General features: G+C 69.5%; 89 protein-coding genes, 2 tRNA genes and 2 pseudogenes. 41 read left to right on the plus strand and 52 right to left on the minus strand.

Translation table 11 applies throughout. The features are described 5' to 3' along the window. The 3 genes from WBA97_RS14680 to WBA97_RS14690 form a co-directional block, all read right to left on the minus strand. Nucleotides 1–1,416, minus strand: a 1,416-nt coding sequence (locus tag WBA97_RS14680; RefSeq protein WP_424231352.1) for a hypothetical protein, incomplete at its 3' end; no start/stop codon positions are given. Between the two features lie 99 nt (nucleotides 1,417–1,515). Beyond that, the gene (locus tag WBA97_RS14685; RefSeq protein WP_424231353.1) at nucleotides 1,516–2,025 is read right to left on the minus strand and encodes a pilin; all 510 of its coding nucleotides are present in this window, start codon (nucleotides 2,023–2,025) and stop codon (nucleotides 1,516–1,518) included. Then, complete coding sequence (locus WBA97_RS14690) at nucleotides 2,016–2,906, minus strand: hypothetical protein (RefSeq protein ID WP_424231354.1); 891 nt, start codon at nucleotides 2,904–2,906, stop codon at nucleotides 2,016–2,018. The genes WBA97_RS14685 and WBA97_RS14690 overlap by 10 nt, the downstream gene beginning before the upstream one ends. A 628-nt stretch (nucleotides 2,907–3,534) precedes the next feature. Between WBA97_RS14690 and WBA97_RS14695 the strand changes: the two genes are divergently transcribed. From WBA97_RS14695 to WBA97_RS14710, 4 genes are read left to right on the plus strand one after another with little or no spacing between them, the layout of a single operon-like run. Then, the gene (locus tag WBA97_RS14695) at nucleotides 3,535–4,515 is read left to right on the plus strand and encodes a hypothetical protein (protein WP_424231355.1); all 981 of its coding nucleotides are present in this window, start codon (nucleotides 3,535–3,537) and stop codon (nucleotides 4,513–4,515) included. Beyond that, nucleotides 4,508–5,410, plus strand: coding sequence for a DNA methyltransferase (locus WBA97_RS14700; protein ID WP_424231356.1), 903 nt, complete (start codon nucleotides 4,508–4,510; stop codon nucleotides 5,408–5,410). The genes WBA97_RS14695 and WBA97_RS14700 overlap by 8 nt, the downstream gene beginning before the upstream one ends. Beyond that, a complete protein-coding gene (locus tag WBA97_RS14705) occupies nucleotides 5,407–6,168 on the plus strand; it encodes a recombinase family protein (RefSeq protein ID WP_424231357.1) in 762 nt (253 codons plus the stop codon). The genes WBA97_RS14700 and WBA97_RS14705 overlap by 4 nt, the downstream gene beginning before the upstream one ends. Further along, nucleotides 6,152–7,471, plus strand: coding sequence for a DNA cytosine methyltransferase (locus tag WBA97_RS14710; protein WP_424231358.1), 1,320 nt, complete (start codon nucleotides 6,152–6,154; stop codon nucleotides 7,469–7,471). The genes WBA97_RS14705 and WBA97_RS14710 overlap by 17 nt, the downstream gene beginning before the upstream one ends. A 29-nt stretch (nucleotides 7,472–7,500) precedes the next feature. Here the strand turns inward: WBA97_RS14710 and WBA97_RS14715 are convergent, their stop codons facing one another. Then, nucleotides 7,501–7,782 (minus strand): helix-turn-helix domain-containing protein, encoded by a 282-nt coding sequence (locus tag WBA97_RS14715; protein WP_424231359.1) that lies wholly within the window; start codon nucleotides 7,780–7,782, stop codon nucleotides 7,501–7,503. A gap of 625 nt (nucleotides 7,783–8,407) precedes the next feature. On the opposite strand from WBA97_RS14715, the gene WBA97_RS14720 reads away from it, so the two are divergent. After that, a complete protein-coding gene (locus WBA97_RS14720) occupies nucleotides 8,408–8,749 on the plus strand; it encodes a hypothetical protein (protein ID WP_424231360.1) in 342 nt (113 codons plus the stop codon). A gap of 586 nt (nucleotides 8,750–9,335) precedes the next feature. Continuing rightward, nucleotides 9,336–10,421: pseudogene (locus WBA97_RS14725) on the plus strand (recombinase family protein); the annotation flags it as partial. 655 nt (nucleotides 10,422–11,076) lie between these two features. Here the strand turns inward: WBA97_RS14725 and WBA97_RS14730 are convergent. From WBA97_RS14730 to WBA97_RS14750, 5 genes are all read right to left on the minus strand, one after another. Continuing rightward, a tRNA-Ala gene (locus WBA97_RS14730) sits at nucleotides 11,077–11,149 on the minus strand. Between the two features lie 32 nt (nucleotides 11,150–11,181). Next, nucleotides 11,182–12,033 carry a gephyrin-like molybdotransferase receptor GlpR gene (gene glpR / locus WBA97_RS14735; RefSeq protein ID WP_424231361.1) on the minus strand — a complete coding sequence of 284 codons (852 nt, stop codon included), beginning with the start codon at nucleotides 12,031–12,033 and terminating at the stop codon, nucleotides 11,182–11,184. Between the two features lie 111 nt (nucleotides 12,034–12,144). Beyond that, the gene (locus WBA97_RS14740; protein WP_424231362.1) at nucleotides 12,145–12,813 is read right to left on the minus strand and encodes a GNAT family N-acetyltransferase; all 669 of its coding nucleotides are present in this window, start codon (nucleotides 12,811–12,813) and stop codon (nucleotides 12,145–12,147) included. After that, entirely contained in the window at nucleotides 12,806–14,029 is a 1,224-nt protein-coding gene (glp, locus tag WBA97_RS14745; RefSeq protein ID WP_424231363.1) for a gephyrin-like molybdotransferase Glp, read from the minus strand. Before glp ends, WBA97_RS14740 begins: the two co-directional genes overlap by 8 nt. A gap of 24 nt (nucleotides 14,030–14,053) precedes the next feature. Next, the gene (locus WBA97_RS14750) at nucleotides 14,054–14,980 is read right to left on the minus strand and encodes a UTP--glucose-1-phosphate uridylyltransferase (RefSeq protein WP_424231364.1); all 927 of its coding nucleotides are present in this window, start codon (nucleotides 14,978–14,980) and stop codon (nucleotides 14,054–14,056) included. A gap of 24 nt (nucleotides 14,981–15,004) precedes the next feature. Here WBA97_RS14750 and WBA97_RS14755 point away from each other — a divergent pair, with 24 nt between their 5' ends. The 4 genes from WBA97_RS14755 to mscL all read left to right on the plus strand — a co-directional run bounded on the left by WBA97_RS14755 (nucleotide 15,005) and on the right by mscL (nucleotide 17,388). Beyond that, the gene (locus WBA97_RS14755; protein WP_424231365.1) at nucleotides 15,005–15,613 is read left to right on the plus strand and encodes a 5-formyltetrahydrofolate cyclo-ligase; all 609 of its coding nucleotides are present in this window, start codon (nucleotides 15,005–15,007) and stop codon (nucleotides 15,611–15,613) included. Nucleotides 15,614–15,715: 102 nt separating this feature from the next. Then, nucleotides 15,716–16,063, plus strand: coding sequence for an FmdB family zinc ribbon protein (locus WBA97_RS14760; protein ID WP_424231366.1), 348 nt, complete (start codon nucleotides 15,716–15,718; stop codon nucleotides 16,061–16,063). 85 nt (nucleotides 16,064–16,148) lie between these two features. Continuing rightward, on the plus strand, nucleotides 16,149–16,772 hold the full coding sequence (gene cpaB, locus WBA97_RS14765; protein WP_424231367.1) for a Flp pilus assembly protein CpaB: 624 nt from the start codon (nucleotides 16,149–16,151) through the stop codon (nucleotides 16,770–16,772). A 130-nt stretch (nucleotides 16,773–16,902) separates the two neighbouring features. After that, the gene (gene mscL / locus WBA97_RS14770; protein ID WP_424231368.1) at nucleotides 16,903–17,388 is read left to right on the plus strand and encodes a large-conductance mechanosensitive channel protein MscL; all 486 of its coding nucleotides are present in this window, start codon (nucleotides 16,903–16,905) and stop codon (nucleotides 17,386–17,388) included. 37 nt (nucleotides 17,389–17,425) lie between these two features. Here the strand turns inward: mscL and WBA97_RS14775 are convergent, their stop codons facing one another. The 11 genes from WBA97_RS14775 to WBA97_RS14825 all read right to left on the minus strand — a co-directional run bounded on the left by WBA97_RS14775 (nucleotide 17,426) and on the right by WBA97_RS14825 (nucleotide 27,742). Then, nucleotides 17,426–17,578 (minus strand): hypothetical protein, encoded by a 153-nt coding sequence (locus WBA97_RS14775; protein WP_424231369.1) that lies wholly within the window; start codon nucleotides 17,576–17,578, stop codon nucleotides 17,426–17,428. Next, nucleotides 17,578–18,072, minus strand: a complete 495-nt coding sequence (locus WBA97_RS14780) for a MogA/MoaB family molybdenum cofactor biosynthesis protein (protein WP_424231370.1) — start codon at nucleotides 18,070–18,072, stop codon at nucleotides 17,578–17,580. The genes WBA97_RS14775 and WBA97_RS14780 overlap by 1 nt, the downstream gene beginning before the upstream one ends. A 147-nt stretch (nucleotides 18,073–18,219) precedes the next feature. Further along, the gene (locus WBA97_RS14785) at nucleotides 18,220–19,287 is read right to left on the minus strand and encodes a sensor histidine kinase (RefSeq protein WP_424231436.1); all 1,068 of its coding nucleotides are present in this window, start codon (nucleotides 19,285–19,287) and stop codon (nucleotides 18,220–18,222) included. Between the two features lie 13 nt (nucleotides 19,288–19,300). Continuing rightward, on the minus strand, nucleotides 19,301–19,987 hold the full coding sequence (locus WBA97_RS14790) for a response regulator transcription factor (RefSeq protein WP_424231371.1): 687 nt from the start codon (nucleotides 19,985–19,987) through the stop codon (nucleotides 19,301–19,303). A gap of 24 nt (nucleotides 19,988–20,011) precedes the next feature. Next, complete coding sequence (locus WBA97_RS14795; RefSeq protein WP_424231372.1) at nucleotides 20,012–21,574, minus strand: thiamine pyrophosphate-dependent enzyme; 1,563 nt, start codon at nucleotides 21,572–21,574, stop codon at nucleotides 20,012–20,014. Nucleotides 21,575–21,757: 183 nt separating this feature from the next. Continuing rightward, nucleotides 21,758–23,239 (minus strand): trypsin-like peptidase domain-containing protein, encoded by a 1,482-nt coding sequence (locus WBA97_RS14800; RefSeq protein WP_424231373.1) that lies wholly within the window; start codon nucleotides 23,237–23,239, stop codon nucleotides 21,758–21,760. Nucleotides 23,240–23,294: 55 nt separating this feature from the next. Beyond that, complete coding sequence (locus WBA97_RS14805; RefSeq protein WP_424231437.1) at nucleotides 23,295–24,686, minus strand: sensor histidine kinase; 1,392 nt, start codon at nucleotides 24,684–24,686, stop codon at nucleotides 23,295–23,297. Continuing rightward, nucleotides 24,686–25,375, minus strand: a complete 690-nt coding sequence (locus WBA97_RS14810; RefSeq protein WP_424231374.1) for a response regulator transcription factor — start codon at nucleotides 25,373–25,375, stop codon at nucleotides 24,686–24,688. The genes WBA97_RS14805 and WBA97_RS14810 overlap by 1 nt, the downstream gene beginning before the upstream one ends. 42 nt (nucleotides 25,376–25,417) lie before the next feature. Next, the gene (locus WBA97_RS14815; RefSeq protein WP_424231375.1) at nucleotides 25,418–26,593 is read right to left on the minus strand and encodes a GNAT family N-acetyltransferase; all 1,176 of its coding nucleotides are present in this window, start codon (nucleotides 26,591–26,593) and stop codon (nucleotides 25,418–25,420) included. A 10-nt stretch (nucleotides 26,594–26,603) separates the two neighbouring features. Then, on the minus strand, nucleotides 26,604–27,428 hold the full coding sequence (locus tag WBA97_RS14820; RefSeq protein WP_424231376.1) for a 3-hydroxyacyl-CoA dehydrogenase family protein: 825 nt from the start codon (nucleotides 27,426–27,428) through the stop codon (nucleotides 26,604–26,606). Then, complete coding sequence (locus WBA97_RS14825) at nucleotides 27,425–27,742, minus strand: EthD family reductase (protein ID WP_424231377.1); 318 nt, start codon at nucleotides 27,740–27,742, stop codon at nucleotides 27,425–27,427. The genes WBA97_RS14820 and WBA97_RS14825 overlap by 4 nt, the downstream gene beginning before the upstream one ends. A 64-nt stretch (nucleotides 27,743–27,806) precedes the next feature. On the opposite strand from WBA97_RS14825, the gene WBA97_RS14830 reads away from it, so the two are divergent. Further along, nucleotides 27,807–28,463, plus strand: a complete 657-nt coding sequence (locus WBA97_RS14830) for a histidine phosphatase family protein (protein ID WP_424231378.1) — start codon at nucleotides 27,807–27,809, stop codon at nucleotides 28,461–28,463. Between the two features lie 315 nt (nucleotides 28,464–28,778). Here the strand turns inward: WBA97_RS14830 and WBA97_RS14835 are convergent, their stop codons facing one another. The 9 genes from WBA97_RS14835 to WBA97_RS14875 all read right to left on the minus strand — a co-directional run bounded on the left by WBA97_RS14835 (nucleotide 28,779) and on the right by WBA97_RS14875 (nucleotide 35,177). Next, on the minus strand, nucleotides 28,779–29,738 hold the full coding sequence (locus tag WBA97_RS14835; protein WP_424231379.1) for a zinc-binding dehydrogenase: 960 nt from the start codon (nucleotides 29,736–29,738) through the stop codon (nucleotides 28,779–28,781). Nucleotides 29,739–29,771: 33 nt separating this feature from the next. Beyond that, nucleotides 29,772–30,419 carry a response regulator gene (locus tag WBA97_RS14840; protein WP_424231438.1) on the minus strand — a complete coding sequence of 216 codons (648 nt, stop codon included), beginning with the start codon at nucleotides 30,417–30,419 and terminating at the stop codon, nucleotides 29,772–29,774. Nucleotides 30,420–30,500: 81 nt separating this feature from the next. Further along, nucleotides 30,501–31,703 (minus strand): ABC transporter permease, encoded by a 1,203-nt coding sequence (locus WBA97_RS14845; protein WP_424231380.1) that lies wholly within the window; start codon nucleotides 31,701–31,703, stop codon nucleotides 30,501–30,503. After that, entirely contained in the window at nucleotides 31,700–32,656 is a 957-nt protein-coding gene (locus WBA97_RS14850) for an ABC transporter ATP-binding protein (protein ID WP_424231381.1), read from the minus strand. The genes WBA97_RS14845 and WBA97_RS14850 overlap by 4 nt, the downstream gene beginning before the upstream one ends. Before the next feature lie 49 nt (nucleotides 32,657–32,705). Beyond that, a complete protein-coding gene (locus tag WBA97_RS14855) occupies nucleotides 32,706–33,353 on the minus strand; it encodes a VOC family protein (protein ID WP_424231382.1) in 648 nt (215 codons plus the stop codon). Between the two features lie 10 nt (nucleotides 33,354–33,363). Further along, the gene (locus tag WBA97_RS14860; protein ID WP_424231383.1) at nucleotides 33,364–33,708 is read right to left on the minus strand and encodes a nuclear transport factor 2 family protein; all 345 of its coding nucleotides are present in this window, start codon (nucleotides 33,706–33,708) and stop codon (nucleotides 33,364–33,366) included. A 29-nt stretch (nucleotides 33,709–33,737) separates the two neighbouring features. Continuing rightward, nucleotides 33,738–34,082 carry a hypothetical protein gene (locus WBA97_RS14865; protein ID WP_424231384.1) on the minus strand — a complete coding sequence of 115 codons (345 nt, stop codon included), beginning with the start codon at nucleotides 34,080–34,082 and terminating at the stop codon, nucleotides 33,738–33,740. Continuing rightward, complete coding sequence (locus WBA97_RS14870; protein WP_424231385.1) at nucleotides 34,079–34,411, minus strand: ArsR/SmtB family transcription factor; 333 nt, start codon at nucleotides 34,409–34,411, stop codon at nucleotides 34,079–34,081. The genes WBA97_RS14865 and WBA97_RS14870 overlap by 4 nt, the downstream gene beginning before the upstream one ends. Before the next feature lie 70 nt (nucleotides 34,412–34,481). Further along, nucleotides 34,482–35,177, minus strand: a complete 696-nt coding sequence (locus WBA97_RS14875; RefSeq protein ID WP_424231386.1) for a helix-turn-helix domain-containing protein — start codon at nucleotides 35,175–35,177, stop codon at nucleotides 34,482–34,484. A gap of 85 nt (nucleotides 35,178–35,262) precedes the next feature. Here WBA97_RS14875 and WBA97_RS14880 point away from each other — a divergent pair, with 85 nt between their 5' ends. Next, nucleotides 35,263–36,099 (plus strand): NAD(P)H-binding protein, encoded by an 837-nt coding sequence (locus WBA97_RS14880; protein ID WP_424231387.1) that lies wholly within the window; start codon nucleotides 35,263–35,265, stop codon nucleotides 36,097–36,099. Nucleotides 36,100–36,137: 38 nt separating this feature from the next. After that, nucleotides 36,138–36,213 (plus strand) — tRNA-Arg (locus tag WBA97_RS14885). Between the two features lie 220 nt (nucleotides 36,214–36,433). Here the strand turns inward: WBA97_RS14885 and WBA97_RS14890 are convergent. The 3 genes from WBA97_RS14890 to WBA97_RS14900 all read right to left on the minus strand — a co-directional run bounded on the left by WBA97_RS14890 (nucleotide 36,434) and on the right by WBA97_RS14900 (nucleotide 39,853). Further along, nucleotides 36,434–37,834 carry a plasmid pRiA4b ORF-3 family protein gene (locus WBA97_RS14890; RefSeq protein ID WP_424231388.1) on the minus strand — a complete coding sequence of 467 codons (1,401 nt, stop codon included), beginning with the start codon at nucleotides 37,832–37,834 and terminating at the stop codon, nucleotides 36,434–36,436. A 358-nt stretch (nucleotides 37,835–38,192) separates the two neighbouring features. Then, nucleotides 38,193–39,440, minus strand: coding sequence for a DUF222 domain-containing protein (locus WBA97_RS14895; protein ID WP_424231389.1), 1,248 nt, complete (start codon nucleotides 39,438–39,440; stop codon nucleotides 38,193–38,195). An 83-nt stretch (nucleotides 39,441–39,523) separates the two neighbouring features. Continuing rightward, nucleotides 39,524–39,853, minus strand: a complete 330-nt coding sequence (locus WBA97_RS14900) for a hypothetical protein (RefSeq protein ID WP_424231390.1) — start codon at nucleotides 39,851–39,853, stop codon at nucleotides 39,524–39,526. 256 nt (nucleotides 39,854–40,109) lie between these two features. Between WBA97_RS14900 and WBA97_RS14905 the strand changes: the two genes are divergently transcribed. Then, a complete protein-coding gene (locus WBA97_RS14905; protein WP_424231391.1) occupies nucleotides 40,110–40,346 on the plus strand; it encodes a hypothetical protein in 237 nt (78 codons plus the stop codon). A gap of 20 nt (nucleotides 40,347–40,366) precedes the next feature. Here the strand turns inward: WBA97_RS14905 and WBA97_RS14910 are convergent, their stop codons facing one another. The 3 genes from WBA97_RS14910 to WBA97_RS14920 all read right to left on the minus strand — a co-directional run bounded on the left by WBA97_RS14910 (nucleotide 40,367) and on the right by WBA97_RS14920 (nucleotide 42,448). Beyond that, the gene (locus WBA97_RS14910) at nucleotides 40,367–40,837 is read right to left on the minus strand and encodes a VOC family protein (RefSeq protein WP_424231392.1); all 471 of its coding nucleotides are present in this window, start codon (nucleotides 40,835–40,837) and stop codon (nucleotides 40,367–40,369) included. A 172-nt stretch (nucleotides 40,838–41,009) separates the two neighbouring features. Further along, the gene (gene mug, locus WBA97_RS14915; protein ID WP_424231439.1) at nucleotides 41,010–41,525 is read right to left on the minus strand and encodes a G/U mismatch-specific DNA glycosylase; all 516 of its coding nucleotides are present in this window, start codon (nucleotides 41,523–41,525) and stop codon (nucleotides 41,010–41,012) included. Between the two features lie 59 nt (nucleotides 41,526–41,584). After that, the gene (locus WBA97_RS14920; RefSeq protein WP_424231393.1) at nucleotides 41,585–42,448 is read right to left on the minus strand and encodes a LysR family transcriptional regulator; all 864 of its coding nucleotides are present in this window, start codon (nucleotides 42,446–42,448) and stop codon (nucleotides 41,585–41,587) included. Nucleotides 42,449–42,517: 69 nt separating this feature from the next. Here WBA97_RS14920 and WBA97_RS14925 point away from each other — a divergent pair, with 69 nt between their 5' ends. The 12 genes from WBA97_RS14925 (at nucleotide 42,518) to WBA97_RS14980 (ending at nucleotide 66,198) form a co-directional block, all read left to right on the plus strand. Further along, nucleotides 42,518–43,177 carry a type 1 glutamine amidotransferase domain-containing protein gene (locus tag WBA97_RS14925; RefSeq protein ID WP_424231394.1) on the plus strand — a complete coding sequence of 220 codons (660 nt, stop codon included), beginning with the start codon at nucleotides 42,518–42,520 and terminating at the stop codon, nucleotides 43,175–43,177. A gap of 990 nt (nucleotides 43,178–44,167) precedes the next feature. After that, nucleotides 44,168–44,626, plus strand: coding sequence for an STAS domain-containing protein (locus WBA97_RS14930; protein WP_424231395.1), 459 nt, complete (start codon nucleotides 44,168–44,170; stop codon nucleotides 44,624–44,626). 74 nt (nucleotides 44,627–44,700) lie between these two features. Next, on the plus strand, nucleotides 44,701–45,126 hold the full coding sequence (locus tag WBA97_RS14935) for an ATP-binding protein (protein WP_424231396.1): 426 nt from the start codon (nucleotides 44,701–44,703) through the stop codon (nucleotides 45,124–45,126). 196 nt (nucleotides 45,127–45,322) lie between these two features. Further along, a complete protein-coding gene (locus WBA97_RS14940) occupies nucleotides 45,323–45,523 on the plus strand; it encodes an MbtH family protein (protein ID WP_424231397.1) in 201 nt (66 codons plus the stop codon). A gap of 212 nt (nucleotides 45,524–45,735) precedes the next feature. Continuing rightward, nucleotides 45,736–51,336 carry an amino acid adenylation domain-containing protein gene (locus tag WBA97_RS14945; RefSeq protein WP_424231398.1) on the plus strand — a complete coding sequence of 1,867 codons (5,601 nt, stop codon included), beginning with the start codon at nucleotides 45,736–45,738 and terminating at the stop codon, nucleotides 51,334–51,336. Continuing rightward, entirely contained in the window at nucleotides 51,333–54,425 is a 3,093-nt protein-coding gene (locus tag WBA97_RS14950; protein WP_424231399.1) for a non-ribosomal peptide synthetase, read from the plus strand. Before WBA97_RS14945 ends, WBA97_RS14950 begins: the two co-directional genes overlap by 4 nt. Continuing rightward, entirely contained in the window at nucleotides 54,422–55,726 is a 1,305-nt protein-coding gene (locus WBA97_RS14955) for an FAD-dependent oxidoreductase (RefSeq protein ID WP_424231400.1), read from the plus strand. The genes WBA97_RS14950 and WBA97_RS14955 overlap by 4 nt, the downstream gene beginning before the upstream one ends. A gap of 38 nt (nucleotides 55,727–55,764) precedes the next feature. Continuing rightward, nucleotides 55,765–56,406, plus strand: coding sequence for a DUF6875 domain-containing protein (locus WBA97_RS14960; RefSeq protein ID WP_424231401.1), 642 nt, complete (start codon nucleotides 55,765–55,767; stop codon nucleotides 56,404–56,406). Next, on the plus strand, nucleotides 56,403–59,570 hold the full coding sequence (locus tag WBA97_RS14965) for a non-ribosomal peptide synthetase (RefSeq protein WP_424231402.1): 3,168 nt from the start codon (nucleotides 56,403–56,405) through the stop codon (nucleotides 59,568–59,570). Before WBA97_RS14960 ends, WBA97_RS14965 begins: the two co-directional genes overlap by 4 nt. Beyond that, a complete protein-coding gene (locus WBA97_RS14970; RefSeq protein WP_424231403.1) occupies nucleotides 59,567–60,865 on the plus strand; it encodes an MFS transporter in 1,299 nt (432 codons plus the stop codon). The genes WBA97_RS14965 and WBA97_RS14970 overlap by 4 nt, the downstream gene beginning before the upstream one ends. Next, on the plus strand, nucleotides 60,858–65,207 hold the full coding sequence (locus tag WBA97_RS14975; protein WP_424231404.1) for an amino acid adenylation domain-containing protein: 4,350 nt from the start codon (nucleotides 60,858–60,860) through the stop codon (nucleotides 65,205–65,207). The genes WBA97_RS14970 and WBA97_RS14975 overlap by 8 nt, the downstream gene beginning before the upstream one ends. Beyond that, a complete protein-coding gene (locus tag WBA97_RS14980) occupies nucleotides 65,188–66,198 on the plus strand; it encodes a methyltransferase family protein (RefSeq protein ID WP_424231405.1) in 1,011 nt (336 codons plus the stop codon). The genes WBA97_RS14975 and WBA97_RS14980 overlap by 20 nt, the downstream gene beginning before the upstream one ends. A gap of 250 nt (nucleotides 66,199–66,448) precedes the next feature. Here WBA97_RS14980 and WBA97_RS14985 read toward each other — a convergent pair whose 3' ends face one another. Together WBA97_RS14985 and WBA97_RS14990 are read right to left on the minus strand one after the other, a co-directional pair. Beyond that, nucleotides 66,449–67,171: a GTP pyrophosphokinase gene (locus tag WBA97_RS14985; protein WP_424231406.1), complete on the minus strand. Its 723-nt coding sequence runs from the start codon at nucleotides 67,169–67,171 to the stop codon at nucleotides 66,449–66,451. A gap of 16 nt (nucleotides 67,172–67,187) precedes the next feature. Next, nucleotides 67,188–68,102: an SDR family oxidoreductase gene (locus WBA97_RS14990; protein WP_424231407.1), complete on the minus strand. Its 915-nt coding sequence runs from the start codon at nucleotides 68,100–68,102 to the stop codon at nucleotides 67,188–67,190. Between the two features lie 236 nt (nucleotides 68,103–68,338). Between WBA97_RS14990 and WBA97_RS14995 the strand changes: the two genes are divergently transcribed. Further along, entirely contained in the window at nucleotides 68,339–71,044 is a 2,706-nt protein-coding gene (locus tag WBA97_RS14995; RefSeq protein ID WP_424231408.1) for an MFS transporter, read from the plus strand. Nucleotides 71,045–71,049: 5 nt separating this feature from the next. On the opposite strand, the gene WBA97_RS15000 is transcribed toward WBA97_RS14995, so the two are convergent. The 3 genes from WBA97_RS15000 to WBA97_RS15010 form a co-directional block, all read right to left on the minus strand. After that, nucleotides 71,050–71,469 carry a winged helix-turn-helix transcriptional regulator gene (locus WBA97_RS15000; RefSeq protein ID WP_424231409.1) on the minus strand — a complete coding sequence of 140 codons (420 nt, stop codon included), beginning with the start codon at nucleotides 71,467–71,469 and terminating at the stop codon, nucleotides 71,050–71,052. A 317-nt stretch (nucleotides 71,470–71,786) separates the two neighbouring features. Further along, nucleotides 71,787–72,638, minus strand: a complete 852-nt coding sequence (locus WBA97_RS15005) for an aldo/keto reductase (protein WP_424231410.1) — start codon at nucleotides 72,636–72,638, stop codon at nucleotides 71,787–71,789. A gap of 178 nt (nucleotides 72,639–72,816) precedes the next feature. Continuing rightward, the gene (locus tag WBA97_RS15010; protein ID WP_424231411.1) at nucleotides 72,817–73,818 is read right to left on the minus strand and encodes an LLM class flavin-dependent oxidoreductase; all 1,002 of its coding nucleotides are present in this window, start codon (nucleotides 73,816–73,818) and stop codon (nucleotides 72,817–72,819) included. Nucleotides 73,819–74,078: 260 nt separating this feature from the next. Here WBA97_RS15010 and WBA97_RS15015 point away from each other — a divergent pair, with 260 nt between their 5' ends. Continuing rightward, nucleotides 74,079–76,817, plus strand: coding sequence for an alpha-amylase family glycosyl hydrolase (locus WBA97_RS15015; protein WP_424231412.1), 2,739 nt, complete (start codon nucleotides 74,079–74,081; stop codon nucleotides 76,815–76,817). 429 nt (nucleotides 76,818–77,246) lie between these two features. Here WBA97_RS15015 and WBA97_RS15020 read toward each other — a convergent pair whose 3' ends face one another. Genes WBA97_RS15020 through WBA97_RS15030 form a run of 3 tightly spaced genes read right to left on the minus strand, consistent with a single transcriptional unit; the run spans nucleotide 77,247 to nucleotide 79,347 of the window. Beyond that, nucleotides 77,247–78,038 (minus strand): alpha/beta fold hydrolase, encoded by a 792-nt coding sequence (locus WBA97_RS15020; protein ID WP_424231413.1) that lies wholly within the window; start codon nucleotides 78,036–78,038, stop codon nucleotides 77,247–77,249. Then, nucleotides 78,035–78,760: an SRPBCC family protein gene (locus tag WBA97_RS15025; RefSeq protein ID WP_424231440.1), complete on the minus strand. Its 726-nt coding sequence runs from the start codon at nucleotides 78,758–78,760 to the stop codon at nucleotides 78,035–78,037. Before WBA97_RS15025 ends, WBA97_RS15020 begins: the two co-directional genes overlap by 4 nt. Further along, nucleotides 78,760–79,347: an ArsR/SmtB family transcription factor gene (locus WBA97_RS15030; protein WP_424231414.1), complete on the minus strand. Its 588-nt coding sequence runs from the start codon at nucleotides 79,345–79,347 to the stop codon at nucleotides 78,760–78,762. The genes WBA97_RS15025 and WBA97_RS15030 overlap by 1 nt, the downstream gene beginning before the upstream one ends. A 124-nt stretch (nucleotides 79,348–79,471) precedes the next feature. On the opposite strand from WBA97_RS15030, the gene ybaK reads away from it, so the two are divergent. From ybaK to WBA97_RS15045, 3 genes and pseudogenes are all read left to right on the plus strand, one after another. Next, a complete protein-coding gene (gene ybaK, locus WBA97_RS15035; RefSeq protein ID WP_424231415.1) occupies nucleotides 79,472–79,948 on the plus strand; it encodes a Cys-tRNA(Pro) deacylase in 477 nt (158 codons plus the stop codon). A gap of 73 nt (nucleotides 79,949–80,021) precedes the next feature. Next, a pseudogene (locus WBA97_RS15040) lies at nucleotides 80,022–80,264 on the plus strand (DUF2867 domain-containing protein); the annotation flags it as partial. Continuing rightward, nucleotides 80,261–80,617 (plus strand): hypothetical protein, encoded by a 357-nt coding sequence (locus WBA97_RS15045; protein WP_424231416.1) that lies wholly within the window; start codon nucleotides 80,261–80,263, stop codon nucleotides 80,615–80,617. The pseudogene WBA97_RS15040 and the gene WBA97_RS15045, both read left to right, overlap by 4 nt. Before the next feature lie 64 nt (nucleotides 80,618–80,681). Here WBA97_RS15045 and WBA97_RS15050 read toward each other — a convergent pair whose 3' ends face one another. After that, nucleotides 80,682–81,467 (minus strand): alpha/beta fold hydrolase, encoded by a 786-nt coding sequence (locus WBA97_RS15050; protein ID WP_424231417.1) that lies wholly within the window; start codon nucleotides 81,465–81,467, stop codon nucleotides 80,682–80,684. A 123-nt stretch (nucleotides 81,468–81,590) separates the two neighbouring features. Between WBA97_RS15050 and WBA97_RS15055 the strand changes: the two genes are divergently transcribed. Next, nucleotides 81,591–82,826 carry an MFS transporter gene (locus WBA97_RS15055; RefSeq protein WP_424231418.1) on the plus strand — a complete coding sequence of 412 codons (1,236 nt, stop codon included), beginning with the start codon at nucleotides 81,591–81,593 and terminating at the stop codon, nucleotides 82,824–82,826. A 36-nt stretch (nucleotides 82,827–82,862) separates the two neighbouring features. Here the strand turns inward: WBA97_RS15055 and WBA97_RS15060 are convergent, their stop codons facing one another. Then, nucleotides 82,863–84,116 (minus strand): GGDEF domain-containing protein, encoded by a 1,254-nt coding sequence (locus WBA97_RS15060; RefSeq protein WP_424231419.1) that lies wholly within the window; start codon nucleotides 84,114–84,116, stop codon nucleotides 82,863–82,865. A 479-nt stretch (nucleotides 84,117–84,595) separates the two neighbouring features. On the opposite strand from WBA97_RS15060, the gene WBA97_RS15065 reads away from it, so the two are divergent. Genes WBA97_RS15065 through WBA97_RS15075 form a run of 3 tightly spaced genes read left to right on the plus strand, consistent with a single transcriptional unit; the run spans nucleotide 84,596 to nucleotide 86,772 of the window. Then, a complete protein-coding gene (locus WBA97_RS15065; protein WP_424231420.1) occupies nucleotides 84,596–85,600 on the plus strand; it encodes a glycoside hydrolase family 5 protein in 1,005 nt (334 codons plus the stop codon). A gap of 38 nt (nucleotides 85,601–85,638) precedes the next feature. Further along, complete coding sequence (locus WBA97_RS15070; protein WP_424231421.1) at nucleotides 85,639–86,076, plus strand: nitroreductase family deazaflavin-dependent oxidoreductase; 438 nt, start codon at nucleotides 85,639–85,641, stop codon at nucleotides 86,074–86,076. 33 nt (nucleotides 86,077–86,109) lie between these two features. Then, nucleotides 86,110–86,772: an O-methyltransferase gene (locus WBA97_RS15075; RefSeq protein WP_424231422.1), complete on the plus strand. Its 663-nt coding sequence runs from the start codon at nucleotides 86,110–86,112 to the stop codon at nucleotides 86,770–86,772. A 22-nt stretch (nucleotides 86,773–86,794) separates the two neighbouring features. On the opposite strand, the gene WBA97_RS15080 is transcribed toward WBA97_RS15075, so the two are convergent. Together WBA97_RS15080 and WBA97_RS15085 are read right to left on the minus strand one after the other, a co-directional pair. Further along, complete coding sequence (locus tag WBA97_RS15080) at nucleotides 86,795–87,427, minus strand: ScbR family autoregulator-binding transcription factor (protein ID WP_424231423.1); 633 nt, start codon at nucleotides 87,425–87,427, stop codon at nucleotides 86,795–86,797. A gap of 158 nt (nucleotides 87,428–87,585) precedes the next feature. After that, nucleotides 87,586–88,227 carry a ScbR family autoregulator-binding transcription factor gene (locus tag WBA97_RS15085; RefSeq protein ID WP_424231424.1) on the minus strand — a complete coding sequence of 214 codons (642 nt, stop codon included), beginning with the start codon at nucleotides 88,225–88,227 and terminating at the stop codon, nucleotides 87,586–87,588. A 308-nt stretch (nucleotides 88,228–88,535) separates the two neighbouring features. Between WBA97_RS15085 and WBA97_RS15090 the strand changes: the two genes are divergently transcribed. Next, entirely contained in the window at nucleotides 88,536–89,024 is a 489-nt protein-coding gene (locus tag WBA97_RS15090; protein WP_424231425.1) for a MaoC/PaaZ C-terminal domain-containing protein, read from the plus strand. 22 nt (nucleotides 89,025–89,046) lie between these two features. Here WBA97_RS15090 and WBA97_RS15095 read toward each other — a convergent pair whose 3' ends face one another. Further along, on the minus strand, nucleotides 89,047–90,003 hold the full coding sequence (locus WBA97_RS15095; RefSeq protein ID WP_424231426.1) for a helix-turn-helix domain-containing protein: 957 nt from the start codon (nucleotides 90,001–90,003) through the stop codon (nucleotides 89,047–89,049). Nucleotides 90,004–90,089: 86 nt separating this feature from the next. Here WBA97_RS15095 and WBA97_RS15100 point away from each other — a divergent pair, with 86 nt between their 5' ends. Further along, on the plus strand, nucleotides 90,090–90,248 hold the full coding sequence (locus WBA97_RS15100; RefSeq protein ID WP_424231427.1) for a hypothetical protein: 159 nt from the start codon (nucleotides 90,090–90,092) through the stop codon (nucleotides 90,246–90,248). A gap of 356 nt (nucleotides 90,249–90,604) precedes the next feature. On the opposite strand, the gene WBA97_RS15105 is transcribed toward WBA97_RS15100, so the two are convergent. Further along, complete coding sequence (locus WBA97_RS15105; protein WP_424231428.1) at nucleotides 90,605–91,318, minus strand: DUF559 domain-containing protein; 714 nt, start codon at nucleotides 91,316–91,318, stop codon at nucleotides 90,605–90,607. Nucleotides 91,319–91,806: 488 nt separating this feature from the next. On the opposite strand from WBA97_RS15105, the gene WBA97_RS15110 reads away from it, so the two are divergent. After that, complete coding sequence (locus WBA97_RS15110) at nucleotides 91,807–92,673, plus strand: SDR family oxidoreductase (RefSeq protein WP_424231429.1); 867 nt, start codon at nucleotides 91,807–91,809, stop codon at nucleotides 92,671–92,673. Then, nucleotides 92,670–94,223: a succinic semialdehyde dehydrogenase gene (locus WBA97_RS15115; protein ID WP_424231430.1), complete on the plus strand. Its 1,554-nt coding sequence runs from the start codon at nucleotides 92,670–92,672 to the stop codon at nucleotides 94,221–94,223. Before WBA97_RS15110 ends, WBA97_RS15115 begins: the two co-directional genes overlap by 4 nt. Nucleotides 94,224–94,252: 29 nt before the next feature. Here WBA97_RS15115 and WBA97_RS15120 read toward each other — a convergent pair whose 3' ends face one another. From WBA97_RS15120 to WBA97_RS15130, 3 genes are all read right to left on the minus strand, one after another. Then, complete coding sequence (locus WBA97_RS15120; RefSeq protein ID WP_424231431.1) at nucleotides 94,253–95,326, minus strand: hypothetical protein; 1,074 nt, start codon at nucleotides 95,324–95,326, stop codon at nucleotides 94,253–94,255. An 80-nt stretch (nucleotides 95,327–95,406) separates the two neighbouring features. After that, a complete protein-coding gene (locus WBA97_RS15125; protein WP_424231432.1) occupies nucleotides 95,407–96,597 on the minus strand; it encodes a hypothetical protein in 1,191 nt (396 codons plus the stop codon). Continuing rightward, nucleotides 96,594–96,926 (minus strand): hypothetical protein, encoded by a 333-nt coding sequence (locus tag WBA97_RS15130; RefSeq protein ID WP_424231433.1) that lies wholly within the window; start codon nucleotides 96,924–96,926, stop codon nucleotides 96,594–96,596. The genes WBA97_RS15125 and WBA97_RS15130 overlap by 4 nt, the downstream gene beginning before the upstream one ends. A 306-nt stretch (nucleotides 96,927–97,232) precedes the next feature. Between WBA97_RS15130 and WBA97_RS15135 the strand changes: the two genes are divergently transcribed. Both WBA97_RS15135 and WBA97_RS15140 read left to right on the plus strand, forming a co-directional pair. Further along, complete coding sequence (locus WBA97_RS15135) at nucleotides 97,233–98,879, plus strand: M14 family metallopeptidase (RefSeq protein ID WP_424231434.1); 1,647 nt, start codon at nucleotides 97,233–97,235, stop codon at nucleotides 98,877–98,879. Nucleotides 98,880–98,908: 29 nt separating this feature from the next. Continuing rightward, on the plus strand, nucleotides 98,909–99,732 hold an 824-nt coding region (locus WBA97_RS15140; RefSeq protein WP_424231435.1), incomplete at its 3' end, for a S1 family peptidase.

The raw sequence follows: 99,732 nt of genomic DNA on the forward strand, positions 1-99,732 counted from the left end.
CCCGCGGCCACCTCCGCCACGGCCGCCGCTCGTCGCGCCGACGGCGCCGCCGACCTTGCCGAGCGCGCCGGTCTTCCCGGCGACCATGCCGAAGGTTTTCGCCGCGATGTAGGCGCGGGCCAGGCCACCGAGGAACGAGCGGCCGGAACCGACTTTGACCGCCTTCAACAGCCAGAACGGGATCTTGAACAAGATGAAGAACAAGGCGATCGCGGCGACCAGCATGCCGAGCGCGGACAGCGTCGAGCCGAACAGATTCACACCGCCGGACAGGAACGTGCGGACCGCGGTGATCAGCACCAGCGCCTGAGCGACCTGGATCGACAGCGTCGCGGTGAGCGCCTTCCACCACCAGCGAGCCAGCGGGTCGGTGTGCGGCAGCGCGTGGAACATCAGGAACAAGGGGCCCGAGATGATCAGGACGAGGGTGATGACGATCCGGACCACGTAGACGACCAGCAGGCCCAGGCCCACCACGACGAGCACCAGGCCGACCAGGATGATGAACAGTCCGCCGGTCTGGATGCCGACGACGGCGTCGGCGAGGGTGTTGCCCAGCGAGGGCGCGTTGCCCCCGTCGCCGAGGATGCCCAGGGTCAGGCCGTTGGCCAGTCGGATGAGCTTGTCCGTGAAGAACAGCGACAACGCCGAGGCCATGAACGCGATCGGGATCCTCGGCCCGATCTCCTTGATCGAGCAGCGCGCCTGGACGCTCTCGTGGCCCATCACGACGATGCCGCCGAGGAGGATCAGTAGGCCGTAGGCGGCGACCACGAGTTCCCAGGAGTTGTTCCACAATTCGCCGATGCCGGGCAGGTCGCCGATCGTCGGCGTGGACAGCGCGGTGTTCCCGATCAGTTCCAGGATCGGCGAGAGGGCGGCGTCGACGATGCTGCGGAACGCCGAGTTGATGGCCTCGGTGATGCAGGCCCCGATGTCGGTGATTCCGCAGTCCGAGTCGCCCTCGCCGCTGCCCGTTCCGGGCTGCTGCGGGCCAGCGCTCGGTAGCGGCGTGGTCGGCTGCGGGATGCAGTCCTCACCCGTGCACGGCTGGCTCGGAGTCGTGGTCGGGGCGGACGGAGTGCAGCCGATCTGGCCGGGGAAGCTGCATGTCGTCGGCGCGGGCACCCCGGTCGGGAGTGGCAGCGGCGCGGTGGGCAGCGGCTTGGTGGTCGTCGGCGCGGGCAGTTGGCACACCGGCAGCGGCGAATCCGGCGTGCAGGGATCCACGGTGGGGACCGGCAGCGGCGGTTGCGGCGGGGGCTGCGGCGCAGTGGGCGAGGCCCACGCGCTGACCGCGAGGACGCCGACCAAGAGCACGACGATGCTCAGCGCCAGCATCCAGCCCGCGTGCCAGCGCCGCGGCCGACCAGCCGACAGCCGGTCGGCGCTGGTGTCGCGGACCGGGGAGAGCATCGCTCGGTCCCCGTCAATTCGTCCGGCGGCAGCGGTCGCGACCGGGCCGCCGGACCGGCGGTACGGGCGAACCGTGGGCGGGGTGCTGACGGCCATCGGTCAGGCCCCGACGATCCCTTTGAGGATCTCCACGACCAGCGGCGCGAGCGACGCCAGGCCGAAGCCCCACCCGGCCGACTTGAACGCGGTCTTGGCTTTCTCGACCTCGCCGGGGTCACCGCCGCCCATCACGTAGCGGACGCCGCCGATGGACACGAACACCGTGGCCAAGCCGGCCAAGATGCCCATGATCCAGTTGCGGACGTTGTTCAGCACCGTGGTCACCGAGTCCGCGAGGGCGGCGACCATCGTGTCGGCGTGCGCCACCGACGCAGAAGCCAGCAGCGCGAGGATCGCCAACTCGACGATCAGTGCCACGTGCGACCAGCGGCGGGGGCGGACTGGAGTCCAGTCCTCCGGCGTAATGATCGGAGCACTGGTCGGATCGCCGCCGGTGACCTCGTCCGGCGTGCTCGACGCTGTGGCCTCGGCCGACGGTTGCGGGTTGCCGTCGAGGCGTGCGTTGCGCGGTCCGATCGCGGCGGGGAAGAATCGATCGATCAGGCGCATTGGGGCACCTCCGAAGGTCGGGCTGAGCGCGGGTGTGTCCCGCAGCCCTGAACTCCGGATTTCGCGTCCGTTTTGGACACGCGACCCTGAACTTTCTGTACCGACTCGACCTCACGGACCGACACGGACGGTGACGAGCGAGGGAAGTCACGGATCGGTGCGACCGGGCGCGTCAGGGCCGATGTGGTGGCCACTTGATCGGTCAGCGGGTCGGTCGGATCGGTCTCGGCGGCGCTGTCACGCAGGTACTCGGCGAGGCGGAGTTCGGCGCGTTTGCGCGCCTTGTAGACCGCCCACTCGCCGGTCTGGTGCTGCGCGGCCCAGTCCGCGACGAGCACCTCTTCCAACCGGGTCGCGCCGATGAGTGCGGCCTCGGTCTGGGTCAGGACTCCGTCCGCGACCGCACGGGCGAGGACCAGATCCGGGTGTCCCCACGGCGTGTGCGGTGGGGTGGATCGGAAGCCTGGCGCGACCGGAGTCGGACTCGACAGCGCCTCGGCGAGCGCGTCGTAACCGGACCGGTAGGCGGCCCACCGCAGCCGCAGCATGACCCGTGGCGGACGCAGATCGATGGTCGACAACGCGGTCAGAAAGCCGCGCATCACCTCGGCGTGAACGTCGGCCGGATCGCCGGCGAACCGATCGGACAGGGTGGCCGCGACAGAGGTCAGCGCGGGCAGTGCGACCCCGACCGCGGCTACCGTCCAGGTCGCTCCTTCAGTACGGGAGCGCAGCACCAGATGCGCCCACACCTCGTCCCGCGTCGCCTGCGGGCATCGGCGCGCCAGCAGCCGGTCGCGGACCTCGTCCAGCGGGATGTGCCGGTCGGGCAGACCGGGGAAGAGACGGCCGTTCAGCGACACCGGATGTGGCCCGGTCACCAGCCAGGTAAACGTGTCCCGCGCGATATCCAACGAGTTCGGGACAGCCTCGTCGCCACCGCGACGAAAAACGGATTGTGCTGCCATTTCGTGACTCCAACAGCGTCGATGTGGACAACAACGAAGTCAGGAAGCCACGACCAATACCAGCGAAATACCATGCCATTACTAGTCGCCAACTAGAAAACCGCGACAAGGCTACTAACGAACTACTATTTCACTCAGCGAACGCGGCCAATCAAGATCATCAAATGGCGTCGACGCCAGGGGGCCGATCGACGCTAGTAGCCGTTTACCTGTAGTTATAGTCGCCTGCTAGTACAGAGCTAGTAGTCACAGCGAGCTCTAACGGGGCCACGGCAGAGATCAACAACGCGATATCGAAAAGATCTTGAAAAATCTCTCCATGACTGACCCAGGAGACGGTTCGCGACGAGCCGGAGTCGACCGAACAAGCGACGCTCGACGAAGCGCTTGACAGAACTGCCCGAATGACTTCGAGTCGCAATAAACGCGATCCAGCGCGATGAAAAGATATTCGGGCGAGGCATGTCCAAAAGAGGGTCTAAATACGGAGTTAAGGGGCGTCAGAACGCACCGCACCACCACTCGCCGGAGGAGACCCGCGATGACCCCGACACTCGGCAACGACTCCCCAGGAGACGGCTTCCAGGAGCACAGCCCGACCGTCCCGACCCTGCTCCCGCACCGGCGGCGAACACCGCGTCTGCGCGGCCTGCGCCTCACGTTGCGCCACCCCCGGCCGGTCCTGCCGAGCGCCGTCTGGCCGTGCGCTCAAGGCGACCTCCGCGAAGGCGCCGGGCTGCGCGCAAACTGGCTGCTGACCGCGGTCATCAAGCTCGTCACCAGCTACACCCAGCCCGGCCAGCGAGTGCTCCTGCTCGACCCCGCGCCCTACCTCGCACCGCGCAGGTCGTGGCCGCCAACCGGGGCCCACAACCAGTCCCGGCGCAGCTCGTACGCCGGACTACACGAAGCGGGCTGGACCGTGGTCCGACTCGGCCGGGGCATCCAGACCCAGACCGTCGTCGCCCACCCAGACCCACTCGGCGAACACCCCGACGAGGCGTCGGCCGAGTCCGAGTCCGGACCCCGACCGCACACCGCCAGTCCGACCACCGACCACTCCGCAGGACCGTCGACACACCACCGTCCCGGACCGGCCTCGACCGCGACCGGCGTCGGTCCGGATCGCTACGACCTCGTCATCACCGCAGCCGAACCGCGCACCCTCGACTGGTTCCGTCCGGCCGACTGGGCCGGTCTGCTCACCCCAACCGGCACCCTCGCCGTCATCACTCATGGTGATCGTTCCCGTGATCGGCTCGCCGACCCCGCCTGCTCGCTGGTGCGCGCGGCGCACCGCACCGGACTGCGCTATCTCGATCGCATCGCCCTGCTGCGCGTGCCTGTCCGCGACGGCGCGCTTGCTGTCGCGACCCCGGCCCCGCACACCCGCCCGCCGGCTCCAGCGCGACCGCCCGCGACGCCCGCTCGGCACACCCAGGTACACGACGACCTCTTCGTGTTCACCCGCCAGCCGGCCCCGGCCGACGCTGCCGACGGGGAGGAGACCTCCGATGACTGATTGCCCCACGTCGCCCTGGCCGCTCCCTCTGCCGCCGGTGAAGGAGCCGCCGATCCCGCCGCTGTCGGTCTGGCCGACCGGGCAGCGTGACCCTCTCGCGCAGCTACGCGACGCCGGCTGTGTGCCCGGCACCGAGACCGACACCGAGCGGATTCCACCCACCGTCGCCGCTCACGCGATCACCACCTACACCCGACCGGGCGACCTCGTTCTCGACCCGGATTGCGGCGCCGGCACCGTCCTCGTTGAGGCAATGCGCGCCGGCCGTCACGCGCTCGGACTCACCGCAGGCACCCGGTGGTGGACGCTCGCTCGCGCCAACGTCACCGCCGCCAAGACCGCGGGCGCGTGGCGCGACGGCTCGGTCCTCGACGCCCGACCGAAGGTGCTCGCGACCGTCCGGACCGCCGGGTTGATCGGGCGAGTCGGACTCGTCCTGACCACCCTGCGCGCCGCGCCGGACCGCGCGACCGGCCCGGACCGCGACCCGGTCGAGTCCGCCCTCGCCAACCTCGCCACGACACTGCTCTACTGCGAGCCGCTGCTGCGTGCCGGCGGACACGTCGTCGTCATCGCGCGACCTCTCCGGCACCCGGACGGCGCGCTGGTCGACCTGACCACCCCGCTCGTCGCCGCCGGAACCTCGGCCGGGCTGGCGCCGGTCGAACGGTGCATCGCACTGACCGCCGGACTGCGCGGCAACCGACTGGTCACCCGCGCCTCACTGGCCGAGCGCCGCGCCGCAGCCCGCGCCGCCGGTGCGCCGACCGCGCACCACGAGGTGCTCGTCTTCCATGCCGAACACGACGCCCAACTCGCTGCGGAAGCGACCGCCGACATCCCGCAGCCCGCCGACGACGGCGTCGAGTACCCCGGTGGGAGGCGAGCGGCATGACGACTCGCCTGTACTGCCGCGACTGCGGCTGGCACCCAGAGTTCCGCCGCAAGCGTGCCGCGCGCCGCGCCGCCGGTCGTCACCGCTGCACCGGCACTCCGGTGGCCGAGACCTATCCACCGTGGTGGTCCCGCCTGTGGACAAGGCCGTCGGGTAACCACGCTGTCGACAGCGAAAACGATGCGGACGGCCAGACTCCTGACGACGAACTGGTCGACGCTCGCGGCAACCGAATCCAGTGGGCAGCACTCGCCGCACATCACGTCGAAACCACCCGCAGCGCCCGTCAGGCGATGGTCGAACTCGTCCGCGCCGGCTACCAGATCGGGCGGGCTCCCTACGGCTACCGCGCCCTGCGCATCCGCGTCATCGATCCCAGCGGACACAGCAAACTACGCGCGGTCCTTGTCCCGGACTGGCAGACCGCCGCAGTCGTCAAGCAGATCTTCATCTGGCGCGCCGATCACGGCCTGGGCTTCGCAGTCATCGCCGCGCGACTCAACAACGACCCGCACCAGTACCCAACCCCTGTGCCCAACGGGCGCTGGACCGCCAAGGGGGTCCGGCGGGTCGTCACCAACGTCAAGTACACCGGGCGCCAGGTCTGGGCCCGCACCGTCGCCGACCGCCCGGCACCCATCGAGCAATGGGTCACCTCGGCGCCAAAAGTGCACGAGCCACTGGTCGACGAACGCACGTTCCATCGAGCGCAGCCCAAGCGCGTGGCCGAGGGCGGTGGCCATGACAGTGCTGTGTGACCGCCTTCCTGGACACCTCGGAACGAGGGCCACCCTCACATTTGGCTCGCTCTGCACGGGATACGGCGGCCTGGACCTCGGCGTGGCGACCGCGCTTGGCGGCGGACGATTGCTGTGGGTGGCAGATCCGGACCCACATGTGAGCAAGATCCTCGCCGCTCGTATGCCGGACGTGCCCAACATCGGCGATATCACCACCATCGACTGGCAACAGGTCGAGCCCGTCGATGTCCTCACCGCCGGATTCCCGTGTCAGGACATCAGCGCAGCCGGGCGTCGAGCCGGCATCAGGAAAGGAACCCGAAGTGGACTCTGGCACCTGGTCGTCGCAGCCGTTCGCCATCTACGACCGGCGCTCCTCATCGTGGAGAACGTCGGCGCCCTCCGCTGGCGCCGAGGTGGCCTCGACATCGTTCTCGGCGACTTGGCCGAAGTCGGGTATGACGCGCAGTGGACATGCGTTCGAGCGTCCGACATCGGCGCACCCCACCGACGCGAGCGTGTTTTTCTGCTCGGATACCCAACCGGGGCCGTCTTCTCCGCACAGCCGGTCACGAGAGAAGGCGACCACGACGACCGCCCGGCTGAGCCGGAATCCGTGCGAGTCCGTCAGGCTGCTTCCGACTCCGCAAGCACGGGACGACACGCGTGGCGGATGCTCACCGGAGTCCCGTGTGACAGGGGGACACCAGGTGAACCTCACCGACACGGTGACGACCTTCCTGCCGACACCGGTGAGCAGCAACCCCAACGATGGCGAGGACCCCTCCAGTTGGCTGCAGCGGCGGGCTCGTCACCGTGCGCGGGGCATCCACGGCAACGGGATGGGTATGCCCTTGTCGATCGCGGTGAGACTGCTGCCGACGCCACGAGCGAGCGACACGGGTACATCCGGCAGGAGAACCGGAGCGGGTTTCGGTCCTCCCCTGTCCCAGGAGATTCTGCCGCTGTTCCCTACGCCGCCCGAACCGTAGACGCTCGTCAGGTCAAGTCCGAGACCGAGCACGTCCACTGGGGCCCGTATGCGCCAGCGATCCGGCGATGGGAGCTCGCTCGTGGCATAGCAGTCCCGCATCCGACGGAACCCGGCACGAGTGGCCGTCCCCGCTTGTCACCGCGGTTCGTCGAATGGCTAATGGGGCTCGACCCAGGCTGGATTACCTCTGTCGAGATATCTCGGGCCGCCCAGCTAAGAGCGCTGGGCAACGGCGTCGTTCCCCAACAGGCAGCGTTCGCCGTCCGACTCATGCTGGACGATCTTCTACGTCTCGACGTGCGCGACGATGAGGCCCAAGCCGCATGAACGGTACCGCCGCCCTCAGTGCGTGCCCGTCATCGGCTGGCCGGAGAATCGCTCGCGCCCGGCACGTCGGCAATCGATACCTCCTGCGGAGTGTCGATCCCGAACAGCTCGTTCGGCGTGCACTGCAACGCCGTGCACAGCGCCTGCAGGGTCGCCACCTTCACCTGGACCGGTTGCTTCTTCATCAGATCCGACACCGACTGCAGGGACAGTTCGAACCCGGCGCGCTGGACGAGGAGCTCGCGCAGTTCTGTCGCGGCCCAGACGTCGCGGGAGGCCATAACCTTCCGCAGCCGCCACTCGATCTGCACCTGCTGCCGTCCCGTGCTCGTGCTCCGCACAGCGCTTCGCGCCGTTGCCAATCGACGCTCAGTGTCCCCGATGGCGATGGAAGTCGGCTGCCGCATGTCCGGCGTGTTCAGTAGACCAGCACCCAAGGTCAGGCAATATCTTCACTACACAGGCAGCGCTAGGTTTATTCAGGTGCTACCTTAGTTGAGTGTCAGACATATACACGGCCCGATGGGGAGGAGGTGCCTCGGCACCCAACGCCTTCATCACACTGCCGACGCGACACCGTTCGCGATCCGCACCGGCAGTGATCCGCTGGACTCGCGTCGACCGCCCAGCCCGTGCACACGGGGTGGGCGAGCACAAGTTTGGCAAGGCCCACAGTCCTGCCGAACGACAAGAGTTCAGCACGGCCACGAGCGCCGGCCCCGCACACGTGCATCCGGGGAGTAAAGGCCCATTGGTCGTGACAGCTTCGGCAATTCCAGCTCATTCAACGCACGTCATGGTGCGTGCCCGCGCCGCCACCAAACCCGCCTCGTGCGGACCAGCGAGCGCAGGTGTTGGCGGCTGGAGTTGCCCGCTGTGTCGACGGTTCCTGTCGCCGACCAGCAGTCCCGTGAACCTGCGCCACCCGCGAGCTTCATGGGCACGAAGGGGACGCTCATGTGCGCTCAACCCCGCAACCCCGACCAGGCCAATGACAACTATGTCGACGTTTCCGCTCCGGCCGATCAGGAGCAGCAGGAAAGCCCCGACGACACGCAGACCAGACAGCCCCGACGACACGTTGGCGCGGGCAGGACCGTGCGCAACGTCGTGGTGCGCGGCGTTCGCCGCGATCCCCCCGACACGAGCAAGCTCGCGCGGGTCGTCGCAAGTCTCGCGGCAGCCATGTTGGCCGTCGAATCCGGCGAGCAACCGGCGCTCGCCGAGTCGGACACCGCAGGCGCCAGCCACCGCGATCACCACCGCGACGCGGCATGATGTCGCGCGTTCGCGCTCGCGAAATGCCGCCTGCCTGTTTCTCGTACGCGTGGTGAGGGCCTCGCGGAGATCGAGCAGACGGACGCACCCGCAGATCGTCGCGACCGTCCGTCATCACGAGCCAGCAATCCCACCGGGGCTCACTGCTTTGCCCACCACCATCCCCATCCAAGACGACTCACAACGAGGTGTCATGACCAGCGCCTACGCCAACTCCGACAACGCACTCCGACCGTCGGATCCCCCTGTGCCCGCCACCCCCGCGGTGATCTACATGCGCATGGGCTCGCCCGGACGGGCCGAGACCGACGACAGCGTCGCGGCCCAGCGTGAGGCATGTCTCCGCAAGGCCAGGGAAATGGGTTTCTCGCTCATCGACGAGTACACCGACCCGAACGCTCGACTCTGGCGACGAGCCGAAACGCCAGCTGTTCCCACGCATGCTCGCGCGGCTCCGCCAACCGTTGAGAAACAGCAACCAGGCCGCGAATTCGCCGCTCGCGATCAGCGCGGGGCCGAACCGTCAGGACCACGGGCCGACTGCACGGGGTCCTCCGTCTAGGCCACCGTCAAGAAGGAGGTGTTCATGACCAGCGCCTATGCCGACCTCATCGATGAACTACAGCAGGACGTCACCATCCCCATCCAGCTGCCGACGGACGACCTTGCTCCCGGCAATCGCGCAGTGATCTACCTGCGCGTGTCCTCGACCGGGCAAGTCCGGACCGACTACAACCCGGAAGGCATCTCCATTCCGGCCCAACGGGAAGCGTGCCTTCGCAAGGCGCGAGACCTCGGCGTCACGGTCATCGACGAGTACGTCGAGCCCGGACGCTCAGCCATGGAGATGACCAAACGCGAAGCGTTCCAGCGCATGCTTGCGCGAGTTCGCGCCCAGGGCGACGTTGACGTCATCATCATCTACCAGCTCTCGCGTATGGCACGGAACCGCTACGACGACGCGATCGTCATGGCGGACCTGCGCAAGCGCGGCGTCACTCTGGTCTCGGCCACCGAGGCCATCGACGACACCCCGGTCGGCCAGCTGATGCACGGCATCCTGGCCACGTTCAACGAGTACCAATCCCGCCAGTCCGGTGCCGACATCGCCTACAAGATGGGCCAGAAGGCCCGCAACGGCGGCACCCTGGGTCGAGCCAAGCTGGGCTACCTCAACCACATCGACCACTCCGACGGCCGCGTGATCCGCACGATCATCGTCGACCCCGAACGGGCGCCCTTTGTCCAGCTGGGGTTCGAGCTCTTCGCCACCGGCGACTACACCCACGAAGAGCTGGCCGACGAACTCTACGACCGCGGCCTCCGCACCAGGGCCACCCAGCGGCACCCAGCCAAGAAGGTCTCCGAGAACAAGATTTCGCAAATGCTGCGTGATCGCTACTACCTCGGATTCGTCGAGTATGACGGCGAAGAAATCCAGGGGCGACATGAGCCGCTCATCGACGAGGACCTCTTCGACACCGTCCACGAGACCCTCGAATCGCGCATGACGGCACAAGAACGCCGTCGCGTCCACCACCACTACCTCAAGGGGTCGCTCTTCTGTGGACGCTGCCAACGTGACGGCATCAAGCGGCGGATGATCATCCAACGGACCATCAACTCCAAGGGCGCCGAATACCTGTACTTCTTCTGCCGCGGCCGGCAGAAGGGGGCGTGCCAAGCACCCCACGTCAACATCACACTCGTCGAGGACGCCGTTGAGCGCCATTACTCCGCGATTCGCTTCAGCCAGCCGTTCATCACTGACATGCGTGATCAGATCGATGCCGTGATCGGCGACCAGGAAAAGTCCGCACGCCTGCTGCGCAAGCAGATCACCGCACAGCTCAAGGAACTCGACACGAAGGAGGAGAACTTGATCGACCTCGCTGCCGACAGCACGCTGCCTCGGACCAAGGTCAAGGAGAAGCTACGCGACATCGCACGCGAGCGCCGTCGGCTGGAGGGGCGCCTGGACACGACCAACGCCGACCTCACCGACAGCGCCCGGCTCGTCGACGCCAGCCTTACCCTGCTCGCACAGCCCGACAAGCTGTACCGACGCTGCGACGACCAGCAGCGGCGTCTACTCAACCAAGCGATCTTCCACGCCATCTACATCGAGGACGAGAAGATCACAGACGGTGAGCTCAGGGAGCCTTTCGGGGAGCTCCACACCATCCAACGCCAGCAAGCCACGCCAACCAACCCGCAGCCCACAAAAAAGGCCACCCACATTGCGGGTGGCCCATGCTCGCCGTCAAGCGTCGCGGTCCTACTCCGTGGCCTTCATTCAGGCACTTGTTCTAGTAAGACCCCTAAGGTGGAGCTGCGGGGAATCGAACCCCGGACCTTCTCGATGCGAACGAGACGCGCTACCAACTGCGCTACAGCCCCTGATCTGCGTGCCGGGGAAGAGTATCAGACGCCTATTCGCCCACCGCACGGCGGTAGGGCAGGTTGGCTGCCTCGTCGAGGTCCTCGAAGGCGGGGTCTTCGTCGTCGATGTCGACGAGCACGGCGCCAGCGTGGTGGGTGACGGGCACGGCGGGGCCGTCGAGGACGCGCTCGCGCTGGACGGGCGGCTCCTCTTCCTCGTGGTAGATCTCCTCGACGTACTCCTCGACGGTGCGTGGCTCTTCTTCGGTGTACCGCGCGAGGGCCTGGGCACGGCGGACACGCTGCATGCGGGCGAGCCGGCGTTCGCGGATCTCGTTCTCGATGCGGACCTGCCTGCGGAGGTAGCCGAGGTAGGTGACGAGTACGAGGTCGATGGCGCCGTGGGCCCACCACACCGGGGGGTAGAAAACCGCTGCGGCGACGGCGGTGAGGATCGCGCCGATGATCATGGCGAGGACGACGCGCTGCCGGAACGCGTACCTGGCGCGTGCGATCACGGCGGCCGCTTCGGGGTCGAAGCCGCCCCTGCCGGGGCGGTAGCGACGCTGATAGCCGTCGTCGTAGTAGTTCATGTCGGCCTGGCCAGTGTCGTCATCCGGCACATCCTCCGAGACTTCAGTGACCTGCGCCACCAATTCTCCCTCGAAATCCTCCCGGATATCGTCGTCTTCGTGCACGGGGGTCCCCTCCGTGTCGAACGTGTCGAGCCCGGCGTCGAACTCCGCCCCCGTGTCGGCCTCTCCGTCTCCACTGCGCAGCACCCGCGCACCCAGCGCGGCGTCGCCGGTCTTGGCGACCTCCTGCCGCTTGCGCACGATCATCGGCACGAGGACGACGAGCCATGCGATAACGAGCGCGACCACGACAAGTGAGCTCGGCATGTCTCGGCACCTCCCCCGCGCAGACATGTGACTATGTGCGACGACTCCCGTGCCACGTTAGTCACAACAGTCACAGGTGTGTCGGAGGCGCGCCGACGCACGTCCGGGTGATCAGAGGTGCTCAGCGTGCCCTTCGGCGACGAGCCGGGACACGAGTCCACTCGGAACGTCCTCTGTGGTCAGTGCGAAGCAGAGGTGGTCGCGCCAGCCGCCCGCGACGTCGAGATATCGCCGGAACAGGCCTTCCTGGCGGAATCCGAGCCTGGTGAGCACCCGGATGCTCGGCGCGTTCTCCGGCCGCACGGTGGCCTCGAGCCGATGCAGCCCGGCATGGAGGAAGCAGTGGTCCACGACGAGCGCGGCGGCCGAGGAGGCGACCCCGCCGCCAACGGCGTGCGTACCGACCCAGTAACCGATCCACGCCGAGCACAACGAGCCGCGGACGACGTTACCGACCGTCACCTGCCCGGCGAGCTCCCCGTCGACGGTGATCACGAACGGCAGCGACATGCCGCGCCGCGCGAGACCGCGGAGCGTGGACCACTGGGCAGGCCAGGCGAACGCGGCGTTGTTGTTGTCCCAGTCGCCGGGCGCGGTGGGTTCCCACCCCTCCAGGTGCCGCCGGTCGCGGCGGCGGATCCGGCTCCACGCGGCCGCGTCGGAGAGTTTGGGTTTGCGAACCTCGAGCACACCCGCACGGACACGCAGCGGTCCGAGGTGGGCAGGCCAGCCGGGATGGCGGCCGACCGGGCCCTGGCCATAGCTCAACTGCTCAGCCACGTTGGGCCAGGAAACTGACCTGGACCTCTTCGCCCGCGACGACCTCGGTGGTCTCCTCGTCCACGAGGATCAGGCAGTTGGCCTCGGCGAGCGCGGCGAGTAGGTGCGAACCCGACTGGCCGAGCGGCTGGGCGAGGTACTCGCCGTTGCTCTCGTCCCGGAGCAGCTGTGCGCGCAGGAAACCGCGGCGTCCCTTGACCGACACGATCGGGGAGAGTAGCCGGGCGGTGATGTGGCGCCGATGCGGGTTGCGCTTCCCCTGTGCGGCACGGATCAGCGGGCGCACCATCGCCTCGAACACGATGAGCGCGCTCATCGGGTTGCTCGGCAGGAAGAACGTCGGCACGGCGTCCGGGCCGAGCCGTCCGAAGCCCTGCACCGAGCCGGGGTGCATGGCGACACGGCTCATGTCGATGTCGCCGAGGTCGGACAGGGACGACCGGATCTCCTGCGCCAGCTCGCCCCCGACCCCGCCCGCGATGACCACGATCTCGCTCAGCAGCAGCCTGCCCTCGATGGTCTCCCGCAGCCGCCGCGAGTCCGTCGAGACGACGCCGACGCGGTTGACCTCCGCGCCCGCGTCCCGTGCGGCGGCCGAGAGCGAGTACGAGTTGACGTCGTAGACCTGGCCCTGGCCGGGGGTGCGGTCGATGTCGACGAGCTCGTCGCCGAGCGAGATGATCGACACCCTCGGCCGCGGGTACACGAGCACCTTGGCCCTGCCGACGGCGGCGAGCAGCCCGACCTGTGCCGAGCCGATCGCCGATCCTCGGCGCACGGCGACGTCACCGGTCTGCACGTCCTCACCGGTGCGCCGGACGAACGCGGCGGACGGCACCGGCTGCTTGACGGTCACCCGCGCGTGGTGCCCGTCGGTGTAACCGAGCGGCACGACGGCGTCGGCGAGCGTGGGCAGGGGCGCGCCGGTGACGACGCGTACCGCCTGCCCCGGCTGCAGTCTGCGTGGCTGCCGGGACCCGGCCGTGATCTCGCCGACGACCGGCAGCAGCACCGGGTCGGCACCTGCCGCCTGCACGTCGACGCTGCGGACCGCATAGCCGTCCACTGCCGCCTGGTCGAAGCCGGGCAAGGCGCGCTCTGCGACGACCTCCTCCGCGCACAGCAAACCCTGCGCCTCGGAAATGGCCACACGCACCGGCGCAGGCCTGACTGCGGCGGCGAGCGCCCGCCCGAGCTGCTCGTCGACTGACCTCATCGCGGTGACCTCACCGTGTCTTGGCTACTCCTCGATACGCCCGCGCAGCCACTCGCGCAGATCAGGCCCATACTCGGGGTCAGAGAGCGCAAAGTCCACGGCGGCGCGCAGGAAACCCCCAGGATTGCCCAGGTCGTGACGCCCACCCCGGTGAACGACGACGTGCACGGGGTGTCCTTCGCTGATCATGAGCGCGATCGCGTCGGTGATCTGGAGCTCGCCACCCGCGCCCGGCACGATGCGCTTGATCGCGTCGAACACGGCCCGGTCCAGCAGGTAGCGGCCCGCGGCGGCGAAGGTCGACGGCGCCTCATCGGCGGACGGCTTCTCCACCATGCCGATGACCTTCTTGACGTCGGGGTCGTCGGTGTCCTCGACGTCGAACACGCCGTAGGCGGAGATCTGGTCACGGGGGATGTCGAAGGCACACAGGACGGTGCCGCCGTGCTTGGCGCGGGCGTTGATCATGCGGCCGAGCACGCCGCGGGGCAGCACGAGGTCGTCGGGGAGGAGGACGGCGACGGCCTGCTCGTCGTCGTCGAGGTTGGGCTCCGCGCAGCCGATCGCGTGCCCGAGCCCGAGCGCGGTGTCCTGGATGGCGGTCTCGACCTGCTTCAGCAGGGTGGGCGCGTTCTGGACCTTCTTCAGCAGGGCGTCCTTGCCACGGGCCCGGAGCGTCTCCTCCAGCTCCGGCTGCGGCCGGAAGTACTGCGCGACGGCGTCCTTGCCGGGCGAGGTGACGATGACGAGCCGTTCGAGGCCGGCTTCCGCGGCCTCGGTGGCGACGTGCTCGATGCCGGGCGTGTCTACGACCGGGAGCAGCTCTTTCGGCACGGATTTGGTGGTCGGCAGGAACCTCGTGCCCAGGCCAGCGGCCGGAACGATGGCGGTTCGGATGCCTGCGGCCCTGGCCGCGCCGTGCCCAGAAGTGACTGCGGTGGATTGCGCCATGGACAGCGACTCTAACCTCATGTCGTGGCCCGGCCTGGGAGTGATCCAAGTCAGTCAGCCGCACACACCAAGTGGCGGTGGCGCAAGGAGCTGCTCTCCGAACGGAGACGGGTGCCGGGAGCGGTCCGTTTCTCCGAGGCCATCTCGCTGTCGACACACCTGACCAGCGGTCGCATCGTGCGCCCCGGGCAGACGGTGTGCGCGTACGTCCCGATCGGCTCGGAGCCGGGATCAGCGCAGATGCTGGAGGATCTCGCCGAGTTCGGCGCGCGGGTCCTGCTCCCGGTCGTGACCGGCAACGGACCGCTCGACTGGGGCTGGTACCAGGGCAAGGACTCGCTGCGTCCCGGCCCGTACGGGCTGCGGGAGCCGATCGGCGAGCTGCTGGGGTCGTTCGCGCTGCGGATCGCCGATCTGGTGCTCGTGCCCGCGCTGGCGGTGGACCGTAACGGTGTTCGCCTCGGACGTGGCGCTGGTCACTATGACCGGTCGCTCGCGGACACGGCCCCCGGGACGCACCTGGTCGCCGTGGTGCGTGACCAGGAGATTTTCGAGACACTGCCGACCGAGCGGCACGACATCAGGATGACCGCGGTGCTCACGCCCAACCGGGGACTCCTGCGCTTCGTGTGAATCGCTTGAGGGCGTTTGCGCTCAGGCACCGCGTTGGCGCAGAATTGTGGTTAGCACTCCATCGCTACGAGTGCCAGTGACTTGGGGAAGAGGGAGCTACCCGTGCCGACCTATCAGTACGCGTGTACGGCGTGCGACCACCGTTTCGACGCGGTGCAGTCGTTCAGCGATGCCTCGCTGACCGAGTGCCCGGAGTGCGCAGGCAAGCTGCGCAAGCTGTACGGCTCGGTGGGCGTGGTGTTCAAGGGCAGCGGCTTCTACCGGACCGACAGCCGCTCGGAGAGCAAGTCGCCCGCGACCGCGGCCACCTCGTCCTCTTCGGACAAGTCGTCTTCGGACACGAAGACCTCGGACAAGAAGACCTCGGACAAGCCCGCGACGACGCCTGCCTCGACGTCGACCTCGTCGTCGTCATCCTCCTCGTCCTCCACGGACAAGGTCGCGTCCTGACGAAGTTGTCCACAGCTCACTGAGTTATCCACAACCGCCCGGTAACCGGGCGGTTGTGTCGTGTCCCCGCCGTACCGTCGGCCCCATGAAGCTCCCCATCCGCGGCTGGCCCCGCAGACTCGCCATCCGCCGCCTGGTGGCTGCACTGCTCGTGCTCGCGGCGGCGGTGCTGGCGATCAGCCCGCAACCCCGCGAACCGGACACCGTCCCGATGCTCGTTGCGTCCCGGGACCTGGCACCAGGCACGACCCTGCGCGACGCGGACCTGACGGTGTCACGGCTGCCCCCGTCGTTACGCCCGCGCTCCGCGCTGACGGACCCGGGCCAGGCAACAGGCCGGGTGCTGGCGGCCGCGACCACGGCGGGCGAACCACTGACGAACGCACGCATGGTGGGCCCGGAGAACACCCGCCTGACGGCGGGCGACCCGTCGGCGGCGGCCGTCCCGTTCCGGCTGGCCGACCCCGCGGTGGCAGGGCTGCTGACCCCAGGCTTACGCGTGGACGTGGTGACGGTGGCCCCGGAGACAGTGGCCCCGGAGACGGCGTCCGGAGCGGTGGTCCTGGCCGCGAACGCGACAGTGCTGACGGTGAGGCCCGCCGACAAGGCGGCTGAAGGCCACCTGGTGGTGCTGGCGCTGCCGAGGGAGGAAGCGACCAGGGTGGCGGCCGCATCGCTGGGCCAGCCGGTGGCGGTCACCCTCCGCTGACCCAGCGGCACCCAAGCCTGCCGCTGCCCGTCTCCAGCCCCTGCTTGCGGAGGTCTGTTCGCGCCCGGCGGTCGGCACCCTCCGTAGGTCACTACGCTGCGTCGGCAAACGACCTGAAAGGAGCCCGTCGTTGTTAAAGGGTTTCAAAGACTTCATCATGCGCGGGAACGTCCTGGACCTGGCCGTCGCGGTGATCATCGGCACCGCGTTCACCGCGATCGTGACCGCCATCGCCACCCACTTCATCAAACCGCTCATCGCGGCCATCGGTGGCGCGAACGTATCCGGCCTTTCGTGGATGATCGTCAGCGGCAACCAGGCGTCCCGCATCGACTTCGCGGCGATCATCACCGCGATCATCAACTTCTTGATCGTCGCGGGGGTCGTCTACTTCGTGATCGTGCTGCCCATGAAGACGATCCAGGAGCGGCGCAGGCGCGGCGAGGAGGCGGGCCCGTCCGAGCCGACCGATGTCGAGCTGCTCATCGAGATCCGCGACCTGCTCCGTGAGCAGCAGCAGCGTGTGCCCGTGGGACAGCAGGGCCCGCAGCGCGGGATGCCCCCACAGGGCGGGCTGCCACCCCAGGGTGGAATGCCACGGCAGCGCCCGTACTGACGTCGGGGTGCTGGGGAGGAGCCCTCCCCAGCACCTGCTACTCGTGGTGCGGCGGGCGTTCCCGCTCGTACCAGTCGTCGCGGTCGTCCGGCGGTGTCGGGTCGCGCTCGTCGGACGTCGTCGACGGGAGCACGTCGCCGAAGATCTCGTCGAGGTCGGGCTCGGCGTCCCGACGCGGCCGGTCCGGCATCAGTCCAGTGCCGACAGCTGGTCGATCACGTGGGGCACGAGCGCGGACAGCGTCGCCATCCCGTCGCGCACCGCCGAACGCGAACCGGCCAGGTTGACCACCAGTGTGCTGCCGGAGATCCCGACGAGCCCCCGCGAGATGCCCGCGTCCACCGCGCCCGCGGCGAGCCCGGACGACCGGATCGCCTCGGCGATGCCCGGGATCGGCCGGTCGAGCACGCCCTGCGTGGCATCCGGGGTCACGTCGCGCGGCGACACACCGGTGCCGCCGACGGTGACCACCACATCGGCACCGCCGATCACCGCGGTGTTCAGCGCGTTGCGGATGTCCACGATCTCCCCAGCCACCGCGACGGTCCCGTCGACGATGAACCCGTTCTCCTCCAACAGCTCGGTAACCAGCGGCCCCACGGTGTCCTCGTGCTCCCCGTGCGCCACCCGGTCGTCCACGATCACGATGAGGGCTCTGCCGAGTCGTTGCGCGCTCCGTTCCATGCGCTCACCGTAGCCGTGTCCACCGCCCTGCCATCGGCAACCCGGCCAGCCCGGCGAGCAGGTGACGCAACCCGAACTCGAACTGCTCCCCGCCGCCCCGGAGAACTGCCCGTCCGGCGAGACACCGTGTCGGCAACGACCTGGCGCCTACGCTGGCATCCGGGGGCCGGAGGCCAACGGCAATCGCACCTCGAAGCGGCATCCCGGTCCATGGTTGTGCGCGTTGATGCGCCCTTTGTGCGCCTCCACCAGCCCCTTCGCGATGGCGAGCCCCAGCCCACCGCCAACCTGCTCGTCCCCCGACTGCGACGGTGTCCGCGCGGCGCTCCCCCGGAACGCGACATCGAACACCCGCGAAAGCTCGCCGTCCGGAATACCACCGCACCCGTCGTCCACGGCGAGCACCGCGTCGTCGCCGTCCACGTCCACCCGCACCGCCACCGTCCCGTCGGGTGGCGTGTGCCGGATCGCGTTCGACACCAGGTTGCGGACGACCCGCGCGAGTTCCGGGTCCGACCCCAGCACCACCGGCGCGGTCGTGGCGTTGGCCAGTATCCGCACCCGTTTCCGTTGTGCCACCGGCACTTGCGCGGCCAGCACATCACCGACCACCTCGCGGAGCGCCACCTGCGACATGGTCAACCGCAGCGCACCGGCGGTGATCCGGGACAGTTCGAAGAGATCGTCGACCATCCCCGACAGGCGCCGTGACTCGCCACCGATGCGGCTCGCGTAGCCCGCCACCTCCGACGGCGACGACACGACCCCGTCGGCGAGGGCCTCGGCCATCGCGCGGATGCCGGCCAACGGTGTTCGCAGGTCGTGGCTGATCCACGCCACCAGCTCCCGCCGCGACGCCTCCGCCACGCGCTCGCGCTCCCGCGCCTCCCGTTCCCACACGCTGCGCCGCGCGATCGCCCGGCCGAGCACCAGCGCCACCGGCACCGTCACCAGCAGCACCAGCAGGCACACCAGCGCCATGGTGGTCAGCGTCACGTTGAACATGAAACCGCTGACCCCGAGCACGCCGGTCAGCATCGCGACCACCGGGACCAGCACGAGCACGGTCATCGTCGTCGTCAGCGAGCCGCGGCGCACCCAGTACAGCAGCGCGGTCCCCACTGCCACGACGGGCAGCACCAGCACCAGCGCCACCGGCACGATGTGCAGCGCGTGCGTGATCATGTCCCCGAACGACTCATTCGGGTCGATCATGCCCTGCGCCTGTTCACGCACGGTCATAGCGGTATCCCACTCCCCACACCGTCGCGATGCGGACCGGCTTCGCGGGCGTCTTCTCGATCTTCTCCCGCAACCGTCGCACATGGACGGTCACAGTGGACTGATCGCCGAAGTCCCAGCCCCACACCCGCTCCAGCAACTGCTCACGGCTGAACGCCTCGCCGGGGTGGGCCATGAGGAACGCCAGCAGGTCGAACTCGCGGGTCGTCAGCGGCATCTCGGTACCGGCGAGCGTCGCCCGGCGCGCACCGGCGTCGAGGCGCAGGTCGCCGTCGACCACATCCGTCGACGGTGCCGAGCGGCCCGACCGCCGCAGCACCGACGACACCCGCAGCGCCAGTTCCCTCGGGCTGAACGGCTTCGTCACGTAGTCGTCCGCACCCAGCTGCAGCCCGGCTATCCGGTTCTCCTCCTCGCCGAGGGCGGTCAGCATCACCACCGGCACGGCGCTGGTCTCCCGCAGCCTGCGGCACACCTCGAGCCCGTCGATGCCAGGCAGCATCAGGTCCAGCACCACCAGGTCCGGGTCGTGCCCGGCGATCCACGCGAGCGCGTCCTCACCGTTGTCGGCCAGCGCCACCCGATGCCCGGCCAGCTCCAGGTACCGCCGCACGACGTCGCGCACGGTCAGGTCGTCGTCCACGACGAGCACGATCGACTGATTCACGGCCACCCACCAGATCGTCGGGACATGCGGTCAGCTGATCTCGATCTCGATCACGGCGGCGGTGCCCAGCACGCGATCCAGCGCGGCCGCGAACTCGTCCGGTGTGCGGACCCGTTCGCCGCGCGCGCCGAACGACCGCGCGTACGCGGCGAAGTCCGGGTTCACCAGGTCGGTGCCGTACTCGCGGCCGGGGAACCGGCGCCGCTGATGGTCGCGGATCGTGCCGTAGGAGTTGTTGTTGACCACGACCACGAGTGGCGCCAGCCCGTACCGGACCGCGGTGGACAGCTCCTGACCGGTCATGAGGAAGCACCCGTCGCCCGCGAACGCGACCGAGGGCCGGTCCGGCGCCACGAGCTGCGCGGCGATCGCGGCGGGCAGCCCGAACCCCATGGACCCGGACTGCGTACCGAGGTGCGACGGGAACGTCGTGAACCGGTGGTGCCGCTGGGGCCACGCCGTGTACGCACCCGCGCCGGAGCTGATCACCGGGTCGGGCACCCGCTGCGCCAGCACCCGCATGAACTCCGTCGCGACCGACGGCGCGGGTCCGCGAAGGTAGTTCTCCCGCAGCCGGGACAGCCACGGCGTCGCGTCGCCGTCGGCCGTCGGCAACGCGGCGGCGAACCGCGCGGGACCGGCGACGATCGCCAGGTCCGCGCGGTGCACGCGGTGCGGCACAAGGGGATCCGGGTGCACATGGAGGAGCTTCTGCGTGGGCACCGGCACGTCGAGCAACGCGAAGTCGTCCACGGTCAGCGCGTCGGGCCGGGTGCCGACGAACGCGAGCACGTCGGTGTCCGCCACGGCGGCGGACAGCCCCGGCGTGGTGCCGAGCCCGAGCGTGCCGACGAACACGGGTGAGCGGTGGTCGACGAGGTCCTGGTGCCGCACCGCGGTGGCGAGCGGAATCCCGGCCGACTCGGCGAACCGCCGCACCGCGACGGTCGCGTCGCGGGTCCATCCGGTGCCGCCGACCACCAGCAACGGCCGCTCCGCACCCATCAGCGCGGCCACGAACGCCTCGACCTCCGACGCCGACGGCGCGGGCACCACCGGCGGCACGGCCGGCACGACCGGCGCCGCGGTCTGCGCGGACAGCACGTCCTCCGGCAGCTCCAGCACCACCGGCCCCGGCTCCCCGGACACCGCGGTCACCATGGCCCGCGCGACGAACTCTGCCGCCCGGTCCGGATCGTCGACGCGGAACACCGCCTTCGCGAGCGGCGCGAACATCGCGCGGACGTCGACTTCCTGGAACGCCACCCGGTCCCGATTGCCGGTCGGCACCTGCCCGACGAGCAACACCATCGGCGCCGCGTCCTGCCGTGCGACGTGCACGCCGCCGCTCGCGTTGGTGGCGCCGGGCCCCCGGGTGACGAGGCAGATACCGGGCCTGCCGGTGAGCTTCCCGTACGCGGCGGCCATCATCGCGGCCCCGGTCTCCTGCCGGGCGGTGATCAGCCGGACCTGCTCGCGGTGGGTGTACAGCCCGTCGAGCACCGGCAGATAGCTCTCCCCCGGCACGCAAAAGGCCAGGTCAGCACCGCACTCGACAAGCTGTTCGACGATCACGTGCCCGGCGAGCCGCATGGCCGGAGTGTGCCAGACGACGAGCGCCGCACGCGGGCGAGCGAGGGGTTTACCGTCCGCGTGCGGCGTCGCGCAGAGCCCCACGTGGAGCCCTTCCCGGCTCGGGGGCATCGAGCCGGAGTAGATCTCGGCCGCTTCCCGCGGCTGAGCGTTCCGGTGGGGACTCGAGTGGTCCCCGTTTCATCATCGTGGCTCGACGGTCTGACCGGCAAGGGTCGCGTCGACCGTGCGTGAGCCGTTCTCCAGCTCGAGCTGAACCTTGTCCCCAGGCGCGTGGGAGCGAACCGCGGCGACGAGCGCGTCGGACGTGTCGATCCGGCGGCTGTCGAGCTTGGTGACGACGTCACCCTTCTTCAGGCCCGCCTTCTCCCCGGCGCTGCCCGCGACGACGTCCTCGATCAGCGCGCCGCCCCCGGGGTTGTCGCGCACGCTCACGCCGAGCACGGTCTGCGTCGCCTTGCCGGTCTCGACGATCTCGTCGGCCGTGCGCCGCGCCTGGTCGATCGGGATGGCGAAGCCGATGCCGACCGAGCCGGCCTGACCGGCACCCGCCTGCGGCGAGTAGATGGCCGAGTTGATGCCGACGATCTGGCCCTGCATGTTGACGAGCGGGCCACCGGAGTTGCCGGGGTTGATCGCGGCGTCGGTCTGGATCGCGTCCAGCACGGTCGCCTGCGAGCCGTCCTCGCCGCCCGCGCGGGTGGGCCGGTGCAGCGAGGAGATGATGCCGGACGTGACGGTGCCGGACAGCTCGAACGGCGAGCCGATCGCCACCACGCCCTGGCCGACCTTGAGCGCATCGGAACTGCCCAGCTCCACGACCGGCAGCCCCGACTTGCCCTCGGCCTTCACCACGGCGACGTCCGAGGTCGGGTCCCGGCCGACGATGGTGGCGGTGGCGGTGCTGCCGTCGGAGAACACGGCCGAGATCCGGCCGCTTTCCGCGGCGGCCTCGACCACGTGGTTGTTGGTCAGGATCAGCCCGTCGGAGCTGATGATGAAGCCCGAGCCCTCCCCTGCCGAGGACTGGCCTTGTACCTGCAACTGCACCACACCTGGCGAGACCTTCTCCGCCACCGCCTCGACCGACCCGGCAGGACTCGAGGAGGTCTGCTGGGCGGGCGGCTCCTGGTCGAGCGCGTTGGTGATCGGGGCGTTCGATGCGTTGTCGGCGACGAGATACCCGCCAACGGCACCCGCGCCACCCCCGACGAGCAGGGCGAGCACGGCGACACCGGCAACGAGCGCACCATGGCCTCGGCGCTGCTCGGGCACGTCCCGCACCGGCCTGCTCGGCGCGTTCGGGTTGGGCAGGTAGTTCCCGGTCTGCGGCGCCTGCGCACCGGCCGCGGACCCGAACAGCACCTGCTCCCGGGTCGGCTGGTTCGTGGGGGCGGCCGCCCACTGGCTCTGTGGCGAGGCCTGGTACGCGGGCCGGGCCCATTCATGCTGCGGCGCATGGGCCTGCGGAGTGGCCGCCCCTGCCGCCCATCCCGCCGGCTCCTGCGGAGTGGCGGGCGCAGCGGTCTCTGCCCGCGGCGCGTCCGGCGCCGCCCACTCGTTCTGTGTGGCCTGCGCGTCGCCCTGCGGAACCTCTGCGGGGTGGCTTGCCCTGTCCGTCCGCGGCGTGGGCTGCTCCCCATCGGGCCGGTTGTCCTCGCTCATGTGACCCACCTTCCGCCTTGGTCCTGAGAACGGCCTGAGATCAACCTATGCGGAACTACAGAATCGGTTCTGAACTTCCGGGGAGTCTCATCGCGATCAGTGCCCCGCCGTCGGCTGATCTACCCGCGAACACCGCACCCCCGTGCCGTTCGACCGCGCTCTTCACGATCGCGAGCCCCAGCCCGGAGCCGGGCAGCGTGCGGGCCTCGTCCGACCGGTAGAAGCGGTCGAACACGTGGGGCAGGTCCGAGTCCTTGATCCCCGGTCCGGCGTCGGCGACCTGCAGGAACGCGTACCCGTGCGCGGCGGGCCGCAGGTCGACCCGCACGGTCCCGTCCGCCGGGCTGAACTTCACCGCGTTGTCCAGCAGGTTCAGCACCGCCCGCTCCAGCGTGTGCGGCTCGCCGACCAGGAACCACGGCTGCAGGTCGACCTCGAAGTGCACGTCGCCCGCCCGTCGTCGCGCCCTGGCGAGCGCCTGCTCGACGACCTCGACCATGTCCACGCGCTCGTGCGCGAGCGCGGGTGCGTCCTCCCGCGCCAGCTCGACGAGGTCGCCGATGAGCTGGGTCAGCTCGTCCAGCTGCGCGCGCAGGTCCTCGTGGATCTCCACCCGGTCGAGTTCCGACAGCTGCGGCGTGTCCGGCTTCTCCGCGGACAGCAGCAGCTCCAGGTTGGTGCGCAGCGAGGTCAGCGGCGTGCGCAGCTCGTGCCCGGCGTCCGCGACGAGCTGCCGCTGCCGGTTCTGCGCGTCCGCGACCGCGGTGAGCATGACGTTGAAGCTGTGCGACAGGCGGGCCAGCTCGTCGTCGCCGTCGACCTGGATCGGTCGCAGGTCACCGGTACGGGCGACGCGCTCGGTCGCGCGGGTCAGCCGCTGCACGGGCCGCAGCCCGGTCCTCGCCACGGCCGTGCCGGCGGCGGCCGCGACCACCACGCCAGCGCCGCCGATCAGGAACAGGACCAGCGACAGGTCGGAGAGCTGCTTCCTCGTAGGCCCCCACGACTGCGCCAGCACCAGCGCGTTGCCCTGGTACGGCACGGCGACCACCCGCGAGTCGGACTTCCCGTCGGTGCGGATGTGCGGTTTCCCGCCCTTCGCGACGGCCACCTCGTCGGGACCGATCGGCGGCAGGCTCTCGTCGGTGCCGATGGCCACGTGCCCGGTGTCGTCGACCAGCGCCACCTCGACGCCGGAGAGCCCCAGCAGCCCGACCGGCAGCTGGGCACCGGACGGGGTCTGCACGATCCACTCGTTCCGCACCGTGGCCTGCGCCTTCTGCCACAGGGTCTCGTCAAGCTGCGCGTACAGGTTCTCGCGCACGGTCCAGTACGCCCCCAGGGACACCAGAGCCACCGCGCCCGCCACACAGCTGGCCGCGAGCATCGTCACTCGCGACCGGAGCGACACCCGCTTCCTCCCGGCGGGCGGTCCGGACAGCAACATCACGGCGGCGTCTCCCGGAGCACGTAGCCGATGCCGCGCACGGTGTGGATCAGCCTCGGTTCGCCCTCGGCCTCCGTCTTGCGGCGCAGGTAGCCGATGTACACCTCGAGCGCGTTGCCCGAGGTCGGGAAGTCGTAGCCCCAGACCTCCTCGAGGATGCGGCTGCGGGTCAGCACCTGCTTCGGGTGCGCGAGCAGCAGCTCCAGCAGCGCGAACTCGGTGCGGGTCAGGCTGATCGGTCGCTCGCCGCGCTTGACGTCACGCGTGCCAGGGTCCAGCTCCAGCCCGGCGAAGCTCATCGTCTGCGGCGCGGGCCCGGTGGTGTCGAACGTGCGGCGGCGCAGCAAGGCACGCAGGCGGGCCAGCAGTTCTTCCAGCGCGAACGGCTTGGGCAGATAGTCGTCGGCGCCCGCGTCGAGGCCCGACACCCGGTCGGACACCGTGTCCCGGGCGGTCAGCACGAGGATCGGCAGGTCGTCGCCGGTACTGCGGAGCCGCCTGCACACCTCGAGCCCGTCCAGGCGCGGCATCATCACGTCGAGCACCATGGCGTCGGGCCGGGCGTTCGTCACCGACTCGAGTGCCTGCTGGCCGTCGCCGGCCACCTCGACCTCGTAGCCGTTGAACTTCAGCGACCGCCGAAGCGACTCGCGAACGGCCCGATCGTCGTCGACAACGAGGATGCGCATGCGGCCAGTGTTACGCGCCGTGCTGAGACGCGCCTGAGAAGCTCAGAACGAATCGGCCATTCGGGGGAGCCGGGGCGCCCCGGTCAGGAGATCGAGGACACGGGCCGCGGTCGCGTCGCCCTCGATCAGGCCGGCCCGTCGCAGCATCGCGGTGTCCGCCGAGCCCGCGAACCACGGGCCGAGCGCGCGGGCGTGCAGCCGCACTGTGCCGTTGCCGGCACCCGGCTCGCACCTGACCTTGCCGCCCTCGACGACGAGCCGGTGCCTGCCGGACTGCCACGACGCGTGCTCGTCGGTCACCTCGATGTCCACGCTCGTGTCCGCGAGGTGCGCCGCGATCGGCCAGCCACGCGCGGCGACGGCGGCAGGCAGGTCCACGACCCGCAGCATCCACGGGTGGTTGCGCACGTCGTGCAGCACCGGCTGCGGCACGATCAGCTGCCACCACGCCGGGTCGTCGATGCGCAGGGAGATCTCGCTGATGATCCCCGACCAGCGCGCGAGGTTGGTGAACAGGACGAGCACGGTCTCCAGGTCGTCGGCCACGAGGTCGTGGACCGTGAGCTTCTCGCCCTCCGGCCGCTCACCGGTGACGTAGCCGAGGACGGTGCCGTCCTGCCCTGGCACGACGTCCACGATGTCCAGGTCGAGGAGCTTCTCCAGCTGGAACGAGTCGGTGGCCCGGTCGAGCATGCCCTCGACGGTCGAGGCGAAGCGCAGGTAGCAGTCGTGCAGCGCGGGCAGGTCGTCCTTGGTGGCGCGGCGCATGACGAGCCGTTCCGACGGCCTCGGCACCATCGTGAAGTGTTCCGGCCGCAGCGTGACGCGCTCGTAGTTGCCGGTCTGCTCCCAGCCGCGGCCGCGGTAGAGCGGCGGCACCGACGGGTACAGCGCCGACACGCACTGACCGCGGTCCCGCATCTCGGGCAGGATCGCGTCGATCAGCGCGTTGGCGACGCCGTGCCCGCGCGCGGCCGGGGAGACGGCCACGTTCGCGACACCACCCATCGGTACCGCGGCGCCGCCGAAGAACTGCCGGTAGTCGCGGACCTTCACCGTGCCGGCGATCCGGTCGTCCAGCTCGGCGACGAGCCCGTGCCAGCCCTGCTGGGCAGACCACAGGTAGGCGGGCGCCGGCTCGCGCGGGCCGCCGAACGCGAGGCGGGACACCTCGTAGATCTGCTCGTCATCCTCGGTGCGCGGCGGACGGACGATCACGTGTGCTCCCTCAGGTCCAGTCGAAGAATCCCCGGCCAGTCTTGCGACCGAGTTCGCCGCGCGCCACCTTGTTTCGCAGCAGCTCCGGCGGCGTGAAGCGCGGGCCCAGCTCACGGGTCAGGTGCTCGGCGATGGAGAGGCGTACGTCGAGACCGACGAGGTCGGTGAGCCGCAGCGGGCCCATGGGCCAGCCGTACCCCAGCCGCATGCCGGTGTCGATGTCGTCAGCGGACGCGACGCCCTCCTCGAGCATGCGGATCGCCTCCAGCCCCACGGTCACGCCCAGCCGGGAGGTGGCGAACCCCGGCGAGTCCCGGACCTCGATGACGGTCTTGCCCAGCGACTCGGCCCATTCCCTGGCGGTGCGGATCTGGTCGGCGCCGAGCCCGTCGTGCACGACCAGCTCCAGCAGCGTCTGCACGGGCACCGGGTTGAAGAAGTGCATGCCGATGACGTCGTCCCCGAGCTGCCGAACCGACAGCGACGACGTGTTGGAGGCGAGCAACGCGTCCGGGCAGGCCGCGCGCACCTCGGCGAGCACCCGCCGCTTGAGCGGCACGTCCTCTGGCACGGCCTCGATGACCAGCTGCGCGTCCGGTGGGAGTTCCTGTACGGCGGCGACGACGGTCAGCCGCGCCAGCGGCTCGTCCGCGGTGCCGTCGAGCTTCCCGCGCTCCTGCGCCTTGTGCAGCGACCGTGCCACGGCCTCGCGCGCCGCGGCGGCCCGCTCGTCCCCGGCCTCGGCGACGGTGACCCGGTCCCCGGCCGCGAGGAGTACGTGCGCGATGCCCGCGCCCATCGTCCCGCCGCCGACGACCGCCGAGGTGCGGGTCACTCAACCACCTCGGCGGAGAACATCGCGACGAGGTCCATGCCCCCGATCTCGGTGAGGTTGGCACCGGAGACCTGCCACTCCGGTGACGCGAAGGCGGCCTTCATGGCGTCCTTGGACTCGAAGTACAGCTCGGCGATCAGGTAGGGCTCGTTCTCCGTGAGGAACCCGGGCACGAACGTGCGGGTGACCTTGCCGATCTCCTGACGGACCAGCCCGGGAACCTTGTCGATCAGCGGCTTGTGCGACTCGAAGTAGGCCTTCTCGAACGCCTCCGGGTTGGCGGGCTGCTTGTACAGCGCGACATACTTGATCATGTGACACTCCTCGGGTAGACCGGCGGTCGAACTGTAATAGCTCCGAACGAGGCACGATAGCGCCGTGCGGATCATCCTGCTGCGGCACGCGGAGAGCCTCGGAAACATCGACGAGCTCGCGTATACGAGAACCCCGGACCACGCCCTGCCACTGACTGTCCGCGGTGAAACCCAGGCACGCGCGACGGGCCAGGTGGTCCGGGACCTGCTGCCCGGCCCGGCGGCGGCGTACGTCAGCCCGTACGTCCGCGCACAGCGAACCTTCGCGCTGCTCGACGTGCCCGCCGAACGCGTCGTGCCGGAACCCCGCCTGCGCGAACAGGACTGGGGCAACCTGCAAGACCCGGTGGAACAGGAGCGGGAGAAGCAGCGCCGCAACGACTTCGGCCACTTCTTCTACCGCCTGCCCCACGGCGAGTCCGGCGCCGACGTCGACGACCGGGTGGCGTCGTTCCTGAACGAGCTGGAGACACGGATCGCCAAGGACCCGACGCACCCGGACACCGTCGTGGTCGTCTCCCACGGGCTCACCATGCGCCTGCTGTGCCGCCGCTTGTTCGTGTGGAGCATCGACCTTTTCGAGTCCCTGTCGAACCCAGGACACTGCGCGATCCGCGTCCTCGACCACGACGGCACCCGCTGGCGCCTCAACGAACCCTTCGCCCAGTGGCGAGACTCCCCCGATGGCACCAAACAACTCAACGGCACCGACTCACGCTGACCTGTCCCGCAGCCACCCGGGTCGCGAACGCTGACGCGCTGGCCTCCGGCCCCCTCGAACCACGCTACGGCACAGCACCGACAAAACCGTTCGCCCGCAACGGTTCCTGTGGACAATCACCCCCGCTGTGGACAACCGACCACTCACCACGGCCGAATGTCGGTGCCTGCCACTACGCTGGATTCCGGGGGGCCGGAGGCCGCCCGGACGCGGGCGGGCGCGCCGATTCGCCCGCGCTGTGGACAACCCGGGCCGCGGCAGCCGTCAATGTCGGTGCGTGCCGTTACGCTGGATTCCGGGGGCCGGAGGCCGCACTCACGGCAGCAGCAGCGTCTTCCCCACCGTCCGCCGCGCCTCGATCGCCTCGTGCGCCTCCACCGCCTTGTCCAGTGGGAACGTCTGCCCCACCAGCGGCGTGATCGACCCGTCCGCCGCCTTCGCGAGCATCTCCACGACAGCCATCGGCCGGTCGACGCCCTTACCGACGTCGAGGATCGGCACCACCGTCACGCCCTCGCGCGCGGGTTCCGTCTTCGCGAAGTCGCCCGCGGACGAGCCGTAGGCCAGAAACCGGCCGCCGGGCCGCACCAGTTGGTACGCGGCCGTGCCGATGTCCCCGCCCGCCCCGTCGAGAACGACGTCCACGGCGCCGACCTGATCGGTCCATTCCGGACCGGAGTAGTCCACCGCCTCGTCCGCGCCCCACTCGCGGATGAAGTCGAGCTTGCGCGCGCCCTTGGCCGCGCCGACCACCACCGCGCCCTCGGCCTTCAGCATCGGCACCAGCAGCGTGCCCAGACTGCCGCCCGCGCTGGTGATCAACACCCGCTCGCCGGGCCGCACGTTCGCGGTCTTCAGCGTGCCCACCACCATCGGACCGTCGTGCAGCAGTGTCAGTGCCTCCGGCAGGCCGAGCCGGTCCGGCACGGGCACGAGCGCGGACACCTGCACCACCGCACGCTCGGCGTACCCGCCGGTCGGCGACATGCCGCCGTTATCACCGGTGTACGCGAGCACGCGGCGACCTGCCCACGACCCGTCCACGTCCGCGCCGATCTCGCGCACGACACCCGCGACTCCGTTGCCAGGCACGTAAGGCGGCTCGACCTGGAACCACTCCTTGCCCCAGCCCGCGCGGATCCGCGTGTCGACGAACAGCACGTCGACCGCCGCGACCTCGACCACGACCTGGCCAGCGCCCGCCACGGGATCGGGCACCTCACGAACGGCAAGAACCTGCGGTCCGCCGTGCTTCGTCACCTCTACTGCTCGCATGAGGCCAGTGTCGAACTTCGAGCAAGGTAGAGGTCAAGCGATGAGGCCACCCCGGTAGGCGACGAGCGCCGCCTGCACCCGGTTGACCGCGCCGATCTTGCCGAGCACCGCGGACACGTACCCCTTGACCGTCGCCTCCGACAGGTGCAACGCGCTGCCGATCTCCGCGTTGGACATCCCCTGGCCGATGAGCGCGACGACCTCCCGCTCCCGGTCGGATAACGACGCCAGCAGGCGGCGAGCCGGCTCGGCAGCGCGCTCACCGTCCGCAACCGCGGACAGCACTCGTGCGGCGACCTTCGGGTCGAGCACCGCGCCGCCACGCGCGAGATCACGCACGGCCTTGATCAGCACGGCGGGCTCGGTGTCCTTCAGCAGGAAGCCGCTCGCGCCGATGCGTAACGCCTCCTGGACGTACTCGTCGACATCGAAGGTGGTCAACATGGAGACGGCCGGTGGCTCCGGTAAAGCGCGGAGCTTACGCAGCGCGACGATGCCGTCGGCCGAACGCATCCGGATGTCGAGCAGCACGACGTGTGGTCGATGCTGCCGTGCGACGTCGGCGACATGCACGCCGTCGTCACACTCGGCGACGACTTCTATGTCGCCGGCACTGGTCAGAATTGTGCGAAGTCCTGAGCGGACGAGATCTTCATCATCCGCGAGCAGTACCTTGATCACGAACGCCTCCCCGACAGTGGGCGTCATGCGGGTTCTACTTGCCAGTAATGATCCTACCCTGTAGCCGTAAGTGACCAGCGGTTATGCGGGCCGCATCGCGTCCCGCAGCTTGACCTTGGCCCCACTGCGCATCACGGCGTTCGCGTAGATCCGCCCCGCGAGCCACACCAGCAACGGGATCAGCGCGAGGACGAGCCCAACCGAGACGATCGCCTCCCACGCCGGAACCCCACCCATCGCGAGCCGCATCGGCATCAGCGTCGGCGCGAACACCGGGATGATCGACAGCACTTCCGCGAGCGTGTTGTCCGGTTCGGACGGCAGCACCGAGATGCCGATGACGTAGCCGACGATGACGAACATCAGCGCGGGTGTGATCACGCCGCCGACGTCCTCCTGCCGCGACACCAAGGCCCCGAGCGCGGCGAACACCAGCGAGTACATGATGAACCCGAGCAGATACCAGACGATCAGCCACACCACCGTGCCGACGGCGGCCGACACCGATATCGACAGCACGTCGAGCGCCAGCGCCGCCGCGAGACCACCACCGCCGATCACGACCATCTGCACGAACCCGACGAACCCGATGCCCAGCACCTTGCCCGCCATCAGCTGCCACGGCCGGATGGTCGACAGCAGCAGCTCGACCACACGGCTGGACTTCTCCTCGACCACACCCTGCGCCACCAACTGCCCGTTCAGCAGCAGCGACATGTAGATCAGGATGCCCGCGATGATGCCAAGCACCAGCTGCTCCGGCTGATACGGGTAAGGCTCCTCGAGCGGTTCGATCTCCACCGTCGCGCCCGCGACCGACGACTGCACCGCGGCCGGGTCGCCACCGAGGTCGACGATCTCCTGGTTGAGCGCGAGCTGACCGGCGAGCACGTTGAGCGCGTTCTCGAGGTCGCCGTCGAGGTCCTTCTCGACCACCACCCGCAGCCGGCCGTCGGTACCGCCGACGATCAGTGCGTCGAGCGTCCCGTCGGCGACCTGCTTGCGGCCCTCCTCCTCGGACACGACCGTGGTGTCGAGGCTCTGCCCGATCTGTCCCGCAGTCGCCTTCAGCGGTTCGGCGAGCGCCTGCGTCTCCTGCGTGACGCCGATCATCTCGTCCGACCCGCCGCTCAGCTTCATCACCAGCGAGAACCCGATGAGCAGCACGAGTGTCGCGATGGTCGTGATGATGAACGCCTTCGACCGCATCTTCGTGGTGACCTCACGGCTCGCGACGAGCCGCACCGCCTCCCACGACCCCAGCTTGACGTCGGGAGTGCTCATGCCGTGACACCTGCCTCGCTCCGCTCGGCGGCCGGCGCCGCGTCGTCGTCGGTCTCGTGCGTGACCACTTCGCGGTACAGCTCGCTCAGCGACGGTCGCCGCCTGCTGAACTCGGTCACCGGACCGGTCGCCAGTGCCGCACGCAGCACGGCCTGATCGTCGGCCTCGTCACCGAGTTCCAGCACGGTGCGGCCGCCGTCCTGTTCGCGCACCGTGACCCCGGCAAGCCCGGACGCCCAGCCCGCGGTGGCGTTCGGCGCGACGACCACCAGCTCGGCCGCTCCGCTCGAGCGCAGCTCGCCGACCTCGCCGATCGTGACCATCTGTCCACTTCGGATGATCCCGACCCGGTGACAGAGTCGCTCCACGAGCTCGAGCTGGTGGCTCGAGAACACCACGGGGATGCCGTCGGCCGCCTTGTCCATCAGCACTGTGCTCATCACGTCGACGGCGATCGGGTCGAGCCCGGAGAACGGCTCGTCCAGCACGAGGATGCGCGGGTTGTGCACCAGCGCGGCCGCGAGCTGCACACGCTGCTGGTTACCCAGGCTCAGGTTCTGGACGTCGTCGCCCAGCCGGTGCGCGACGCCGAGCCGCTCGGTCCACTCCTCCGTCGAACGTTTGGCGTCCTTCACGGAGAGGCCGTGCATCCGCGCGAGGTAGATCAGCTGCTCGCCGACCTTCATCTTCGGGTAGAGCCCGCGCTCCTCGGGCATGTACCCGATGTGCCGCCGCGTCTCGAGCGTGATCCGCTCGCCGTCCCAGCGCACCTCACCGGAGTCCGCGGCGAGCACGCCGAGCGCGATGCGCATCGTCGTGGTCTTGCCCGCACCGTTGCTGCCGACGAAACCGAACAGCTCTCCCGCGCGGACGTCGAACGTCGTGTCCCGCAAAGCGACCACGTCGCCGAACCGCTTGGAAATGCGGTCAATCTCCAGTCGTCCGTCACCCACCTGGACCCCTCCCACGCACCCACCGTCGGAGGAACCCTAGTACGCGCCGTCAGCCCTCACGTAGCGAACTGATACTGAATCTCACCCCCTGATCGTCGCGGCACGCGGCGTGCCGGCCAGCCGAGTTCGGTTGCGTGTCTCCCGCCGTCCCACCGGCGTGACGGATGCGTTGCGCGGCCTCGTCGATGTCGGCCACCCGGAAATACAGGTCGGGTCGTCCGGCGTGGTCCACGAACACACCACCCCTCGGAACGGAGTTGTCGATGTTCCACCCGTTCGAATGGGAACCCGTAGACAATTCCCAGCCGAGCACCGCCCGGTAACGGTCCTTGACCGCGTCGTCCGCGACCGGAACGACGTAGTAGAAGAGGTCGCCTTCCGCGCATTTAGGGCTGCTCTGCGCATATCCCTCGGCAGGCTGCCATAACGCGAGCAGACCACCCTCGGCCTGACAGCTCCAACCCGACGCCGACCGCACCGGGTCCGGCGCCTCGCCACCGAGCTCACGTAACCGCGCCACGGCCGCCTTCACGTCCGGCACCTCGAGGTACAGGTCCGTACCCGGCTCGCCCTCGGCGAAGCCCCCGGCCGGCGAACTGCCCTGGATGTGGCTGTCGTCGGTATAGGTCCAGCCGAACACGGTGGCGTAGAAGTCCTTGGCGCGCACCAGATCCGGCGCGCGGATCACGTAGTACATCGTGCTCCCGTCAACTGGTCCACTGGTGGAGCGCCATGCGCCACTCACCGTCCTGGTGCACGAGCACCGTCGACACCGCGACCGACATCGGCCGTTCGTGTTGCTCGTGCATGACGGTGGCGCGGTGCGTGAGCACCGCGGTCGACTCTCCAATGTGGACAATGTGCGGATCGGTCAGTTCGTACTTGTGGTAGACGGGGTGGTCGACCATCGCGGCGACGCACTCGGCCTTCGTGTACGTGTTGCCATCACCTGGAAAGATCAGCATCGCCTCGTCGGTCAGGTTCCGTTCGAAGAACTCGACGTTCCCCTCCGCTATCGCATCGAGGAAGTCCCCCAGACGGGCGAGCAGCATCCGTTCCAGTGAGTGCCGGGCGAACCCCGCTAAAAGCCCTGCCCAGTTCGCTTTCTCCCAGCCGCCGTGCCGCACGACGACCCGGGTGCACCCCGGACGGCCTCGAACCGGACCTCGACGTCGGTCCGTTCCGCCGGGTCGCCACCGGGTGGGCCGTAGCTGAAAGCGAGGCGTGGCCCCGGCTCCCATGCCGACACCCGGCCGATCTCGGCGTCGCCCTGCATCAGCGCACCATCCTCGAAGCGCAGCTCGCCCGCAGTCTCACCCCACAGCGAGCGGTCGGTCCGCCACCATGCGGCGATGTCCCTGGTGAACAGGTCGAACGCGGTGGCCGGGTCGACCTCCACCTCGACCGCCACTCCTGCCTCGGTCATTCCTGATTCCTCTTCTTCGCGTGTTCGGAGAAAGCGCCGAGCTGTTCGGTCCAGAACGCCTCGACCTGGTCGAGCCAGGCACGCAACGCGATGAACGGCTCCGCCCGCAGCTGGTAGACGCGCACCCGCGCGTCCTCGTCTAGCGCGCGAACCTCCACCAGCCGGGAGGCCCGCAGCACCCGTAAATGGCGGCTGATCGCCGGGAAGCTCATCCCAGCCGAGTCGGCCAGCTCGCCCGCCCGCCTGGGGCCCTGCCGCAGTTCGTCGATGACCTGCCGCCGGACAGGGTCAGCGAGAGCGACGAGCACCTCGTCCACTTCAGTACGCACAATGACAAATATTAACGCCATCGTTAAGCATGTCAAGTGAGTCCGACAAGGCTGTGGACAACCGGTCAGATCAGCCGCAGCGCCGCGCGGCAGGCCGCCTACCAGCGGCGAACGCGGCAGGCGGCACACCCATGAGATGGCGGAACTCGCTGGTCATGTGCGACTGGTCGTAGTACCCGGCCGCCGCGGCGACATCGGCCCATCGCAGTCCGGACGCGGTCGCGAGCACCGTGCGCACCCGGTCGATCCGCGCGAAGTGCTTCGGCGAAAGGCCTACGCCGTCGGCGAACAACGCCCGTAATCGACGCTCGCTGACATGCAGCCGCCGGGCCGTGGCCGCGACCCCCTCGTCCGCCAGCAGCGAAGCGGCAGCGGCGACCAGGCCGTCGTCCGCCCTGCGCTCGGCGAACCAGGCCGCCAGTGCGCCGACCGGGTCCGCCACGAGGCTGTCCGCGTCCAGCCCTGGCAGTGCGCGCACCCGCACAGCCCGGTCGGCCAGCTCCCGGACAGACTGCCCGACCAGAGCTTTCGCGCGCCCCGGCCGCAGACGCACCCGCACACAGGACGGCCCGGGATCGGCGACGTGGTACGCCGCGCGGGTCTTCGGCCCCATGACGATCACCTCGCGACGCTCGCCAGGAGCGGTGCGCACCACGAGCGTCGTGGCGTGGTCGGGCACGTCGACCGCCGCCGCCCCCGACGCGGCGGCCACTTCGATCCCCGCCACCCACGGCCGCAGCTCGTCCGGCACCACAAGCGTTCCCATGCCGCCACGGTAACCGCGACCACCGACAACGAGCTGTGCCGAAACTTCCTATAGGTCGATGGTCGCCCGACGCGACAGTCGGCTCATGATCCTTGTCACCGGTGCCACCGGCACCATCGGCGGCCACGTGGCCGCGCTCCTCACCGACCGCGGCGTGCCGTTCCGCGCCATGTCCCGCAACCCGGCCGACCTGCCAAACGGCGTGCGAGCCGACTTCACCGACCCGGCATCGCTCGCCACGGCCGTCACCGGCGTCGACGCCGTCTTCCTGGTCACCGTGCCGCCCGTCCCGTCGGCGGAGCACGACATCGCCCTGGTCGACGCCGCCCGAGGCGCGGGAGTGCGGAAGATCGTGAAACTGTCCGCGATCGGCAGCGGCGAACCGTTCGACGGCGCCACCGTAGGCACGTGGCACGTCGCCGCGGAGGAGGCCATCGCGGCGAGTGGCCTGGCGTGGACGGTGATCCGGCCGCCGAGCTTCGCGTCGAACTTCCTGCAGTACCGAACCATGATCGACGCCGGCGACCCCCTCCCGAACCTCTTCGGCGACGCCCGCCAGCCGATCGTGGACCCACGCGACGTGGCCGAGGTCGCCGTGGCGGCCCTGCTGGACCGCGCCCATGACGGAAGGCGCTACGACGTGACCGGGCCGGAACTGCTCACGTTCGCCGACCAGGCCACCATCCTCGAACGCGTGCTCGACCGCCCGGTGAAGACCGTCGAAACCGACCTCCACACCCAACTGACGGCAATGGGCATGCCACCCGAGGCGATAGCGCAGGTCACCATCGGCGCCAACTGGGCAAACGCGGGCGGCGTCGAGTACGTAACCGAGCACATCAGCCGCATTCTCGGCCGCCCAGCGCGCACGTTCGAACAGTGGGCCACAGCCCATCACGCGATGTTCGACGCAATGCGGTGACACCTCGCCCCCGGCTGCCGCTAGGCTGTCGGGGCAATGCCCTCGTAGCTCAGGGGATAGAGCACCGCTCTCCTAAAGCGGGTGTCGTAGGTTCGAATCCTACCGGGGGCACCACGTCTGACCAGCACAAAGAAGGCCCCTGATCAGCGCTGACGCTGACAGGGGCCTTCCTCATGTGTCCGGTTGTACCTGGGTGTTTCCCAGCGACGTCGACCGTTCGTCCCGAATACGTCCCGAAATTCGGGGAGCGGCTACCGGCTGGCTGGACCGCGTAGACAGAGGCGCGTGGCGCAGGGTCGACCAGCAAGGGGCGTACCTCGCCGGCCACCTCGGTTCAGCCAGACAGGACTTGTCGGGATGTGAGCGCCTTCGTGATCGCGTGGGCATCGAACGCGCTCGGGTCGAACTCGGCCGCGCTGTCGAGGCCCAGCCACTCCAGCGTGTTGGCGTGCTCCGGGTGCGCGGGATCAGCGAGTACCTCCACCATGGCGGTGTAGGACCAGACGCCGCCGCTGTCCTCGGGTGGGGCGGCGCGACGGCCACCGGTGCAGCGCGGGTAGGTCACCGCGTCGTCGGGGGCGAGCACCTTCTCCACGAGGATCTCGTGCCGCCAGTCGTCCCCGAAGTCGTACACGTAGGTGATCTTCGACCGCGCTTCGGGCAATGCCTGGGCCAGTGACACCTCGCCGGCAGGCCGGTGCCGCAGTTCGGCATCGGCCATCCCGAAGTCGCCGTACGGAGTCTCGAAGACGTGCAAGTGACCACCCTCCCAGCCGAACGCGACCTGGATGATCACGTGCAACCGGTCCAGGGTGACGTCGGCGGGCACCTCCAACCGCCGCCAGATCGGCGGCTTCGCGCCCTTCAAACCCACCTTGAGCTGGTACACCTGCGCCGGACCGGCCGGTGCCGGCGGCAACGGCTCCAGCCACGCGTCCAGCAGGCTCGGCAACGATGTCAAGGCATCCTCGTGCGGAGGCTTGGGCTTGCCGGATTCGGGCAGTGCACGCAGCCGGGAGCGCAACAACATCGCCATCGGGTAGTAGTCCGGCAGACCGTCCTCGTCGTACGGCATGTCCCCCGCGTCGTGCACTGCCCGCGCGTCGAGGGCGCACTCGACCTGCCAACGCCACTCCGCCGGGTCAAGCCGCTCCTCGCCGACCCCGGTCCACATCTGCCGCAGCACGGCCATCGCCTCCGGCAGTCCCTCGGCATCAACCAGATCGACGTTCACCGCGGCATCACAGTCGGTGTGGTCGACGCCGACCACGAAGGTGTGGGCCCGCCCATCGCGGTCGAAGCTGCCGAGCAGTATGGCCCCTTCGCCCTTCGGATCGGCGAACCGCCAGCAGTCCCCGAACGTCACCGGCATGGTCAGCTCAGTGGCCCAGCCAGGCGGTTCGACCCCAGCGTCGGCCATCCGCCGCGCGGCGTCCGCGGCGGCCGTCCCCGCACGGCCACCACAGATCGAACCGAGCGCCAGCAGCATGATCAACGCCCGGCTGTCCTTCCGCGCCTCCAACTCGGGCACGAACCCGTCGGCCAGCGCCTCCTCGTAGCCCCCACCGGCCATGTCGCAAATGGCGACGAGGAGCGCCGCGCAGAACTCCGCCGCGATCGGGTCGGCAGGCAAGGCGTCGTCCGCGACATCGGCGAGGATCCCGTCGACCAACTCGGACAACTCGACCGGCGGCCCGGCGCAGACCGGACAGTCACACGGCTCCGTGTCGGCCACCAGTCTGACGGGCGCGGGTCGACCGCCGGACCTGTTCCGCTTCTTGGACTTCCGTCCACGACTAACCGGACTCATCTCAGCGAGTATGCCCTCAAAGAACTCCACCGTTAAACCGGGGTCTGTGTGCCAATGTCCCCTTGGAACAGTCGTGATCAGGCTCCTGTGACCCGAGCAAATGAACACTCGCATCTCCGAGCACGGTGCTCGCGGACGACAGGTCGACGAGTCGCTCGGCCACAGTACGCTCCACCAGGCCAAGCGATAGCGCCGCTGAGAACTCCAGACCGGACAACGCATGCCGGTCGGCCGACCCCGTTACCGCTGAGCGACAGTGAGGGTGTAGTCGCGGCGGGGTCGATCATGCGGCCTCGCCCAGCACGGGATGGCGCAGTGTGTTTCGCTGCGGTGTCCGCGCGCGATCGATCCATGGCGGTGGGATGAAGTGGGGAATGCCGTCGATCATGCGGGCTGTCCATTCGCCCTGGTGGATGAGGGTGTGGTGGTAGCCGCAAAGCAGTGCGGTGTTGTCGATCGACGTCGCGCCACCGTCGCTCCAGTGCACGAGGTGGTGGGCATCGCACCACTCGGGTGGACGGTCACAGCCCGGCGCCGCACAGCCGCGGTCACGCGCGATCAACGCACGACGCAGCGGACCGGTGACGAGCCGCTGCCTGCGACCGACGTCGAGGGGCTGGGAAGCACCTCTCATCACGATGGGGATGATGTCGGCGTCGCAGCAGATGCGGCGTGCGGCCTGCATCGACACCGTGCCACCCCAGTCCAGGTCCACCACACCGGTGTGACAACGCAGTTCCGCGAGATCGACCGTGAGGCCGATGTGGGGCCGTACGGTTCCCTCGACCGGCAGCGTGCCCGCGTTCAGCAGGCGCCGGGCGAGTTCGACCAGTGCGTCCGCGCGCCGCTTCGCCGCGGAACGCGTGTCGTCCGGCACCGGCTTCGCCAACGGAGACAGCGCTGCCCGCACCACCGCCGCGGTCTCGGCGGAAAGCCTGCCGCGTACCCGGATCGCACCATCGAGGTCCTGGGCGAGTGTCAACTCCATCCGGTCCGCCGCGTTGCGTTCCGAGCGCAGCACGCCGTCCGGGTCCAGATGGCTTCTGATGCGCACAGCCAGTTTGCCGAGTTGGCTCGGGTCGAACCGGTCCGCCTCGGCCACCAACTGTTTCTCGACCTCGATCCGCGTTCGCGGCGACACGTCGTCGGGCAGCTCCCGCAGGGTACGGCGGACCACCCCGTACTGCTCGTCGCTGAGCGTGCCTGCGCGCAGCGCGACCGCGGCCCCTGGCAGACGGGAAAGCACCCGCGAACCCGACACCATTGCCGACGGACACACGTCCTTCGCGTCCTCCACCCGACGTCTCGCCGCTCTCGGCGACAACCGCAGCAGGTGACGCAACAGCACGGCCGTGGACGACACACCCTGACTCGCCGCCAGCCGACGCGAGTCGAGTTCGTTGGTGGCGGTCAGCGCGACCGCGTACAGCCGCCGGGACCACGTCTCGACCCGCCGAACCGACGCGAGCAACTCCTCGTCGGACAGCAGACTCCAGTCCTGATCCAGCAATGCTGTGATGATCTCGTCCACCGAGCAAGGCTATCGAACATACGATCGAACACCCAGTCATGTCACCAATGTGGGTGACGAGTTCAGGCTGCAGGTGCGCCCGCTCAGCCCTGATCTTCCTGGATACCGGTGTAGCGGCCGGGCATCACCATGCAGTACAAGCCGCCGGTCTCGTTGGTCATGCAGTAGACCGGCCGTGTCGAGTCGGACTCGGTCGGGTCACTCTGGTCGCCGACTTTCTGGATCGTGATGTGCTGCGGGTCCTTGGGTGGCGCCGGCACCGGTTTGTCCCACGGGTGCCACGCCAGCAGGCCTCCACCGATACCGGCGAACAGGATCGCGGTGACCAGCAGGCCATAGCCGGTCCGGGGTTTTGTGGTCGTTGCCTGCGGTTGCGACGACGGCTGCGGTACAGGGGTATCCGGGTACGACATGGCCGACAGTAAACATCATCGTTTCCTTGATCGAACGGCTAGTCCGCGACCGCAGGCGGGCCACCTCGACGAAGCCGAACCGTGAATTAGAAGATGGTTCAGCCGCTTCTCTGGCCCCGAACTGAGCGGCGTCGCGATCCACCAACTGAACACCGGCAACGGGGCACAACTCGACGCAGCGTCGACGGCGCTGACGACGGCAACGGCCCAGTTGGACACACTGCCGGACAGCTCGCCTTCCGGCGGTACAGCGGCCGTGTCCGCCCTGATCAGCAGGCTGAGTGATCTCCACGACGACACGGTGAACGGTCTGGAATCGCTGACCGCGTTGCCGGCGAACGCGACCGAGACCGACGTCGGCCGGGTGATGGGAACCGTCTGGCCAAAGGTCGCGTCATTGGCCGGTGACCCATTGGCCGAGATCGAACTCACCGATGCGATAAAGGCGGCCGCATCCGACTTGTCGTGCCGATCGTTGCCCGGCCTGCGGTGAACCTGTCGGCGGTTCGCGCTTTAGAGCACCCGTTCGCCGTACATCTCGCCCAGTGGGTCCGCGATCAGTTCGATCCGGGCGCCGTCCGGGTCCGTGAAGTACACCGACACCTCGCTGTGCACGACGTGGTCCACCCCTGCCGCCGTGAGGCGGGCCACCAGTTCGTCCCACTTGACCGGGTCCACCGAGATCGCCACGTGGTGCAGGCCGCCAAGGACCTCCTGGTACGGGCCCACGTCGAGGCCCGGGAAGTCGAAGAACGCCAGCAGGTTGCCGTTGCCGATGTCGAAGAAGAAGTGCGACGAGCCCTCGTAGTCGCGGTTCTCGATCAACTCCGTGAGCGGGAAGCCCAGCAGGCCTTGGTAGAAGTTGATCGTCGTCTCCACGTCGCTGGAGATCAGGGCTGTGTGGTGCAGGCCGCGGGCTGTTGTCGCCGGGCGGTCCGTTGCTTTCTTCAGGTACTTGGTGCGCAGTTGCTCTCGGGTGGTCATCTCTGCCTCTCTCAGCCGGTGGTGGCGTGCGTTCCCAGACCAGGAGTTCCGCGGGCGCCACCGCCGTAACCCGTTGGCCGCCCATTGCGGTGAAGCGGACCGCGTCGCCCGCCGCTCCAGCACCACGAACCCGTGAGCACCGGGAGGACGCGGCCGGTCTCCGCGAGGTTCTCTACGCGGCCTCGCGCAGCGCCCGGAACGCGGCGGCCAGCGCGTCGGGCTGATAGTGCGCGTTGAGGCCACTCGGGTTCGGCAGCACCCACAACCGCGAGCCCGCGAGCCGCTCCTCCTGCTGGCCGATCGTCGCCTTGGGACGGTCGAATGCCGTGCGGTACGCGGTGATGCCGACCACCGCGACGTACCCAGGCCCGTACCGAGAAGCCAGGTCCGTCAACTTCTGTGCGCCTGTACGAAGTTCCTCTCGGGTCAGTTCATCGGCCCGCGCGGTGGCCCGCGCGACGATGTTCGTGACGCCGAGCCCGTAGTCCAGGAGTTCGTCCTGCTCGGATGGGTGCAGCTGCCTCGGCGTGAAGCCGGACCGGTGCAGCGCGGGCCAGAACCTGTTGCCGGGTCTGGCGAAATGGTGCCCGGTGGCGGCGGAGTAGAGCCCTGGGTTGATGCCACAGAACAGCACCGACAGCCCCGCCGCGACCACGTCGGGGAGGGTCTTGGCGCGTGCGGCGGCCATTTCGGCCGCGGTCGGCCTCACGGTCGGACAGTTTACGGAGCGCATGGCGGAGCGACCGCTCACCACTCCTCGGCCCGCGACATGAGCAGGTCGCGGGCCCGTGCGATGTGCGGCTCGGCGAACGCGCCGGCACGGACCGCGAGGTAGATCGTGTTGGTGGGCAGCTCACCGTCACCGCGGACGATCAGCTCGCGGAGCGCGCCGGTCGCCAGCTCGTTCTCGCACAGGTACCTCGGCAGGACGGTCGCGCCGGCACCCGCCACGGTCGCCGCGAGCACCGCGCGCAGGTCCGGCACGACGACCACCGCACGCCCAGGCGGCATGGCCTTGTAGACCGACTTCCAGTAGCGGCGGATGAGCGGCAGGTCCTCGGCGTAGGCCACCCATGGCGCGTCACCGAGCACGCCGGACGTGTCCGGGTAGTACCAGCGCGGCGCGGCGACGACGGTGAGTTCCTCCTGGTAGAGGGGCGCGGTCATGATGCCGCGCATCCGCGGCCGGACCCCGGCGATCACCAGGTCGAGACCCCCTTTTGCCAGCTGGTCGAGCAGGTCGTCCGGCATGCCGAAGGTGACGCGCAGCGCGGTGTCGGGCAACTCGACGAGCGCGGGCAGAGCTTTCAGGGTCATGAACTCGGCAGGCCCACCGACGTGCAGCGACACCTTGCCGCCGACGAAGTCGCCAAGCGCCGCCGTCAGGTCGTCGAGCGGCCCGGCGAGCAGGCGGGCGAGGTCCTCACCGGCCGCCGTGGTGGTGACCCCGCGTGCGTGCCGGTGGAAAAGCGGCTTGCCGACATGCTTTTCCAACGTCTTGAGCTGGGCGGTGACGGCCGGCTGGGACAGGTCGAGCAACTGCGCGGCAGCGGTCACCGATCCGGCGCGGTGCACCGCGAGAAAGGTCCTGAGCAGGTCAAGTGAAGTCATCAGAAATCTGATAATAGTGCCTACAAGTTCTATTGGTCCTCAATGCCCCCCACCTGTCATCCTTGCCTCATGAACGCAATCCTCCTGGCACTGACCAGCCACGACGACCTCGGCGGCCTCCGCAAGACCGGCTTCTACGTTCCGGAGGCCGCCCATCCGTGGCGCGTGTTCCGCGACGCCGGTTTCGCGGTGGACCTGGTGAGCGTCGATGGCGGCCGCCCACCCATGGACGGCTTCGACGCGGACGACGCGACACAACGAGACTTCGTCAACCTGCCGGAGCTGGGGACGACCCGCCGAGCAGCGGAAGTCGACGCCGTGGGCTACGACGCGATCCTGTACGTCGGCGGCCACGGCACGATGTGGGACTTCCCGGACGACGAGGGCCTGACGAGGCTGGGCCGCGACATCTACGAAGGCGGCGGCGTGGTGGCAGCGGTGTGCCACGGCCCGGCAGCGCTGGTGAACCTGACCCTGTCCAACGGCAAGTACCTGGTGGACGGCAAGGAAGTCTCAGCCTTCACCAACCTGGAGGAAGAAGCGGTCGGCCTGGCAGCCGTCGTGCCGTTCCTCCTGCAGTCCAGCCTGGAAGAACGCGGTGCGAAGCACGTCGCGGCCGCGAACTTCGAGAGCCAGGTCTCGGTATCCGAACGCCTGGTCACGGGCCAGAACCCGGCTTCCGCGGTCGGGGTAGCGGAGGAGGTGGTGCGTCTGCTGAACGCTCACTGAGTTCCTCGCCCGGTCTGGCTTTGATGGGCCGAAGATGTGGCAAAACCGCGGACTTGGATGCCGTGGGGACTTGGCAGGCCAGCTCAATCCGGGCTGGACCTGGCCAGCAAACCCCACCCCAGCAGACCTCGCGGCACGAACCTCGTCCAATCGCTCTGGCTCCACCAATCGACCTCGCCGACGGGTTCGCCGCCGCGCTGACCGAGGGGTTCGACTTCCGGTGGAGGCACGCGACATCGCCGCGGGTGAGTTCGGTCGACAGCGGCGTCGAGATCACGCTGCCGACTGTCCACGGTGACCTGTCGAGCGAACGCATCCTGGTGAGGCGCCGCCTGGACGGCACACCTGTACGCACCGCGATCGGGCGACGTGGACGGCGACCGCCGCGACGACCTGGCGTGATCCCCGTTGGACTGCGTGTTGCGCCAAGTACTGCTGCATGGCGTGTTCCACGCGGACCCACACCCGGGCAACGTTCGCGGACAAGCTGATCTGCGAAAAGTTTGCGCCGGAGTCGTTGCGGCGCGCCGCAACCGAGGAACTGATGTCGCTGCTCCCGGTGCTGCGCAGACTCCCACGCCGCATCGACAGGGGCACGTCCGCTCTGGAGCAGGGCCGCCTCTCGGTGAACATCCGCCTCTTCGCCGACGTACGCGACCGAGCGGTCGTCACCGGCATGCCGGCCGCAGCCAACCGGTGGGACTTCTGGACCTGGGTCGCCGCGGGTACGAGCGGTGTAGCGCCAAGACCGGGTCGAGCACTCCCGGTACGGCCAGCACGACATCGAGTTGCCGCAGGCCGATGACCAGGGTCTCCACGTCGGCGAACACGAAGGGACAGGGTCGATGATCGTCCTGGTCAGTACGCCTGTGCAAACTCCTTGAGTCGGGAGGTTTGAACCGCCGCATACGCGGCTACCCACCGTCCAGCGTCGGCCAGGTCCCCCGGCGCTAGCCAGTCACGAGTCGGCTGGGGTGTCCGAGCGGACGGATGGGACCAGCTAGACCGGGCGTCTGCAAGAGTGGCCGTCACACGCAGCTTTGTGAGGTATTGGATGATGGTGCGGTGAGTTCAGAGCCGTTCCGAGACGCTGACACGAGCACGCCCGCTGCACCAGGACTGTCAGTCCTGGTGGAACCCCATGGCGAGGCCGTGGTGCTCAATGTGGCCGGGGAGATCGACCTGGCCACCGCCCCCCAGCTGGGGGATTCGATCAACGCTGCCATGGAGCAGCGGCCGGAGACGCTGGTGGTCGACCTGAGTCAGGTCGACTTCCTCGCGTCGGCCGGCATGGCGGTGCTCATTGGCTGCCATCAGCAAGCCAAGGGCAACCTTCGCTTCCGGATCGTCGCGACCGGCAGCGCCACGTTCCGTCCGATGGAACTGACAGGAATGACCGACGAGATCTCGATCTACCCCACCCGCGATGAGGCGCTCACCGCCGACTGAGCGTGACTGACTCCGGTCCCCCTGCCTGCCTGCGGGCGGGGGAACCGGAGGGCTGAACGTTGGAGGCTTCGGCCGTGAACCTGGGGCAACAGAGCCTTGATGACGTCCCGGAAGGAGAGTTGCACTTCCGGGTGCCCGCGGTGGCCAACCGCCTGGCCGGTCTCCGGCATGCGCTCGCCAGCTGGGCGACCCGCGCCGGACTGTCCGACGAGGACAGCGAGGCGCTCGTGCTCGCGAGCTACGAGGCCATGGCCAATGCCGTCGAGCACGCCTACCACGGCCAGACCCAGGGTCTGCTCGACCTCAGGGGCGCGGTGGACGGTGAGCAAAGCAGGGTCGTCATCACCGTCACCGACTACGGCCAGTGGCGGCCGCCGCAACCCAGTGGGGGTTTGCGCGGCCGAGGACTACCCCTGATCCAAGGGCTCACCACCACCTCGACGATCACCCCCACCTCGGCGGGCACCACGGTGACGATGTCCTGGCCGCTCGCGAAGTAGCGACTATTCAGCCATCGAATCCTTCGCGAAAAGAAAGCTTTCCGTCACCCCGTATCCGGTTGATTCCCGTCCGTAATCACATTACTCTCGATGGTCCGTGCCGGACGGTCGGTTGGGGCCGTTCGGGCGATTCGCCCCTCTCATCACGCCGGTACCGTCTTGCCACGAGTGGGCATGGCAGGGAAAGGCGTGGGACATGAGTGATGTCGACGGCCGCCGGTACCGGGTGGTGGTCAACGACGAGGAGCAGTACTCCATCTGGTCCGCTGACCAGGAGCTACCCGCGGGATGGCGCGCGGAGGGCACCGAGGGCGACCGGACGGCGTGCCTCGAGCACATCGAGCGGGTCTGGACGGACATGCGGCCGCGCAGCGTGCGGGAGCACCTGTCCGCGTAACCGGGCGACCGTGACGGCCGGCGCCCGCTGAACATCCTGCTGACTCTGGGGTTCTTTATCGCCTGGGCGGGCTTTGGCATGCCCTGAAGCAGGTTCATACACATTTCGGGTGCCGGCATACGCATGCCGGAAAACAACCATGGGCAAATGCCGATCGGCATTTGTCCCGGCTTTGACGACTTCGCATTCCGCAGGGATGCGTTGGAGGTCTCGTGCACCCGAAAACAGCCGAGGCGGGCTGTCCCGCGCTGCCACTGCAGCAGGGGATGATCTTCAACGGGCTGCGTGTCCCGGACGCCGGCATCGACGTCGTGCAGTGCGTCATCCGGTGGCCGGGCCTCGACGTGGCCGCCTACCGGGCGGCGTGGGAACGTGCCGTGGCGCGGCATCCCATCCTGCGCACCGGGTTCGTGCTCGCGGGCGACGCCGAGCCCGTGCAGGTGGTGCGGCCGGACACCACGCTCGACTTCACCGTGCGCACCGACGCGGTGGCCGACTTCCTCGCCGAGGACCGCACGCGTGGGTTCGCGTTCGACGCTCCGCCGCTCGTGCGGGTGACCGTGCTGACACACGCGACGCCGGTCGTGGTGATCACGCTGCACCACGCCGTCCTCGACGGCCGGTCGCTCGCGATGCTGATGGCCGAACTCGACAGCGACTACGAGGGCCGCCCCGACTTCCCGGAGCGAACGCACTACCGCGACTTCGTCGAGTGGTTCACGGCCCGCAACGTGGCGGGAAGCCACGCGGCCGAGCAGGACCGCGTGTTCTGGACCGCACACCTCGCCGGTGTGTCCGGGCCGACGCCGCTGCCGTTCGGCAAGCTCGCCGACGCGACGGAGGGCCGCGCGAGCCAGGTCGTCAAGTTCTCCCTGACCGACGAGGAAACCGTTGCGCTGCAACGGCTCGCCGACACCGAGAGCGTCACGCTGAACACTGTGGTGCTCGCCGCGTGGGCACTGGTGCTCGGCACGCACGCGGGCACCGACGACGTCGTCTTCGGCGTCACCCGCTCCGCGCGGCACGGTTCGGTGCCGGGCGCGGACGGCATCGTCGGCATGCTGCTCGCGACGATCCCCCTGCGCGTCGACCTCGACCGGTCGCTGTCGGTCGGCGAGTGGCTGCGGGAGATCCGGCGCTCCGGGGTGGACATCCGCGACCACCAGCTGACACCGCTCGGCGACATCCAGCGGTACGCGGGGGCGCAGAACCTGCTGTCCAGCCTCGTGCTGTTCGAACGGCAGGACCTGCACACGTTGCTGCGCAAGCAGAATCCGAACTGGGACGAGCGCGAGGTCGAGCTGCACCGGCGGCTCAGCTACCCGCTCACCGTCTACGCGTTCGCCGAGCCTGCGCTGCACATCGCGCTCATCCACGACCGCTTCACCGCCGCCGAGGCCGACGTCCTCGCCGGGCACCTGCGCACCGCGCTGCTGCGGCTCACGAACCGGCCACACGGGAAGGTCGGCGACCTTTCGCTGCTGTCGCCAGCCGAGCACACGCTGCTGGCCTCCGGCGGGCACGCCGACCCGCTCGCCTACCCGCGTGGGAAGACGATCCCCGAGCTGTTCGACGAGCAGGTCCGCCGCGCGCCTGGCGCGGACGCGGTGTTCGACGGCGAAACCTGGCTCACCTACGCGGAGCTGGACGACCGGGCCACCCGGATCGCGGCCGCGCTGCGGGACCGCGGCATCGGGCTCGAGGAGCCGGTGGCCGTCGCGCTCCCCCGCGGCGCGGCGCTGGCCACGGCATTCCTCGGCGTGCTCAAGGCGGGTGCCGCGTACCTGCCGGTCGACGCCACGCATCCCCCGGCCCGCAACGCGATGATGCTCGCCGACAGCGGCGCGCGGGTGGTCATCACGGACGGCGGCGACTGGCCGGCCGACGTCATGTCCATCGACGACCTGCCTGCCGCGGCGCCGTTTCCGTGCCCGGCGCGGGCGGACACGCTGGCGTACCTCAACTACACGTCCGGTTCGACCGGCAGGCCCAAGGGTGTCGCGGTGCCGCACCGGGGCGTCGTGCGGTTGGTGCACGAGCCGAACTTCGCGACCGTCGGTCCTGCACAGACGTTCCTGCACGCGTCGTCGCCGTCGTTCGACGTCACGACGCTGGAGCTCTGGGGTGCGCTGCTGACGGGCGCCAGGGTGGTGCCCGCGCCGCCCGGCCCGCTCGACGCGCCGGGCCTCGCGAAGCTGATCGACCGGCACCGCGTGAGCTTCCTGTGGCTGACGGCCGGTCTGTTCCACCAGATCGTCGAGCACGACGTGACCACGCTGTCCCGCGTGGACCAGCTGCTCGCCGGCGGGGACGTGCTCGCGCCGGACGCGGTGCGCGCGGCGCTGGCGGCGCGGGGCGGGAAGCCGGTCATCAACGGCTACGGGCCCACCGAGAACACGACCTTCACGAGCTGCCACGTCATGCACGACGCGGGTGACCTCGGCGCGACCACGCCGATCGGCAGGCCGGTGCAGCACAGCACGGTCTACGTGCTGGACGACGACCTGCGGCCGCTGCCGGTGGGTGCGATCGGCGAGCTGTACTCCGGCGGCGACGGCGTGGCCCGCGGCTACCTCAACCGGCCGGCGCTCACCGCGGCGAAGTTCGTGCCCGACCCGTTCGGCCCGCCCGGCGCCCGCCTGTACCGGACCGGCGACCGCGCACGGTGGCGGCCGGACGGCACACTCGAGTTCCTCGGCCGCGTCGACAACCAGGTCAAGGTGCGGGGTTACCTCGTCGAGCCGGGCGAGACGGAGTCGGTGCTGCGCACGCACCCGCAGGTCGTGGACGCGGCGGTCGTGGTGCACGGCACGGACGACACCCGCAGGCTCGTCGCGTATGTGACGCCGGCGGGCCTGGACCTCGCGAGCGTGCGGGCGCACGTGGCGGCCGCGCTGCCGGAGTTCCTTCGCCCGTCGAGCTACCAGGTGCTGCCGAGGTTCCCGCTGAACGCGAGCGGCAAGATCGACCGCGCCGCACTGCCTGAACCGGTCGCCACCACCGGTTCCGTGCACCTGCCGCTCACCGGCGACGCGCAGCACCGGATGGCCGGGATCTGGCGCGCACTGCTGGGTGTCGAGGAGATCGGCGCCGGTGACGAGTTCTTCGACCTCGGCGGCAACTCGCTGCTGGCGATGCGGCTGACGTTCCGGATCCGCGAGACGTTCGGCGTCGAGCTGCCGATCCGGGACATCTACCGGGCGGCCACGCTCGCCGACCTCACCGACGTCGTCGCCGCGGCCGCCAAGCCGGCCACGGCGGGGATCGTGCGCCGGGACCGGCGCGCCTACCGGGCGCCGAACCGGCTGCCCGCGCACCTGGTCACGGCCGGTTCGGCCGACTCGCCGGACCAGCACTGGGCGCTGTGGCGGTGGGTGGAGCTGCGGGGTACGGGGTTCGGCATCGAGCCGCTGCTCGACCTCGCGAGCCAGGAGTGCGCGGCCGCCGCGGCGGCCGTCGTGGCCGCCGAGCAGGAGTTCGCGGTGCACCGGGGTGCCGTGCTCGACGGCATCAAGGCGTCGCTGACGACCGCGTCCGCCGAGGCGAAACCCGCGCTGCGCAAGGGTTCCAAGCTGATCTGCAAGGGTCGGCTTGCCGAGCTGGACGCGGGCATCCTCGCCAGGCAGCACGCAACGGAGCTGATCAGCGCGGCCGCCGCGGTCGAGGAGGCACACGCGGCGTATGCGGCGGCGTTCGCTGACGCGGCCGACCGAGTGGCGACCGGGTTGCGTGCGGTCGCCGGGGACACGAAGTTCCGTGAGGCCGTGGCATGGCAGAACCCGAGGGCACTGCACACGGCCGTCGACTCGCTCGCGTACACGGAGGCGCCGAAGCGGAACTCGCAGTACCGGCAGTGGGCCGCGCTGGTGATGAACTACCTGCAGCGGTACACGACCAAGAACGACACGATCGGGTACTTCGGTCCGGTCGGCTGGGCGCGGATCACCGACGCCGAGGACACGATCGCGCTGCGGCCGGGGCCGGAGCTGCTCGCGCAGCGGACCGTGTACCTGGAGAACTGGGCGGTGCACGAGCTCGCACAGTCACTGTCCACACCGGACACACTGCCGTGGGCGACGCCACGCCGGATGCCGTTCGTGGGGATCGACGGTGACGAGCTGCACGTGCCCCTCCAGCCGCCGGTCACGCTGCCCGCCGACGAGGCGGCGGTGCTGCGGGCGGTCGACGGCGTGCGGACCGCGCGGGAGATCGCGGAAGAACTGGCGACGTTGGGCGATGTCTACCGCGTGCTGGGTAAACTACGAGACGACCGGCGGATTGCCTGGACCTTCGAGGTTTCTCCAGCTGAGCTGGTGCCGGAGCGGGCTCTGCTGGCGCAGTTCGACCGGATCGACGATCCGACGGTCCGCGACCGCGTCCTGTCCGCGCTCGGTGAGCTGGAGCGTGGGCGGGCCGCGGTCGCGGAGGCGGTCGGCGACCCGGAGCGGATGACCGGCGCCATGACCGCGCTCCAGGAGTCGTTCACCCGGCACACCGGCAGCACGGGCGTGCGCAGGCCGGGCATGTTCTACGCGGGCCGCACGCTCGTGCACGAGGAATGCCGCCGCGACCTCGACGTCACCATCGGGCCCGACCTGGTGGCGTCGCTCATGCCGCCGCTGTCGCTGATGCTGGAGAGCGCCCGCTGGTTCACCTCGGCAGGCGCGGCGCTGTACCGGCGGGCCCTGCGGGACACCTTCCGCACGCACGTCGACGCCTCCGGTGTGCTGCGGTTCGCCGACTTCTGGTTGTGGGCCAACGACATCATCTTCCGGCTCGACAAGAGGGTGGTCGGCAGGCTGACGGCGGCGCTGCAGGAGCGCTGGGCGAACATCCTCTTGCTCGACATGAGTCAGTCACGGGTGTCGGTCAGCGCCGCTTCGTTGCGGGACAAGGTGAGCGCGGCGTTCGCGGCGCCGAGGCCCGGATGGCGCAGCGCGGTGCAGCACAGTCCGGACGTCATGATCGCCGCCAGGGACGCCGACGCGATCCGGCGCGGGGACTTCCAGTGGGTGCTCGGCGAGTTGCACGCGGGCGTCAACACGATGCGTTCCGCGTTGTTCGTGTCGCAGCACCCGAACGCCACCGAGCTGCACACCGCCATGGCCGCCGATCTCGCGGGGCCGAGGATCGTCCTGGCCGCCACCCGTGAGGAGGGCGGCACGCCGCAGCGGCTCGCCGACGCGCTCGTGCAGCCCGCCGACATCCGGGTGGTGTCCGCGCACGACGCGTGCGGGCCGGACATCGACGGCGCGTTGCTCGTCTCCGACCTGCTGCTGTCCGAAACGGGCGGGAAGCTCGTCGTGCACGACCGGGCCGGTGGCAACCGGATGGACCTCGTGGAACTGCTGAACGAGCAGCTGATGGGGCAGCTGGTGCAGCAGTTCCGCCCGCTGCCGACGGTTCCGCACACGCCGAGGGTGTCGATCGACCGGCTGGTGGTCAGCCGGGAGAACTGGCGGCTGCCGGTGTCCGGCCTCGGGTTCGCGTTCGCCGCCGACGAGGCGACCCGTTTCCTGCGTGCGCAGGAGTGGCGGCGGGGAACCGGGGTGCCGCGGTTCGTGTTCGTCAAGAGCCCCGTGGAGTTCAAGCCGTTCTACGTGGACCTCGAGAGCCTGCCGTCGGTCGAGCACTTCGCGCACGCGATCCGCGCGCTCGACCGTGCGGAGCCCGACGGCCTGATGAGCGTCGGCGAGATGCTGCCCGGCCCGGACGAGCTGTGGCTCACCGACGCCGAGGGCGCCAGGTACACCGCGGAATTCCGCTTCGTCGCCGTGGACCGCCGCGGCCCTGCCCCGGAAGGTCAGTCGTGAACACCGACGACACGTACGTTTTCCCCACCTCGTCCGGCCAGCGGCGGCTCTGGCTGCTGGACCAGCTCATCCCCGGCAGCCCCGCCTACCACGTCGGCTGGCGGATCACGCTGACCGGCGCGCTCGACCGGGCGCGGCTGGAGCACGCGCTCGTCACGGTGGTCCACCGGCACGAGGCGTTGCACACCACGTTCACCGCCACCGACGGGGTGCCGAGCCAGGTCGTGTCGTCCCGGGTCGACCTGCGCGTGCTCGACATCGTCGAGTCCGAAGTGGACGCCTTGGTGCGGCACCCGTTCGACCTCTCGGCCGGTCCCCTGCTGCGGGCCGGGCTCGTCGCGAAGGGCCAGGACGAGCACGTGCTCGTGCTGGTCGTCCACCACGCGGTCGTCGACGGCTGGTCGTGCGCGATCCTGTTCGACGAGCTGGCCAGCGCCTACGCGGGCGAGGACCTCGACGAGCCGTCCATCCAGTACCCGGACTACGCGGTCTGGCAGCGGGAACAGGCCGACGCCAACGCGTTCGCCGACGCCGCAAGGTACTGGCAGGCCGAACTGGCCGGCATCCCCACTGTGCTGCCGCTGCCGACCGACCGCCCTCGGTCGGCGGCGGCGGGCCGGGGTGCCGACCTGGTGCGTGACCTCGAGCCGCTGCCGGACGCCTCGTTCGGCACGCTCCTCGCGGTCTACCAGGCGATGCTGCACCGGTTGACCGGGCAGGAGGAGTTCCTCGTCGCCACCCCGGTGTCCGGCCGCACCCGGCCGGAGACCGAGCACCTGGTCGGTTTCCTCGCCAACACGCTCGCGCTGCCCGCACGCGTCCCGCCCGGCACCACGTTCGCGGAGCTCGCCAAGCACACGGCAGATGCGGTCGAGGGCGCGCTCGCCAACCAGGACCTGCCGTTCGAGGACCTCGTCGACCTGCTGGCCGCCGAGCGGTCGCTCGCGCACGCGCCGGTCGCGCAGGTGATGTTCGCGGTCGAGCCGGTGCGGGAGCCGGTCACCGTGGACGGTCTGACCATCGCGCCCAGCCTGCTCGCGAACGGTGGTTCGAAGTTCGACCTGTTCCTCACCGTCGAGCCCGGTCCGGACCGTTGGCGCGCCAAGTGGAACTACGACACCGACCTGTTCGACGAGGCGACCGTCGAGGGGCTCGCGGACCTGTACGCGGTGCTGTGCAAGGCCGTGGCCGCCGACCCGGACCGGCCGATCGCCGAGCTGCCGCTGTGCGACGGCACCCGCACGGTCGTCGACACCCCGCGGGCGGGCACGGTCACGTTCGACCTCACCCGGTTCGGCGACGCGCCCTCGGTGGCCGACGCGACCAGCTCGCTCACCTACCCGCAGCTGGACGAGGCCGCGAACCGGCTCGCACACCTGTTGCGTGCCAACGGGGTCGGCCCGGACGTGCCGGTCGCGCTGTGCCTCGAACGGGGTGTCCCCGTGGTCACCGCCATCCTCGCCGCGTGGCGCGCTGGCGGCGGCTACCTGCCGCTCGACCCGACCTGGCCCGCGGAGCGGCTCGCCGCGATGATCACCGACGCGGGGTGCCCGGTGCTGGTCACACACGACGCGGCCGGGGTGGCATTGCCCGGCGAGCGCACGGTGATCAACCTCGACACCGCCGACCTCACGGCACAACCGAGCACCCCACTCGAACCGACCGCCACGCAGGGCACGATCTCCTACCTGCTCTACACGTCCGGCTCGACGGGCAGGCCGAAGGGCGTCACGCTCACCCACGGCGGCATCCAGAACCTGTTGTCCGCCATGGACGAGCTGCTGGACCTGCGGCCGGACGACCACATCGCGTCGATCACCACGCCGTCGTTCGACGTGTCGACGGTCGAGATGCTCGCGCCGCTCCTGCGAGGTGCGCGGGTCACGGTGATCCCGGCCGAGGAGGTCGCCGACGGGCTTCGCCTGCGGGAGCGGCTGATCGAGACGGGTGCGACGGTCGTGCAGGGGACACCGTCGGCGTGGCGGCTGCTCGTCGCCGCGGGCGGGGTGCCGGACACCGTGCGGCTGCGGGTCACCGGCGGCGAGGCGCTGACGCGTGACCTCGCCGACGCGCTGCGGTCCGGCGGCGCGCGGCTGATCGACGGATACGGTCCGACCGAGACCACGGTGTACTCCGCGGCCGGGACCGTCCCCGATGGACCGGAGCCGATCCGGCTGGGCGGCCCGGTCGGCGCCACCACCCTGCACGTACTCGACCCTGCGCTGCGGCCGGTGCCCGACGGCGTGCTGGGTGAGCTGTTCATCGGCGGCGCCGGGGTCGCGCGTGGCTATCGCAACCAGCCGGGCCTCACCGCGGCGAAGTTCCTGCCCGACCCGTTCAGCACGACGCCCGGCGCGCGGCTGTACGCGACCGGTGACCTGGTGCGGCTGCGGGGCGGGCGGCTCGAGTTCCTCGGCCGGGCCGACCACCAGGTGAAGGTGCGCGGGTTCCGCATCGAGCTGGGTGAGATCGAGTCGGTGCTGCGGGAGCACAACCTGGTGCGGGACGCGGTGGTGACCGTGTGGCGCGGCAACGAGACCGACGTGCGGCTCGTCGCCTACGTGCTGCCCGGTCCCCGGCTGGACCCGAACGAGCTGCGGCCGTGGCTGTCCGCCCGGCTGCCGGACTACCTGGTGCCGAACCTGGTGATGACGCTCGACGTGGTGCCGAGGACGCCGACCGGCAAGGTCGACCGGACCGCGCTGCCGGAACCGGTGTGGGCGCCGACCCGCACGCGGGTGGTCGCGCCACGCAACGACGTGGAGCGGCGGCTCACCATGCTCTGGCGGGACGTGCTGAGCCTCGGCCCGGCCATGGACCTGAGCGTGCACGACGACTTCTTCGCGCTCGGCGGGCACTCGCTGACCGCGACCCAGCTGCTCGCACGGATCCGCACACAGCTGTCGGTGAACCTGCCGCTCGCCGCGTTGTTCGGCGCGCCGACGGTCGCCGGGCTGGCGTCGTCGATCACGAAGGCGCAGTCGGGCGGGGTCGCCGACCGGCCACGCACGCTGCTGGACCAGCTCGACGAGCTGTCCGACGCCGAGGTCGACTCGTTGCTCGCCACCCTGATCGAGGAGGGCGAGTGACCGAGGTCGTCATCGCGGGTGCCGGGCTCGCCGGCTCGCTCGCCGCGATCTACCTGTCCCGCCGGGGGCACACCGTGCGGGTCGTCGAACGACGCACCGACCCTCGACTGTCCACAACGGAGGGACGGTCGATCAACCTCGGCCTGTCGCAACGCGGCATCAAGGCGCTGCGGGAGGTCGGACTGCTCGACGAGCTGTGGCCGAGGACCACGCCCATGCGCGGCCGGATGGTGCACACGGCGGACGGGCAGTCGTTCCACCCGTACGGCACCGAGGACCACCAGATCCTGCACTCGATCCTGCGGGACGACCTCAACGCGGCACTCATCGACCGCGCCGAGGCTGGTGGCGTCCGGTTCGACTTCGAGCACCGGGTGGTCGCGCTCGACAAGGACCTGCCCGTGCTGACGGTCACCGACCCGGCAGGCGAGTCGCACGAGTGCAAGGCAGGCCTGGTGATCGGCGCGGACGGCGCGTTCTCGGCGGTCCGCGCGCAGCTCATGCGGGGTGAGCGGGCCGAGTTCCACCAGGAGTTCATGGACTGGGGCTACAAGGAGATCACCATCCCGGCCGACGACCGCACGCGGCTGGAGGCGCTGCACCTGTGGCCGGGCAGCACCGGGCTGGTCGTCGCGCACCCCAACCACGACGGGACGCTCACCGCGACCGTGTTCCTGCCGTTCGAGGGTCCCGGCTCGTTCGCCGAGCTGACCACCCCGGAACGCGTCAGAGCGCACTGCGACGCCGAGTTCTCCGATCTTCCCGACCTGGTGCCGGACCTGGTCGAGCAGTTCCTGTCGCATCCCACGGGCAGCCTCGTCACCATCCGCACCTCGCCATGGCAGCACGACGGCAAGGTCGTGCTGATCGGCGACGCCGCACACGCGGTGTACCCGTTCTACGGGCAGGGCATGAACGCCGCGTTCGAGGACTGTTCCGTGCTCGACAACTGTCTCGCGGGCGGTGACCTGGCCGCCGGGCTGCGGGTGTTCGAGGCGCGGCGGCGGGCGCACACGGACGTGCTGGCCGAACTGTCCAAACAGAACTTCCTGGAACTGCGCGACGGCATGCGCTCGCCGCTGTTCCTCGCCCGCAAGAAGGCAGATCTGGTGCTGCACAAGCTCTTCCCGAACCGATGGACGCCGCTATACACGATGATCGCCCACACCACCACGCCGTACGGCGACGCACTGGCCAGGGCTCGCAGGCAGGACCGCGCGCTGGCCGCAGGACTCTCCACAGTGGCCGCCGCCGCGATAACAGCGCTCGTGGCGGCCCGATCGAAAAGGCAGGTTCCCTAGTCGTGCTCACCCATCCGACACTCGATGTCCCCCCGCTCGTGGCACCGGAAGACCTCGACGGGATCCTGCCGGAGCCGGTCCGCTCGTCGGAGGAACCGTTGCGTGCCATCGTGGACTGGGCGCGGCGCTACCTGTGCAGGCCGCATCCGGAGCTGGGCCGCAAGGGTGATGTCTGCCCGTTCACCGAGGGGGCCATGGCGCGGCACACCTTCTACATGGCCGTGTGCCGTGGCGTGCCCTCCGGCGCCGACGAGGTGGCGGCCACGGTCGCGCACTACCGCGACTGGTTCATCGACCTCGAGCCGACGCGCGGGCCCGCCGCCCAGTTCAAGACCATCCTCATCCTGTTCCCCGAACTGGCCGGGCCCGACCTGCACCCGATCATCGACGACGCGCAGCGGATGCTGAAGCAGGCCTACGTGTCGCGCGGGCTGATGGTCGGCGAGTTCCACGACGGGCCGCCGGACAAGGCGGGCCTGTGGAACTCGACGTTCCGCCCGCTGCGCAGCCCGGTGCCGCTGCTCGCGATCCGGCACATGGTGCCGACCGACTTCCCGTTCCTGTCGCTGGACGACGAGCACGTCACCGCCTACCTGCGGCTGTTCGGCGACCGGGTACCCACCCACCTGCAGCCGCAGGTGGCGGCGGCGACCGCGCGACTCGGAAAGGCAGTGCCGTGACCGAACTCGACAACCTGCCACCCGCCCGCAAACGCCAGCTGCTCGCCGAGGCGCTGCGCCGCCGGTCGGCCGCGCCGCGCGCGTACCCGCTGTCGTTCGGGCAGCAGCGGCTGTGGTTCCTGGACAAGTTCGCGCCCGGCGAGCCGGTGTACAGCATCCCGCTGGCGTTCCGGTTGCGTGGCCCGCTGGACATCGACGCGTTGCGGGCGGGCGCCGATGCCGTCGTGGCGCGGCACGCGTCGCTGCGCACCACGTTCCCCGACCAGGGCGGCGAACCCGTGCAGGTCGTCGCGCCGGCCGGGACCGCGGCGTTCGAGGTCACGCAGGCCACCAACGCGGACGCGTTCGCGCTGGCGGAGGCACAGCGCGGGTTCGACCTCGCGCGGGGCCCGCTGTTCCGGGTCGCGGTCGGCGTGCTCGGCGCCGACGATCACGTGCTGGTGCTGAACATGCACCACATCATCTCCGACGCGTGGTCGCTTTCGGTGCTGCTCAACGAGCTGACCACGCTGTACCGGGGCGAGACGCTGCCGGACCTGGCGCTGCAGTACCCGGACTTCACGACGTGGCAACGGGAACGGCAGCGCTCCGACGCCGCACGCACGCAGCTGGACTACTGGCGCACGCACCTGGACGGCGCGCCGGAGCTGCTGACGCTGCCCACCGACCGGCCGCGCCCCGCGGTCCAGTCCTACCGGGGCGCGTTGCGGACGCGCAGGCTGACCCACGAGTTCGGCGCTTCGCTGGAGACCATGGCGCGGGAATGCGGCGGCACGCTGTTCATGGCGTTGCTCGCCGCGTTCGGCACACAGCTCGGCAGGCTCGCCGGGCAGGACGACGTGGTCATCGGCACACCGGTCGCTGGCCGGTCGGACACCGACGTGGAGCGGATGATCGGGTTCTTCGTGAACTCGTTGCCGCTGCGGCTGTCCGTGGCCGGTGACCCGACCTTCGCGGAGCTCGTGGCGCGGGCAAAGGACGTCGCGCTCGGCGGGCTGTCCAACGCGGAGGTGCCGTTCGAGCGGCTGGTCGAGGCGTTGCAGCCGCAGCGCAGCCTCGGGCACGCGCCGCTGTCGCAGGCACAGCTGATCCTGCAGAACACGCCGAAGCTGGAGTTCGACCTGCCCGGCGTGACCTGCGACGGACTGCTGCCCGACCCCGGTGTGTCCAAGATGGACATCACGCTGGTGGTCGAGAAGGTCAGGGACGGACTGCTGGTGTCGGTCGAGTACAACACCGACCTGTTCGATGAACCCACGATCGATCGGTTCATCGACAACCTGGTCGCGACCCTGTCCTGCGCCATCGCCGACCCGCATCGCCGGATCTCGGCGCTGACGGCGGTGGCAGGCGTCGAACGCTGGCAGGTCGTGCACGGGTACAACAGCACCGACGCGGCCCTGCCGGACGCGACGACCGCGCTCGACCTGATCGACTTCACCTCGACCGAGGTCGCGGTGACCGGGCCGGGCGGCTCGCTGACCTACGCGGAACTCGGCGCAGGCGTCGAGCGGCTCGCCGGGCGGTTGCGGCAGTGTGGCGTCGCGCCGGAGACGCCGGTCGGGTTGTACCTCGACCGGTCCCCCGCCATGGTCACCGCGCTGCTCGCGGTGTGGCGGGCCGGTGGCGCGTACGTGCCGCTCGACCCGTCGTGGCCCGCTGAACGCCTCGAGCTGATGCTCGAGGACTCCGGCACGCACGTGCTGGTGACGAACCGCGCCGACACGCTCGGCTTTGCCGGGACCGTGGTGCGGACCGATGAACACGGCCCGGCCGTGCAGGCGGGCCCGGCGCCCGACCTCGCCTACCTGATCTACACCTCGGGTTCGACGGGCAGGCCCAAGGGTGTCGGGGTACCGCACCGCGCGGTGGTGAACCTGCTGTCGTCCTTCGCGGATCTGCTGGCCATCGGGCCAGGCGACCGGCTGGCGGCGGTCACCACGCTGTCGTTCGACATCTCGGTGCTGGAGCTGCTGGTGCCGCTGGTCTCCGGCGCGCAGGTGGTGGTGGTCGGGGCGGACGAAGTGGCCGACGGGCCCCGGCTGTCGCAGCGCCTGGTCACCTCGGGTGCGACCGCCATGCAGGCCACGCCCGCGACGTGGCGGCTCCTCGGTACCGCAGGCGGGGTGCCGCCGTCGGTGCAGGTGCGGATCTGCGGCGGTGAGGCGTTCCCGCCGGACCTCGTGGCGGAACTGCTCGCGGACGACGCGGTGGTGTGGAACGCGTACGGGCCGACCGAGACGACCGTGTGGTCGGCGGCGGGCATCGTGTCCGCCGAGAACGTCCACATCGGACCGCCGATCGCGAACACCCGGTTGTACGTGCTGGATCCGCGAGGTGAGCCGGTGCCGATCGGGGTGGTCGGCGAGCTGCACATCGGCGGACTCGGCGTCACTCGCGGCTACCACGGCAGGCCCGCGCTGACGGCCGGGAAGTTCGTGCCGGATCCGTTCGCCGCCACCCCGGGCGCGCGGCTGTACGCGACCGGCGACCTCGCGCGGTACCGCGCGGACGGGACGCTGGAGTTCCTCGGCCGGGCCGACCACCAGGTGAAGGTGCGCGGGTTCCGCATCGAGCTGGGTGAGATCGAGGCGGCACTGCTGGCCTGCCATGACGTGCGGGCCGCGGTCGTGACCACGGTCGGCACCGGGCAGGACGTGCGGCTCGTCGCGTACGTCGTCGGGACCGCGGACGACGCCCTGCTGCGGCGACGGTTGCCGGAGTACATGGTGCCCGCGCTGGTCGTCTCGCTCGACGAGCTGCCGCTGACCCCGAACGGGAAGGTGGACCGCCAGGCGCTGCCCGCCCCGGAGTTCACGTCCACGTCGGACTTCGTGGCGCCACGCACGCCGGTCGAGGAGGTGCTGGCCGGGATCTGGTCGGAGGTGCTGGAGCGGCCGAGGATCGGGGTGCGCGACGACTTCTTCCGCGTCGGCGGGCACTCGCTGCTGGCCGCGAAGGTCCTCGCCAGGGTGCGGGAGGCGTTCGCGATCGAGGTGCCGATCCACCGGATGTTCGCCGCGCCGACGGTGTCCGGGCTCGCGGACGTGCTGGCCGACCTGCAGGCCGAACCGGGCCAGGTCGCGACGATCGCCGCGCTGCGGGTCGAGGTCGCGTCACTGTCCGATGAGGAAGTACGGAAGTTGCTGGGCGATGAGCGATGAATAAATTCGGGATCATCTGGGCCGGGCAGCTCGTCTCGGTCATCGGGTCGGCGCTGTCGGCGTTCGTCATCGGTGTGTGGGTGTACCTGGACACCGGGTCGGTCACGCAGTTCGTGCTGATCCAGTTCTGCGCGGCGGTGCCGGGGATCCTCGTGTCGCCGATCGCCGGGGTGATCACGGACCGGTGGGACCGCAAGCGGATCATGCTCGCCGCCGACCTCGGTGCCGGGCTCGCCACCGCGATCCTGCTGATGCTGGTCGCCTCGGACGCCCTGACGGTGTGGCCGATCTACCTGACGACCGCGCTGTCGTCGGCGTGCAACTCCTTCCACATGGTCGCCTACACCGCGCTCGTCCCGTCGCTCGTGCCGAAGAAGCACCTTGGCCGGGTCAACGGGCTGATGCAGATCACGCAGGGCGTGCAGATCGCCGCGCCGCTGGTGGCCGGTGCGCTGCTGGGGCTCGTCGGGCTGCGGGGCGTGCTGATCATCGACCTGGTGTCGATGGTCGTCGCCGTCACGACGCTCGCCGTGACGCAGTTGCCCGCCGACGCGATCCGGCCGGTGCCCAGCGACAAGGCACCCTCGGGGTTCAACGCCGGTCTTCGTTACCTGCGCGGCAAACCCGGGCTGGTCAACCTCGTGGTGGTGTTCTGCGCGTTCAACTTCCTGTTCGCCATCGCGGGTGGCCTGGTGCAGCCGCTGATCCTGTCGTTCTCCAGCCCGGCGACGCTCGGCGTGCTGATGGCGGCGGGCGGCAGCGGGTTGTTCGCCGGCTCGCTCGTGATGGCCGCGTGGGGCGGGCCGAAACGGCGGATCGACGGCGTGTACCTGGGGCTGGTGCTCGGCGGGATCTTCCTGGTGCTGCACAGCCTCTACCCGTCGCCGTGGCTGATCGCGATCGCCGCACCGTGTTTCCTGTTCACGCTGCCGCTCATGAACACCACGTGCATGACCCTCATCCAGACCAAAGTGGACCCCGCGGTGCTCGGCCGGGTCCTCGGCGCGGTCCGCATGCTCGTCACAGCGGCGACACCGATCGCGTTCCTGCTGATCGGACCGCTGTCCGACGGCGTGTTCGAGCCGCTGATGGCCGACGACGGAGCGCTCGCCGGCTCGTTCGGCGCGGTCATCGGCACCGGCGACGGCCGAGGCATCGCCCTGATCTTCCTGGTGGTCGGCGTGCTCATGTTCGCCGTCGCCGCCTATGCGTGGACGCGGCCAAGGCTGCGCAACATCGATGTCGAGATCCCCGACGCGATCGGGGAACCGGAAAAGGAGCCAGCTCGTGACTGACCGGGACCGCCTTCTGGCCCGCCTGCTCGCCCAGCGGGGCATCGAGCTGGCCGAGGAGCCACAGATCCCCCGCCGCGACCCCGGCGACACCGTCCCGCTCTCCGGTGCGCAGCGCGGGCTCTGGTTCACCGAGCGCATGGGGTTGGACCAGGGCGCGTACGTGATGCCGATGGTGCAGCGCCTGACCGGTGACCTGGACGTGTCGGCGCTGCGGAACGCGCTGCGTGCGGTGCTGGACCGGCACGAGGCGCTGCGCACCTACGTCGTCGACACCGACGGCGTGCCGGAGCAGCGGGTCGCGGCCACACTGTCCGAAGAGGACTACTTCACGCTCGTCGAGGAGCCAGGCGCGCCGGACGCGCTGCTCATCGCGGCCGTGGACCGGCCATTCGACCTGGACCGGGCGCCGCTGCTGCGGATGCTGCTGATCCGCCACTCCCCGCTCGAGCACACGATGCTGCTCGCCGCACACCACATCGTGTGCGACGACACCTCGATCCACCAGCTGTACGCGGAGTTGGTCACGCTCTACGCGGGCGGCGACCTGCCGCCGCTTGACCTGCACTTCCCGGACTACGTTCGCTGGCAGGAGAACCACCTCGAGGCCGGGGCACGCGAGCAGCAGCTCGAGTACTGGCGCGACGTGCTGGCCGACGCGCCGCCGGTGCTGAACCTGCCGACCGACCGGCCACGCACCGCGTCCCGAGGGGTCGCGGGCGCGAGCCACGCGTTCGAGGTGCCGGAGGACCTCGCGGTCCGGTTCACCGGGCTGTGCCGCGAGCACGGCTGTACCACGTTCGCCGGGCTGCTCGCCGCGTTCGGGCTGCTTCTCGGCCGGTACGCGTCGACAGACGACGTGGTGGTCGGCTCCCCCACCACCCGTCGTCCGTCCCAAGTGGACGGAGTGGTCGGCCTGTTCGTCAACCCGACCGCGCTGCGTGTCGACCTGTCCGGCACGCCGACCGTGCCGGAGCTGCTGCTGCGGGCGCGGGACGTGGCCGCGGCGGCGCTGAGCAACTCGGACGTGTCGTTCGACCAGGTCGCCGCGGCGGTCGCGCCCCGGCGCGATCTGTCGTACCACCCGTTGTTCCAGGTCATGCTGGTGCAGAACCGCGGTGGCGAGCCGGTCGTGTGGCCCGGGCTCGCCGTCGAGGATGTCGAGGTCGGCCGTGCCACCAGCCGGTTCGATCTGACGCTGCACGTGCGGGAGCGGGCAGGCGCGTGGCCGGTGAACCTCGACTACAGTGCCGAGCTGTTCGACCACGACACGATGACCCGGCTCGGCACGCACTTCGTCGCGATGCTGACGGCGATGGTCGAGCACCCGGACGGCGCCGTGTCCGCGCTCGATCTGTCCACATCGGACGATCGCGCGCTGCTGTCCCGGCTCAACGAGGCGATGGCGACTTATCCCCTTGTCGACAGCGTCGTGGACCTGATCGAGGCGCAGGCGAAGCAGAGCCCGGACGCGACGGCCGTGCTGACGGTGTCGGGTGAGGCCCTGTCCTACCGGGAGCTGGACGAGCGCGCCAACGCGCTGGCCGCGTCGCTGCGCAAGCAGGGCGTCGGCCAGGAGACACCGGTCGGGTTGCGGCTCAAGGCAGGGCCGCACGCGATCGTCGGGCTGCTCGGCATCCTCAAGGCGGGTGGCTACTACGTGCCGCTCGACCCTGGCTGGCCGCCGCTGCGCCTGCGGGGCATCCTCGACGACTGCGGCGCGACCGTCGTGCTGTCCGAAGAGGACCTGCCGTTCACCGCGACCGCCGCCGAGCCACCGGAAGTGCCCCGGCACGCGGGTCAGCTGGCGTACGCCGTCTACACCTCCGGCTCGACGGGTGTGCCCAAGGGCGTTGGTGTGCAACACGACTCGCTGCTGAACCTGACGTACGCGTTCATCGAGCGGCACGGGTTCACCGCCGGGCAGAAGCTGCTGATGGTGCCGCCGCTGTCGTTCGACGCGTCGGTCGGCGACGTGTTCCCCGCGCTGGCCGTCGGCATGACGCTGGTGCTGCACCCCGAGCCCGCCGCGCTTGGTGGTGCGGCGCTGCTTCGGCTGTGCACCGAGCACGACATCTCGGCCGTCGACACGGCGGCCGCCCTGTGGCGGCGGTGGGTCGGCGATCTCACCGGTCTCGACGAGGCCGCGCAGGACAGCCCGCTGCGGGTGATGATGGTCGGTGGCGAGGCGGTGCCCGCCTCGGCTGCGCGCGAGTGGGCCGCGCTGACCGGTGGCCGCGTCACCCTGCACAACCACTACGGCCCGACCGAGGGCACGGTGTGCGCCACCACGTTCTCGACCGTCGACGGGTCCGAGACCGACGGCGCGCTGCCGATCGGGCGGCCGCTGCCGAACGTGCGGACCTACGTGCTGGACGCCGACCTGCGCCCGGCGCCGGTCGGGGTGCCCGGCGAGCTGTACATCGGCGGGGCGGCACCCGCCCGCGGTTACCTGTCGTCGCCGGACGCGACCGCGGCCGCGTTCCTGCCCGACCCGTTCACCGAGGGCCGCATGTACCGGACCGGCGACCTGGCCCGGCTGCGGCCGGACGGCACGCTGGAGTTCCTCGGCCGCGCGGACGAGCAGGTCAAGCTGCGTGGCAACCGGATCGAGCTGGCCGAGGTGCGGGCCGCGCTCGCCGCGCACCCGCAGTCCGCCGAGGTGGCGGTCGCGGTGCGCGACGACGTGCTCGTCGGCTACCTCGTGCCACGCGCGGGGGCCACGATGCCCGGTCCCGCCGAGCTGCGTGCGTTCTGCGCGGACCGGCTGCCGGACTACATGCTGCCCACCGCGTTCGTGGTGCTGGATGAGCTTCCGTTGACCCGCAACGGAAAGGTCGACGTCGGCGCGTTACCCGCGCCGGCGTCGTCGGCCGCCCCGTACGAGGCGCCCCGCACGCCGGTCGAGCGGGTGCTCGCCGAGGTGTGGGCGGAGGTACTCGAGAACCCGGCGGTCGGGCGGCGCAGCAACTTCCTCGCGCTCGGCGGGCACTCGTTGCTCGCGCCGACGGTCCTCGCGAAGGTGCGGTCGCTGCTCGGGGTGACGCTGCCGCTGCGCGCGGTCTTCGCCACCAACGACCTCGCTGAGCTGGCCGAGGTGGTCGAGCAGGCACGGGTGAGCGACGGCGAGTTCGCGAAGAACTACACGCAGGGCATCCCGTCCATCGAACAGCTGCGGCTGGACGCGGAACCACCCGAGGACATCCAGGTGACCGCGCCGCCGGTCGATGGCCCGATGCGGCGCGTCCTGCTGACGGGTGCGACCGGGTTCCTCGGCGCGCACCTGCTGGCCGAGCTGCTGTCGCGCACCGAGGCCGACGTGTACTGCCTGGTGCGGGCCGAGTCGGTGGCCGTGGGGCGGGCGCGGCTGCTCGCGAACCTGCGGCGCGCCAAGCTGACCGTGCCGCAGGCGGAGCTCGACCGGATCGTGCCGATCGTCGGCGACATGGCGGAGCCGCGCCTCGGTCTGTCCACAGCGGACTACGACATGCTGTGCGAGACGATGGACGCCATCTACCACAACGGTGTGGTGATGAACTTCGTGCTCACCTACCAGTGGCTGATGCCACCGCACGTGGAGAGCACGATCGAGATCCTGCGGCTCGCGATCCGCAAGCGCACCAAGCCGCTGCACCTCATGTCCACGCTCGGTGTGTTCCTCGGCAAGGTCTACGACCAGCAGCTGATCACCGAGGACGACCGCGCGCTGGACCCGTCCGGCCTGGACACCGGCTACCACACGACGAAGTGGGTGGCCGACACGATGGGTGTCAACGCGCGGGACCGAGGACTGCCGATCTCGATCTACCGCATCGCGGCGATCGTCGGCGACCTGGCGACCGGCACGGCGAAGACCGACTCGTACCTGAGCAGGCAGGTCTCCACCTGTGCGCACCAGGGTTCGGTGCCGGTCACCCAGGACGTGATCGACATGCTGCCGGTGGACCTGATCGCGGCCGCGATCGTCGGCATCTCGCAGCGGCACACCGGCCGCGACTTCCACTTCTACCGCGCGGACGGTTACTCGTACGCGGACCTCGGCGTGACGCTGAACGAGATGGGTTACCCGGTGGACACGCTGCCGTACGAGGAATGGCGGCAGCAGATGCTGGCCGCGCCGAGCAGTTCGTTCGGCCCGCTCGCGTACGGGCTGCCGACGTGGCGGCGCCCGCACCCGGTGTTCGACTGCTCGCGGACGTGGGCGGCCGCACGGGAGGCCGGGGTCGAGTTCCCGGCCGCGGACGCGGAGATGATGCGCCGCCACATCAGGTTCCTCGCGGACAGCGGCGTGCTGCCCGAGCGGGTTGCGGAAGGGGTGACCGTCGATGCCGATCGAGTTGGGTGACGACGAGCAGGCGTACGCGTCGAACGAGGCCCCGGCGTCGTTCGCGGACATGCTGGGCACGGCCGCGTACCGGTGCGCGGCGGCCGCCATGCGGCTCGGCGTGTTCGGTGCGCTGCGCAACGGAGCACTACGAGCCCCTGGCCTGGCGTCGGCGGCGGGGGTGGACGAACGCGGCGTGACGATCCTCGCGGACGCGCTGGTGAGCTTCGGCTACCTGACCGTGTCCGACGACGGGTACGCGCTGACCCCGTTGTCCGACAAGTGGTTGGTGGACTCGCCGTACACGACGGTGGAGCTGTTCTGGCAGCGGGTGATGTTCGAGCTGTGGGACGGGCTCGAGGACTCGGTGCGGACGGGCAAGCCCGCGGTGGACTTCTACCAGTGGCTGGCGGACCGCCCGGAGACGTCCGAGCAGTTCCAGTCCATGTTGGACGGTCACGGACAGCTGCTGGCGGCGGAGCTCGCGCCGCTGATCCCGGTCCCGTCCGGACCCGCGCGGCTGCTGGACCTTGGCGGCGGCCACGGTCGCTACTCGATGGCACTGTGTGAACGGCACCCGGCGCTTTCCGCCACGGTGATGGACTACGAGTCCGCGCTGGGCCCTGGCGGCGAGCGTGTGACGATGGCGCCGGGGAACTACCTGGAGACCGACCTCGGCACCGGGTACGACGTGGTGCTGCTGTTCAACGTGCTGCACGGCCACCCGGAAGCCGGGAACCGGGCGCTGCTGGACCGGGTCGCTGCGGCGCTGAACCCCGGCGGCGTGGTGGCGATCCTGGAACACGGCCGCGACGCGCCAGGCCCGGCGGACGTGTCGTTCCTGCGTACGTTCAGCCTCAACCTGTTCCACGGGCAGAACGGCGAGGTGTACGGACTGGACCGGATCGCCGGCTGGCTGTCGGACTTCCGGGAGGTGACCACGACGCAGCTGCGCAACTCGCCGACCCAGTACCTGATCACGGCGGTGGCACAATCGCGGGGTGCGGGCTGAACCAGGGTTGCGGGCCGCTCTCGCCGGGCTGGGGGTGGCGATCGCGGCCCGCAACGCACCGGTCGAAGACCGGCGACAGGGAGACCCGCCACCAGGCCGGTCGTGACGCGGTGGGGAGGTGAGCCCGCTCACCCGCCGCCGCTACGTTCTACGGCATGGGCCCCGCCTTGCTCGGACTGCTCGGCGCCGTCGTCGGCGGCGTCGTGTCGCTGGTCGGCACGCTCGTCACCGCCCGCGGGCGCGGGCTGACTCAGCTGTTCTTGCCGAGGAACCCCATGTACAGCGCGGTGAGGTCCAGCTCGTCCGCCACCGGGTCCGGCAAGGACTTGCTCCTGTGGTCGACCAGGCGATGCAGGGACTCCATCTTCTCGTCGAGCGCGGCGGCCGCCTCCGCGGCCTCTGCCAGCTCGCCCTGCAGGTTCGGCGGCACCTCGCCCCGGTACTTGTAGTAGATCTTGTGTTCCAGGCTGGCCCAGAAGTCCATCGCGATGGTGCGGATCTGGATCTCCACCGGGATGCGGTCCGTGCGGTCCGAGCGGAACACCGGGATCGACACGATCAGGTGAAGACTGCGGTACCCGTTCGGCTTGCGGTTGCCGATGTAGTCGCGCTCGTCGAGGAGCGTGATGTCCTCCTGGCCGACCAGCATGTCCCGGATCTTGGTGATGTCGGAGATGAAGCTGCAGATCACCCGGACGCCCGCGATGTCGAGCACGTTCTCGCGGATGCTCGCGAGGTTCATCGCGTAGTTCTTGCGACGCACCTTCTCCAGCACGCTCTCTGGCGCCTTCAGCCGCGAGTTGATGTGCTCGATCGGGTTGTACTCGTGGGCGTTGTTGAAGTCCTCACGAAGAATGTTGATCTTCGTGGTGATTTCGTCGATCGCGAACTTGTACCCCAGCATGAAGTCAGTGAACTGCTCACGAAGGGCACGGAAGTCCTCGATGTCGAGGGTCGGCTGCCAGGATCTCATCACCTTCCATAGTGCCTCAGCGATAGCCGGTCGCGTCGGCGGGCTTGCCCTGGCTCTCCACCTCCGCGATGTAGCGCCACGCGTCCGGCCTGCTCCCGTCGGTGTCGGTGAAGTCGTAGACCCGCGCCAGTTCCCCCGACGACAGCGACCGCCCGTTCCACCGCCTGACCTCGGGATCCGCCGCGAGCGCGGCCGCCGCCCGGCCCACGAACGCTGGTGACTCGGAGATCACGAAGTGCGGCTGGTGCGCGGTGGCGTCGCGCCAGTTGTCCTCCGTCACACCGAACGCGGCCAGCATCGCCTCCGACCGCAGCCAGCCCGGCGTGAGCGCGACCGCCGTGCCGCCGTGCGGCGCCAGCTCCACCGACTGCGCGAGCGCCATCCGCTGCACCGACGTCTTCACGAGGTCGTAGAAGAACCCGGCTTCCGCGCGGTAGACGGCGTTGGACTCGGTCGTGCCGTCGGTCATCTCGATCACCAGCCCGCCCGGCCGCCGGATCAGCAGCGGCAGCGCGAAGTGGCTGGTGATCGCGTGCGTCTCGACGCCGAGCCGGAGCATCCGCAGGCCGCCGTCGAGGTCGTGCTCCCACAGCTTCTGCCCGAAGTTGAGGTAGACGTCGCCACCCCAGATGTCGTTGACCAGCACGTCGAGGCGCCCGTGGTCGCGGTCGATCCGCTCGACGAGCGCCTTGACCTGGTCCTTCTCCAGGTGGTCGACCTGGAGCGCGATCCCATCACCGCCCGCCGCACCGACCAGCTCCGCGGTCTCCTCGATCGTCTCCGGCCGCTTCATCTCCGACTGCTGCGCGCGGGTCGTCCTGCCGGTGGCGTACACCGTCGCGCCCCGCCGCCCCAGCTCCACCGCGATGGCCCGGCCCGCGGCCCGCGAAGCACCCGCGACCAGTGCGACCTTGCCCTTGAGTTCGTCCATGCGGGTCACGATGCCGGATAAACCTGACACCTGCTGGCAAGATTTTCAGGCCGCGATGTCACGGTTTGTCACTCCAATGGGCCATTTGGGTGGACAACGGGCGTGACCGCGTTCTCGGTCCGGGTTCGATCTAGGGTCGGAACGGCGGGTTCGTGCGAGTTCGGCGGGCGGCCCGTCGGCAGCGGAGCGAGGACGGCGGAATGGGGCGTCAGGCGGGGTTTCGCGATGTTCTCGCGGTGCGTGAGTTTCGCGCGCTGTGGGCCGCGGAGCTGCTGTCGGTCGCGGGCGACCAGCTCGCGCGGGTTGGCCTCGCCGTGCTCGTCTACCGGCACACGAACTCGGCGGGCTGGACCGCGCTCACCTACGCGCTCACCTTCCTTCCCGCCTTGCTCGGCGGGGTTCTGCTGGCGCCGCTGGCCGACCGGTTTCCGCGCCGCGAGCTGATGATCGGCGCCGACCTCGCGCGAGCCGTCGTCGCCGCGATCATGGCGGTGCCAGGGTTGCCGCTCCCCGTTCTGCTTGCCCTCGTCTTCCTGCTCACCCTCGGCGGCGCGCCGTTCAAGGCCGCCCAGCAGGCGCTCCTTCCCACCATCCTCGAAGGTGACCGGTACGTCACCGGCCTGTCGCTGCGGACCGTCACCAACCAGTTCGCCCAGGTCGGCGGGTTCCTGGGCGGTGGGGCACTGCTCGTCGTGCTCGACCCGCACGTCGCGCTCGGGCTCAACGCCGTCACGTTCGTGATCGCGGCGGCCGTGGTCGCCGCCCGGGTCCGGCACCGGCCCGTGCCGGCCGCACCCGAGGCGCGCGGGCGGGACACCGGCGTCGCCAGGATGCTCTGGCAGGACCGCCGCCTCCGCGCGCTGGTCGCGCTGTCGTGGACGGTCGGGATCTTCACCATCCCCGAGGGCCTCGCCGCGCCGTACGCGGACACGCTCGGCGTGGCCGCCATCGGCGTCGGGTTACTGATGGCCGCCGATCCCGCAGGCAGCATCGTCGGCGCATGGCTCGTGCCGAAACTGCCGCAGGACCGGCGGCCCGCGATGACCTCGTGGCTCGCCGTCGCGGCGGGCGTGCCACTCATGTTGTGCTTCTTCCAGCCACCGCTGGTCGTGGTGGTGCTGCTCTGGGCGATCTCCGGAGCGTGTACCACCGCCTATCTGATCCTCGCGCAGGCGGCGTTCATCGTCGGCGTCCCCGACCACCGCCGGGGCGCCGCGGCAGGACTCGCCGGCGCGGGGGTGTTGTCATCACAGGGCGTCGCGGTCCTCGCCGCAGGCGTCCTCGCCGACGCGACCGATCCCGTCCTCGCGGTCGCAATCGGAGGTGTCGCCGGCGTGGCGTTGACCGGACTCAGTGGTGCGTCGTGGCTTCGCGCCCGCTCCCGCCAGAAGCAGTCACCCGTTCAAGCGGGCGGGCGCGAACCCGACGACGCCGAGAAACACGGGGAAATCACCAGTCCTTGTTCGTCATCGCAGGCACCTCCTCCCTCGGGCGGGGACGAATTCGACGTCAAGGCCCCTGACCAGGTCTTCGGTCAGAGCACGGAGATCACCAGTCCTTGTTCATCAGCGTTCGCACCTCCTCCCGAGGGGACTGCCGCCGAGCACGGCAATGGGGCCGCTGATCAGGTGGTTTTCGCCCGATCGGCCCAACCAGCATCCCTTTCCACTGGTGAGCGGTCCAGGGCTCCGTGGCGCTGGGCGCTGTGGGGTGAGCCGGCCAGAGTGCTGGCGTTGATCCTCTTCGTGGAGGCGGCGGCGGTCGGGGTCACGGCGTTCCTCGCCGGTCACTCCGTGGTCGACCGGGACGCGGTGGTCACGCTCGGCATCATCGTCTTCCTGGGTGTGACGATGGGTGAGCTGTCCCGGCATGTCGAGCGGGTGCGGCGCCGCTTCAACGACACCCCGCACGTGAACCTGACCTCGGTGTGGACGTTCTCGGCCGCGCTGGTCCTGCCGCCCGTGCTCACACCGGCCGTGATCTGCCTGCTGTACGTACACCTGTTCTGGCGCAGCTGGTACCGGGTGCGTGGCGTGCACCCGTACCGCCTGGTGTTCACCGCGTCGACGGTCACGCTCGCCGCGCACACCGCGTGGACCATCCGGCACCTGTTCGCACCCGAGAGCCTCGGCGAGTGGGACCGGCCGCTGGTGGTCGTGGCGATCGCGCTGGCCGTCGTCGCCTACTCGTGCGTGAACTCCGGTCTGGTCGCGGTCGCGATCACGCTGCACGAGAAGCGCCTCGACCTGCGCCGCGCCCTGGGCACCGGCAAGGAGAACGCGCTCGAGTACGGCACGCTCGGCCTCGGCGCCATCACCGGACTGCTGATCGGCTTCAACCCGCTGTGGGCGGTGATGATCGTGCCCGCGCTGCTGGTGCTGCACCGCAGCGTGCTGTTGCGGCAGCTGGAGGAGGCCGCGTCGACCGACCAGAAGACCGGCCTGGCCAACGCGACGTCGTGGACGAACCTGGCGTCCGCCGAAATCCAGCGTGCCGCGCGCGACGAGTCGCAGGTCGGCGTGCTGATGGTCGACCTGGACCACTTCAAGGCGGTGAACGACGCCCACGGCCACCTGGTCGGCGACCAGGTGCTGCAGGCGGTCGCCGACGTGCTGTCGACGTCAGCCCGAAGGTACGACGTGGTGGGGCGTTGGGGCGGCGAGGAGTTCGTGGTCCTGTGCCCGGAGATCACGCGGGAGGCACTGCGCGAGATCGCGGAACGGATGTGCGAGCGGGTTCGTGAGCTACGCGTTCCGGTCGAGGACAGGGTGATCGACGGGCTGAGCGTGTCCATCGGCATCGCGCTCTACCCGGAGTTCGGGCCGGAACTGCAGGACGTCCTGTTCGCCGCGGACGACGCGTTGTTCGTCGCGAAGGACTCCGGGCGCAACCAGGTGCAGAGCATCGTCGCCGCGATCGGCGACCTGACCAACGGGCACTGACGCGGCTAGCTGTCGGACTTCACCGCGGCCTCCTGTGCCGCCAGGTATGCCGCGCGTGCTTGGGACAGGTCGCTGCGGTGATCCTCCGACCACTTGGCGAGCGGCAGCAGCGACCGCAGCAGCGATCGGCCCATCGGGGACAGTTGGTACCACGTGGAGCCGAACCGGCTCGGTCTGTTGATCTTGACAACCAGCCCGTCACGTTGCATGCGGTGCAGCGTGTCGGTGAGCACCTTCTGTCGTAGGGGTCGCTCGTGTGTCACCCATCCGTGTCGCTCTTCGGTGTTGTTGATGTGTTCGAGCAACTTTGAGTAGGTCATCGGCCGGGCGGTCAGCGACGCGAGAACCGCGGTCACCCACTGCCCGGACAGCACGCCCATCGCCTCGTGGATGCCGTGCCGGTACGGCAGGCTCTGCTCATGCATCCGTGACCCCCCTCCAGAGGATCCCCAGTGTGCCCGACGGGGAACGCTCCGTGTTCCCCTGTGGCCATTACGCCAAACGAGTGATGACGGTTCACTGTCTTCGCAGGTCGGGGCCGACGCACCCGCGAGTCGGGGTGCTACGCACCTTGTAGTGCGCCGGGGCTTCTCGTGTACCAAAAGGGGGACCGCGCCAACTTCGGTTGCGGGTCGGGGAGCCGGGACGACGGTGGCGCGAAGACATCCGAGCCGTGGATGACCATCCTCATCCACGTTTGTCGGTGCCACCGTCGGCCTGCTCCGGCCGCCTGGGACGCGTCTCAGGCGGCCTTGGCAACCGCCTCGAACTCGTCGTCCGTCAACTCGATCTCGGCGGCCGCGACGTTCTCCTCCAGGTGCGCCACACTCGATGTCCCCGGGATCGGCAACATCACCGGCGACCGGCGCAACAACCACGCCAACGCCAACTGCGACGGCGAAGCCGAGTGCCGCGCCGCCATCGAGGCCAGCGGCCCGCGATCGCTCGCCAGTTTCCCGGTCGCCAGCGGATCCCACGGAACGAACCCGATGTTCCCCGCCTCGCAGAACTCCAGGACGTCCTCCGCGTGCCGGCTGGCCACGTTGTACCGGTTCTGCACCGACACGATCCGCGCCGTCCGCGCCGCCTCTTCGATGTCGGCCACCGACACCTCCGACAAGCCGATGTGCCGGATCTTGCCCTCGGACTGCAGCTCCGCGAGCTCACCGACCTGATCCGCGACGGGCACCGTCGGGTCGATGCGGTGCAACTGCAGCAGATCGATGCGCTCCACCCCCAGGTGCCGCAACGACAGCTCGACCTGCTGCCGCAGGTACTCCGGCCGCCCGAGCGCCGTCCACTGGTGCGGCCCCTGCCGCGTGAACCCGGCCTTCGTCGCCACGTACATCCCGTCATACGGGCGCAGTGCCTCGCGGATCAGCAACTCGGCCACGAACGGCCCGTAGGAATCCGCCGTGTCGATGAAGTTGACCCCCAGCTCCACGGCCCGGCGCAGCACCCGCACCGCCTCCGCCGGATCGTCGGGCTCACCCCACACGCCATACCCCGTGAGCCGCATCGACCCGTAACCAAGACGCACGACGGGCAGATCGCCGCCGAGCTGGAAGGTGCCAGAAGCCGCCGCGTTCGTCATGCCACCAACCCTAGGACGCCGCCGCCACCCTCGCCCACACACGAACCGAGTTGTCCACAGCCGCACCGGTTATCCACAGTCAAGATCGACAACGCGGAAATGTCAGTGCCAGCCGGTAGACTGGCATGGCGGGACGCCCCCGGGAACGGGTGGGGGTTGGCATCCGGGCGGTTTTGCGTCAGCGGGTCAGGGTTGGGGCCACTTTTTCCGCTACCAGTTCGAACGAGTGGGTGCGGTCCGCGAGGTCGTAGACCATTGTCGTCAGCATCAGTTCGTTCGCGCCCGTGCGTGCGAGCAGGTCCTGCAACTGCCGTTGCACCGTCTCCGGGGAGCCGACCGCCTGGTCGCGCCACCGGTCCTCGATGAACGCCTGCTCCAGCTCGCTGTACGGGTACGCGGCCGCCTCCTCCGGCGGCACCAGTGCCTCCGGCTTGCCCGTGCGCAGCTTCAGGAACGCCAGCGCCGACGGGCCCGCGAGCCAGTGCGCCTTCTCGTCGGTGTCCGCGCAGACGACGTTCACCGCGACCTTCGCGTACGGCTCCGGCAGCCACCGCGACGGGCGGAAGTTCTCCCGGTACAGGTCGAGCGCGGGCACGGTGTTGGCGGAGCTGAAGTGGTGCGCGAAAGAGAACGGCAGTCCCAGCATCCCCGCCAGCTGCGCCGAGAACCCGCTGGACCCGAGCAGCCAGATCGCGGGTTCGTTGCCCCGGCCCGGCACCGCCTGGATGAGGTCGTTGTCGCCCTGGAAGTAGCCGATCAGGTCGGACAGCTCCTGCGGGAACCCCTCCGCGGACAGCCCCGCCATCGTGCGGCGCAGCGCCAACGCGGTCCGCTGGTCGGTGCCGGGCGCGCGGCCGATGCCCAGGTCGATACGCCCGGGGTGCAGCGCCTCCAGCGTCCCGAACTGCTCGGCCACCACGAGCGGCGCGTGGTTGGGCAACATCACACCGCCGGACCCGACGCGGATGGTCGACGTCACCGCCGCGAGGTGCGCGATCAGCACCGCAGGCGACGAGCTGGCGATCGACGGCATGTTGTGGTGCTCGGCGACCCAGATCCGCCGAAACCCGAGTTCTTCGACGCGTCTGGCCAGCTCAGCGGTGTTGTGCAGCGCCTCGGTCGCGGTGGCGTCCCGGGCAGCGGGGGCGAGTTCGAGCACGGAAAGCGGTACCGGAGTCACGTCGCACCACAACCCGCGCGAACGCTGGTTTCTTCCCGGCGCTGGTCACCGCGCCCACCGAACGAAAGTCCCATTCGCACGCCCCAGGGGGTCCCCCGGTTTCGACGCTACCAGCGGGCACCGACAGTTCCGGGCGGGTCGCGGGTGGTTGTCCACAGGGGATTTCGGCCCAGCGCTCGATTTAGTCTGGTTGGCGCTCGCTGGGAGGGTCCGAACACGGTTATCGTTCCCCGCCGGGACGATCCCTATGGAGGGCCACCATGTCTGTCCGTCGCGCCGCGGTGGCGCTGCTGGTTCCGTTACTGATGGCCGGGTTGGCGACACCGGCCATCGCCGACCGTGATGCCCGAGACGGTGGGCCGCAGGCACATCACTCGCTGCGCGGGCCGGTCACCGACGAGAATTTCTACTTCGTGATGGCCGACCGGTTCGCCAACGGCGACACCGGCAACGACCGCGGCGGGCTCGGCGACGATCCGCTGGTCTCGGGCTTCGACCCGGCCAAGAAGGGCTTCTACAACGGCGGCGACCTCGCCGGGCTGCGCGGCAAGCTCGACTACATCCAGGACCTCGGCACCACCTCGATCTGGCTCACCCCCAGCTTCAAGAACAAGGCGGTGCAGCTCGAGGACGGCCCGTCCGCCGGCTACCACGGTTACTGGATCACCGACTTCACCCAGATCGACCCGCACCTCGGCACGAACGACGACCTCGCCGCCCTCATCGACGACGCGCACGGGCGCGGCATGAAGGTCTACTTCGACATCATCACCAACCACACCGCCGACGTCATCGGCTACGAGGAGGGCGCGCGGAAGGCGTACACGCCGAAGGACGCCTCGCCCTACACGACCGCCGACGGCACCGTGTTCGACGACCGCGACCACGCGGGCGGGGACGACTTCCCTGCACTCGACCCGGCGACGTCCTTCCCGTACACGCCGGTGCTCGATCCCGCCGAGCAGAACCTGAAGGTCCCGACCTGGCTGAACGACGTCACGCTCTACCACAACCGCGGTGACACCACGTTCGTCGGCGAGGACTCCCAGTACGGCGACTTCTTCGGCCTCGACGACCTGTTCACCGAGAACCCGCGCGTGGTCGACGGCATGGTCGAGATCTACCAGCGCTGGATCAAGGATTTCGGGATCGACGGCTTCCGCATCGACACGATGAAGCACGTCGACGACGCGTTCTGGCAGCAGTTCGGGCCCCGCGTCCTCAAGTACGCCCAGCAGCACGGCAAGCGCGAGTTCTTCATGTTCGGCGAGGTATTCGACACCACGAAGAGCTACACGTCGCACTTCACGACGACCGACACGATGCAGTCCGTGCTGGACTTCCCGTTCCAGGACGCGGCACGCGAGTTCGCCGCCAGCGGCGCGCCGACCGACAACCTCGCCACGTTCTTCGCCGACGACGACTGGTACACCGACGCCGACTCCAACGTCTACGAGCTGCCGACGTTCCTCGGCAACCACGACATGGGCCGCTTCGGTGGGTTCGTCGTCGCCGACAACCCGGGCGCGGGCGACAACGAGTGGATGGCTCGTGACCGGCTCGGCCACGAGCTCATGTACTTCTCGCGCGGCAACCCGGTGATCTACTACGGCGACGAGCAGGGCTTCACCGGCCCTGGCGGTGACCAGGACGCCCGGCAGACGCTGTTCGCCTCGCAGGTTCCCGAGTACCTCGACGACGACCTGCTGGGCACGGACGCGACCCACGCGACCGACAACTACAACACCCGGCACCCGCTCTACCGCACGATCGCCGGCCTCGCGTCGGTGACCGAGCGGCACCCGGCGCTGCGCGACGGCGTGCACCAGAGCAGGCTGTCGTCGGCGTCCGCCGGTGTGTACGCGTTCTCGCGGATCGACCGCCGCCAGCAGCGCGAGTACGTGGTGGCGCTGAACAACAGCGAGGCGCCGGTGACGGCGGCGGTCCCCACGTACACGACGAAGTCCAACTACAGCAAGGTGTACGGCACCGGCCCGGCGCACGCCAAGTCCGGGCGGGACGGCAAGCTGACGGTCACCGTGCCCGCACTGTCCACTATGGTCTACGCGCTCGACGGCCGGATCCCGCGCTCGCACCAGGCGCCGGCGATCTCGCTCAAGGCGCCGGCGCCCGCCGCGCAGGGCCGGGTGGAGATCGCCGCCGACGTGCGGGGATCGTCGCTCTACGAGGTGTCGTTCGAGGCGCGGGCGGCCGGTGGCCGGTGGCAGTCGATCGGTACCGACGACAACGCCCCCTACCGGGTCTTCCACGACACGACGGCGCTCGACGCGAACACGCCGGTCGAGTACCGCGCGGTGGTGCTGGACAACGGCGGGCACAAGCGGGCGAGCGGCACCGTCCTCGGCCGTGTGCCCGCGCCGAAGCTGACGATCGAGGCGCCTGCCGAGGATGGCGGCGTGCGTGGCACGGTCGAGGTGCGGGCGTCGGCGGACCCGGAGAAGGCGACACACGTGGTGTCGTTCGAGCGGAGCGTCGACGGTGGCCCGTGGACCGCGATCGGCAGCGACAGCACGTCCCCCGCGTACACGGTGTTCGACGACCTCGGCGCGCTGAACCTGGCGGCGGGCACCCCGGTCGCGTACCGGGCGACGCTGGGCGGGGCGCGGTCGGAGGTGCGGACCGTGCGGTACGCGGGGCCGCAACTCGAGGTGGCGACGCTGCGGTACCTGCGGCCTGCCGGTGACTACGGGCAGTGGGGCCTGCATCTGTGGGGCGATGGGATCGACCCTGCGGTGCTGGCGCAGGTGGCGTGGGACAAGCCGTGGCCGGCGACCAGGGTCGAGGACGGCTGGGCCGTGTACGAGATCCCGCTGGTGGACGACACCAAACCGGTGAACTTCATCATGCACCTGCCGAGTGGCGACGCCGTGCCGGACACCCGCGAACCCGGCGGCGACCGATCGTTCCGCCCGATCGACACCCCAGAGGTGTGGATCAAACAAGGCGACCCGGCGGTCTACACCAGCGAACCCCAGTAACCACCGCGAGTCCAACCCGCACGACCCGCGAGTCCAACCGAAGACTCGCGGGTTCCCAACCGTGGACTCGCGGGTTCTGAACCGTGGACTCGCGGGGGTGTGGGCGAGGAGGGTGGGGTCAGGCGGCTTGGGGGGTGGCTGGGGCGTTGTGGTGTGTTGCGTGGTTGGGGCGGTGGCGCTGCCACCAGGACTGGTGTGTGTGCAGTGCCGCGCGGCGGTGGGCCAGGGTGGTCTTTGGGTCTCCTACGGCTCGTTCGACCCGGTAGTCCATCTCCGCCCGTAGCGCCTCGGGTGCCCAGTTCATCTCGTCTCCTCGTCCGGTGTTCGTGCTGACAACGAGAAGATTCGTCCTGAGGCGGGCGGCCCGGCATCGGGCGATCGCCTACTACCCACCTCAGGCGGGCGGGTAAGGGCACCTCCTTACCTCCCTTACCCCAGGAAGAACGCCCTCAGCACCGGTGCGAGGGCCTTGGGCTTCACCAGGTGGGTCTGCCCCGGCACGGTCTCGTGCCGCGCGTTCGGCAGCACCGCCGCGAGTGCCGCCGCACCGTTGCGCAGGTACTCCGGGCTCTTGCCGCCGTCCGCCACCAGCGTGGGCATCGTCGCGGTCGTCCAGCGGTCGGCTGGCAGCGGACGGCCCTGCCGCAGGCCCGCCAGCAGCGCCAGGTCGTCCGGCAGCGTGTGCGCGACGCCCGTCAGCTTCTTCCACACCGGTGCCAGCCGCATCATCATGATTCCTAAACCCGGCACGTCGACCGATTTCATGAACGCTTTCACCGCGTCACCACGACGGTTTTCCGAAATCAGCGCACGCATTTCCGGCAGCGCCGACTCGGGCGCCGGCGCGTGGGTGCCGTCGACGATCAGCGGCGGTTCGTACATCGCGAGTTTCGTGGTGCCGACCCCCGCGCTCGCGGCTTCCAGGGCCAGCATCGCACCCGACGACGCGCCGAACAGGTACGCGGCGCCGCCCGCCTCCTTGATGATCGCTTCGAGGTCCTCGATCTCGCGTTCCGGCGTGCACTCGGCGACCGCGGTCTCGCCGCGACCTCGGCGGTCGTAGGTGTACACCGTGAAGTCCCCGGCCAGCTCGGCGGCCAGCGGGCGGGACGGGCCGGAGTCGCGGTAGCACATCGCACCGTCCACGATCACCAGCGGCGGGCCGTCACCGGACACCTCGTACGCGATCGCGGTGCCATCCGCGGAAATCGCCGGTCTCATGTCAGATCCTTCGCGTTCAACCAGGCCACCCAGGCCTGCTCGGTGATTTCCGATGAAATGTCGGAGAAAATGTGGTGGCAGGCCATCACCGGCCCGCGGAAACCACGCAGGAATCGGTAGATCGCGTCGTCGGCGCGAATACCGATCGCGTCGGCGTTCTCGAAGTAGACGACGCCATCGACCGGCGGGAGACCCTCGGGTGCGAACCGCACCCGGTCGCCGTCCTGGCCGATCGCGGCGACGAGCCTCGCGCGGGTGCTCGGCCAGTCGGTGATCATCGGGCCGAACGCCGTGACCGGTGTCGCGACGCGCCCGGCGAAGTGGTTGAGGTAGGTGACGAGCGTGCGCCGGAACAACTCGTTGCCCGTGGTCATCGCCTCGAACTCGTCGGCCCAGTCGTCGCCGGGCAGGAAGCCGCTGTTGGCGACGCGCAGGACGGTGCTGCCATGGTCGCGGCCCTCGATGAGGAACTCCAAGGCCATGAACCGGCCGTCCGGCGCGGGTCCAGCACCGTACGCGAGCCGTGCGCCCGGCTCCCACGCGGTGACCGTGAACTCCGGCGTGTACCCGCCGAACGCCTGCCGCACGGTCTGCCCGGGGTCGACCTCGTTGCGGCCCATGAACCAGGAGTCGATGCCGGGGCCGGTCGCGATCGCCGCCCACACCTCGTCGGGCGTGGCGTCGACGTGCAACTCGTCGGCCGAGGAGAACTCGTGCCCCATCACGAACCCCCGTCCGCGCTCGGGTGGATGGCGACGATCATGCGGTGTTTGCGCCCGCCCACGGCCGACTCGTCGTGGTACTTGCCGATGAGGCCGGTGACCGCGGTGGCCAGCTCCTCGGCGAACGCGGCGCGATCCTCCGCGCGTGCGAACCGGATCTCGCCCTCGACGGCGAACGTCGCGATCCGCTTCCTGGCCTTGTCGGCGCCGGTGATCAGCGAGCCGACATCCTTGACAAGGCGCGCCGCGAGCGCGAGCAGCCAGCGGGCCGACAGCCGGTCGGTGGACCGGTCCGGGTCGGGCGCGACGGCCGCGAGCGCGGCGGGCGAGATGACGTACGAGGCGGCGGTGGCGCGCAGGATCCGCTCGGTCACGTTCCCCTTGCGCCGCTCCTCGACCAGCTCGACGAGTCCGTGCTTCTCGAGCGCGCGCAGGTGGTAGTTGACCTTCTGACGGGGCAACCCGATCCGCCCGGCGAGCGTGGTCGCCGACCCTGGCTCGGCCAGCGCCGCGAGCAGCCGCACCCGCATCGGATCGAGCGAGACCTCGGCGGCCGCCGGGTCCTCGATAACCGCGATATCGAACATGCGAGAACGATCCCACCGACAACAATACTTGTCAAGACAACTCTCATTGTCGGCAGTACTCGTCCTGTGCCCGTGATTCTGTACCGAGGAGTTCCGAGCGGGAACCCGCGACTAGATTTCCGGCATGGCGGGCAAGGGAACTCCGGCTATCGCGCTGCTGGTGAAGAAGAAGGTGGCGCACCAGGTGCACGAGTACGACCACGACCCGAGGTCGGCATCCTTCGGGCAGGAGGCGTCCGAGCTGCTCGGGCTGCCCGCCGAGCGGGTGTTCAAGACGCTCGTCGCCGAGGTCGACGGGAACCTCACCATCGGGGTGGTGCCGGTGGCCGGGCAGCTGGACCTCAAGGCGCTCGCGCAGGCCTCGAATGGCAAGAAGGCGAAGATGGCCGACATCGCGGCCGCCGAGCGGGCGACCGGGTACGTCGCGGGCGGCATCTCGCCACTGGGGCACCGCAAACGTTTGCCTGTGGTGGTCGACAGCTCGGCGCAGCAGTTCGACTCCATCTTCTGCAGCGGCGGAAGGCGGGGGCTGGAGATCGAGGTCGCGCCCGCCGACCTGATCGCGCTCGCCAAGGCCACCGTCGCCGCCATCAGCGCCTGAACTGCGAACCCAGGTCCGATCGGCGAGGATCGGACTCATGCGGTGCGTGGTTTTCGGGGCGACGGGATAGCCCGACCGACCAAACCTCCTGCGCCTCCGCGCCGAAATGCGGGTGCCGGGCCGCGCGTGGCTCGAGCCGTCCGCGGAACGTGGCGAGAACGGAGGTTCGGTGTACCGCCAACGGGCGATCCTCGAGCCCCACGGGCTTGCCGGGCACGTGTACCGGAAGTCGATCGCGCCCTTCCACAACACCATCTTCGGCGGTATGGCACGCAACATCACGGGCGCCGCCGAACACGAGGAGACGACATCATGAAGTTCCTGTTGCCCCGGCTGATGGGCGTCGCGACCGCCGCGTACGGCGCCGCGGTGGTCGCGAAGCCCGAACTGCTGCTGAAGCCGTCCGGGATGGCGAGGGGCGACGCGAACCTGCGCGCGATCACCCGCACACTCGGCGTCCGCGACCTCGCGTCCGGGGTGGCGATGGCGGTCGCGCCGAACCGCAGGGCCATGCGCCTCGCGATCGGCGTACGGGTCGCGTCGGACGCGGGCGACCTGGTGGTGCTGGGCAAGGCGATGGCAGGAAGGCCGGAACAGAAGAAGATCATCATGGTGGCGGGCGGGTGGGGTCTGCTGTGCGCCCTGTCCGCGCTCGCGACCCGCCGGTGACCACGACGATCGCCGTCTTCACCCGTGACCTGCCCGCCAGGCAACGCAAGGGGCTACCCACTTCCTAGTGGGGCGCGGTCAGCGCCAGGATCTCCTTCGCGACGAGGGGCCAGTTGCGGCTCGGGAGCTCGTGGCCGGTGTTCGGCAGCACGACAAGGCGGGCACCCGGGATCTCGCGGGCCAGCGCTTCTCCGTGTGGCAGCTGGAAAAGCGGGTCCGCGTCGCCGTGCAGCACCAGCGTGGGGACGGTGATCTCCCCCAGGCGGTGGCGCCACGGGCCAGAGCCGTCGGCCGCGTAGTGGTTCTTCTGGCTGGACTCCAGGTTGGTCGTGCGGGCGACCGCGAGCGTGGCGATCTCGCGGATCTCCCGCTCGTCGAACGGTTCCGCCGACATGGCGCGCTGGCTCGCCACGAAATACTCGACGACCGCCGCCCGGTCGGCCCAGTCCGGTTCCGGCGGGAACTCCAGGTCCAGCATGCCCGGGAGGTCGGCGTCGCCCGCGCCCGCGGTGGTGGACATCGCGGTCAGGGACAGGACCCGGGACGGGTGGTGGATGGCCAGTTCCTGTGCCAGTGCGCCGCCCATGGAAATCCCGGCCACGTGAGCCGCCGGCACGTTCAGCTCGTCCAGCACCGACAGCGCGTCCGTCACCAGGTCCATGCCCGTGTAGCCGGGCTCGCCGGGCGGGTAGCTCGGCGCGTCGCCCGTGTCGCGGTGGTCGTAGCGGATCACGTACCGGCCCGCCAGCCTGCGGCAGAACGCGGGCGGCCACCAGTCCATCGACGAGCCGACGCCGCTGATCAGCAGCACCGCGGGATCCTCGGCGGAACCGAACGTCGACACGCTCATGCGGCCATGTTCTCACGCGACGACGGCCTCCCCATGGCATTCGGACCTGTCGCCCGAGGTTCACCCCGTAGTACGGTTCGTACTTGAACGATGGCGGAAAGTAGCAAGTGCTGGGGAGGGCTTGTGGCTACCGACTCACCGGTCAGGTATCGCGCGCTGTTCGGAAAGCCGGAGTTCCGCGCGCTTTTCCTCGCCCACTCGGGGTCGATCGTCGGCGACCAGTTCGCGCGGGTCGCGCTGTCCGTGCTCGTGTTCGACCGAACCGGTTCACCAGCGTGGACCGCGCTGACCTATGGCCTCACGTTCCTGCCCGACCTCGTCGGCGGCCCGCTGCTGTCCGGTCTGGCGGACCGGCATCCACGCCGTGGGCTGATGGTGTCGCTGGACCTCACCCGCATGCTGTTGGTGGCGTTGATGGCGCTGCCCATGGCACCGCTGTGGGTGGTGTGTCTGCTGCTGGTGGCCGTGCAGCTGATCGGCGCGCCCGCGACCGCGGCCCGCGGCGCGCTGCTGCCCTCCGTGCTCGGCGAGGACCACTACCCGGCGGGCCAGGCGATGCTGCAGACCGTCACGCAGGCCGCGATGGTGCTCGGGTTCGCCGGTGGCGGTGCGCTCGTCGCGGGCATCGGTACGAGCGGCGTGCTCCTCGCGGACGCGGGCACGTTCCTGCTGTCGGCGGCACTCGTCTGGTTCATGGTGCGGCCGCGTCCGGTGCCCGAGGCCGAAGAGCCGGTCGTGCGGCGGACGTGGCGGTCCGACCTGACCCGCGGCGCCGGGCTGGTGTGGTCCGACCTGCGTCTGCGGGCACTCGTGTTGTTCGCGTGCGTGTCCGGGTTCTACATCGTCGGCGAGGCGCTGGCCGTGCCGTACGCGGACGCACTCGGCGGCGGGGCGGTCACCGTCGGGTTCATGTTCGCCGCCTACGCCGCGGGTGCGGCGACCGGGATGCTGGTCGTCGCGCGGCTTCCGCTGCCGACGCGGTTGCGGCTGCTGCCACCGCTCGCGCTGGGGGCGTGCGTGCCGCTCGTCGTGTGCTTCACCGACCCGCACCTGGTGCTGGTGGTGCTCCTGTTCGTGGCGTCCGGCGTCGGCAGCGCGTACCAGGTGATCGCGTCGACGTCGTTCGTGCTCGCGGTGCCGGACGAGCGGCGGGGCCAGGCGTTCGGGCTCGCGGTGACCGCGCTGCGGGTGGCACAGGGCCTGGGGGTGACGCTCGCGGGCCTGGCGGCCGAGGCCGTGGCGCCGCACCGGGTCGTGGGGATCGCCGGGTTGCTCGGGGTACTCGCGGTGCTGGCGATCGGCTGGACGTGGCGGGCCGCCGACGGCCACGCGCTGACGCTGAACGCATCGAAGGCATAGTTGTCGCATGTGGACACATGGTCGTTCTTGGCGCGGCTACGAGACCTTGTCCGTGTCGTCGCGTACGAGTCCCAGCCTCGGCGCGAAGTTCGCGGACTCGCGTTCCTCCGGCAACCGGTCCGGCACCGCCCTCGGCCCCACCTTCGGTGTCTCGCCCGCGATCCGCGTGCAGTCGCGGCCCTCGGTCTTCGCGTCGTACAGCGCGGCATCCGCGGCCAGCAGCAACGAGGTCCGGTCCATCCCGTGCACGGGGAACAACGCGGCACCGACGGACGCCGTCAGCCCGCTGACCACCCGGGTGTTCCCGTCGAGGTCCGGCACGGTCACCGCCAGCACCGCGATCGCCGACCGCACCCGGTCTGCGGCCCCGCGCACGTCGTCGGCACCCATGCCGGGCAACACGACGGCGAACTCCTCGCCGCCGTACCTGCCGACCACGTCGTGCCCGCGTACCGAGTGCTTGATCGCGTCTGCGACGGCACGCAGCACCATGTCACCCGCCAGGTGCCCGTAGCAGTCGTTGACCCGCTTGAAGTGGTCGAGATCCAGCAGCAGCACGCCGAGCGTGCCGCCCAGCCGCCGGGCGCGGTCGAGTTCGTCGCTCACCAGCTTGCTCCAGAAGACGGCGTCGAACAGCCCCGTCTTCGCGTCGCTGCGGCTGGCGTCGCGGAACTGGGGCATCAGCAGACCGGTGTGCAGCGCGAGCACCGTGACGATCAGCAGCGGCGTCCACCACGGCCGCGTGGTCATCACGACGGCGGTGCCGCTGCCAAGACCGACCGCACCGGCCAGCATCAGCTGGTCCGTCGCGGGGCCCAGCGCCGCCCGGACCGGGCGGTCGAGGTTGGTCGCGAGGATCACGACGAGGACGAGCCCGTGGTTGATCAGCCGGTACGCGGCACCCGCGGCCACCACCGCGAGCAGCCCGGTCGGCCCGTCGAGCGCCGCCGCGAACGGCCCGTCGCTGCGCGGGTAGATCAGGTGCAGCACCAGGTACGCGCCGAGGCAGCCGAGCACCACCGTGGCGGCGGAGAACACCTTGCGGTGCACCAATGCGCGGAACCGGTACACCCGTGCCCACGAGTGCAGGTAGCCGAGCACGATCAGCACGCACAGCAGCGGCGGCGGCAGCAGGAGGACCCCGGCGAACAACCACACCGTCAACAGGTGCACGTACGGCGTGCCCTCAGCGGCGACCTCGCGGATCCGCTCGATGCCGCTCACCGCCTCGAGGTAGACGATCGAGCCGAGGAGCAGCAACCCGAACCAGAGCCAGTGTGTGCGGGTCACGGGCGCCAGGGTCAGCGTGCCCACCGCTGCGAAGATTGCGAGGATTTCGACTAAAAGTAGGTATACGACAACGGGTCTGGAGAGAGACCATAGTTGCCAGTGGCGTGGTGAAAGCTGCTTCTTCCCCGGGACAGGGTTGGAATTATCTCTTTCACCCACCATGATTCCTCCCCGCAGTGGTGCTTCACTGTAACGGTTCGGCAACGCTCTGTCGCGACTCCAATCGAGTGACGCGGCAGACCTTCCCACCCAAGGAGATCCACATGAACGCGGTAATCGCAGCCAATGGCACGCGCCAGAGCGATCGTCGGAAGAGCCGTCCGAGCGAGTGGCGCTGACCTGATGTGACGGAAGGGCGTTCGTCGTGCGGGGGCACGGCGAACGCCCTTTCTTGTGCTCTGGTGCCGCCGTCCTGCTCGGCGCACGCGACACGACCCTGTCTCGCCGCTGCCCTTGACCCTGCCAAGAAGGAGATCCCTGTGTTCCGGAAGAAACTGGCCGTCCTGTTCCTACCGATGCTCGCACTGTCCTTTGTGGTCCCGACCGGTACGGCGCCCGCAGCGCCATCGGTCACCCCGGCCGTCGCCAACGGCCAGCTCGAGGTGTGCGGTGTGAAGCTGTGCAACGACCAGCGCCAGGCGGTGCAGCTGCGCGGCATGAGCACGCACGGCCTGCAGTGGTACGGCCAGTGCGTCAACGACGCCTCGCTTGACGCCCTCGCAGGCGACTGGGGCGCGTCGGTCATGCGCATCTCGATGTATGTCCAGGAAGACGGCTACGAGACCGATCCCGAGGGTTTCACGAACCTGGTGTCGTCGATCATCGACGACGTGACCGCGCGCGGCATGTACGCGATCGTCGACTGGCACATGCTCGACCCTGGCGACCCGTACCACAACCTGGAGCGGGCGAAGACGTTCTTCTCCGAGATCGCACGCAGGCACGGCGACCAGACCAACCTGCTGTACGAGATCGCGAACGAGCCGAACGGCGTGCCGTGGTCGCGGATCAAGGGCTACGCCGAGGAGCTGATCCCGGTGATCCGCGCGATCGACCCGGAGACACCGATCCTCGTCGGCACCCGCGCGTGGTCGTCGCTTGGCCTGTCCGACGGCGCCGACGAGTCCGAGGTGATCGACAACCCGGTGAACGCGTCGAACATCATGTACACGTTCCACTTCTACGCGGCGTCCCACGGCGACGAGTACCTGAACGCGCTTTCCCGCGCGGCCGACCGGGTGCCGATGTTCATCACCGAGTTCGGCACGCAGGAGTACACGGGCGACGGCCAGAACGACTTCACGATGGCCCAGCGGTACCTCGACCTGGCCGCGCGGAAAGGGATCAGCTGGACGAACTGGAACTTCTCGGACGATTTCCGCAGCGGTGCGGTGTTCACCGAGGGCACCTGCCCCGGCGGGCCGTTCGCGGGCACGTCCCGCCTGAAGCCGGCCGGCGAGTGGGTGCGTGACCGGATCGGGTGAGCCCTGCGGACGGGCCCGGATTCGTGTTCACTGGTGGCATGCCTCTGCAAGGTGAGTACGAGCCGAGCCCGTCCGACCGGGCCCGCCAGCAGGTCGAGGAGTACGAGAGCTCCGGCGGCACCCGCGGCAACACGATGATCGGCCTGCCGGTCGTCATCCTGACCACGAAGGGCGCCAAGTCGGGGAAGATCCGCAAGACCCCGCTGATGCGGGTGGAAAACGGCGGCGAGTACGCGGTCGTGGCGTCGCTGGGCGGCGCGCCCAAGCACCCGGTCTGGTACTTCAACGTGAAGTCCAACCCCGAGGTCGAACTGCAGGACGGCCCGGAGAAGCAGGACATGGTCGCCCACGAGGTGACGGGCGACGAGAAGGCCAAGTGGTGGAAGATCGCCGTCGACGCGTTCCCCCACTACGCGGAGTACCAGACGAAGACGGACCGCCCCATCCCGGTCTTCGTCCTCACTCCGAAGAAGTGACCACCGGCAGGAGCGATCGCGAATGATGACGGCATGACGCAACGCGTGTGGACAGAGGTCGACGACTACATCGCCGGCCTGGTCATCGGCGACGACCCCGCGCTGGACGGCGCGCTCGAGGCGAGCGACAAGGCCGGGCTGCCACAGATCGCCGTCTCACCCAGCCATGGCAAGCTCCTCCACCTCATCGCCCGCATCCACGGCGCGCGCAAGATCCTCGAGATCGGCACGCTCGCCGGTTACAGCACCATCTGGCTGGCCCGCGCGCTGCCGCCGGACGGCAAGCTGATCACCCTCGAGTACGACGCGCGGCACGCGGAGGTGGCAACGGCGAACATCGCCGGGGCCGGTCTCGCGGACCGCGTCGAGGTGAGGGTCGGCGCCGCGCTCGACACGCTGCCCACGATCGCAGAGGAGGCGCCGTTCGACCTGTTCTTCATCGACGCCGACAAGGTCAACAACCCGAAGTACGTCCGGTGGGCGATCGACAACTCCCGGCCGGGCAGCGTGATCATCGTCGACAACGTGGTGCGCAACGGCCTCGTGGTCGACGCCACCAGCACCGACCCCGCGATCGTCGGCACCCGTGAACTGGGGTCGCTCCTCGCGAACGAACCACGCGTGTCGGCCACCATGGTCCAGACCGTCGGCGACAAGGGTTACGACGGCTTCGCGCTCGTGCTGGTCGAGAGCTGACCAACGCGGATCGGCTCAGCGATCAGGCGCTGGCCTTGGCGCCGTAGCCGACCGTGCCCGACGGGACGAAACGGGCGACGCGGCGCGGGGGGACCAGGCCGGGAAGGGCGATGCGCCACATCTCGGTGACCCGCTCGTGGATGTCCTCGCGACCGGACAGCACCTGCGAGGAGATCTGTATGCCCGTGAACGAGGCGATCACCCAGCGCGCGATGACGTACGGGTCCAGGTCAGCCTTGAGGTCGCCGTGTTCCCGGGCCGCGACCATGTGGTCACGCACGATCCGTATCCAGCCCGTGTAGGCGTCGGGTGCCGGGCGGGCGAACGTGCCGGTTTCGATGACGAGGCGGACGCCCGCCCGCACTCGGACGCTGGTACGCAACAAGTTCGCCATGCTGTGGCAGAGATCGATGGCGGCCTGGATGCCGGTCGGCGCCTCGGCACGCGGCCGGCCCTCGATGAACTGCTCGCTCGCCAGTGCGTGGGCCAGGTCTTCCTTTGAGGAGAAGTGGAAGTACAGCGCGCCCTTGGTCACCCCGGCCTTCGCGAGGATGTCGGAGAGGCTGGCGCCGTTGAAGCCGTACTCGTCGAACACCGCCGCCGCCGCGTCGAGGATCGCGTTGCGCGTTCGTTCCGCTCTTTCCTGCCGTGCCACTCCAGCCTCCAGCCGCGAAGGGCGTCACCGAAGCGGGACCCGCGGGCCTCGGAGACGCGCGCGCCAAACCGTCCATCGGCCTTCAGCCTAGCCCAGATTTTGCTCACCCCGAGCCAAAAAATACCGGGTGGTAGGTATTGTTCTTTGCCACCACACGGTTACGCACAACCTGGTTTCCGCATGGAACCCTCCGGTCGCACACGGGTCAGCGCCGAGGGTCTCGCTATCCCCGGCAGGATGGTGCGCCACATTCTCTCGACCGTCGCGTCGATGTCGCCGCTGCGGATTCTCGTCCACCACAACATCTCCACACCGGACGACACGGCGAGGACGAGGGTGGCCGTCTCCTCGACGTTGACGTCGGCACGAAGGTCGCCGGCCCGTTGGGCCGCCAGTAGTAACGTTTCAATCGCCGCCAGTAACTCATTGTGGAAATCCAGGAACGGCTTGCCGCGATGTCCACACTCGCGCGCGGTCCGGAACGACGCACGCACCAACGGCTCGCCGTCCAACCACCAGGCCAACTCACGCGTCAGATCCACCACCGCCTGCAACGCGGGCAACCGCGCACCCACCACGCGATACACCGCGGACCGCAACAATCCACAAGCCTCGGCCTGAATCGCGCCGCCCAACTCGTCCTTGGACGAGAAGTGAAAGTAGAACGCCCCCTTCGTCACCCCGGCGGCCCGGGACACATCCTCCAACGTCGCCCCGGAAAACCCGTTGCGATCAAATAACTCAGCCGCGGCTCGCACCAGGTGCAACCGCGTTTTCTCCGACCTCGACTGCTTTGTCACGGCATGCCCGGACAGACGACACCGAGGAGGGGGACGAGCGTGGCCATGCAGACGAAGATACTGAGCATCCGCGTGGTCTCCACCCCGCGAATCGACGGGTTCCCACCGTGCGCAACCGCTGTACCAGCACCGGAGCGGCGAAACGGGCCGCGCGGGCGATCATCAAGCGGCAGGTACTTCGTCATGTCCCGTCGGGGGGTTTCGTTTCCTAGCAAGTCTCGATCGAACCTTCGACCGGTGCGGCCTATCGTCGGGAGTCCACGGTGTACACGGCATCCGTACAGCGACGTCAGTGAAGCGGCACGGTCATGAGGACGTTCTCCAGCACCGGTGAGCTGGCCGGTGCGGTCGGCACGAAGCTCGGCACGTCGTCCTACCAGCCGGTGCTACAGCACGACGTCGACGTCTTCGCCGCGCTGACCGGGGACCTCCGGTGGATCCACATCGATCCAGCGCGTGCGCGATCCGGCCCGTACGGCGGACCGGTCGCACACGGGATGTACACGCTGTCGCTCGTCGTGCCGATGCTCGCCGAGGTGTTCACCGTGGATGGTGTGACCGTGGTGGTGCACAAGGGTTTCGACCGGGTGCGGTGCTCCGGGCCGGTGCCGGTCGGCGCTCGGGTGCGGGTCGCCGCGGAGTTGCGGTCGGCGCACCAGGAGGCCCAGGGGCGCACCGAGGCCGTGGTGTCGGTGGCCGTCGAGGTCGAGGGGCAGCAGCGGCCGGCGTGCACGGCCGACCTGTGGTTGCAGTACCGGGAAGAGGTGGCGGAGACGTGGGTGCCGCTCGCGTCCTGATCGGCACCGACCCCGGCCGGCCTCAGGCCGTCGCGGCACCGAACGTGCGCCGGTAGTCCTTCGGCGCGACACCGACGATCTTGTAGAAGTGGTGGCGCATCAGTGCGGCGGAGCCGAAGCCGCACTCGTCGGCGACCTCCTCGACGCTCATGGGGGTGGCCTCGAGGAGCTGGCGCGCCCGCAGTACGCGCTGCATGGTGAGCCACTTGTTCGGCGTCGTGCCGGTCTCCGCGACGAACCGGCGCGCGAACGTGCGCTCGGACATCTGCGCACGACGGGCCAGGTCCGCGACCGTGTGCTCGACCCGCAGGTTGCCGAGCAACCAGGTGAGGATCGGCGAGAGGCTGTCGGCGGTGCACTCTGGGATCGGGAGTTCGACGTACTGGCGCTGGCCGCCGTCGCGCTGTGGCGGCACCACCATGCGGCGCGCGATCACGTTGGCGACGTGCGAGCCCAGTTCCCTGCGCACGAGGTGCAGGCACGCGTCGATCCCAGCCGCGGTGCCCGCGCTGGTGATGATGTTGCCGTCGTCGACGAACAGGACGTCGGGGTCGAGCTTGATCGACGGGAAGCGATCGAGGAGTTGCTGCCCGTGCCGCCAGTGGGTGGTGCAGTGGCGGCCGTCGAGCAGGCCCGCGGCACCGAGGATGAACGCGCCACTGCAGACGGACAGCAGGGTGGCGCCGCGGTCGGCGGCCCCGCGGAGGGCGTCGAGGACGGCGGGCGGGTAGTCGTCGCGCAGCGTCGCGGCGGGCACGGCGACGAGGTCGGCCCGCTCGACGGCGTCGAGCCCGTTGGCGGGGACGAGCTGCGCCCCGACGCTGGTCGGGAGCGGTTCGCCGGGCCGCTCACCGCAGACGAGGAAGTCGAACGCCGGCACCCCTTCTTCGGTCCGGTCGATGCCGAACACCTCGCAGACGACCCCGAACTCGAAGGGCGCGACCTTGTCGATCACGACGGCGGCGACGGTCTTCAGCATGCCTCCAGAGTAGATGGCAGGATTTTATCGCACAAGGTCTGTCCTGCCACTGTTGGCAGCAATGCGTCGAGCGCAAACTTAGTGCCATGGAACTCCTGGTACTCATCGTGATCGTCGCCCTCGTCGTCTACGGCCTCGAACGCAACAACCACCACACCCCAGAACACCCCCACCTGCACGGCAGCACCGACATCCAGAACCGAGACAAAGAACGCACCACCACCGACCTACAAACCCACGCGTGACCCCGCGAGTCCACGGTTCAGAACCCGCGAGTCCACCGTTCAGGACCCGCGAGTCCACCGTTCAGAACCCGCGAGTCCACCGTTCAGAACCCGCGAGTCCACCGTTCAGAACCCGCGAGTCCACGGTTCAGAACCCGCGAGTCCACGGTTCAGAACCCGCGAGTCCACGGTTCAGAACCCGCGAGTCCACCGTTCAGAACCCGCGAGTCCACCGTTCAGAACCCGCGAGTCCACCGTTCAGAACCCGCGAGTCCACGGTTCAGGACCCGCGAGTCTTCGATTCAGGACCCGCGAGTCTTCGGTTCAGGACCCGCGAGTTCAACCCGCACGACTTCCGAGTTCGACGATCGCGGTCGCTACGCCGCGACCCGGCGCCAGAACGCCCGCCGGATCGCGGCGTGCAACTCGGCGGGCTCCTTCAGATCCGCGGCCGTCGCCCTGAACACCGTCCACCCCATCCGACGCAGGTAGTCCTCGCGCGCGACGTCCCGCTCCACCCGGTTGACATGAGCCGCGAACCCCTCGTACTCCAGGGCCACCCGCGGCTCCTCCCACGCGAAATCCAGTCGGCATCGCACGTTCCCGTCGAGATCCGCCACCGGCACCTGCTGAGCCGGGATCGGGAGCCCGGCGTCGAACAGCCCCAGCAGGAGCCAGCTCTCCGCGGGTGACTCGGCCAGCCCCGTCGCGAGGTCGAGCAGGATCTCCGCGCGCCGCGTCCCGCGACGGTCCTTCCGGACCGTGATCCGGTGCGCCACCTCCGCGCGAAACTCGGTTCGCTCGTTCGGTGGCGTCATCGCGAGGGCCTGGTCGGCGCAAGCGAGGGCAGTCGGGCGGGACGCACGGCAGAGCAACTCGGTGAGTGCGCACTCGAGGGCGTAGACCCGCAGGCCGTCGAGCACCATGACGTCCTGTTCGTCGTAACTGCCGTGGTGCACCGCGATGTCGGCCGTCGGCCGGAGCGGCCGGTCGTAGGCGACGAGCACGTGGACGCGGCCTAAGTCGGCGACGTCACAGCCGAACAGCGCCGCCGCGGTGTGGCTGGTGAGCACCGCGTGTTCGCCGGCCACCAACAGCGCCGCCGCGCGGCACGCGTGTGGAACTCGAGCTGCCGGGTCCGGTCGACCAGTACGTCTCTCGTCACCCTGACCAGGCGTCCTTCGCGCTGAACGCGCGCACCCCGAGCACGCCGAGGTCCCGATGGAGGTCGGCACGACGGTGGGCGCCGTGGCGTCCGGGAGGAAGTTCGATCACGCCGGACACGGTGCCAGGCGCGGCGTCCCCGGTTCGCCGACAAGCGCCGACCTGTGGACAACTGTCAGTCTCGCGGGTCATATGGGTTGAACTCGCGGGTCCCGAACGGTGGACTCGCGGGTCCCGAACCGAAGACTCGCGGGTCCCGAACGGTGGACTCGCGGGTTCTGAACCGAAGACTCGCGGGTTCTGAACCGAAGACTCGCGGGTTCTGAACCGAGGACTCGCGGTGGTATTGCGTTGTGTTCTGGGGGCTGGGATGCTCGGGGAAACATTCCTGCTGGATTGTATGTCAGGAGTTTCGATGGCGCGGCGTCCTCGTTCACTGGCCGGGAAGGTTGTCGTGATCACCGGGGGTGGTCGCGGGATCGGCGCCGCTACGGCTTCTGCCCTGGTCAAGAACGGGGCCTCGATCGCCATCGGCGACCTCGACCTTGATGTCGCCAAGGGGACGGCGGACGACATCGGCGGTGACGCCGTCGCCCTTCCGCTCGACGTCACCGACCGCGGCGGGTTCTCGCGGTTCCTCGACGACGTCGAGAAGCAGCTCGGGCCCATCGACGTACTGATCAACAACGCGGGGATCATGCCGCTCGGCCCACTCGAGGACGAGGACGACCGCACCACCGCGCACCAGCTCGCCATCAACCTGCACGCCGTCATCCACGGCACCCGCGAAGGCGTGCGCCGCATGCGGCCCCGGGGGACCGGGCACATCGTCAACATCGCGTCCGCCGCGGGCAAGGCCGGTTTCCCCGGCGGTGCGACGTACTGCGCGACCAAGCACGGTGTCGTCGGGCTGTCCGAGGCCGTCCGCGCCGAGCTGCGCGGCTCGGGTGTCGAGATCTCCGTGATCATGCCTGCCATCGTGCGCACCGAGCTCGCGTCCGGTCTCACCGACGCGCGGTTCATCAAGTCGATCGAGGCGTCCGACGTCGCCGACGCGATCGTGAAGACGTTGCAGCGGCCCAAGTTCGATGTGTTCGTACCTCGGTCACTCGACGCGACGTTCCGCTTCACGCGCCTGCTTCCCCGCGCGGCAGCCGAATGGGTGTCGCGCACACTCAAGGGTGACCAGATCCTGCTCGGAGCGTCACCGGAAGCACGCCGCGAGTACGAGGCCCGCGCCGCCGCCAGCGCGCCGACGACCGACCGGGAGATCAGCGGATGAGCCGCCCGCCCGCACTGACCGACACGCTCCTCGACACGCTGCACACTCGCGTCTGTGCGTCCACTTCGGACACCTACACGTCGACGGAGGTCTTCACGGGCGGCGACCTGGCGGTGTTGCCCTCGTCGACGGTCACCGACGTGCACACCGCGTACGAACGGGCGGCCCGCGCACAGCAGGAGTGGGCGGCACGGCCGGTCGAGGACCGGCTCGCCGTCTTCCACCGGTTCCACGCGCTGCTGATCCGGGACCGCGAAATCCTCATCGACCTGCTGCAGGCCGAGACCGGCAAGTCGCGCCGTGACGCGTTCGAGGAGCTGTGCGAGCCGGCGCTGGTGACGAGCTACTACCTGCGCACGGCGCGGAAGTTGTTGCGCCCCAAGAAGAGGGCCGGCCTGCTGCCGGCCGCGATCAAGCTCACCGAGCTGCGGCAGCCGAAGGGTGTCGTCGGGATCATCTCGCCGTGGAACTACCCGTTCGCGCTGGCGCTCGGCGACCTGATCCCGGCGCTGATCGCGGGCAACGGGGTGGTGGTGAAGCCGGACAGCCAGACCGCACTGAGCCCGCTGTTCGGTGCCGACCTGCTGTACCGGGCGGGCCTGCCCGAGGATCTGCTGCAGGTGGTGCTGGGCGACGGTCCCACGATCGGTGGCGCGGTAGTGGACACCTGTGACTACATAGGGTTTACGGGTTCGACGAGCACCGGCGCGCTGATCGGGGCGCGTGCGGGTGAGCGGCTGATCGGGTGCTCGCTGGAGCTTGGCGGCAAGAACCCGATGATCGTGCTGGACGACGCGGACGTGGCGGTGACGGCGCGGTCGGCGGTGCGTGGGTGTTTCGCGAACGCGGGGCAGCTCTGCCTTTCACTGGAACGGATCTACGTGCCGGACGCGATCTTCGACAGGTTCGCGGACGCGTTCGTCGCGGAGGCGGGGCGGCTGCGGCAGGAGGCGGGGTACTCCTACAGTGCCGACATCGGGTCGCTGACGTCGCAGCGGGCGCTGAAGACGGTGTCGGAGCACGTGGACGACGCGCGTGCGAAGGGCGCGACGGTGCTGACCGGTGGGCGGCCACGGCCGGATCTGGGGCCGTACTTCTACGAGCCGACGGTACTGACGGACGTCACGCCGGACATGCTGTGCCACGCGTCGGAGACGTTCGGGCCGGTGGTGACGCTGTACCCGTACGCGACGGAGGCCGAGGCCGTGTCGCTCGCGAACGACACGGACTACGGTTTGAACGCGAGCGTGTACGGGCGGGATCTGGTGCGGGCGAGTCAGGTGGCGGCACGGCTGCGCACGGGGACCGTCAACGTGAACGACGGGTACGCGTCGGCGTTCGGGTCGACGGACGCGCCGATGGGCGGGATGGGTGCTTCCGGGCTGGGTCGGCGCCATGGCGCGGAAGGGTTGCTGCGGTACACGGAGGTGCAATCCGTTGCGGCACAGAAGGTTGACATGCTGAACCCGCCGAAGTGGATGCCGCACGGGGCGTATTCACGATTCATGGCGGCGTCGCTGCGACTGATGAAGAAGACGCGCCTGCGTTAGAGCCTTTGATGCCGGGAGGCGGGCCCCGTTCAATCAGCGCTCGGGTCCACCAGCGGTGCCATGTCGGAGAACACCCCGTTGAGGTCGGCGGACGGCACCCCGTCCGTCGCCATGTACCGCACCGCCAGCCCCGCGGTGACCTGGTTGATCGTCCGGTTGAACCGCGAACTGACGACAAGCCCGCCCGCGAGTGGCGGCTTGACCGTCAGGAACCGCTCGACCGTCGGGCCCACCCTGGACGGGCGGTCCGACGGCAACGCCAGGACACACACCGAGGGCATCAGCTTCCATACGCGCTTGACGTCGGCGAAATGCGACAGGTCGACGTGCTCGTACCCCAGCTCCTTCGCGGCGGCGTCGACCTCGGGCGGCACGCTTCCCTCGTCCGGTGTGACCACCACCATCGAGGCGGACTCTGGCGCGCCGAGCAGGCATCGGATGATCTCGACCCGCTCGTCGATCACGTTCATCAGGTCGAACTCCGGCACCCGGCGGGCGAATCTGCGTACGAGCCGGTGCCGCTGGCGCAGATCCCGGAACAACGCCTGGGTCGCGGGGTCGCCAGGATCGGGTGCGTCCAGCTCGGCGACCGCCAGGTCGTGCAGCAGCAACGCGGCGCGCGCGTGCAGTTGCCCGGCCCGCCCGAGCAGCCCCAGCTCGACGAGATCCCAGCTCTCGGTCGCGCTCGCGATGGACACCGACGCCAGCTCGAGCAGCTCCCGTTTCTCTGCCTCGTCCGCCGAGGGCAGTTGATCGATCAGGACGTGCTCTGCGGCCAGCAGACCGGACGGCACCTCATCGTCGGGTGCCGGAGTCGCGAGTGCCCGCGCCTGCCGGTTCAGCCTGCCGGTCTGCTCCAGTACCCGCAGCTCCTCGGCAATGCTCTCCAGCGCTCCCGGCGCAAGCCGGTACCGCACGTACCGGCCACCACGTCCGGACCTGCTGCCACGAGGAACGGTTTCGACGCGTTCGAGCAGGTCGCCTTCCCGTTTCAGCACGGTGCGGATGGAGGTGAGCTGTACACCGCTGAGTTCAGCGAGGTCAGCGGTGGTGAAGTCAGCCAACTGAATCATCGCGGCAAGGGTGCGATAGCGCTCCAGCATGGGCCACCTCCCAATGCGCGAAGTTTCAGCGTAACTGACTCATTAGTCATCTGACAAACGGTAGTTGTTACACCTCGAGATCACTTCGAGACGTGCTGAAGTCCGAGCCGGGCACGGCCGTTGAGCGTCGCCGTCGTCCCGGCCGTCTCGACGAGCCGCTCGAGACATCCGTCCTCGCGGTACCGGACGAGCGCCGCGAGCAGCGCCGCCCGCGCCGAATGCCGGGCAAACCGCTGGTCCGGGTTGAATGCCGCGCGGAACCGCTGGACGAGCGTGTCCCGCGCGGCCGGGCTGAGTGCCGAGGTGTTGAGCTCGAACGACAACCGCAGGAACACCTCGTCCGGTATACCGGCACGCTGCATCGCCTGCAGGGTGCTGGTCGCCGCCCGCCACCCTTCGGCCCGGCGGTTCGCGGCACGAGCCAGCCGCGACGACACCTTGTGCCGGGCGTCGCACATCCGTCTTCCGCCGCTCTCGAAGAAGTCCCGCCGGTGCGCATGCGGGATCAGCTCGACCCGTTCACACGGGACGCGGTTGTGCAGCACGTGTTCGAACACGGTGCGGGCAGCGAGATCCATCCACCCCTCGGCGAACTGGCTCGCCGGGTCCGGCGCCTGTCGCCCCTCGTCCCACGGGCCCTGCATGACGTGGCTGACGCACTCGTGGAACAGCACGAACGGCAGCGCACTGAGCGCGTCGTTCTCGAAGCTGCCCGGGACGAGCGTCAGGCGCAGCGTCTGCAGGTGCCTCTTGGTGCCGACGCAGCACTGCTCCATATGGCAGCCGAGGTGGACCGCGGCGGCGCCGGTGAACGGGGATTCGAAGCTCTGGTCGAGTGGATCCGGGTCGTGGTCGATCCTGATCCGCAAACTCGAAACCAGATTCCTGGGTACCGCCACCTGGTGGTGCCGGTACCAGGTGGCGGCTGCCTTCGCGACGACCACGCAGAGTTTTTCGAACGGATCGCTGTTCGCCTTCGCGAGCTTGCGGAGATAGGGCCGGTAAGATCGCAGAATGCGATCCCGTGCCGCCGCGTACGGACCGCCGACGGCCGCGGTGATCTTTTCCAGGAGAATCTCGGCGTAACGGTCCGGCGGCGCACCGTCCGCCGCGCCGGCCTCGCCCTTCACGATCCCTTCGATCAGCCCTCGAACGATGCGGTACGTCTCGTCGTTGTTCGATTCGCCGTCTTCGTTGTCGATGCACGCGTACCAGGCCCACCTGGCGACCAACGCGTTGTGGGCACTGGGTTCCAGCAGTGTCCGGTTCATTCGCGTCCGGCTTCCTCCTCGACCGAGGGCCCCACCGCGTTGATTCCCCACCGGCGGCGAATTCGCGGCAGCAGCAGGTCCTTCCAGATGTCGATCACGGGTGGTGCGACAAAAGCGATCACGAGCGCGACGGTCGCCGGATCAAGCCCAGCTCCGTTCGCCGACACGGTGATCGAACCGGCGCCAAGCATGTCCGGGTCGACATTCCGCGCTCGGATCTCGTCGGCGAGCTCCGGATCACCGGGGACCGAGGCGAGCAGATCGTCCACAATGCGCTGGAGGTCGCCGGGACCCTGACTGCCGAGGCGATAGGTCATGACATCTGCCATGGTGTGCTCCGTCCTGCCATCTCGAACATCGCACAATCAACGATCGCGTCAGCAGGGAACGCAATTTCCGGACCGAACTGTCACCATTTTGTCCATTCGCCCATCCCATGGGCTGTCTGTGAACTGGGAAGGCCGCCCTCTTGTGAAGGCGGGCTCGGCGAGGGAACTATCAGCTATCGGGCGTACGCCGACCGTGAGGGCACCTCGGCAACGAAGCACCACGAGGTTCGGCGGTGTGCGGCCAACAACTGAAGATCAACCTCCAGCGCCGGCCCGCCCGGTCGGCGTCCCCTGTGGGAGGAACGCGTGAGACACACACGCCCGTCCATCGTGGTCGGGGCGCTTGCCGCCCTGACCCTTGTCATGTCCATGACCGGAAGTGCGGCGTCCGACCCCGAGGGACGTGACTCCGCCGAGTACTTCATCGACGGAGTCAAGACCGTCGAGGCCCGGAACAAGATCGCCGCCACCGGGGCCGTCATCAACTCCTTCGAGCACGGCGCGTTGAACGTCACCGCCACGGCCGAGGAGATCCACGCCATCGAGGGACTCGGGCTCACCCCCGAGAAGCAGGACAGCCTGCCGCACACCCAGGACGCGACGCCGCTCGACTTCCCCGCCGCGGACTCGAACTACCACAACTACGCGGAGATGACGGCCGTCATCAACCAGGCCGTCGCCGACCACCCGAACATCCTCACGAAGACCGCCATCGGCAACTCCTACGAGGGCCGGCAGCAGGTCGCGCTGAAGATCTCCGACAACGCGGGCACCGACGAGAACGAGCCCGAGATCCTCTTCACCGCCCACCAGCACGCCCGTGAGCACCTCACCATCGAGATGGCGCTCTACGTCCTCTCCGAGTTCACCGACAAGTACGGCACCGACAGCCGCATCACGAACCTGGTGAACTCGCGCGAGATCTGGATCATCCCGGACCTCAACCCGGACGGCGGCGAGTGGGACATCCGCACCGGCTCGTACGCGGGCTGGCGCAAGAACCGGCAGCCGAACTCGGGCAGCTCGAACGTCGGCACCGACCTGAACCGCAACTGGCCCTTCCAGTGGGGCTGCTGTGGCGGCTCGTCCGGCAGCACGTCCAGTGAGACCTACCGCGGGCCGTCGGCCGGCTCCGCGCCGGAGGTCCGCAACGTCATCAACTTCGTGAACAGCCGCGTTGTCGGTGGCGTGCAGCAGATCAAGACGAACATCGACTTCCACACGTTCAGCGAGCTGGTGCTCTGGCCGTACGGCTACACCTACAACGACACCGCCCCTGGCATGACCGCCCAGGACTACCAGGTGTTCTCCACGCTGGGCCGCCAGATGGCCTCCTCCAACGGCTACACGCCGGAACAGGCCTCGGATCTCTACATCACCGACGGCTCGATCGACGACTGGCTGTGGGGCGTCCACAAGGTCTACTCGTACACCTTCGAGATGTACCCCTCGAGCGGTGGCCTCAACGGCTTCTACCCGCCCGACGAGGTGATCAGCCGGGAGACCACGCGCAACCGCGACGCCGTGCTCACCCTGCTGGACTACTCGGACTGCCCGGCACGCATCATCGGCGCCACCTGCGACGGTTCCGAGCCGCCGCCTGCCGGACCGTCGTTCGAGAACGCCACGAACGTCAACATCCCGGACGCGGGTGCCGCGGTGACCAGCTCGGTCACGGCCACCGGGATCACCGGCAACGCGCCGTCGGACCTGCAGGTGGCGGTCGACATCAAGCACACCTTCCGAGGTGACCTGGTGATCGACCTGCTCGCCCCGGACGGCACCGCCTACCGGCTGAAGAACTCGTCCACCAGCGACTCCGCCGACAACGTGAACACCACCTACACGGTGAACGCGTCCAGCGAGGTCGCGAACGGCACGTGGCGCCTTCAGGTCCGCGACACCTACAGCGCCGACACCGGCTACATCGATCTGTGGCGCCTGACCTTCTGATCCCGCTGATCCCCACTGAAAGGAACCAGATGCACTCCTGGAGACAACGGCTCGCATTCGTCACGGTGGCGGCCGCCGCCGTGCTCGGCACGGCAACCGGGCAGGCGGTGGCAGCTCCGCCGCCGGACGACTTCCAGCCGTACGTCGTGGGCGGCACGCCAGCCGCCCAGGGCGAGTTCCCGTGGATGGTGCGCCTGTCGATGGGTTGCGGCGGGGCGATGTACACCCAGCAGCTGGTGCTGACCGCGGGCCACTGCGTGCCCGCGACCGGCGCCAACACCTCCATCACGGCCACGCTGGGTGTGGTCGACCTGCAGGACCCGGCGGCGATCACCGTCCGCTCGAACTACGTCTACCGGGCACCGGGCTACAACAATCCGTCCGGTGATGACTGGGCCCTGATCCGCCTTGAGCGGGCGGTCGACGTCCCGACGCTCGCGGTCGCCACCAGTGGCGACTACGACAGTGGGACGTTCACGATCGCGGGCTGGGGTGCGGCCTCCGAGGGCGGCGCGCAGCAGCGGTACCAGCTGAAGGCCGACGTGCCGTTCATCGACGACACGCAGTGCGGCAGCGCGTACAGCGAGCTGGTGCCCGCCGAGGAGATCTGCTCCGGCGACTGGGACAACGGCGGCATCGACACCTGCCAGGGTGACTCGGGCGGCCCGATGTTCCGCCGCGACAACGCGGGTGAGTGGGTCCAGATCGGCATCACGAGCTGGGGCTACGGCTGTGCCCGCCCGCAGAACCCTGGCGTGTACACCCAGGCGAGCTACTTCTCGGCCGCCATCGCGGCGGCCGCGGCGGAGCTCGGCGGCGGCACGGCCCCGGCGTGCGCGTCGCAGGCCAGCAC

This window comes from Actinophytocola sp. (assembly GCF_049647105.1).
Lineage (GTDB): Bacteria > Actinomycetota > Actinomycetes > Mycobacteriales > Pseudonocardiaceae > Actinophytocola.

Excerpts from the sequence above, each read along its gene's own strand:
- WBA97_RS15095 (WP_424231426.1), bottom strand. The coding sequence starts at position 90,003 with ATGCTGAAGACCGTCGCCGCCGTCGTGATCGACAAGGTCGCGCCCTTC.
- WBA97_RS14925 (WP_424231394.1), top strand. The coding sequence starts at position 42,518 with ATGAACGCAATCCTCCTGGCACTGACCAGCCACGACGACCTCGGCGGC.
- WBA97_RS15115 (WP_424231430.1), top strand. The coding sequence starts at position 92,670 with ATGAGCCGCCCGCCCGCACTGACCGACACGCTCCTCGACACGCTGCAC.
- WBA97_RS14705 (WP_424231357.1), top strand. The coding sequence starts at position 5,407 with ATGACGACTCGCCTGTACTGCCGCGACTGCGGCTGGCACCCAGAGTTC.
- WBA97_RS15005 (WP_424231410.1), bottom strand. The coding sequence starts at position 72,638 with ATGACGAACGCGGCGGCTTCTGGCACCTTCCAGCTCGGCGGCGATCTG.
- glp (WP_424231363.1), bottom strand. The coding sequence starts at position 14,029 with ATGAGGTCAGTCGACGAGCAGCTCGGGCGGGCGCTCGCCGCCGCAGTC.
- WBA97_RS14750 (WP_424231364.1), bottom strand. The coding sequence starts at position 14,980 with ATGGCGCAATCCACCGCAGTCACTTCTGGGCACGGCGCGGCCAGGGCC.
- WBA97_RS15110 (WP_424231429.1), top strand. The coding sequence starts at position 91,807 with ATGGCGCGGCGTCCTCGTTCACTGGCCGGGAAGGTTGTCGTGATCACC.
- WBA97_RS14860 (WP_424231383.1), bottom strand. The coding sequence starts at position 33,708 with ATGCTGCTCGCCCGTCTGGGGGACTTCCTCGATGCGATAGCGGAGGGG.
- WBA97_RS14835 (WP_424231379.1), bottom strand. The coding sequence starts at position 29,738 with ATGCGAGCAGTAGAGGTGACGAAGCACGGCGGACCGCAGGTTCTTGCC.
- WBA97_RS15020 (WP_424231413.1), bottom strand. The coding sequence starts at position 78,038 with ATGAGACCGGCGATTTCCGCGGATGGCACCGCGATCGCGTACGAGGTG.
- WBA97_RS14940 (WP_424231397.1), top strand. The coding sequence starts at position 45,323 with ATGAGTGATGTCGACGGCCGCCGGTACCGGGTGGTGGTCAACGACGAG.
- WBA97_RS14970 (WP_424231403.1), top strand. The coding sequence starts at position 59,567 with ATGAATAAATTCGGGATCATCTGGGCCGGGCAGCTCGTCTCGGTCATC.
- WBA97_RS15125 (WP_424231432.1), bottom strand. The coding sequence starts at position 96,597 with ATGAACCGGACACTGCTGGAACCCAGTGCCCACAACGCGTTGGTCGCC.
- WBA97_RS15130 (WP_424231433.1), bottom strand. The coding sequence starts at position 96,926 with ATGGCAGATGTCATGACCTATCGCCTCGGCAGTCAGGGTCCCGGCGAC.
- glpR (WP_424231361.1), bottom strand. The coding sequence starts at position 12,033 with ATGCCGAGCTCACTTGTCGTGGTCGCGCTCGTTATCGCATGGCTCGTC.
- cpaB (WP_424231367.1), top strand. The coding sequence starts at position 16,149 with ATGAAGCTCCCCATCCGCGGCTGGCCCCGCAGACTCGCCATCCGCCGC.
- WBA97_RS14720 (WP_424231360.1), top strand. The coding sequence starts at position 8,408 with ATGGGCACGAAGGGGACGCTCATGTGCGCTCAACCCCGCAACCCCGAC.
- WBA97_RS14775 (WP_424231369.1), bottom strand. The coding sequence starts at position 17,578 with ATGCCGGACCGGCCGCGTCGGGACGCCGAGCCCGACCTCGACGAGATC.
- WBA97_RS14805 (WP_424231437.1), bottom strand. The coding sequence starts at position 24,686 with ATGTTGCTGTCCGGACCGCCCGCCGGGAGGAAGCGGGTGTCGCTCCGG.
- WBA97_RS15015 (WP_424231412.1), top strand. The coding sequence starts at position 74,079 with ATGTCTGTCCGTCGCGCCGCGGTGGCGCTGCTGGTTCCGTTACTGATG.
- WBA97_RS14910 (WP_424231392.1), bottom strand. The coding sequence starts at position 40,837 with ATGACCACCCGAGAGCAACTGCGCACCAAGTACCTGAAGAAAGCAACG.
- WBA97_RS15090 (WP_424231425.1), top strand. The coding sequence starts at position 88,536 with ATGAGGACGTTCTCCAGCACCGGTGAGCTGGCCGGTGCGGTCGGCACG.
- WBA97_RS15100 (WP_424231427.1), top strand. The coding sequence starts at position 90,090 with ATGGAACTCCTGGTACTCATCGTGATCGTCGCCCTCGTCGTCTACGGC.
- WBA97_RS14700 (WP_424231356.1), top strand. The coding sequence starts at position 4,508 with ATGACTGATTGCCCCACGTCGCCCTGGCCGCTCCCTCTGCCGCCGGTG.
- WBA97_RS14900 (WP_424231390.1), bottom strand. The coding sequence starts at position 39,853 with ATGTCGTACCCGGATACCCCTGTACCGCAGCCGTCGTCGCAACCGCAG.
- WBA97_RS14710 (WP_424231358.1), top strand. The coding sequence starts at position 6,152 with ATGACAGTGCTGTGTGACCGCCTTCCTGGACACCTCGGAACGAGGGCC.
- WBA97_RS14980 (WP_424231405.1), top strand. The coding sequence starts at position 65,188 with ATGCCGATCGAGTTGGGTGACGACGAGCAGGCGTACGCGTCGAACGAG.
- WBA97_RS14855 (WP_424231382.1), bottom strand. The coding sequence starts at position 33,353 with ATGTACTACGTGATCCGCGCGCCGGATCTGGTGCGCGCCAAGGACTTC.
- WBA97_RS14880 (WP_424231387.1), top strand. The coding sequence starts at position 35,263 with ATGATCCTTGTCACCGGTGCCACCGGCACCATCGGCGGCCACGTGGCC.
- WBA97_RS15030 (WP_424231414.1), bottom strand. The coding sequence starts at position 79,347 with ATGTTCGATATCGCGGTTATCGAGGACCCGGCGGCCGCCGAGGTCTCG.
- WBA97_RS14800 (WP_424231373.1), bottom strand. The coding sequence starts at position 23,239 with ATGAGCGAGGACAACCGGCCCGATGGGGAGCAGCCCACGCCGCGGACG.
- WBA97_RS14920 (WP_424231393.1), bottom strand. The coding sequence starts at position 42,448 with ATGACTTCACTTGACCTGCTCAGGACCTTTCTCGCGGTGCACCGCGCC.
- WBA97_RS14845 (WP_424231380.1), bottom strand. The coding sequence starts at position 31,703 with ATGAGCACTCCCGACGTCAAGCTGGGGTCGTGGGAGGCGGTGCGGCTC.
- WBA97_RS15045 (WP_424231416.1), top strand. The coding sequence starts at position 80,261 with ATGAAGTTCCTGTTGCCCCGGCTGATGGGCGTCGCGACCGCCGCGTAC.
- WBA97_RS14810 (WP_424231374.1), bottom strand. The coding sequence starts at position 25,375 with ATGCGCATCCTCGTTGTCGACGACGATCGGGCCGTTCGCGAGTCGCTT.
- WBA97_RS15070 (WP_424231421.1), top strand. The coding sequence starts at position 85,639 with ATGCCTCTGCAAGGTGAGTACGAGCCGAGCCCGTCCGACCGGGCCCGC.
- WBA97_RS14985 (WP_424231406.1), bottom strand. The coding sequence starts at position 67,171 with ATGAGATCCTGGCAGCCGACCCTCGACATCGAGGACTTCCGTGCCCTT.
- WBA97_RS14930 (WP_424231395.1), top strand. The coding sequence starts at position 44,168 with ATGGGACCAGCTAGACCGGGCGTCTGCAAGAGTGGCCGTCACACGCAG.
- WBA97_RS15050 (WP_424231417.1), bottom strand. The coding sequence starts at position 81,467 with ATGAGCGTGTCGACGTTCGGTTCCGCCGAGGATCCCGCGGTGCTGCTG.
- WBA97_RS14990 (WP_424231407.1), bottom strand. The coding sequence starts at position 68,102 with ATGGACGAACTCAAGGGCAAGGTCGCACTGGTCGCGGGTGCTTCGCGG.
- WBA97_RS14785 (WP_424231436.1), bottom strand. The coding sequence starts at position 19,287 with ATGATCGACCCGAATGAGTCGTTCGGGGACATGATCACGCACGCGCTG.
- ybaK (WP_424231415.1), top strand. The coding sequence starts at position 79,472 with ATGGCGGGCAAGGGAACTCCGGCTATCGCGCTGCTGGTGAAGAAGAAG.
- WBA97_RS14875 (WP_424231386.1), bottom strand. The coding sequence starts at position 35,177 with ATGGGAACGCTTGTGGTGCCGGACGAGCTGCGGCCGTGGGTGGCGGGG.
- mug (WP_424231439.1), bottom strand. The coding sequence starts at position 41,525 with ATGGCCGCCGCACGCGCCAAGACCCTCCCCGACGTGGTCGCGGCGGGG.
- WBA97_RS14685 (WP_424231353.1), bottom strand. The coding sequence starts at position 2,025 with ATGCGCCTGATCGATCGATTCTTCCCCGCCGCGATCGGACCGCGCAAC.
- WBA97_RS15000 (WP_424231409.1), bottom strand. The coding sequence starts at position 71,469 with ATGCATGAGCAGAGCCTGCCGTACCGGCACGGCATCCACGAGGCGATG.
- WBA97_RS15075 (WP_424231422.1), top strand. The coding sequence starts at position 86,110 with ATGACGCAACGCGTGTGGACAGAGGTCGACGACTACATCGCCGGCCTG.
- WBA97_RS14780 (WP_424231370.1), bottom strand. The coding sequence starts at position 18,072 with ATGGAACGGAGCGCGCAACGACTCGGCAGAGCCCTCATCGTGATCGTG.
- WBA97_RS14865 (WP_424231384.1), bottom strand. The coding sequence starts at position 34,082 with ATGACCGAGGCAGGAGTGGCGGTCGAGGTGGAGGTCGACCCGGCCACC.
- WBA97_RS14795 (WP_424231372.1), bottom strand. The coding sequence starts at position 21,574 with ATGCGGCTCGCCGGGCACGTGATCGTCGAACAGCTTGTCGAGTGCGGT.
- WBA97_RS14825 (WP_424231377.1), bottom strand. The coding sequence starts at position 27,742 with ATGATCAAGTATGTCGCGCTGTACAAGCAGCCCGCCAACCCGGAGGCG.
- WBA97_RS14695 (WP_424231355.1), top strand. The coding sequence starts at position 3,535 with ATGACCCCGACACTCGGCAACGACTCCCCAGGAGACGGCTTCCAGGAG.
- WBA97_RS15025 (WP_424231440.1), bottom strand. The coding sequence starts at position 78,760 with ATGGGGCACGAGTTCTCCTCGGCCGACGAGTTGCACGTCGACGCCACG.
- WBA97_RS15120 (WP_424231431.1), bottom strand. The coding sequence starts at position 95,326 with ATGCTGGAGCGCTATCGCACCCTTGCCGCGATGATTCAGTTGGCTGAC.